General features: G+C 63.7%; 115 protein-coding genes, 1 tRNA gene and 1 pseudogene (2 of these 117 running past the window's edge). 53 read left to right on the forward strand and 64 right to left on the reverse strand.

The features are described from left to right. Positions 1 to 661 carry the 5' end (the start) of a leucyl aminopeptidase family protein gene (locus BLW56_RS18155; protein WP_093512366.1) on the reverse strand. Its footprint begins 743 nt before the window's first position, so the window shows 661 of its 1404 coding nt (coding positions 1-661); the start codon lies at positions 659 to 661; its stop codon lies off the left edge, out of view. Positions 662 to 715: 54 nt separating this feature from the next. Here BLW56_RS18155 and BLW56_RS18160 point away from each other — a divergent pair, with 54 nt between their 5' ends. Further along, the gene (locus BLW56_RS18160) at positions 716 to 1549 is read left to right on the forward strand and encodes a DUF4163 domain-containing protein (protein WP_093512368.1); all 834 of its coding nucleotides are present in this window, start codon (positions 716 to 718) and stop codon (positions 1547 to 1549) included. Between the two features lie 105 nt (positions 1550 to 1654). On the opposite strand, the gene BLW56_RS18165 is transcribed toward BLW56_RS18160, so the two are convergent. Continuing rightward, complete coding sequence (locus BLW56_RS18165; RefSeq protein ID WP_256203650.1) at positions 1655 to 3190, reverse strand: flavin-containing monooxygenase; 1536 nt, start codon at positions 3188 to 3190, stop codon at positions 1655 to 1657. 196 nt (positions 3191 to 3386) lie between these two features. Here BLW56_RS18165 and BLW56_RS18170 point away from each other — a divergent pair, with 196 nt between their 5' ends. Together BLW56_RS18170 and BLW56_RS18175 are read left to right on the forward strand one after the other, a co-directional pair. Next, positions 3387 to 4514 (forward strand): DUF47 family protein, encoded by a 1128-nt coding sequence (locus tag BLW56_RS18170; RefSeq protein WP_143043505.1) that lies wholly within the window; start codon positions 3387 to 3389, stop codon positions 4512 to 4514. A 15-nt stretch (positions 4515 to 4529) separates the two neighbouring features. Next, complete coding sequence (locus BLW56_RS18175; protein ID WP_093512369.1) at positions 4530 to 5543, forward strand: inorganic phosphate transporter; 1014 nt, start codon at positions 4530 to 4532, stop codon at positions 5541 to 5543. On the opposite strand, the gene BLW56_RS18180 is transcribed toward BLW56_RS18175, so the two are convergent. Beyond that, entirely contained in the window at positions 5527 to 5949 is a 423-nt protein-coding gene (locus tag BLW56_RS18180) for a SecDF P1 head subdomain-containing protein (protein ID WP_093512371.1), read from the reverse strand. The two genes, BLW56_RS18175 and BLW56_RS18180, sit on opposite strands and share 17 nt — an antisense overlap. A gap of 23 nt (positions 5950 to 5972) precedes the next feature. Then, a complete protein-coding gene (locus BLW56_RS18185; protein WP_093512372.1) occupies positions 5973 to 7448 on the reverse strand; it encodes a DUF4403 family protein in 1476 nt (491 codons plus the stop codon). Between the two features lie 211 nt (positions 7449 to 7659). Here BLW56_RS18185 and BLW56_RS18190 point away from each other — a divergent pair, with 211 nt between their 5' ends. After that, complete coding sequence (locus BLW56_RS18190; protein WP_143043506.1) at positions 7660 to 9204, forward strand: hypothetical protein; 1545 nt, start codon at positions 7660 to 7662, stop codon at positions 9202 to 9204. Here the strand turns inward: BLW56_RS18190 and rimO are convergent. After that, positions 9201 to 10571: a 30S ribosomal protein S12 methylthiotransferase RimO gene (gene rimO, locus BLW56_RS18195; RefSeq protein WP_093512376.1), complete on the reverse strand. Its 1371-nt coding sequence runs from the start codon at positions 10569 to 10571 to the stop codon at positions 9201 to 9203. The two genes, BLW56_RS18190 and rimO, sit on opposite strands and share 4 nt — an antisense overlap. Before the next feature lie 96 nt (positions 10572 to 10667). Between rimO and BLW56_RS18200 the strand changes: the two genes are divergently transcribed. Next, positions 10668 to 10994: a DUF423 domain-containing protein gene (locus BLW56_RS18200; RefSeq protein ID WP_093512378.1), complete on the forward strand. Its 327-nt coding sequence runs from the start codon at positions 10668 to 10670 to the stop codon at positions 10992 to 10994. On the opposite strand, the gene BLW56_RS18205 is transcribed toward BLW56_RS18200, so the two are convergent. From BLW56_RS18205 to BLW56_RS18235, 7 genes are all read right to left on the reverse strand, one after another. Next, the gene (locus BLW56_RS18205) at positions 10991 to 12058 is read right to left on the reverse strand and encodes a potassium channel family protein (protein WP_093512380.1); all 1068 of its coding nucleotides are present in this window, start codon (positions 12056 to 12058) and stop codon (positions 10991 to 10993) included. The two genes, BLW56_RS18200 and BLW56_RS18205, sit on opposite strands and share 4 nt — an antisense overlap. After that, entirely contained in the window at positions 12055 to 13113 is a 1059-nt protein-coding gene (locus tag BLW56_RS18210) for a M23 family metallopeptidase (protein WP_093512382.1), read from the reverse strand. The genes BLW56_RS18205 and BLW56_RS18210 overlap by 4 nt, the downstream gene beginning before the upstream one ends. 69 nt (positions 13114 to 13182) lie before the next feature. Continuing rightward, positions 13183 to 13947 (reverse strand): 5'/3'-nucleotidase SurE, encoded by a 765-nt coding sequence (gene surE / locus BLW56_RS18215; RefSeq protein WP_093512383.1) that lies wholly within the window; start codon positions 13945 to 13947, stop codon positions 13183 to 13185. A 97-nt stretch (positions 13948 to 14044) separates the two neighbouring features. Continuing rightward, a complete protein-coding gene (serS, locus tag BLW56_RS18220) occupies positions 14045 to 15325 on the reverse strand; it encodes a serine--tRNA ligase (protein WP_093512384.1) in 1281 nt (426 codons plus the stop codon). A 43-nt stretch (positions 15326 to 15368) separates the two neighbouring features. Continuing rightward, positions 15369 to 15833, reverse strand: a complete 465-nt coding sequence (locus BLW56_RS18225) for an SRPBCC domain-containing protein (protein WP_093512386.1) — start codon at positions 15831 to 15833, stop codon at positions 15369 to 15371. Beyond that, entirely contained in the window at positions 15830 to 16174 is a 345-nt protein-coding gene (locus BLW56_RS18230) for an ArsR/SmtB family transcription factor (protein WP_093512616.1), read from the reverse strand. The genes BLW56_RS18225 and BLW56_RS18230 overlap by 4 nt, the downstream gene beginning before the upstream one ends. Positions 16175 to 16304: 130 nt before the next feature. After that, positions 16305 to 17453 (reverse strand): PEP-CTERM sorting domain-containing protein, encoded by a 1149-nt coding sequence (locus tag BLW56_RS18235; protein ID WP_218140554.1) that lies wholly within the window; start codon positions 17451 to 17453, stop codon positions 16305 to 16307. A gap of 453 nt (positions 17454 to 17906) precedes the next feature. On the opposite strand from BLW56_RS18235, the gene dksA reads away from it, so the two are divergent. Further along, positions 17907 to 18368 carry an RNA polymerase-binding protein DksA gene (gene dksA, locus BLW56_RS18240; protein ID WP_039572520.1) on the forward strand — a complete coding sequence of 154 codons (462 nt, stop codon included), beginning with the start codon at positions 17907 to 17909 and terminating at the stop codon, positions 18366 to 18368. Between the two features lie 87 nt (positions 18369 to 18455). Further along, positions 18456 to 18845 carry a PilZ domain-containing protein gene (locus BLW56_RS18245; RefSeq protein WP_093512390.1) on the forward strand — a complete coding sequence of 130 codons (390 nt, stop codon included), beginning with the start codon at positions 18456 to 18458 and terminating at the stop codon, positions 18843 to 18845. A 46-nt stretch (positions 18846 to 18891) separates the two neighbouring features. On the opposite strand, the gene BLW56_RS18250 is transcribed toward BLW56_RS18245, so the two are convergent. Next, complete coding sequence (locus BLW56_RS18250) at positions 18892 to 19050, reverse strand: DUF465 domain-containing protein (protein WP_083435846.1); 159 nt, start codon at positions 19048 to 19050, stop codon at positions 18892 to 18894. Between the two features lie 123 nt (positions 19051 to 19173). On the opposite strand from BLW56_RS18250, the gene BLW56_RS18255 reads away from it, so the two are divergent. Together BLW56_RS18255 and BLW56_RS18260 are read left to right on the forward strand one after the other, a co-directional pair. Then, positions 19174 to 19371: a YdcH family protein gene (locus tag BLW56_RS18255; protein ID WP_093512392.1), complete on the forward strand. Its 198-nt coding sequence runs from the start codon at positions 19174 to 19176 to the stop codon at positions 19369 to 19371. Between the two features lie 109 nt (positions 19372 to 19480). Further along, positions 19481 to 19927: a DUF1465 family protein gene (locus tag BLW56_RS18260; RefSeq protein WP_256203653.1), complete on the forward strand. Its 447-nt coding sequence runs from the start codon at positions 19481 to 19483 to the stop codon at positions 19925 to 19927. Here BLW56_RS18260 and BLW56_RS18265 read toward each other — a convergent pair. Beyond that, positions 19924 to 21006, reverse strand: coding sequence for a DUF2332 domain-containing protein (locus tag BLW56_RS18265; protein WP_093512394.1), 1083 nt, complete (start codon positions 21004 to 21006; stop codon positions 19924 to 19926). The genes BLW56_RS18260 and BLW56_RS18265 overlap by 4 nt on opposite strands. 39 nt (positions 21007 to 21045) lie before the next feature. On the opposite strand from BLW56_RS18265, the gene hisG reads away from it, so the two are divergent. From hisG to BLW56_RS20680, 7 genes are all read left to right on the forward strand, one after another. Then, the gene (hisG, locus tag BLW56_RS18270) at positions 21046 to 21702 is read left to right on the forward strand and encodes an ATP phosphoribosyltransferase (protein WP_093512396.1); all 657 of its coding nucleotides are present in this window, start codon (positions 21046 to 21048) and stop codon (positions 21700 to 21702) included. Continuing rightward, positions 21689 to 22981 carry a histidinol dehydrogenase gene (gene hisD, locus BLW56_RS18275; protein WP_093512398.1) on the forward strand — a complete coding sequence of 431 codons (1293 nt, stop codon included), beginning with the start codon at positions 21689 to 21691 and terminating at the stop codon, positions 22979 to 22981. The genes hisG and hisD overlap by 14 nt, the downstream gene beginning before the upstream one ends. Before the next feature lie 2 nt (positions 22982 to 22983). Next, a complete protein-coding gene (nusB, locus tag BLW56_RS18280; RefSeq protein WP_093512400.1) occupies positions 22984 to 23430 on the forward strand; it encodes a transcription antitermination factor NusB in 447 nt (148 codons plus the stop codon). A 113-nt stretch (positions 23431 to 23543) separates the two neighbouring features. Beyond that, the gene (gene thiL / locus BLW56_RS18285; protein WP_093512401.1) at positions 23544 to 24476 is read left to right on the forward strand and encodes a thiamine-phosphate kinase; all 933 of its coding nucleotides are present in this window, start codon (positions 23544 to 23546) and stop codon (positions 24474 to 24476) included. Positions 24477 to 24774: 298 nt separating this feature from the next. Then, positions 24775 to 25629, forward strand: a complete 855-nt coding sequence (locus BLW56_RS18290) for a tetratricopeptide repeat protein (protein WP_177176021.1) — start codon at positions 24775 to 24777, stop codon at positions 25627 to 25629. A 202-nt stretch (positions 25630 to 25831) separates the two neighbouring features. Further along, a complete protein-coding gene (locus BLW56_RS18295; protein WP_093512620.1) occupies positions 25832 to 27949 on the forward strand; it encodes a sodium-translocating pyrophosphatase in 2118 nt (705 codons plus the stop codon). A 121-nt stretch (positions 27950 to 28070) separates the two neighbouring features. Then, positions 28071 to 28376, forward strand: a complete 306-nt coding sequence (locus BLW56_RS20680; RefSeq protein ID WP_093512405.1) for a hypothetical protein — start codon at positions 28071 to 28073, stop codon at positions 28374 to 28376. A gap of 33 nt (positions 28377 to 28409) precedes the next feature. Here the strand turns inward: BLW56_RS20680 and BLW56_RS18305 are convergent, their stop codons facing one another. Continuing rightward, a complete protein-coding gene (locus BLW56_RS18305) occupies positions 28410 to 29228 on the reverse strand; it encodes an SDR family NAD(P)-dependent oxidoreductase (protein ID WP_093512407.1) in 819 nt (272 codons plus the stop codon). Positions 29229 to 29541: 313 nt separating this feature from the next. Here BLW56_RS18305 and BLW56_RS18310 point away from each other — a divergent pair, with 313 nt between their 5' ends. Further along, on the forward strand, positions 29542 to 30069 hold the full coding sequence (locus BLW56_RS18310; protein WP_062182596.1) for a CarD family transcriptional regulator: 528 nt from the start codon (positions 29542 to 29544) through the stop codon (positions 30067 to 30069). Positions 30070 to 30124: 55 nt separating this feature from the next. Here the strand turns inward: BLW56_RS18310 and truA are convergent, their stop codons facing one another. Both truA and fmt read right to left on the reverse strand, forming a co-directional pair. Further along, the gene (truA, locus tag BLW56_RS18315; RefSeq protein ID WP_093512409.1) at positions 30125 to 30865 is read right to left on the reverse strand and encodes a tRNA pseudouridine(38-40) synthase TruA; all 741 of its coding nucleotides are present in this window, start codon (positions 30863 to 30865) and stop codon (positions 30125 to 30127) included. Then, entirely contained in the window at positions 30862 to 31782 is a 921-nt protein-coding gene (gene fmt, locus BLW56_RS18320; protein WP_093512411.1) for a methionyl-tRNA formyltransferase, read from the reverse strand. Before fmt ends, truA begins: the two co-directional genes overlap by 4 nt. 35 nt (positions 31783 to 31817) lie before the next feature. On the opposite strand from fmt, the gene recR reads away from it, so the two are divergent. Genes recR through def form a run of 3 tightly spaced genes read left to right on the forward strand, consistent with a single transcriptional unit; the run spans position 31818 to position 33331 of the window. Beyond that, entirely contained in the window at positions 31818 to 32414 is a 597-nt protein-coding gene (gene recR, locus BLW56_RS18325; RefSeq protein WP_093512412.1) for a recombination mediator RecR, read from the forward strand. 26 nt (positions 32415 to 32440) lie between these two features. Continuing rightward, entirely contained in the window at positions 32441 to 32749 is a 309-nt protein-coding gene (locus tag BLW56_RS18330; RefSeq protein WP_093512414.1) for a hypothetical protein, read from the forward strand. Between the two features lie 48 nt (positions 32750 to 32797). Next, positions 32798 to 33331 (forward strand): peptide deformylase, encoded by a 534-nt coding sequence (gene def, locus BLW56_RS18335; protein ID WP_093512416.1) that lies wholly within the window; start codon positions 32798 to 32800, stop codon positions 33329 to 33331. 162 nt (positions 33332 to 33493) lie between these two features. On the opposite strand, the gene grpE is transcribed toward def, so the two are convergent. Beyond that, complete coding sequence (gene grpE / locus BLW56_RS18340) at positions 33494 to 34048, reverse strand: nucleotide exchange factor GrpE (protein WP_093512418.1); 555 nt, start codon at positions 34046 to 34048, stop codon at positions 33494 to 33496. 4 nt (positions 34049 to 34052) lie between these two features. Continuing rightward, positions 34053 to 35096 (reverse strand): heat-inducible transcriptional repressor HrcA, encoded by a 1044-nt coding sequence (gene hrcA, locus BLW56_RS18345; RefSeq protein ID WP_093512420.1) that lies wholly within the window; start codon positions 35094 to 35096, stop codon positions 34053 to 34055. A 223-nt stretch (positions 35097 to 35319) separates the two neighbouring features. Here hrcA and BLW56_RS18350 point away from each other — a divergent pair, with 223 nt between their 5' ends. Beyond that, positions 35320 to 36120, forward strand: a complete 801-nt coding sequence (locus BLW56_RS18350; RefSeq protein ID WP_093512422.1) for a dienelactone hydrolase family protein — start codon at positions 35320 to 35322, stop codon at positions 36118 to 36120. Positions 36121 to 36123: 3 nt separating this feature from the next. On the opposite strand, the gene BLW56_RS18355 is transcribed toward BLW56_RS18350, so the two are convergent. After that, entirely contained in the window at positions 36124 to 36780 is a 657-nt protein-coding gene (locus BLW56_RS18355) for a hypothetical protein (protein WP_177176022.1), read from the reverse strand. A 126-nt stretch (positions 36781 to 36906) separates the two neighbouring features. Between BLW56_RS18355 and rph the strand changes: the two genes are divergently transcribed. The 4 genes from rph (at position 36907) to BLW56_RS18375 (ending at position 40414) form a co-directional block, all read left to right on the forward strand. Continuing rightward, entirely contained in the window at positions 36907 to 37623 is a 717-nt protein-coding gene (rph, locus tag BLW56_RS18360) for a ribonuclease PH (protein WP_093512426.1), read from the forward strand. A gap of 96 nt (positions 37624 to 37719) precedes the next feature. Beyond that, positions 37720 to 38346 (forward strand): RdgB/HAM1 family non-canonical purine NTP pyrophosphatase, encoded by a 627-nt coding sequence (gene rdgB, locus BLW56_RS18365; protein ID WP_093512428.1) that lies wholly within the window; start codon positions 37720 to 37722, stop codon positions 38344 to 38346. 9 nt (positions 38347 to 38355) lie between these two features. Continuing rightward, positions 38356 to 39501: a radical SAM family heme chaperone HemW gene (hemW, locus tag BLW56_RS18370; protein ID WP_093512430.1), complete on the forward strand. Its 1146-nt coding sequence runs from the start codon at positions 38356 to 38358 to the stop codon at positions 39499 to 39501. A gap of 22 nt (positions 39502 to 39523) precedes the next feature. After that, a complete protein-coding gene (locus BLW56_RS18375; RefSeq protein ID WP_256203658.1) occupies positions 39524 to 40414 on the forward strand; it encodes a tyrosine recombinase XerC in 891 nt (296 codons plus the stop codon). Here the strand turns inward: BLW56_RS18375 and BLW56_RS18380 are convergent. From BLW56_RS18380 to rsmI, 4 genes are read right to left on the reverse strand one after another with little or no spacing between them, the layout of a single operon-like run. Next, a complete protein-coding gene (locus BLW56_RS18380; protein ID WP_093512434.1) occupies positions 40411 to 41016 on the reverse strand; it encodes a DedA family protein in 606 nt (201 codons plus the stop codon). The two genes, BLW56_RS18375 and BLW56_RS18380, sit on opposite strands and share 4 nt — an antisense overlap. 22 nt (positions 41017 to 41038) lie before the next feature. Then, on the reverse strand, positions 41039 to 41989 hold the full coding sequence (gshB, locus tag BLW56_RS18385) for a glutathione synthase (RefSeq protein ID WP_093512435.1): 951 nt from the start codon (positions 41987 to 41989) through the stop codon (positions 41039 to 41041). Between the two features lie 10 nt (positions 41990 to 41999). Continuing rightward, a complete protein-coding gene (locus BLW56_RS18390) occupies positions 42000 to 42350 on the reverse strand; it encodes a YraN family protein (RefSeq protein WP_093512437.1) in 351 nt (116 codons plus the stop codon). Next, on the reverse strand, positions 42347 to 43219 hold the full coding sequence (rsmI, locus tag BLW56_RS18395) for a 16S rRNA (cytidine(1402)-2'-O)-methyltransferase (protein ID WP_093512439.1): 873 nt from the start codon (positions 43217 to 43219) through the stop codon (positions 42347 to 42349). The genes BLW56_RS18390 and rsmI overlap by 4 nt, the downstream gene beginning before the upstream one ends. 61 nt (positions 43220 to 43280) lie before the next feature. On the opposite strand from rsmI, the gene BLW56_RS18400 reads away from it, so the two are divergent. Then, entirely contained in the window at positions 43281 to 44417 is a 1137-nt protein-coding gene (locus BLW56_RS18400) for a penicillin-binding protein activator (protein WP_093512441.1), read from the forward strand. Between the two features lie 158 nt (positions 44418 to 44575). Beyond that, entirely contained in the window at positions 44576 to 45112 is a 537-nt protein-coding gene (gene infC / locus BLW56_RS18405; RefSeq protein WP_093512443.1) for a translation initiation factor IF-3, read from the forward strand. Positions 45113 to 45155: 43 nt separating this feature from the next. Here the strand turns inward: infC and BLW56_RS18410 are convergent, their stop codons facing one another. Together BLW56_RS18410 and BLW56_RS18415 are read right to left on the reverse strand one after the other, a co-directional pair. Next, positions 45156 to 46622 carry a PQQ-dependent sugar dehydrogenase gene (locus tag BLW56_RS18410; RefSeq protein WP_143043508.1) on the reverse strand — a complete coding sequence of 489 codons (1467 nt, stop codon included), beginning with the start codon at positions 46620 to 46622 and terminating at the stop codon, positions 45156 to 45158. A 25-nt stretch (positions 46623 to 46647) separates the two neighbouring features. Beyond that, entirely contained in the window at positions 46648 to 47358 is a 711-nt protein-coding gene (locus BLW56_RS18415) for an NRDE family protein (RefSeq protein WP_093512447.1), read from the reverse strand. A 210-nt stretch (positions 47359 to 47568) separates the two neighbouring features. On the opposite strand from BLW56_RS18415, the gene BLW56_RS18420 reads away from it, so the two are divergent. Next, positions 47569 to 48006 (forward strand): hypothetical protein, encoded by a 438-nt coding sequence (locus BLW56_RS18420; RefSeq protein WP_093512449.1) that lies wholly within the window; start codon positions 47569 to 47571, stop codon positions 48004 to 48006. 39 nt (positions 48007 to 48045) lie between these two features. Here the strand turns inward: BLW56_RS18420 and BLW56_RS18425 are convergent, their stop codons facing one another. Together BLW56_RS18425 and uvrB are read right to left on the reverse strand one after the other, a co-directional pair. Further along, positions 48046 to 49554, reverse strand: coding sequence for a S10 family peptidase (locus BLW56_RS18425; protein WP_093512451.1), 1509 nt, complete (start codon positions 49552 to 49554; stop codon positions 48046 to 48048). Between the two features lie 96 nt (positions 49555 to 49650). Then, entirely contained in the window at positions 49651 to 51837 is a 2187-nt protein-coding gene (uvrB, locus tag BLW56_RS18430) for an excinuclease ABC subunit UvrB (RefSeq protein WP_093512453.1), read from the reverse strand. Between the two features lie 88 nt (positions 51838 to 51925). Here uvrB and BLW56_RS18435 point away from each other — a divergent pair, with 88 nt between their 5' ends. From BLW56_RS18435 to BLW56_RS18475, 9 genes are all read left to right on the forward strand, one after another. Continuing rightward, positions 51926 to 52441: a DUF3617 domain-containing protein gene (locus tag BLW56_RS18435; protein WP_177176023.1), complete on the forward strand. Its 516-nt coding sequence runs from the start codon at positions 51926 to 51928 to the stop codon at positions 52439 to 52441. 165 nt (positions 52442 to 52606) lie between these two features. After that, positions 52607 to 53200, forward strand: coding sequence for a hypothetical protein (locus tag BLW56_RS18440; protein ID WP_093512456.1), 594 nt, complete (start codon positions 52607 to 52609; stop codon positions 53198 to 53200). 406 nt (positions 53201 to 53606) lie between these two features. Next, positions 53607 to 55370 carry a tetratricopeptide repeat protein gene (locus BLW56_RS18445; protein ID WP_093512458.1) on the forward strand — a complete coding sequence of 588 codons (1764 nt, stop codon included), beginning with the start codon at positions 53607 to 53609 and terminating at the stop codon, positions 55368 to 55370. A 274-nt stretch (positions 55371 to 55644) separates the two neighbouring features. Beyond that, positions 55645 to 55881, forward strand: coding sequence for an acyl carrier protein (locus BLW56_RS18450; protein ID WP_003039428.1), 237 nt, complete (start codon positions 55645 to 55647; stop codon positions 55879 to 55881). Positions 55882 to 56065: 184 nt separating this feature from the next. Beyond that, entirely contained in the window at positions 56066 to 57325 is a 1260-nt protein-coding gene (gene fabF, locus BLW56_RS18455; protein ID WP_093512621.1) for a beta-ketoacyl-ACP synthase II, read from the forward strand. A 242-nt stretch (positions 57326 to 57567) separates the two neighbouring features. Further along, a complete protein-coding gene (mltG, locus tag BLW56_RS18460; protein WP_093512460.1) occupies positions 57568 to 58509 on the forward strand; it encodes an endolytic transglycosylase MltG in 942 nt (313 codons plus the stop codon). 53 nt (positions 58510 to 58562) lie between these two features. After that, on the forward strand, positions 58563 to 59312 hold the full coding sequence (locus tag BLW56_RS18465; protein ID WP_093512462.1) for an alpha/beta fold hydrolase: 750 nt from the start codon (positions 58563 to 58565) through the stop codon (positions 59310 to 59312). 228 nt (positions 59313 to 59540) lie between these two features. After that, a complete protein-coding gene (locus tag BLW56_RS18470; protein WP_093512623.1) occupies positions 59541 to 60026 on the forward strand; it encodes a 2'-5' RNA ligase family protein in 486 nt (161 codons plus the stop codon). 62 nt (positions 60027 to 60088) lie between these two features. Beyond that, positions 60089 to 60165, forward strand: a tRNA-Met gene (locus tag BLW56_RS18475). A 350-nt stretch (positions 60166 to 60515) separates the two neighbouring features. Here BLW56_RS18475 and BLW56_RS18480 read toward each other — a convergent pair. The 4 genes from BLW56_RS18480 to BLW56_RS18495 form a co-directional block, all read right to left on the reverse strand. Beyond that, the gene (locus tag BLW56_RS18480; protein WP_093512464.1) at positions 60516 to 60905 is read right to left on the reverse strand and encodes a RidA family protein; all 390 of its coding nucleotides are present in this window, start codon (positions 60903 to 60905) and stop codon (positions 60516 to 60518) included. Between the two features lie 18 nt (positions 60906 to 60923). After that, positions 60924 to 62054 carry an alanine racemase gene (locus tag BLW56_RS18485; protein WP_093512466.1) on the reverse strand — a complete coding sequence of 377 codons (1131 nt, stop codon included), beginning with the start codon at positions 62052 to 62054 and terminating at the stop codon, positions 60924 to 60926. A gap of 14 nt (positions 62055 to 62068) precedes the next feature. Continuing rightward, positions 62069 to 62701 carry an HAD family hydrolase gene (locus tag BLW56_RS18490; protein WP_093512468.1) on the reverse strand — a complete coding sequence of 211 codons (633 nt, stop codon included), beginning with the start codon at positions 62699 to 62701 and terminating at the stop codon, positions 62069 to 62071. Between the two features lie 173 nt (positions 62702 to 62874). Further along, complete coding sequence (locus BLW56_RS18495; RefSeq protein WP_093512470.1) at positions 62875 to 63774, reverse strand: LysR family transcriptional regulator; 900 nt, start codon at positions 63772 to 63774, stop codon at positions 62875 to 62877. Between the two features lie 256 nt (positions 63775 to 64030). Between BLW56_RS18495 and BLW56_RS18500 the strand changes: the two genes are divergently transcribed. Continuing rightward, positions 64031 to 66082, forward strand: a complete 2052-nt coding sequence (locus BLW56_RS18500; RefSeq protein WP_177176024.1) for a S9 family peptidase — start codon at positions 64031 to 64033, stop codon at positions 66080 to 66082. Positions 66083 to 66097: 15 nt separating this feature from the next. Here the strand turns inward: BLW56_RS18500 and BLW56_RS18505 are convergent, their stop codons facing one another. The 5 genes from BLW56_RS18505 to BLW56_RS18525 form a co-directional block, all read right to left on the reverse strand. Next, complete coding sequence (locus BLW56_RS18505) at positions 66098 to 68539, reverse strand: penicillin acylase family protein (RefSeq protein WP_177176025.1); 2442 nt, start codon at positions 68537 to 68539, stop codon at positions 66098 to 66100. Between the two features lie 22 nt (positions 68540 to 68561). After that, complete coding sequence (locus BLW56_RS18510; RefSeq protein WP_093512475.1) at positions 68562 to 69758, reverse strand: M20 aminoacylase family protein; 1197 nt, start codon at positions 69756 to 69758, stop codon at positions 68562 to 68564. A gap of 114 nt (positions 69759 to 69872) precedes the next feature. Further along, positions 69873 to 71480, reverse strand: a complete 1608-nt coding sequence (locus tag BLW56_RS18515) for an AbgT family transporter (protein ID WP_093512625.1) — start codon at positions 71478 to 71480, stop codon at positions 69873 to 69875. A 100-nt stretch (positions 71481 to 71580) separates the two neighbouring features. Continuing rightward, positions 71581 to 74583 (reverse strand): TonB-dependent receptor plug domain-containing protein, encoded by a 3003-nt coding sequence (locus BLW56_RS18520; RefSeq protein ID WP_093512476.1) that lies wholly within the window; start codon positions 74581 to 74583, stop codon positions 71581 to 71583. Between the two features lie 182 nt (positions 74584 to 74765). Then, positions 74766 to 75683, reverse strand: a complete 918-nt coding sequence (locus tag BLW56_RS18525; RefSeq protein WP_093512478.1) for a LysR family transcriptional regulator — start codon at positions 75681 to 75683, stop codon at positions 74766 to 74768. Positions 75684 to 75786: 103 nt separating this feature from the next. Between BLW56_RS18525 and leuC the strand changes: the two genes are divergently transcribed. The 3 genes from leuC to BLW56_RS18540 are packed head-to-tail and all read left to right on the forward strand — an operon-like array spanning position 75787 to position 78739. Beyond that, positions 75787 to 77223 carry a 3-isopropylmalate dehydratase large subunit gene (leuC, locus tag BLW56_RS18530; protein WP_093512479.1) on the forward strand — a complete coding sequence of 479 codons (1437 nt, stop codon included), beginning with the start codon at positions 75787 to 75789 and terminating at the stop codon, positions 77221 to 77223. Next, positions 77223 to 77837: a 3-isopropylmalate dehydratase small subunit gene (leuD, locus tag BLW56_RS18535; RefSeq protein WP_093512481.1), complete on the forward strand. Its 615-nt coding sequence runs from the start codon at positions 77223 to 77225 to the stop codon at positions 77835 to 77837. Before leuC ends, leuD begins: the two co-directional genes overlap by 1 nt. Then, a complete protein-coding gene (locus BLW56_RS18540; protein WP_093512627.1) occupies positions 77837 to 78739 on the forward strand; it encodes an alpha/beta fold hydrolase in 903 nt (300 codons plus the stop codon). The genes leuD and BLW56_RS18540 overlap by 1 nt, the downstream gene beginning before the upstream one ends. An 8-nt stretch (positions 78740 to 78747) precedes the next feature. On the opposite strand, the gene fahA is transcribed toward BLW56_RS18540, so the two are convergent. Then, entirely contained in the window at positions 78748 to 80046 is a 1299-nt protein-coding gene (gene fahA / locus BLW56_RS18545) for a fumarylacetoacetase (RefSeq protein ID WP_093512483.1), read from the reverse strand. Then, the gene (locus tag BLW56_RS18550) at positions 80046 to 81275 is read right to left on the reverse strand and encodes an amino acid aminotransferase (RefSeq protein ID WP_093512485.1); all 1230 of its coding nucleotides are present in this window, start codon (positions 81273 to 81275) and stop codon (positions 80046 to 80048) included. The genes fahA and BLW56_RS18550 overlap by 1 nt, the downstream gene beginning before the upstream one ends. 102 nt (positions 81276 to 81377) lie before the next feature. On the opposite strand from BLW56_RS18550, the gene BLW56_RS18555 reads away from it, so the two are divergent. Further along, positions 81378 to 81848 carry an Lrp/AsnC family transcriptional regulator gene (locus tag BLW56_RS18555; protein ID WP_093512487.1) on the forward strand — a complete coding sequence of 157 codons (471 nt, stop codon included), beginning with the start codon at positions 81378 to 81380 and terminating at the stop codon, positions 81846 to 81848. 318 nt (positions 81849 to 82166) lie between these two features. On the opposite strand, the gene BLW56_RS18560 is transcribed toward BLW56_RS18555, so the two are convergent. The 3 genes from BLW56_RS18560 to BLW56_RS18570 all read right to left on the reverse strand — a co-directional run bounded on the left by BLW56_RS18560 (position 82167) and on the right by BLW56_RS18570 (position 84638). Continuing rightward, the gene (locus tag BLW56_RS18560; protein WP_143043509.1) at positions 82167 to 83654 is read right to left on the reverse strand and encodes a hypothetical protein; all 1488 of its coding nucleotides are present in this window, start codon (positions 83652 to 83654) and stop codon (positions 82167 to 82169) included. Between the two features lie 107 nt (positions 83655 to 83761). Continuing rightward, positions 83762 to 84196 (reverse strand): energy transducer TonB, encoded by a 435-nt coding sequence (locus BLW56_RS18565; RefSeq protein WP_177176026.1) that lies wholly within the window; start codon positions 84194 to 84196, stop codon positions 83762 to 83764. 1 nt (position 84197) lies between these two features. Beyond that, positions 84198 to 84638, reverse strand: a complete 441-nt coding sequence (locus BLW56_RS18570; RefSeq protein WP_093512492.1) for a hypothetical protein — start codon at positions 84636 to 84638, stop codon at positions 84198 to 84200. Positions 84639 to 84853: 215 nt separating this feature from the next. On the opposite strand from BLW56_RS18570, the gene BLW56_RS18575 reads away from it, so the two are divergent. Then, positions 84854 to 85405, forward strand: coding sequence for a hypothetical protein (locus BLW56_RS18575; protein ID WP_143043510.1), 552 nt, complete (start codon positions 84854 to 84856; stop codon positions 85403 to 85405). Between the two features lie 318 nt (positions 85406 to 85723). Beyond that, positions 85724 to 86566, forward strand: a complete 843-nt coding sequence (locus tag BLW56_RS18580) for an alpha/beta fold hydrolase (protein ID WP_093512496.1) — start codon at positions 85724 to 85726, stop codon at positions 86564 to 86566. Between the two features lie 394 nt (positions 86567 to 86960). Here BLW56_RS18580 and BLW56_RS18585 read toward each other — a convergent pair whose 3' ends face one another. The 7 genes from BLW56_RS18585 to BLW56_RS18610 form a co-directional block, all read right to left on the reverse strand. Further along, on the reverse strand, positions 86961 to 88742 hold the full coding sequence (locus BLW56_RS18585) for an AsmA family protein (protein WP_143043511.1): 1782 nt from the start codon (positions 88740 to 88742) through the stop codon (positions 86961 to 86963). A gap of 6 nt (positions 88743 to 88748) precedes the next feature. Next, complete coding sequence (locus tag BLW56_RS18590) at positions 88749 to 89699, reverse strand: cation transporter (protein WP_093512499.1); 951 nt, start codon at positions 89697 to 89699, stop codon at positions 88749 to 88751. Further along, positions 89696 to 90145 carry a hypothetical protein gene (locus BLW56_RS18595; protein WP_093512500.1) on the reverse strand — a complete coding sequence of 150 codons (450 nt, stop codon included), beginning with the start codon at positions 90143 to 90145 and terminating at the stop codon, positions 89696 to 89698. Before BLW56_RS18595 ends, BLW56_RS18590 begins: the two co-directional genes overlap by 4 nt. Positions 90146 to 90157: 12 nt before the next feature. Beyond that, a complete protein-coding gene (locus tag BLW56_RS20685; RefSeq protein WP_177176027.1) occupies positions 90158 to 90448 on the reverse strand; it encodes a hypothetical protein in 291 nt (96 codons plus the stop codon). A gap of 86 nt (positions 90449 to 90534) precedes the next feature. After that, a complete protein-coding gene (locus tag BLW56_RS20975) occupies positions 90535 to 90987 on the reverse strand; it encodes an NAD(P)/FAD-dependent oxidoreductase (protein WP_256203670.1) in 453 nt (150 codons plus the stop codon). Positions 90988 to 91098: 111 nt separating this feature from the next. Beyond that, positions 91099 to 91665 carry an NAD(P)-binding protein gene (locus tag BLW56_RS20980; protein WP_256203671.1) on the reverse strand — a complete coding sequence of 189 codons (567 nt, stop codon included), beginning with the start codon at positions 91663 to 91665 and terminating at the stop codon, positions 91099 to 91101. After that, complete coding sequence (locus BLW56_RS18610; RefSeq protein WP_093512502.1) at positions 91662 to 92348, reverse strand: MgtC/SapB family protein; 687 nt, start codon at positions 92346 to 92348, stop codon at positions 91662 to 91664. The genes BLW56_RS20980 and BLW56_RS18610 overlap by 4 nt, the downstream gene beginning before the upstream one ends. Positions 92349 to 92573: 225 nt before the next feature. On the opposite strand from BLW56_RS18610, the gene BLW56_RS18615 reads away from it, so the two are divergent. The 3 genes from BLW56_RS18615 to BLW56_RS18625 are packed head-to-tail and all read left to right on the forward strand — an operon-like array spanning position 92574 to position 95575. After that, the gene (locus BLW56_RS18615; RefSeq protein WP_093512504.1) at positions 92574 to 94076 is read left to right on the forward strand and encodes a sensor histidine kinase; all 1503 of its coding nucleotides are present in this window, start codon (positions 92574 to 92576) and stop codon (positions 94074 to 94076) included. Next, complete coding sequence (locus BLW56_RS18620; RefSeq protein WP_093512505.1) at positions 94069 to 94515, forward strand: response regulator; 447 nt, start codon at positions 94069 to 94071, stop codon at positions 94513 to 94515. Before BLW56_RS18615 ends, BLW56_RS18620 begins: the two co-directional genes overlap by 8 nt. Before the next feature lie 7 nt (positions 94516 to 94522). Beyond that, complete coding sequence (locus BLW56_RS18625; protein WP_218140555.1) at positions 94523 to 95575, forward strand: response regulator; 1053 nt, start codon at positions 94523 to 94525, stop codon at positions 95573 to 95575. Between the two features lie 25 nt (positions 95576 to 95600). On the opposite strand, the gene BLW56_RS18630 is transcribed toward BLW56_RS18625, so the two are convergent. Next, entirely contained in the window at positions 95601 to 96119 is a 519-nt protein-coding gene (locus BLW56_RS18630) for a hypothetical protein (RefSeq protein ID WP_093512509.1), read from the reverse strand. A gap of 202 nt (positions 96120 to 96321) precedes the next feature. On the opposite strand from BLW56_RS18630, the gene BLW56_RS18635 reads away from it, so the two are divergent. Beyond that, positions 96322 to 96495: a DUF1328 domain-containing protein gene (locus BLW56_RS18635; RefSeq protein WP_093512511.1), complete on the forward strand. Its 174-nt coding sequence runs from the start codon at positions 96322 to 96324 to the stop codon at positions 96493 to 96495. Between the two features lie 166 nt (positions 96496 to 96661). Here the strand turns inward: BLW56_RS18635 and BLW56_RS20690 are convergent, their stop codons facing one another. Continuing rightward, positions 96662 to 96838 (reverse strand): hypothetical protein, encoded by a 177-nt coding sequence (locus tag BLW56_RS20690; protein ID WP_177176028.1) that lies wholly within the window; start codon positions 96836 to 96838, stop codon positions 96662 to 96664. Positions 96839 to 97036: 198 nt separating this feature from the next. Here BLW56_RS20690 and BLW56_RS20695 point away from each other — a divergent pair, with 198 nt between their 5' ends. After that, on the forward strand, positions 97037 to 97198 hold the full coding sequence (locus BLW56_RS20695; RefSeq protein ID WP_177176029.1) for a hypothetical protein: 162 nt from the start codon (positions 97037 to 97039) through the stop codon (positions 97196 to 97198). 235 nt (positions 97199 to 97433) lie between these two features. On the opposite strand, the gene BLW56_RS18645 is transcribed toward BLW56_RS20695, so the two are convergent. From BLW56_RS18645 to BLW56_RS18660, 4 genes are read right to left on the reverse strand one after another with little or no spacing between them, the layout of a single operon-like run. Beyond that, positions 97434 to 98318, reverse strand: coding sequence for an NAD(P)H-hydrate dehydratase (locus tag BLW56_RS18645; protein WP_256203673.1), 885 nt, complete (start codon positions 98316 to 98318; stop codon positions 97434 to 97436). Beyond that, positions 98311 to 99072, reverse strand: coding sequence for a histidine phosphatase family protein (locus tag BLW56_RS18650; RefSeq protein WP_093512517.1), 762 nt, complete (start codon positions 99070 to 99072; stop codon positions 98311 to 98313). The genes BLW56_RS18645 and BLW56_RS18650 overlap by 8 nt, the downstream gene beginning before the upstream one ends. 2 nt (positions 99073 to 99074) lie before the next feature. Continuing rightward, positions 99075 to 99353 carry a DUF6894 family protein gene (locus BLW56_RS18655; RefSeq protein ID WP_093512519.1) on the reverse strand — a complete coding sequence of 93 codons (279 nt, stop codon included), beginning with the start codon at positions 99351 to 99353 and terminating at the stop codon, positions 99075 to 99077. Positions 99354 to 99380: 27 nt separating this feature from the next. Next, a complete protein-coding gene (locus BLW56_RS18660; protein WP_093512521.1) occupies positions 99381 to 100157 on the reverse strand; it encodes a Crp/Fnr family transcriptional regulator in 777 nt (258 codons plus the stop codon). 210 nt (positions 100158 to 100367) lie between these two features. On the opposite strand from BLW56_RS18660, the gene BLW56_RS18665 reads away from it, so the two are divergent. Next, positions 100368 to 100595: a hypothetical protein gene (locus BLW56_RS18665; protein WP_143043512.1), complete on the forward strand. Its 228-nt coding sequence runs from the start codon at positions 100368 to 100370 to the stop codon at positions 100593 to 100595. Between the two features lie 7 nt (positions 100596 to 100602). On the opposite strand, the gene BLW56_RS18670 is transcribed toward BLW56_RS18665, so the two are convergent. Then, the gene (locus BLW56_RS18670; RefSeq protein ID WP_093512629.1) at positions 100603 to 101430 is read right to left on the reverse strand and encodes an SDR family oxidoreductase; all 828 of its coding nucleotides are present in this window, start codon (positions 101428 to 101430) and stop codon (positions 100603 to 100605) included. Positions 101431 to 101750: 320 nt separating this feature from the next. Between BLW56_RS18670 and BLW56_RS18675 the strand changes: the two genes are divergently transcribed. After that, positions 101751 to 102611 (forward strand): non-homologous end joining protein Ku, encoded by an 861-nt coding sequence (locus BLW56_RS18675; RefSeq protein ID WP_093512524.1) that lies wholly within the window; start codon positions 101751 to 101753, stop codon positions 102609 to 102611. Between the two features lies 1 nt (position 102612). Continuing rightward, complete coding sequence (ligD, locus tag BLW56_RS18680) at positions 102613 to 105117, forward strand: DNA ligase D (RefSeq protein WP_093512526.1); 2505 nt, start codon at positions 102613 to 102615, stop codon at positions 105115 to 105117. Positions 105118 to 105133: 16 nt separating this feature from the next. Here ligD and BLW56_RS18685 read toward each other — a convergent pair. Both BLW56_RS18685 and BLW56_RS18690 read right to left on the reverse strand, forming a co-directional pair. Then, positions 105134 to 105893: pseudogene (locus tag BLW56_RS18685) on the reverse strand (IS5 family transposase). Positions 105894 to 106089: 196 nt separating this feature from the next. Continuing rightward, complete coding sequence (locus BLW56_RS18690) at positions 106090 to 107019, reverse strand: isopenicillin N synthase family dioxygenase (protein ID WP_093512528.1); 930 nt, start codon at positions 107017 to 107019, stop codon at positions 106090 to 106092. A 132-nt stretch (positions 107020 to 107151) separates the two neighbouring features. Between BLW56_RS18690 and BLW56_RS18695 the strand changes: the two genes are divergently transcribed. Further along, positions 107152 to 107577, forward strand: coding sequence for an EVE domain-containing protein (locus tag BLW56_RS18695; protein WP_093512530.1), 426 nt, complete (start codon positions 107152 to 107154; stop codon positions 107575 to 107577). A gap of 9 nt (positions 107578 to 107586) precedes the next feature. Here the strand turns inward: BLW56_RS18695 and BLW56_RS18700 are convergent, their stop codons facing one another. The 6 genes from BLW56_RS18700 to wrbA form a co-directional block, all read right to left on the reverse strand. After that, positions 107587 to 107916: a PilZ domain-containing protein gene (locus BLW56_RS18700; protein WP_177176031.1), complete on the reverse strand. Its 330-nt coding sequence runs from the start codon at positions 107914 to 107916 to the stop codon at positions 107587 to 107589. 87 nt (positions 107917 to 108003) lie between these two features. Then, positions 108004 to 108594 (reverse strand): SOS response-associated peptidase family protein, encoded by a 591-nt coding sequence (locus BLW56_RS18705; protein WP_093512534.1) that lies wholly within the window; start codon positions 108592 to 108594, stop codon positions 108004 to 108006. Between the two features lie 9 nt (positions 108595 to 108603). Next, positions 108604 to 109005: an alternative ribosome rescue aminoacyl-tRNA hydrolase ArfB gene (gene arfB / locus BLW56_RS18710; RefSeq protein WP_093512536.1), complete on the reverse strand. Its 402-nt coding sequence runs from the start codon at positions 109003 to 109005 to the stop codon at positions 108604 to 108606. Next, positions 108998 to 109681: an RluA family pseudouridine synthase gene (locus BLW56_RS18715; RefSeq protein WP_093512538.1), complete on the reverse strand. Its 684-nt coding sequence runs from the start codon at positions 109679 to 109681 to the stop codon at positions 108998 to 109000. The genes arfB and BLW56_RS18715 overlap by 8 nt, the downstream gene beginning before the upstream one ends. A 24-nt stretch (positions 109682 to 109705) precedes the next feature. Beyond that, on the reverse strand, positions 109706 to 110506 hold the full coding sequence (locus tag BLW56_RS18720; protein WP_093512540.1) for a DODA-type extradiol aromatic ring-opening family dioxygenase: 801 nt from the start codon (positions 110504 to 110506) through the stop codon (positions 109706 to 109708). Positions 110507 to 110510: 4 nt separating this feature from the next. Beyond that, positions 110511 to 110653, reverse strand: partial view of an NAD(P)H:quinone oxidoreductase gene (gene wrbA / locus BLW56_RS18725; RefSeq protein ID WP_093512631.1) — the final stretch only. Its footprint extends 460 nt past the window's final position; only the last 143 of its 603 coding nucleotides appear in the window; the start codon falls outside the window, past its right edge; it ends in the stop codon at positions 110511 to 110513.

Raw genomic sequence — 110653 nt, forward strand, 5'->3', positions numbered from 1 at the left:
CGTCCTTGCCCCATTCGATCTCGATCAGGCGCGGCGCATGATGCTTGGCCGCGGCGCGCCCGACCGCGTGGATCATCGGATAGCCCTGCTCGAGCGCCTCGCCCTTGGTGACGGTGAGCTTGCCGCCGTGCGCCTTGGCGATGCGTTCTGCGGCTTTCTCGATTGCCGCCGGCCCCATATCTGCGGCGGGAGTGTTTACCATGTCGCGGACAAGGGCGGTCGCGCGCACTTCGGCAACCATCGGCGCAATGGAACCGACGTCGGTGGTCAAGAGCACGCGCGGCCCTTTGGTCGGCGGGTTCGATTTATAGGTGTCGAAGCGATATTGTGCGCTCATCCAGCCGAACAGTGCCTTTCCGGGCTGCTGGCCTTCGACGCGATAGCGACCTTCGGGCAGGATTTGTCCCAGCTTGGCGAGGCACCAGGCCGACAGGCTCTCGACATTGGCGACGGTGGTCACGACAGCCCATTTTTCGGGATCGTCGCCCGGCAGGATTGCGTGGACAAAGGCATCGGGCTTGAAGCCGACCGCAGCAAGATGTGCGCGTTCGCGCGCGCTGCGGCCCTTAAGCCATTCGTCATAGCCCTTCTTGTCGACGAGGTGGATCGAGCGCGCGTCCTGCCCCTTGTCGGGCTGGATCAGGTCGGAATAGTCGGTCATGCACGGGTGCTAGGCCGCTCGGGATATTTTGTCGATTCCCGGCGTTATGTCGGCATGACGATCTACACACCCTGGCGAAAGGCCACTTCGTTTCTTGCCGGCGCGCTGTTGCTGGCGGGCTGTTCCGACGACAAGCCGACGAAGGCGGAAAAAGTGGCGGCCGCGTCGGTGCCGGGGGCACCTCCACAAGCGGCGGCTGACGAGGCTGCAAAAGGCGCGCCCGCGTCAAACGTCACCGAAAGCAACGAGTTGATCGAGTTCGTCTACGCCTATCCCAAGGAAGCCGCTCAGATCCCCGAACTCGCCAAGGCGCTCGACAGCGACCGGGCGGCGAAGCGCGCGGCGCTGGTGGCCGCAGCGGAGCGCGACAGGACGGCGGCCGAAAAGGAGGGATTTCCCTATCGTGCGCATAGTCATCGTCAGGCTTGGCAGCGCGTGACGGAAACGCCACGGTTCCTCAGCCTCTCGGCCGAGATCGAGACCTATGCCGGCGGCGCGCATGGGATGCAGACGTTCGATACGCTGATATGGGATCGCAATCGCCGCAAGCAGTTGAAGCCGCTCGACCTGTTTCAGAGCGGCGAAGCGTTCGACGCGGCGATCCGCGATCCGTTTTGCGCGGCAATCAAGCGCGCGAAAGCCGCGAAAGGCATGGCGGTAGACGAGGCGCCAGACAGCGTTTTCGCAAAATGCCCGCCGGCGTCCGCGCAAACCGTGTGGCTCGGCTCTTCGGACGGCCGCTACCTCGACCGCATGACCATCGGGATCGCGCCCTATGAGATCGGCGCTTATGCCGAGGGAAGCTACAAGATCAACGTGCCGGTGACCGGCGCGCTGGTCAAAGCCGTGAAAGACGAATTCGCGCGCGACTTCCTTCCCATCCGTTGAGGGAAGGCACGTCTAAGAGCCTGGTAGATCGCGTGGGCGTAAAACGCCTCGAGCATTTCTCCAGAAGATCGACCAAGGTCAAGCTGGAGCGGGCTGTCCGATCTCCTATTCCGCGGCTTCGAGCTCCGCGGGCGCAGCGGCAACCGCGCGGGCATTGCTGAAGCTCAACACGCCATCGGCGATCGCGCCGGTGCGCATGTCGATCCGATCCTGCACATAATTCTGGCTGAGCCGCCAGGGCAGCGCGACCGTGCTTTTCGGCATGATGTGCAGCGAGCGCTGGATGTAGCCCGACGAGAAGTCGAAGACATTTTCCTCTTCGAGGCTCGACGGATCGGCAAGGGCGGGGGTTGCAACCGTCGTGCCCGTATCGCGCATATGGTTGAGCACGCGGCAGACATATTCGGACACGATATCGGCGCGCAGCGTCCAGCTGGCATTGAGATAGCCGAAGACGGCCGAGAAGTTCGGCACGTTCGAGAACATGCATGCCTTGTAATAGAAATGGTCGTGCCAATCGACCGGCGCGCCGTCGACGCGCACCGGAATCTTACCAGCGACCGCGAGCTTGAGGCCCGTCGCGGTGACGATGATATCGGCGTCGAGATGCTGGCCCGATTTGAGCTGGATGCCGGTCGCGTCGAACTTCTCGATATGATCGGTCACGACCGACGCCCGGTCGGCCTTCATCGCTTCGAAGAAATCGGCATCGGGGACGAGGCAGAGGCGCTGGTCCCACGGGTTGTAAGGCGGTGTGAAGGCCTTTGCATCATAGCGGTCGCCGAGGCTCTCCTGAAGCTTCTTGGTCAGGAATTCCTTGACCTTTTCGGGCTTTTCGCGCGCGCGCCGGAAGGCGAGGTCTTGCAGGCGGACGTTCTTGAAGCGGGTGATCTTGTACGCCAGTCCTTCGGGCAAGAATTTGCGGAGGAAGTTGGCGAACGCGTCCTTGGCTGGACGGATGAAATACCAGGTCGGGGTGCGCTGCAGCATCGTGACGTGCGCAGCTTCCTTCATCGACGGGACGATCGTCACGGCCGTGGCGCCCGATCCGATCACCACGACTTTCTTGCCTTTGTAGTCGAGATCCTTCGGCCAGAATTGCGGGTGGATGATCTGACCCTGGAAATCCTCGCGTCCTGCGAACTGGGCGTCGAAGGGCTCGTCATAATCATAATAGCCCGAGCCGAGGTAAAGCCAGCGCGCGGTGGTCGTCGACCTTGCGCCCTTGCTGTCTTCCATCGTCACGGTCCAGCGCGCGGCGCTGCTGTCCCAGTCGGCGCCGACGACCTTGCTGTCGAAGCGGATGCGCTCGCGAATATGGCGTTCGTCGACGATGCGATTCAGATATTCGAGGATCGACGGGCCGTCGGCGATCGACTTTTCATGCTTCCACGGTTCGAAGACGAAACCGAGCGTGTGCATGTCGCTGTCCGAACGGATGCCGGGATAGCGAAAGAGATCCCAGGTGCCGCCCAATTGTTCGCGGCGCTCGACGAGGCCGAAGCTGCGGTCGGGAGAATTCATCTGTAAATGCACGGCCATGCCGATGCCCGAAATCCCCGCGCCGACGATCAGCACATCCTGATCGACCGGTGCAGCCTTCGCGTCTGCGGGGCGTTCCATCGTCGCCGTGCCTGCCATGCTCTCGTCTCCCATTTCTATTTGTGGGTCAGCTTACGCACCGCGTTGCATTTTGCAATCGAATTGACAGTGGTGAAAGTATGGGTGCGATCGGACGGCCTCCCTTGTGGCTGTCACATTATTGTCATAGGGGCGAAACCCAATTGTAATCGTCCGGCCATGATGCCGTATCAACTATAGGAAAGGATTGATCTTCATGCGCCAGATCGCGGTTCTTCCCTATCGATTCGGCGGCCCGGCGCAGGATGGCCCGACCGAAATCCTGCTGATCACGTCGCGCGAGACGAAACGCTGGGTGGTGCCAAAGGGCAATCCGCTGAACGGCATCACGCGCCATGCCGCGGCGGCGATCGAAGCCGAAGAAGAAGCGGGCGTGATCGGCGCGGTCTGTCCGACGCCGATCGGCAGCTATGAATATCGCAAGCGCCGCGCGAATGGCGCGTCGATCATGTATAATGTCGAGGTGTTCCCGCTCGCGGTGACGAACGAACTCGACGACTGGAAGGAAATGGACGAACGCGACCGCAAATGGTTCTCGTTCCGCGACGCCGCGTCGGCCGTGGAAGAGCCCGATTTGCAGGCGCTGATCCGCTCGTTCGGCGACGGCGGTTTCCGCGCCGTCGCGCAGCCGCGCAGCGTCGTCCATAACGTAGCAGACAAGACAGGGGTTAGCTGGATGTTCGCATGGTTTCAGCGTTTGCTGCCGCGACAGGGAAATTTCTTCGAGCTGTTCGAAAGCCATGCCGCGACGCTCGTCGCAGGGGCGAACGCGCTGTCGCGCATGCTGCAGGGCGGCGAGGGCATGGCCGACCATGTCCAGGAAATCATCGAGCGCGAGCATGACGCCGACGCGATCACCCGCGAAGTGCTCCAGACCGTCCGCCGCACCTTCCTGACCCCGTTCGACCGCAGCGCGATCACCGACCTGATCGCCTCGATGGACGATGCGATCGACGAGATGCAGAAGACCGCAGGTGCGGTCGACCTGTATGACGTGACCGAATTCGAGCCCGAGATGCGCGACATCGGCGGTATCATCGTCGATGCGGCGCGCCTGACCGCCGAGGCGCTGCCGCTGCTGCGCAATATTTCGGCGAATGCGGCGCGCCTGCATGAACTGACCGAACGGTTGGTACGGATGGAAGGCCATGCCGACGAAATCCATGCCGCGGGACTCAAGCGCCTGTTCAAGGAACATGGGCAGTCGAATAATAGCGCCCGCTTCCTGATCGGACGCGAACTCTACCGTCATCTCGAACGCGTCACCGACAGTTTCGAGGATGTCGCGAACGAAATCGACGGTCTGGTCATCGACCACGCTTAAGCGGGGGCGCCCACCATGCACGAACTCGCTTTCCCGCTCCTCGTCGGCCTCGTCATCCTCGCGCTTGCGTTCGACTTCCTAAATGGCCTGCACGATGCAGCGAACAGCATCGCGACGGTCGTTGCGACGCGCCTGCTGCGCCCGGTGCAGGCGGTGCTGTTTGCTGCCTTCTTCAACTTCGCCGCCTATTTCCTGTCGATCATCTTTCCCGAACTGCACAAGGTTGCGGAAACGATAGGCAAGGGGATCATCGACAAGGATCTGGTGACTCCCGCGGTCGTGTTCGGCGCGCTGGTCGGCGCAATGTTCTGGAACGTCGTCACCTGGCTCAAGGGTATCCCGTCGTCGTCCAGCCACGCGCTTGTGGGCGGCATCGTCGGCGCGGGTGTTGCCCATGCGGGGTTCGAGGGGATCGAGTGGACCGGGCTCAACAAGACCGTCATCGCGATCTTCCTGTCGCCGATGCTCGGCATGATGCTCGCGATGATCGTGATGCTGGTCAGCAGCTGGGCGTTACGCCGCGCGACCGCTAGTTTCGCGGAAAAGACCTTCCGCCATCTCCATCTCTTTTCGTCGGCTGCCTATTCGCTCAGCCATGGTTTGAACGATGCCCAAAAGACGATGGGGATCATCACCGTGCTCCTCTATTCGACCGGCTATCTCGGCGGCGAATTTCACGTGCCGCACTGGGTCGCGTTCAGCTGCTACATCGCGATCGCGCTCGGTACGCTGTCGGGCGGGTGGAAGATCATCGAGACGATGGGCGGCCGCATCACCAAGCTGTCGCATCATCAGGGCTTCGCCGCTTCGACCGGCGGCTCGATCATGGTGTTCACCGCCAGCCTGCTTGGCATTCCCGTGTCGACGACTCACACGATCACCGGCAGCATCATCGGCGCCGGCGTCGCCCGCCGCGCGAGCGCGGTGCGCTGGGGCGTGGCGGGCAATGTCGTCGCGGCGTGGTTCATCACCATCCCGGCGAGCGCGATCGTCGCAGCCGCCTTTTACGGGATCACGCGGCTGTTCTAGCCGTTTCGGCAGAGCAGCTTTGCAAGGCCGCGGCGATCCGGTCGGCTTCAGCCTGATCGACACCCGAAATCTGGAGCTGGCCGCCCAAGATCGGTTCGTTAACATGCGGTTCGCTGACGATCCGGCCATCGACGCGGATCGCTAGCGGTTTGCCGATGTTGGCGGCGGTCAGTTCGGTCAGTGCATCGCGCATCGCCGCGGGCAGCACGATGTTTACGATGGGAAGACCACTTAAGGTCTCGATACTCGCCGTCGCCTTGACCGGCCCCGCGCGGCAGAGGTCGAGGTTTCCGATCCAGATGCCCCTTTCCGTCGTGCCGGGTTGGGCTGGAGCCTCTGCCCGCAGGATTGCAGGGCAGAGCAGCAGGGTGAAGGCAAGAAGGCCGGGGACCAAATTCAACCGCATCTTTAAACCTTTCGTTGCCGGCGTCATCGCGGGCGATAATCGACGCTTGCCCCGCCGACCATTCGAACCGGCAGGTAGAGGCCGTTGCCATAGGCCTTGATTTCGCCAGTCTCGAAACTGTCGATGCGCGTGCGGATAACAAATGCGCCCTCGCGCCGCTGGTCGACCGCGCGTTTGATCTTGCCCTGTAGTTCGCCGAGATCACGGGTGAAATTCTGCGTCAGCGCTTCGGCGATCAAGGGCGCGAAACCGTCGCTGCGGCCGAGGAGGATGAGGAGGTCGCCGCCGACGCCGTCGGTGTCGCCATTGATGACAAGGTCGGTGAAATGGACCTCGGCCGATCCGGGCTTGTTCGCCGGGATCGCGGTCATCCAGATGCGCCCGCGCGTCGGCTCGCCCGAGCGGATTTCGAGCTTGGCATCGACATCGACGCCGACCGCGATCCGGCCGCCTTCCGCGCCATAGATGGTCGATTTGCCGAACTTCACCATCATCGGTCCGACCTTGGGCAGCTCGAAGGGTCGCAGCGACCGCTTGGCAAGCGCCCGGTCGACGACGGGCTGGAGCTGCGCATAATCGGCAATCACGGGAACGCGGACGTCGAGATGCGGTTTCGGCGCTTGGCGGACGAGGCGCGGAAGCGGTGTGGGTGCAGGATCGGCGGGCCGGCCGGAGACGAAGGTTTCGGTCACGGCCTCCAGACCGAGATTGAGATTGATGCGCTGCCCGTCGACCCGGTAGCCGCCATAGAGGATACGCTGTGGTGTGACGCGCATCCACACCGGCGGATTCTCGTGATTGAGCTCGAGCGCGGTGAAGCTCTGCCGCCAGATGTCGGCCGCCTGCCTGCGAATGTCGAGCTTGGCGATTTCGCGGTTCACTTCGCGTTCGACCCCCGCCACGACGGGTTTCAGCTTCGCGTCTGCTTCGTCCGTGAAGGTGATCCGCTTGCCGAGAAAATCGATCCCCGGCGCCTTGGTCCAGCCATAGGTGATGCGCGCCTTGCCCTGCGTCCGCCAGTCGGAGGTCAGGTCGATGCGAACGCGGGCATGCGCCATCGCGGCGCCGGTCGCGGTTTCACCTTTCAATACACCGCCCACGTCGCGCGCGCTGATCGTTGCATGGATGGGAACATCGACGACGATCTCGCTGCCTTCGCCGCGCAGCCGCAGCGGCCCGCGCGTCACTTGCCCGACGATCGTACAGGCGATCGGCGGCGTCACCTTGACCTTCTTGCCGAAGACCTTGACCCGTTGCGGCTGTACGCAGGCGCGCTCGTGCCGGTTGATCGTCCAGAGCGTGCGCGGCACGGCACGTTCAAGCGCCTGTTTGAGCGAGGTGGTGCTGGCGTTGATCGGCACCGCGATAAGCGACGTCTGGGTCGGTGAGGGGGCGCTGTCGGTGGCGCGGGGCGGCGCCTCGACCTCGGTCTTGCGGTCGCAGGCGGTTATGGCGAGCGCCAGCGGCAAGGTTGTGAAGACAAGTCCGAGAGAACGCATATGGTGCCCCTGATGCGATATTCATATCCATAACATCGCAGATGTTAAGCCGTTCCTTGCTCGCCGTGAGAAGGCCGGGTTTGCATGAATGGTTTCTACGTTTTACAATCCCATTTGCGCCCTTGCATGCGCGCGCCGCTTTGCTAGCCCTCCATTCAGGGGGCGGAGCAGGGGAGGAAAAGAAATGCGGCGTGCGGGGTTGGCGTTCGGCATGTTGGCTTTTGTCGCGAGTGCCTCGGCGCAGGAAGGCGCGCCTGCAAAGCCGCGTTTCGATTTTACCGGCGCTAGCGATACGGAGTTATGGGCCGCTTATGGTGCGGCGATCGAGCGGCAGGATGACGACTATTGCGGCTTCTTCGTCCCGCTGTTGTCGCAGATCGAAACACGCGGCGGTGCCGACAAGCAGGTGTCCATCGCGCGTTCCGGCGCAGAACTTGAATGTGCGATCCAGCAGCGACACTGGGACGTCGCGTATCGGCAGGTAAAATATCTCGAACGCGCGCGCGAGAAGCTGCCACCGCTCTATACGGCCTCGATCGCACGATTGGCGGGAGCACTGCCCGACGCCTCGACCCGATTGCTCGAACATATCGATGCGATCGAGCCGGGCACGGCATCCAAGCTGGAATCCAGGGAGCTGTGGGAGCTCGGCCGTGCTTTCGCGGTTGCGGGGCGGCCCGCCGAGCGATTGAAGCTGCTGCGCGACCTGACCGAAGAACCGAGGCTCGGGAAGTTGACCGATGACGACCGGGAAGGGCTATTGTCGGCTCTGTTCGCAGCCGAGGTCGAGGGAGGGAGCGTTGATAAAGCTGCGGTATTGGTCGGGAATGTCCGCAATCCCTACACGATGCTCTCGGCGTTGGGCGACCGGCGTTACGCTCCCCTCTGGCCGCGACTTGAGGCACAGGCCGGCGACAATCTGCACCTCCTTTTGAATGCGGCGGTGGCAGAGGCGGCCGCGAAGTATGAATCCGCGCCCGGCGATAGCGAACTGCTCCAGAAATTGGCGCATGCCTATCTTCGGGCGGGACAGTTCAGCGAAGTCGTCGACCTTGTCGAGGCCAAGCGGCCGCCGCCGGGCAAGATGGCAGAGATCGACGAGGATATGGCGTGGGCGCTCAATGTCGAGGCTTATGCCCTCGATGCCTTGGGACGACCGGACGATGCCGAGGCGCTGTTCGACCAGCTCGCGGCAATCCCCTTCGACGCGAAGGACAAGGGCTGGCTGGTCAGCTTCGTCATCAATCGTGGCTCGCGACTGGTCGACCTTGGCCGGTTCGAGAAAGGGCTGGCGGCCGCCGAGCTGGCTGCAGGGATCGCCGAAAAAAGCGGCAGCGGCTATGCGAGGATGCTCGTGCGGCGCGACCGGATATGTGCCCTCGCCGCACTCGGGCGGGCCGCCGAGTTCGTCCCGATCCTTCAGGAGGTCGATGCCAATATCGACGAAGCACCCCGCGTAGCGGCCGAGGCACTGCTATGCGCGAAGGAGGAAGACAAGGTCGCGGCGCTGGTGATCGCGGAACTGAAGGATCCGGCGAAAGCCGGAGAAATGGTCGAAGCCTTGCAGGGGCCCGAGTTCGACCTGTTCTACACCGCGTCGGTGTTACCTAGCCTTTCGGAGCGGATGCGTTCGCGCAAGGATGTCGACGCCGCCTTCCGGAAGGTCGCGCGCGCCATTCCCGCGCGCTTCGCGCCCCTGTTCGGAAAGCGGCGGGCCGAATTGGCTGCCAGCGGCGCGGGGGCCGCAGGCGATTAGGCGCTGACCACCCCGAACAGGTCATGCTCGTCGGCGTCCTCGATTTCGACGTCGACGACATCGCCGGGTTTGAGGGTCGCCGCGACGTCGCGCAGATAAACATGGCCGTCGATTTCGGGCGCGTCGGCCTGGCTGCGGCCGGTGGCGCCGATGCTGCCCTCTTCGTCTGCTTCGCCGACTTCGTCGATGATCACAGGAAGCGTGCGGCCGATCTTGGCTTCGAGCTTCGCAGCGCTGATCGCGGCGGTCTTCGCCATGATGCGCTGATAGCGCTCTTCCTTGACCTCTTCGGGCACCGGATTGTCGAGCGCATTCGCCTGCGCGCCCGCGACGGGTTCGAAGCGGAAGGCGCCGACGCGGTCGAGCTGAGCTTCGTCGAGCCAGTCGAGAAGATACTGGAAATCTTCCTCCGTCTCGCCGGGGAAGCCGACGACGAAGCTCGATCGGATCGAGATGTCGGGGGCGATCGAACGCCAGTTCTTGAGGCGTTCGAGAACCTTCGCCTCGTTCGCGGGGCGCTTCATGCGCTTGAGGACGCTCGGCGCCGCATGCTGGAAGGGGATGTCGAGATAGGGCGTCAGCAGTCCCTCGGCCATCAGCGGGATGACCGCGTCGACGTGCGGATAGGGATAGACATAGTGGAGGCGCACCCACGGGGCACGGCCTTCGTTGGTCTTCAATTGGCCGAGTTCGCGCGCGAGGTCGGTCATGTGCGCGCGCACCTCGCGGCCGTGCCATTGGCGCGGGTCGTGACGGATATCGACGCCATAGGCCGAGGTGTCTTGGCTGATGACCAGCAATTCCTTGGTCCCGGCGGCGACGAGCTTTTCGGCCTCGCGCAGCACCGCGTCGATGCGGCGGCTGACGAGTTTACCGCGCAGATCCGGGATGATGCAGAAGGAGCAGCTGTGGTTGCAGCCTTCCGAGATCTTGAGGTAGCTGTAATGGCGCGGCGTGAGCTTCAGTCCGCCCTCGGGGACGAGGTCGATGAACGGGCCCTGCGTCGGCGGCGCGGCATCGTGGACGGCATCGACGACCTGCTCATATTGATGCGCGCCGGTGACCGCGAGCACGTTCGGGAAGCGGGCGCGGATGACCTCGGCCTCATTGCCCATGCAGCCGGTGACGATGACGCGGCCATTCTCGGCCATCGCTTCGCCGATCGCCTCGAGGCTTTCTTCCTTGGCCGAGTCGAGGAAGCCGCAGGTGTTGACGAGCACCACGTCGGCGCCCGCATAATCGGGCGACAGGCCATAGCCGTCGGCGCGGAGCTTGGTCAGAATCCGTTCGCTGTCGACCAAGGCCTTGGGGCAGCCGAGCGAAACCATGCCGACCTTCGGCTGGGTGGGGAGCGTTTTGACTGTCATGATTGGCGGCGCCCATAGGGCATTTTGCCTAGCTTGTCACGCGTCGCGCGCTGGCGCATGGAGCGCAGCAACCCGGGGCAGGAAGGAAGACGATAGATGATCGGCGCATTGGCAGCGATTTCGGCGGCGGTTGCAGTGGCGGCGGGCGCGTTCGGCGCGCATGGTGCGTCGGGGCCGCAGGAGGCCGAATGGCTGCGGACGGGCGGGCTGTACCAGCTGATCCATGCCGTCGCGGCAATCGCGATCATGGGGGTCGCGCGCGGACCCGCGATCATGCTGCTCGTCGGCGCCGCGCTGTTTGCCGTCACCCTCTATGCGATGGCGCTTGGCGGGCCGCGGTGGCTGGGCGCGGTGACGCCGATCGGGGGCACGCTGCTGATCATCGGCTGGCTCTGGGCTGGCTGGCTATACTGGCGGGGTTAACGCCCCGGCACGCTGGCTTCGCATTCCTCGCAGTTGATCACCTCGACGATCTGGTCGCCGTGCTGGAGTTGCTGCGCTTCGGGTTCCCAGAAGCCGTAGGGTTTGCCCGCGCGATAGATGCGCAGGCCGCGTCCGCCGCTTGCCAGCTGGTCGAGACTGCGCCCGACCTCTTCGGCCGCCACCGCGCGTTCGCGTAGCTGGACCCGTCCGCCGATGCCTGCGAGGTCGGCCATATAATCGGCGATGTGCGCGCCCTGTGCCGACCCGGCGAGCAGCAGCCCGGTAAAGCTGACGGGGTTTATGACGTTGTTCGCGCCCGCCTGCCGCGCGAGCAGTTCATTGTCTTGCGCGCGGATGACGACGCTGATCGGAACCTTCGGGGCAAGGTGGCGGACGGTCAGGACCATCAGGATCGAGGTGTCGTCGCGTCCCGCCGAGACGAGGACCGATTGCGCCCTCGCGATCTGGACGTCGATCAACGTGTCGTCGTTCGACGCATCGCCCTGCAGAACGTTGCAGCCGGCCGCTTCGGCCTCGGCAATTCGCGGTCCCGACTGGTCGATCACGACGATGCACGCGGGGTCGGTGCCGCGCGCGATCAGTTCCCTGACCGCTTCGCTGCCGCTGATGCCATAGCCGAGCACGACGATATGGTTGGTGAGCTTTGCCTGGATGCGGGCCATGCGCCATTTTTCCCATGTGCGTTTGAGGACGAAATTATAGGCGGTGCCGACGAAGATGAAGAGCACCATGATGCGGATCGGGGTGACGATCACCGCCTCGATCAGCCGCGAGCGGTCCGACACCGGCGCGATGTCGCCAAAGCCCGTTGTGGTGACCGAGATCATCGTGAAATAGACGACGTCGAGGAAGCTGATCTGGCCGTCGTGACTGTCCTTCAGCCCCGCGCGGTCGATCCAGTGGACGAGCACGACGATCGCGATCAGGAAAAAAGCGACGCCGAGCCGCGTGATGACATCGGCCCAGATCGGCCAATTGCTCGCGCGTTTCAGGGGGCGGAAGATATGTTGCATCTTCAGCCTGTCTGACGGGCGTTTGCTCATCGGGGCGGCAATTGCTTCATCGGGTCGACTGGTATGCGATTTTTACGCAGCTGGAAATGGAGTTGCGACGTCTGGACCTGACCCGTCGCGCCGGCGCGGCCGATGACGTCGCCGATGCGGACGCTCTGCCCGCGCTTCACGTCGATCCGGCCGGCGTGCCCATAGGCGCTGACCCAACCGCCACCATGGTTGATCAGGATCAGCCCGCCATAAGTCCCGACCTGATCGCCGGCATAGGTGACCACGCCCCCCGCGGCCGCGCGGATCGGGGTGCCCGCGGCGGCGGCGATGTTGATCCCGTCGCTGACCCTGCCCGATGCGAGGGGGCCGAAGCGCGCTAATATCGGCCCGTTGAGCGGCCATTCGAAACGGCCGGCGAATGCGGCGGGTTCGGCGATTGCGGTCGTCACCGGCTGGCGCGGTGCCGCTGTGCCCGCGGCCGGCCGCGCGGCCTCGGCGAGTGCGGGCTGGCTGCCGGTCAATATATCGTCGATGTCGAGGCGGAAGGCGCCGGCGCGCGCGCCGACATCGACCGGCCCCGGCGGCAGCGCGCGCGCGTCGTTGGGCAGACGAAGCCGCTGGCCGACGCGCAATATATAGGGTTCGGACAGCGCATTGACCGTGATGATCTCGCCCCAATCGACGCCATAGGCGGCGGCGATCGCGATACCAGTCTCGCCCGCGCCGACGCGGTGATAGAGGCCCGCCGGGATGCGGAGTTCCTGCCCGAAGCGCAGCGTATAGGGCGGCACGAGGTCATTCTCGATCGCGAGCGCTTCGGAGCCTGCGCCGGTCTTCTCGCCGACCGCGCGCAGCGTGTCGCCGGGGCGGACCGAATAGATGCCCGCATTCACGCGGACGGCATTGGCCGTGACCGTTTTGAGCGCCCAGGTCGGGCGTTCATAGACGCCCGCCGCTTCGCCGGGCGCGCCGCGTTCAGGGGTGGGCGGTTCCGTCGGAGCGGGCCGCGAAGGCGGTGCGGATGTCGCCGGAATGCAGCCGGCGAGCGATGCGGCGCAGAGTAAAGCCGCAAGATGATGCCTGAAATCCCCCATTGGCCTCCTTTGCCAAAGCAAAAGGACGGTGGCTAGGCTTCTGTCTCGTTACGATACGGAATTAGGCGTTCAGCCGCCGTAGGCGCCGCGCAGCGCGGCGAGCGAGGCATCATGCGTCAGGTCGAGCTGGAGCGGGGTCACCGAGATGAAATTGTCGTCGATCGCCTCGAGGTCGCTGTCGTGGCCAAGGCTGTGTTCGATGCCGTGGAGGCCGAACCAGTAATAGCGATAGCCGCGCGGGTCGGTGCCCTCGACGATCGAACCGCGGCCATAGTCGTGGAAGCCCTGACGCGTGACGCGGATGCCCTGTACGTCGGACGCCGGGATCGCGGGGAAGTTGATGTTGATCAGCGTGCGCGGCGCCATCTCCATGTCGAGCAGCGGGCGCAGCACTTTGGCGCCCCACGTCTCGGCGGCTTCGAACGGCACGCTGTCGCCCATGCCTTCCTTGGCATAAACCTGACTGAGCGCGATCGAGCGGATACCCGCAAGGGCGCCCTCGATCGCCGCCGACACGGTGCCCGAATAGGTGACATCGTCGCCGAGGTTGGCGCCGCGGTTGACCCCCGAGAGGATCAGATCGGGCTTTTCGGGCATCAGCTTGCCGATCGCCATCATCACCGAATCGGTCGGCGTGCCGCTGCACGACCAGCGGCGCTCGCCATGCTGGCGGATGCGGACGGGGCGCGAGAGAGTGAGCGAGTGGCCGGCGCCCGATTGTTCTTCGGCCGGCGCGCAGACCCATATATCGTCCGAAAGCTGCCGCGCGATCGCTTCGAGCACCGCCATGCCGGGCGCGTGATAGCCGTCGTCGTTGGTGAGGAGGATACGCACGATCTTGTCTCTCCTTCTTCGTCATGCCGGACTTGATCCGGCATCCATTCAGCGGTGGCATCGTGGACCCCGGATCAAGTCCGGGGTGACGATGCTGCTAAGCGGTGGGCTTGAGCTTCGTAATGCCGCCCATATATGGCAGCAGCACCGCCGGAACGGTGACGCTCCCGTCCGCCTGCTGATAATTTTCGAGGATGGCGACGAGCGTCCGGCCTACGGCAAGCCCCGATCCGTTCAGCGTATGGACGAACTCGTTGCTCTTGCTGCCTTCGCGGCGGAAGCGCGCGTTCATGCGCCGCGCCTGAAAATCGCCGCAGGTCGAACAGCTCGAAATCTCGCGATAGGCGTTCTGGCCGGGCAGCCAGACTTCGAGGTCATAGGTCTTGCGCGCCGAAAAGCCCATGTCGCCGCTGCACAGCAGCATCTTGCGATAGGGCAGTTCGAGCGCCTCGAGGATCGCCTCGGCGGCGCGTGTCTTGCGTTCCAGTTCGGCGCTCGAGTCCTCGGGCCGGACGATCGAGACGAGTTCGACCTTCCAGAACTGGTGCTGGCGGATGTAGCCGCGCGTGTCGCGCCCCGCCGAACCGGCTTCGGAGCGGAAGCAGGGGGTGAGGGCGGTCATGCGGATCGGCAGGTCGGACTCGGGCAGGATTTCCTCGCGCACCGCGTTGGTCAGGCTCATTTCAGACGTCGAGATCAGCCAGCGGCCGTCTGTGGTCTGGAACAGGTCTTCGCGAAACTTGGGAAGCTGCGTCGTGCCATAGGCGGCCTCGTCGCGGACCATCAGCGGCGTTGCGCATTCGGTATAGCCCGCGTCGATCGTCTGGCGGTCGATCATGAACTGGCCGATCGCGCGTTCGAGCCGCGCCATCTGGCCTTTCAGGAACGCGAAGCGCGCGCCCGACATCTTTGCCGCCGTCTCGAAATCGAGGCCAAGCGCGGGGGCGAAATCGGCGTGTTCCTGCGGCGCGAAGTCGAAGCTGCGCGGCGTGCCCCAGCGCGAAATCTCGACATTGCCTTCCTCGTCTTCGCCCTCGGGGACGTCATCGAGCGGGATGTTCGGGATCGCCGCAAGAATGTCCTGCAACGCGGCGAGTCGTTCGCGCTCGGCGTTTTCCTTGGCGGGAAGCGCGGTCTTGAGGTCGGCGACCTCGGCTTTCAGCGCCTCGGCCTTGTCCTTGTCGCCCTGCGCCATTGCCTGACCGATCAGCTTCGATGCCTCGTTCCGGCGCGCCAGCGAGCCCTGGATCTCGGTCTGCAGCGCGCGCAGCGAGGCATCGGCCGCCACGATCTGGGCGGACAGGGGTTCGAGGCCGCGGCGCGCGAGGCCGGCATCGAATGCTTCGGGATTTTCCCGGATCAGGCGGATATCGTGCATGCGCCGCGCTATGGCGTTGCCGCCCGCGCGGCGCAAGCCCGTCTTACCGCTCCAGCAAGCCCGCGAGCTGGCCGATCGCGGTGCCCCAACCCTCCTGAAAGCCCATCTCGTCGTGCTTGGCGCTGTCCTCGGGCGTCTTGTGCAGGACGCGCGCCGAATAAAGGGTGCCGCCCTCCTGCGCCTCGAAGGTCAGGATCGCGGTGATCGCAAGCCAGGGCTCGACGGGTTGCCAGCCTTCGGTAAGGACGGTCGTGAAGACGAGGCGCTCGTTCGGGATCGCTTCGAGGAAACAGCCATCGACATGCGGCTGGAAATCGGCGGCGCCGGCTTCGCGCATCCGCGTGACGAACCCGCCGCCGGGGCGCAGGTCGAGCTTGTCGACCAGGCATTCGATCGGCGCCGGGATCCACCATTTCGCGAGATTCTCCGGCACGCTCCACGCGTTCCACACCGCCGACGGCGGCGCGGCGATCAGGCGGGAGATGGTGAGGGTCGTGTCTTCTGTCATGGTTTTTGCTCCGAAGGGATTTGCGATTCGACGAAGTCGGCGAGGCGGTCGGTGCGGCCCTGCCAGATGGCGCGCTGCTGCGAGAGCCAGTTTTCGGCCGTCGCGAGCCGTTCTGCGTCGATGCGGCAGGTGCGGACGCGCCCTTGTTTTTCGGTGTGGATCAGCCCCGATGCTTCCAGCACCGACAGATGCTTCATAAAGGCGGGCAGGCCCATTTCGAACGGTTCGGACAAATGCTTTACCGGCGCCGCCCCTTTGAGCAGGCGGCTGACCACCGCGCGGCGCGTGGGGTCGGCGAGCGCGTGGAAAAGCGAATCAAGCGGGGCTAATTGGTTCACCATATAGGAAACCATATTGATAGTTTGCCAATCGGTAAACTGATTCTTGCCGCGCAGAAAAAAGGGCCACTCCCGACGGGAGCGGCCCTTAGTTCGGTGGTCGGGTTAGCCCCCCAGACCGCCAGTGGATTTCTTAAGCCGCGTTGGCGTCGTCGCTGTTGCGGTTCGCCGCGCGGCGCCGCGCGACAAGCGCAGCGGCTGCAGCGCCGAACAATAGCATCATCGGCGGTGCCGGAACAGGGGTCGGATCGCCCGACGACCCGCCACGGCTGCTGCTGCCGCCCGAGCTCGACGACGAGGAACTGCTGCTCGACGAAGAGGAGGATGACGACGAGCTGCTGCTGCTGGTCGAGCCGAAGCTGCTGCTGCCACCGGTCGCGCCCGACGAGGTCGCGCCGCTCGACGTGCTGCTGCTCGACGAAGAGGATGACGAAGAACTGGAAGACGAGCTGCCGCCCTTGGACGAACTGCCCCAACCCGAGCTGCCCTTCGAGGAGCTGCCCCAGCCCGAGCTGCCATGACCGTGCGAGCTGCCGCCCTTCGACGAACCGCCCGACGAGGACGAGCTCGACGAGGAGGAGGAAGAGGACGACGAGGAACTCGACGACGAGCTGCTGCTCGACGACGACGTGCTGACGTTACCCGACGATGTCGAAACATTGCCCGACGAGGTGCTGACGTTGCCCGAAGATGTCGAGACGCTGCCGGTCGAGGTGCTGACGCTTCCGGTCGAGGTCGAGACGGCGCCGGTCGAGGTCGACACACCGCCGGTCGACGTCGAGACGCTGCCGGTCGAGGTCGAAACGCCCGACGAGGTGCTGGACGAGGTCGACACGCCGCCGGTCGTCGTCGAGGTGACGACGATGCTGCCGCTGCTTCCGCCGCCGCTGCTGCCACCGAAGAAGCCGCCAAAGAAGCCGCCACCGAAACCGCCGCCAAAGCCGCCGCCGATGACCGTCACGCCGCTGCCGCTGCTGCCGCCGCCTTCGAAGCCGCCGCGCGGGAAGGGGGCATAGGGGATCGGGGGCAGCGGGATCGTCTGCGTCACAACCTGCGTCTGCGGGGTCGCGGTACGGATGATGCGCTTCGTCGTGACGACGCGGCGTACCCGCTTGACCGGCTTGCGCGCGGCATGGCGCTTGCGGACGACCTTCTTGCCGGCGCAAGGCGAGCAGGACTGGACCGTCTGGGCGCGTGCCTTCGGAACGTCGGCGATCTGCATCGCGCCGCTACCGATGATTGCCCCGCCGCAGGTGCAGGCGCAAAGCTTGGCAAGGGCCATTCGGACAGACATAAGCTTCTCTTTCTTTCCCGTTGCAGGTGCAAAGCGCCGTCGCCCGGCACCCCCCCGTACACTTCCGCTATACCCCAAAAGGACAAAGCTTTGTGAACGCGGCAATTGTGTTAACCGCGTTTGCCTGTCCGAGAGCGGGAATTGCAGCGCGGAATCAATCAAAATCCCGCTATCTGTCCCAAAACAGTACGTAATATGCAATAAATCTATGCGATTGGTTAACCTTCGGACCTAAATCGCCGCCGATCGCGCCCGTTGCGTTGGCGTCGATCGCGGCCGGAGAATCGGCGGCGCCACCTCGCCGGTTCATCGCCGCGTCATCGCTCGTCGCTATCCGCAGCTTAGGCGCTTGTATCGTTGCCAGCGGCTGGTTATAGGCGCGCCACTCCCTGCACCGCTCGGCGGCCCGCGGGGTGACAGGAAAGGACGCGAGAGCCCCTCATGCCGACCAAGATTGCCGACGTTGGCGCTGACGCGCTTCGCGAAGCCAAATCCAATCTCGATTCGGACTATGTCCCCAGCGACGACGAAGAGTTTATGAACGAGCGGCAGCAGGATTATTTCCGCGGCCTGCTTCTCGCCTGGAAGAAGTCGATCCTGTCCGAATCCGAATCGACGCTTGCGCATCTGCAGGATGGCCCGCTGCGCGAACCCGACCTGGCCGACCGCGCTTCGAGCGAGACCGACTGGGCGATCGAGCTTCGCACCCGCGACCGCCAGCGCAAGCTGATCGCGAAGATCGATTCGGCGATCCGCCGTATCGACGAAGGTGAATATGGCTATTGCGCGGTCACCGGCGAGCCGATCTCGCTTGCCCGTTTGCAGGCGCGCCCGATCGCGACGATGACGCTGGAGGCGCAGGAGCGTCACGAGCGCAACGAACGGATTTCACGCGAAGATTAGTCGTAGAGGGCACCGGCCCCATTTACGATTCCGCAATGGCTAAGGTCTAGATTCCGCGTCTCGACATTCGAGATATGGGGCGCAAAAATGGATTCACAACGACCGTCATCGGTGGACGAGGAGGTCGCCGCGCTGTCGCGCAGCGCCGATCGCGACAGCCTGTTCATGCAAGCCGCCCTGATTCTCCCCGGCAGTGCCGACCCCGTGACCGTGCGCGTGCGCAACCTGTCACCGGGCGGGATGCTGGCGGAGGCCAAGGTCAAGGTCGCACAGGGCGCGGCGATCGAGGTCGACCTGCGCAATGTCGGACCGGTCGCGGGCCGGGTGATCTGGGTGGGCGAGGGCAAGTTCGGCATCGCGTTCGACCGTCCGGTCGACCCGCAGGCGGTGCGTCGTCAGGTGGTTTCTCAGTCCGATCTGCCGCCGCATCTTCGGCGCACGGGGCTCGAACCGGGGCCCTTCTATCGCCGACGCTGATGCGTCCTTGAACAGGGTGGCATCAGCGGGGCGATAGGGCTGGCGATCAGGCGATCGCGAGCATCTCTTCCTTGAGTTTCAGTTTTTGCTTCTTGAGCTGCGCAAGCACACCGGTATCGGGGGCGGGGCGGCGCTCTTCATTCGCAATTTTCACATCGAGGTCCGCGTGGCGGGACTTCAGGGTGGAAAGGTGCGACGTGCTCATTGGCATTCTCCTTTTCGACTCGATGGGCAGGACGGAGTAAAACATGAAACCGCCGCGATGTCGTGACGATTCGGCCAGCCGGTCCCCGTTGCGGACCAGTGGTGAACGTGGCAGGGAGTCCCCGTGAACCCCGAAGAAATTACCCAGCGACTGGAACTGCTACGCATCGAGCATCGTGACCTCGATGCGGCGATCATTGCGCTTGGCGAAGGCGCGACGCCCGACCAGTTGCAGATCGCGCGGCTGAAAAAGCGCAAGCTCAAGCTGCGCGACGAAATCGCCTGGTGCGAGGATCAACTGCTCCCCGACATCATCGCCTAACGGCTTGAATCAAAACGGGACGATCCGCCCGAATATTCATGGTTACCGTCATTGCCGAAGGGGCGGGGGACGTGGCATCTCCGTTTCGATGGGCGGTGGGCGAACGAACATGATGGCAATCGATGTGCCGGTGCAGCGCGCACAGGTCGAAAATCTCTATGTCGAGGCAATGCTGCTCGCCGACGAGGCGCATACCGCCTTTGCCGCGCAGCGCGACCTCGGTGCGGCGCGGGGCAATGCGGCGGTACAGATCGGCCTCGCGTGCGAATCGCTGAAGACGACGACGCGGCTGATGCACATCATCGCCTGGCTGCTCCATCGCCGCGCAATGTTCGCGGGCGACCCGGGGGCGGGACCGCACGACAGCGCCGCGCGGATCGGCGATCCGGTTGCCGCCGACTGGAGCATCTGCGCGGGCTTCGAAGCATCGACCGGCCGGATCATCGCAGCGAGCGAACGGTTGTTCGAGCGCGTCGCGATGCTGGAGGCCGGGTGGGATGCGCCCGCCGTGACGCCGGTGCAGCAACTTCTCGCACGGCTTGAAGCGCGGCTTTAGCGCCCCAGCCACTCGACCCAGGCGCCATGGGCATGGGCATGCGCCAGCTTTTGCGGTTCGCCGCCGCCGGGCCAGTGGCGCACGACCAGCTCATGATGATGCACCGTGCGATTGGCCTCGAGCGCGATCCACGCGAGCGGGCGTTCGCCCGTCGCGCGGGCGCCGGCCGCCTCCATCGCCGCAGTGATCCGCGCCTGCTGGTCGGCGGGTACATATTGCCAGACGATCGAATGCATCAGCACGCGCGTCGTGCCCGCGGCCTGCGGGCGTGCGAGTTCGGCTTCCACGAAATCGGCGGCATTGGCGTGAACAAGCTGCGGCGGTTCTTCGGTCGCCGCGGCAATCGCGGCCTCGATGCGTGCGAAGCGGACATGGTGCTCGGGCCAGATATAGGCCTTGAGCCGCAGCGCCTGCGCGGGGTCGGTCAGGTCGACCGGTGCGACGTCGCAGCCTTTGAGTCCGGCGAATTCGATCGCATGCTGCGGCGGATGGTTGCCGCGCCAGTCGGGCGTGAAGGCGAGCGCCCCGGGCGTCGGTCCGAAATGCACCCCGCCGAGATCGTAATGATAGCGGTCGATCATCAGGTTGATCCCCGCGCTCGATCCGATTTCAAGACAGTCGAAGCGCGGAGGTAGCCCCCGATCGGCGAGCCACAACATCGCCGCGATGAAGTTCGACGAGCGTCCGGCTTCGTTGGTCTGGGGCGGGCCGTCGAGCCAGGGAAGCAGCGCCGCCTCATGCCGCGCGACGACGCCGGCGATGATCGCATTGTCGTTGATGTCCTCGCTATCGGCATAGATGGGCGCAAGCTCATGTGCCGATTCGGACAGATGCAGCGCATGAATGCCGCCGGCAGCGCGCAGCGGCAGCGCGTCGGCGAGCGGCGCACCTTGCCAACCCGCGATGCGACGGGCGAATTCGGTTGCAGGCTTGTCGAGCAGGGCGTCGAGCGCCGCGACGACCCGCGCCGTGACGCGGGCATCGTTCGCGCGGCAATAGGCGACCTGATTCGCAAAGGCGGTGCGGACGGCGCCGGCCCCGGTTTCCGCCATGTCGATCGGCTTGTAGCGCTCGCTCATTGCCCTTTTTCCCTTGTATGCTTATGGGCGCGCAAGCTTATGCCCGAACCGATCATCTTTGCCATCCCGAAAGGGCGCATCCTCGACGAAGCGCTGCCGCTGCTTGCGCGCGTCGGTATCGAGCCCGCGGCGGATTTCTTCGACAAGAAGAGCCGCGCGCTGGTGTTCGGGACGAACCAGCCGCATATCTCGCTGATCCGCGTCCGCGCGTTCGATGTCGCGACCTTCGTCGCACATGGCGCGGCGCAGCTCGGCATCGTCGGATCGGACGTCGTCGACGAGTTCGACTATTCGGAGCTTTATGCCCCGGTCGACCTCCGCATAGGCCATTGCCGCCTGTCGCTCGCAGGGCCCGAGGGCAGTGCGCCGCCGGGGCTTGGCGAAAGCCACATCCGGGTTGCGACCAAATATCCCGGCACGACGCGCCGCTGGTTCGAGGCGCAGGGCATCCAGGCCGAATGCATCAAGCTCAATGGCGCGATGGAAATCGCACCCAAGCTGGGGCTCGCCTCGCACATCGTCGACCTGGTTTCGACCGGTCGCACGCTTGTCGAGAATGCGCTCGCCGAGCAGACGATCATCAGCGAAGTTTCGGCGCGGCTGATCGTCAACCGCGCGGCGTTCAAGCTGCGTTCGGCCGAAGTGCCGGCGCTTGTCGAACGTTTCCGTCAAGCGGTGGGCGATGCGACGGTTTGACGCTTCCGCACCCGGCTTTGCCGCGGAGTTCGACGCGTTGGTCAATGATCGGCGCGAAAGCGCGTCCGATGTATCGGCCGACGTCGCGGCGATCATCGCGCGGGTAAAGGCCGAGGGCGATGCCGCGCTCGCCGACTATACGGCAAAATTCGACCGCTTCGATCTTGACGCGAGTGGGTGGCGCATTTCGAAGGACGAATGCGCCGCTGCCTATGAGGCGCTGGCGCCGGAGCTACGCGATGCGCTGAACCTCGCCGCCGACCGGATCCGCGCCTATCATGCCGCGCAGCTTCCCGAAGACCGCGATTACCGTGACGATACCGGCGCGCGCCTTGGTGCACGCTGGCGCGGCGTCGATGCCGCGGGCGTTTACGTCCCCGGCGGGCGCGCTGCCTATCCCTCGTCGGTGCTGATGAACATCATCCCCGCCAAGGTCGCGGGGGTCGAACGTATCGTGATGATGACCCCGACGCCGGGCGGTGAGACCAATCCGGTCGTGATGGCCGCCGCGCATATCGGCGGGGTCGACGAAATCTGGCGCGTCGGCGGGGCGCAGGCGATCGCGGCGCTCGCTTATGGCACAGCAAGGATAGCGCCGGTCGACGTCGTTACCGGTCCCGGCAATGCGTGGGTCGCCGAAGCGAAGCGGCAGCTTTATGGTGTCGTCGGTATCGATATGGTCGCGGGGCCGAGCGAGATCGTCGTCGTCGCCGATGCGAAGAACGAACCGCATATCATCGCCGCCGACCTCCTGAGCCAGGCCGAGCATGATCCGACGAGCCAGTCGATATTGTTCACCGACGATGGTGATTTCGCGGATGCTGTCGCGGCTGCGGTCGCGCACGTCATTCCGACTCTGAGCACCGCGCCGACGATGCAGGCAAGCTGGGCGGACAATGGTGCGGTGATCATTGTACCGAACCTTTCCGATGCGATCCCGCTATGCGATCGCTTGGCGCCGGAGCATCTCGAACTCGCGGTCGATGCGGCCGATGCCGATGCCCTGTTCGCCAAGGTGCGGCACGCCGGGTCGGTTTTCCTAGGGCGTCAGACCCCCGAGGCGATCGGCGATTATGTCGCCGGGCCCAACCATGTTTTGCCGACCGGCCGCCGCGCTCGGTTTTCGAGCGGGCTGTCGGTCACCGATTTCATGAAGCGCACCAGCTTCCTTGCGCTCGACGATGCAAGCCTTGCCGCGATCGGTCCGGCTGCGGTCGCGCTTGCGGGCGCCGAAGGACTTCCCGCGCACGCACTCAGCGTCGCCAACAGATTGAAATAGATATGAACAAACGCTCCCAATCCCGCTCCGCCGCGCGTCTCGCCGCCGTTCAGGCGCTCTATCAGCACGAGATGGAGGGCACGCCGGTTGCCAAGCTGATCCACGAATTCCATCAGCACCGCATCGGCGCGACGATCGAGGATGACGAATATGCCGATGCCGACACCGCCTTTTTCGACGATATCGTAAAAGGCACGCTCGCACGCGCGGAAGAGATCGACGCTGCGATCGTCGCGCGGCTTGCGAGCGGCTGGTCGATGGACCGGCTCGACCGCACGATGAAGGCGATCCTGCGCGCGGGCTCTTACGAGCTGATGGCGCGCGGCGACGTGCCCGTCGGCGCGGTGGTCAGCGAATATGTCGATGTCGCAAAGGCGTTTTTCGATACGCGCGAGGCGGGGTTCGCCAACGGGTTGCTCGATGCGATCGGCAAGGATGTGCGGAAATAGCAACCAATCGGGTCGAAACCCGTTTGCCCTGAGCTTGTGAAGGGCCGTCCTTCTGTGTGCCGGGGTCAAGAGAGCGGTCTTTCCGTGGGCCCGGGACGAGCGGAGGTTGAGTTTTGAGCGAAGCCGATTTCATCGCCCGCCTACGCGCCATTGCGACCGATCCCGCCGCGCGTGGACTTTCCGACGATGCGGCGGTGCTGGGCGACCTTGTCCTCACCCACGACATGATCGTCGAGGGCATTCATTTCCTTCCCGACGAGCGGCCGCAGGATGTCGCGTGGAAGCTCGTCGCGGTGAACCTTTCCGATCTCGCCGCGAAAGGCGCTGCGCCGCTCGGTGTGCTTGTCGGCTACAGCCTGACCGGTGACGAAATCTGGGATGCGGCCTTCGTTCGGGGGCTTGGCGAGGTGCTACGCCGTTACGACGTGCCGTTGCTGGGCGGCGATACCGTCGGCATTCCCGAAGGGGCGCCGAGGACGTTCGGATTGACCGCGGTCGGCAAGGCGCCCGCGACCGGCGCGCCGGCACGCAGCGGAGCAAGGCCCGGCGACCAGATCTGGGTCACCGGGACGATCGGCAATGCCGGGGTCGGACTTGCGATGCGGCTGGGACAGATCGAACCGAACGAAACCTGCCTTGCCGCTTATAGCCGTCCGCATCCACAGCTCGCCTTTGGGCAGGCGGTGGCGCCGCATGTCCACGCGATGATGGATGTGTCCGACGGGCTGCTTATCGATGCGCAGCGAATGGCCGAGGCGAGTGGGTGCCAGCTTGGCATCATGCTGGAATCGGTGCCGCTCTCCGCCGCATTGCTCGCGGTGCGGCCCGATGTGCTCGACACACGGCTCGCCGCGGCGAGCGCGGGGGACGATTATCAACTGCTGTTCGCCGCCGATCCCGGCGCGGCGGAGACCATTCGCAAGATTGCGGCGGAGCTCGACGTCGCCGTCGCGCCGCTTGGTCATGCGGGCGTAGGGGGCGGGATCGTCCTGACGCACCGGGCGCAGCGCATCGCACTGCCCGATCGCCTTGGCTTCATGCACTAGGAGTGCCGACACCTTCCGATTGCCGTGAGTTATTTTGATTTGAAATCAGTTTGATGGCACGGCATTCTTGCTCTGAAAGAACGTATCCGCCGGCGGGTGCGGCGAGTCAGAGGGGTTCATATTGCTCGACCGGAATTTTGGACGTCGGAGCTGGGCCCGCGCGATAACGGCGATCGGTTTCGCTTGCTTCTGCTATTCGGCATCGGCCGCTGCCGCTCCGGATTCCGTCGATGTCATACTGGTCCAGACAGTCGCGCCAGATCCGTCGGCTACAGACGCCGAGGAATCGCCCGATCCCGTGGTGGCACTCGAGAAGCAATGCGAAGCGGGCAATGCCGATGAATGCACGCGGCTCGCCTATCGTCATCACGAAGGCGACGGGGTTCCCGAGGACGATGCACGCGCGACCCCGCTTTTCGCTCGTGCCTGCCATCTCGGTGATATGACCGGCTGCACGATGGCGGGCTATGCCTATAGCGAGGGCAGGGGCGTCGAACGCTCGCACGAACGGGCTGCGGCCTATTATGCGTTCGCCTGTCACGGCGAAGAGGCGACAGCATGTTCGAACCTCGGCCTTTCCTATATCGGCGGGGACGGCGTCGCCAAAGATCCCCGGCGCGCTGCAAAGCTGTTTCGGCAGGCTTGCGATCTGGGCAGCATATCCGGCTGCGCGAACCTTGGGGCTTCCTATTCGCTGGGCAAGGGCGTCGCGCCCAACCAGCGGCGGGCGGCGCGACTTTTCGAGCGCGCGTGCAAGGCCGACGACCAGCACGCTTGCTATAACCTTGGCGTGCTCCATCGCGACGGACTGGGCATGCCACGCAACTACAAGCGCGCGCTTGCCCTGTTCGAGCAAAGCTGCGGTGTCGACGACGCTTCGGCTTGCGGCAATCTGGCGATGCTGGTGAACGACGGACGCGGTATTCGGCGCGACCGCCAGCGCGCGCTGCAACTGTTCGACAAGGCGTGCGGGCTGGGCGAGGCCGAAAGCTGCTTCACGCTGGGGCGGGCCTATCAGACCGGCAAGGGGATCGAACGCGACAATGCACGCGCGATCGAACTGCTCGAGCGGGCGCTGGCGCTCGACCCCGAAACCGAATCCGCCGCCGATGCGCGCAAGGCGCTGGCTTTGGCGCGCGGCGAAGCTGCGTAGCGCCGGACGCCGGGCACGGTGCGGAAGCCTCGGTAAACTGCCGAATAAGCGGGGTTGCGCCCCGCTTTCTTTCTTCCCATAACTCAACGTCCAAATTTGGGGCGGTCGCATCAGGGGAGAGAGCGAACCGGCATCAATAAGTCGGACGTGCTCGACTGCTATCTTCTGCGTCGCCCTTCTCATGGGGAAGGAACAGTCACGCATGAATCCGGTTTTGATCGCGATAGCGTGCGGCCTTTTGGCCGTGCTCTATGGATTCATTACCTCGCGGCAGGTGCTCAGCGCATCGGCGGGTAATGAGAAGATGCAGGAAATCGCCGGCGCCATCCAGGAAGGCGCCAAGGCCTATCTGGGCCGCCAATATCGTACCATTGCCATCGTCGGCGTCGTCGTCGCAGTGCTTGTCTGGGCGTTCCTCGGCGAGGTTTCCGCCGTGGGCTTTCTGATTGGTGCCGTCCTGTCGGGTGTTGCCGGCTTCGTCGGCATGAACATCTCGGTAAAAGCCAATGTCCGCACCGCGGCAGCGGCACAGATCGGGCTGCAGGCGGGTCTCACTATGGCGTTTCGCGCCGGCGCGATCACCGGCATGCTCGTGGCGGGCCTCGCGCTCCTCGCGATCTCGGTTTTCTTCTGGTATCTGGTCGGTCCCGGCGGCTTCACCGTTGGCGGTGAAGATCGCACCGTCGTCGACGCGCTCGTCGCGCTCGCCTTCGGCGCCTCGCTGATCTCGATCTTCGCGCGCCTCGGCGGCGGTATCTTCACCAAGGCGGCCGACGTCGGCGCCGACCTCGTCGGCAAGGTTGAGGCCGGAATTCCCGAGGATGATCCGCGCAACCCGGCGGTGATCGCCGACAACGTCGGCGACAATGTCGGCGACTGCGCGGGCATGGCGGCCGACCTTTTCGAAACCTATGTCGTCACCGTCGGCGCCACGATGGTGCTGATCGCGCTGCTGCTGAAAAGCGCGGGCGACATGCTGCTTCCGCTGATGACGCTGCCGCTGCTGATGGGCGGTGTGTGTATCGTGACCTCGATCATCGGCACCTATTTCGTTCGTCTCGGTTCGTCGACCAACGTCATGGGCGCAATGTACAAGGGTTTCCTTGTCACCGCGGTCCTGTCGATCCCGGCGATCTGGTTCTCGACCAGCTATGCTCTGGGCGGCGACATGAACACCAACATCACGGGCACCGACTTCAACGGCAGCGACCTTTTCTATTGCTCGCTGCTCGGTCTCGTCATCACCGGGCTGATCATCTGGATCACCGAATATTACACCGGCACCAACTATCGCCCGGTGCGCAGCATCGCCAAGGCGTCGGAAACGGGCCACGGCACCAACGTGATCCAGGGCCTCGCTATCAGCCTTGAATCGACCGCGCTGCCGACGCTCGTCATCTGCGTCGGTATCATCGTCGCCTATCAGACCGCCGGCATCATCGGTATCGCCTTCGGCGCCACCGCGATGCTCGCGCTTGCGGGCATGGTCGTCGCGCTCGACGCCTATGGCCCCGTGACCGACAATGCCGGCGGCATTGCCGAAATGGCGGGCCTCGACGATTCGGTTCGTGAAAAGACCGACTTGCTCGACGCCGTGGGCAACACGACCAAGGCGGTGACGAAGGGCTATGCCATCGGTTCGGCCGGTCTCGCCGCACTGGTGCTGTTCGGTACCTACACCGCCGACATCGCCGAATATTCGGCAAAGCTCGGCATCGACGCGCCGCTGACCTTCTCGCTGTCGTCGCCCTATGTCATCGTCGGGCTGCTGCTCGGCGCGCTCCTGCCGTACCTGTTCGGCGCGATGGGCATGACCGCGGTCGGCCGCGCGGCGGGCGACGTGGTGAAGGACGTTCGCGACCAGTTCGCGAACAACAAGGGCATCATGGACGGCACCAGCCGCCCCGACTATGCCCGCACCGTCGACCTCGTCACCAAGGCGGCGATCAAGGAAATGATCATCCCGTCGCTGCTGCCGGTGCTGGCACCGATCGTCGTGTTCTTCGTGATCCGTGCAGTGGCCGGTCCGGCCGCGGCGTTGGAAGCGCTCGGCGCCCTCCTGCTCGGGGTGATCGTTGGCGGGCTGTTCGTCGCCATCTCGATGACCTCGGGCGGCGGCGCGTGGGATAATGCCAAAAAGTACATCGAGGACGGCAATCATGGCGGCAAGGGCAGCGAAGCCCATAAGGCCGCGGTGACCGGCGACACCGTTGGCGATCCGTACAAGGATACCGCAGGGCCGGCGGTCAACCCGATGATCAAGATCACCAACATCGTGGCGATACTGCTCCTCGCGGCGCTGGCGCACGGCGCGGCGTAAGCTGCGCCGCCTGCGGGCAAGGAAAAGCCCCGCCGGAGCGATCCGGCGGGGCTTTTTCGTGACGGCTCTGGAGGTGGGGAGCGGACTTCCAGTTGCCATCGCAAGATGATATTATCGTCTGATGTTTGCGATGTTTCTCATTGCCGCAATTGTTGCCCCTCAGCCGAGCGACATCCATGCAATCGAAGTTACCCGCGCATCCGCCCCCTATGTAAGTCACACCCGCGACGGTCGAGCTTTTGTCGAGTTCGGACCGACGGTCGAGACACGCAATGTTAGTTGCAGCCTTCAGGGCAGGGACGTTTTTGATTGCACCTATGAAGCGCGGATAAAGGATTTTTTCGCGTCGGATTATGCCGCTTGGCTGCCTAAACGTGAGCACATAGCCTTTCGCGATAACTGCTGGCAGATAGTGTCGCCCAAGTAAGGCGGACGTCTGCAATCGGTCGAAATAGGACCGTCAACTCGCGTTCGTCGCCTTCATCTGCGCCGCATAGCCCGCCTGTACCATCGCGCTCATCCGGTCGAACAGGGCATCGGGATCGCTGCGGCGTAGCGCTGCGATTGCCGCTTCGGCGCCCTCGGCAACGATCAGCTCGCGCGTCCCCGCATCGACCGCCGCCAGCATCTGCGCCGCGGCGTCATCGGGCGAAAGTCCGTTTTCGATCGCGGCGTCGCTTTCGCCGCGAGTGCTGCCGTCGGCGTTCAACGCGTTCCGGCTGACGTTGGTGCGGACCGATCCGGGCGCGACGACGAGCACTTTCAATCCCAGATGCTCATTCTCGGCGCGCACGCTGTCGTGATAGCCGATGATGCCATGCTTGGCGGCGCAATAGGCGCTGCGTAGCGGCACGCCCGCGATGCCCGCGACGCTGGAGATGGCGATAATCTGCCCGCCGCCCGCACCGACCATGCGCGGCAGCAGCTGCTGGGTAAGCGCAATCGGCGCGAGCAGGTCGACGCCGATGATCTGCTGATAGACCGCGAAATCGGTCTCGACCGCCAGGCTGCGCTGCGAGATGCCGGCATTGTTGACGAGGCCGTCGATGCGGCCCTGCCACCCCCATGCCCGATCGGCGATGGCGGGGAGGGCGGCATAATCGGTTGCTTCGAACGGAAGAATCAGCGTCTCGGTCGCGCAATCGGCGGCGACGGCATCGAGCGCATCGACGTTGCGCCCCGAGAGGATCAGCTTTGCTCCGCGAGCGCCGAGTGCGCGCGCCAAAGCGGCGCCGATGCCCGACGATGCGCCCGTGATCCACCAAACTTGACCCTGCATACCGGCTCCCTATCTATGATTTCGTTTCAACCTGAAACGGGTGTGAGGAGCCGTCAAGGTGCCGACCGACGCATTTCTGCGCAGGGCTGGCAATTTTGTTGCGAATCTGTTATAATTAATATCAACACGCCGACATTGTGCCTCTTCCCGCCGCCGGGCTGGGGCATCCTTGGCGTTTCCGATGGAGCCACATCCCTTGTCACTCTGACTGGCTAGCGCCGCCCTACCAGCTCAATCCCCCTCCAGCAGAGGGCCGGATATACCGCTGTTCACGCGCTTCCTGTCCCCGACAAGGCCAATGAAAGGAACTTGAATGTCCGCAAGCACCCCCGTTTTCGAAGTCGGTGACTATGTTGTATATCCCAAACATGGCGTGGGGCGCGTCATCGAGCTGCAAAAGTCCGAAATTGCCGGCATGCAGCTGGAACTCTATGTTCTCCGCTTCGAAAAGGAAAAGATGACCCTTCGCGTTCCGACGAACAAGGCCGAAGGCGTCGGCATGCGCAAGCTGTCGTCGGACAAGACGCTGAAGGAAGCGCTGCAGGTTCTGACCACCAAGCCGAAGGTCAAGCGCACCATGTGGTCGCGCCGCGCGCAGGAATATGAAGCGAAGATCAATTCGGGCGACCTTGTGTCGATTGCCGAAGTGACGCGCGACCTGTTCCGCGCCGACGACCAGCCCGAACAGAGCTATTCGGAGCGCCAGATCTTCGAAGCGGCGTCGAGCCGCCTCGCGCGCGAACTCGGCGCGATGGAAGAAAGCGACGAAAAGACCGCGCAGGCGAAGATCCTTCAGATCCTCAATGAGCATGCGCCGCTCTACTACGCCGAAAAAGTGTAATCGCGTCCACAGCGATGAAGGAAAGGGCGGTCTGGTAGGGCCGCCCTTTTTCGTTTCAGGGATAGGTTGCGCTGACGAAATACAGCCCGTCGGGTGGCGCATTGAGGCCGAGCGCATTGCGGTCGGCGGCATCGAGCGCCGCCTTCAGGTCGCGCGCCGACCATTTGCCATAACCGACCAGCGATAGGCAGCCGACCATCGAGCGCACCTGATGGTGCAGGAAACTGCGCGCCGCCGCCTCGACGATGATTTCGTCGCCATGGCGGCTGACCGATAGCTTATCCAGCGTCTTCACCGGGCTTTGCGACTGGCAATGCGCCGAGCGAAACGTCGTGAAGTCGTGGAGCCCGATCAGTTGCTGCGCCGCGGCGTGCATCGCCCCGGCGTCGAGCGGCTTGACGACTTGCCAGGACAGGCCCTTGTCCCACGTCAGCGGGGCGCGGCGATTGACGATGCGATATTCATAAGCCCGGCCGATGCAGGCGAAACGTGCGTGCCAGTCGTCGGGGACGATCTCGCATGCCACCACCGCGACCGGCGCGGGGCGGAGCTGCGCGTTGAGCGCCTCGGTCAGCTTGAACGGGGTCAGCGGCTTTTCGATGTCGACATGCGCGCGCATCGCGATGGCGTGGACCCCGGCGTCGGTGCGCCCGGCGCTGAACACCTGAACGGTCTCGGCAGTGAAACGGTGGATCGCTTCCTCGATCACCTGCTGGACGCTGGGGCCGTGCGCCTGCCGCTGCCAGCCCATATAGGGGCGGCCGTCGAATTCGATCGTGAGGGCAAAGCGCGTCATGCGAGGCGCGTTCCCGCCGGGATCGCGCGGCCGCGCAGCAGCTCGCCCACGTCCATGGCCGGCTTTCCGGCGCGCTGGATGCGTGTCGCGCGGATCGCGCCGGGATTGCAGGCAATGGTCATGCCGTCGTCCAGTGTCACGCCCGGCGCGACGCCGGCGACGGTGTCGGCGGGAGGGACAAGCTCTGCCGCCAAAATCTTGTAGCGCTCACCATCGAGTTCGAAAAAGGCGCCGGGTATCGGATTGAACGCGCGGATCTGCCGCTCGACCTGCGCGGCGCTTGTCAGGAAATCGAGACGGGCTTCGCTCTTGTCGATCTTGGAAGCATAGGTGACCCCGTCCTCGGGCTGCGCTTCCGGCTGAAAGGCGTGGAGGTCGCTCAGCACCTTCACCATCATCAGCGCGCCCATTTCGGCCAGTTCGTCGGTGACCCGGCCAGCCGTCTTGCCGGCGATCGGTGTTGTCTCGATCAGCCGCATCGCCCCAGTGTCGAGCCCGATGTCCATCTGCATGATCGTCACGCCCGTCTCGGTATCGCCCGCGAGGATCGCGCGCTGGACGGGCGCCGCACCGCGCCAGCGCGGCAGGATCGATCCATGGACGTTGAGGCAACCCTCGCGCGGCGCATCGAGGATCGTCTGCGGCAGGATCAGGCCATAGGCCGCGACCACGGCGACATCGAGGTCAAGCGCGGTGAATTCGGCCTGCGCTTCCTCATTCTTCAGGCTCTTGGGCGTGCGGACGGGCAGGCCATGCTCTTCGGCCCAGACCTGCACCGGACTCTTTTGTAGTTTCTTGCCACGCTGCGCCGGACGCGGCGGCTGCGTATAGACGGCCACGATCTCGTGCCCCGCCGCGTGGAGCGCGGCGAGCGTCGGTACCGCAAAGGGCGGCGTTCCCATAAAGGCGATGCGCATTGTCATTTCCAGCGCGCCGCTTAAGACGATCCGTCATGGCATCGCAAGAGATTGAAGCGCTCGTCCAGCAACTCGCCCGCCTGCCGGGCCTCGGCCCGCGCTCGGCGCGGCGCGCGGTGCTGCACCTGATGAAGAAGCGCGAGAGCAGTTTTGCACCCTTGCTCGCGGCGCTCCAGACGGTGGCCGAACGGTTGGTGACGTGCGGAATTTGCGGCAATATCGATACGCAAGACCCCTGCGCGATCTGTGCCGACCCGCGCCGCGACGATCGCAGCTTGTGCGTCGTCGAAGAAGTCTCCGACCTCTGGGCGCTCGACAAGTCGCGGCTCTTTCCCGGCAAATATCATGTTCTGGGCGGCCGGCTGTCGGCGCTGGAGGGCGTGCGCCCGCAGGATCTCAGCATCGATGCGCTCGTCGCGCGCGTCGCCGCGGGCGGTATCGACGAGGTCGTGCTCGCAATGAACGCGACGCTGGAGGGGCAGACGACTGCGCATTATCTGGCCGAACGGCTGGAGGGCTATCCGGTGCGGCTTACGCAGCTTGCGCATGGCCTGCCGGTTGGTGGCGAGCTGGATTATCTCGACGAGGGCACGCTGGCGCAGGCGCTCAGAGCAAGGCGGCCAGTGGGTTGACGCGTATCGGGAGTCGATTGTGGTTTATGGCCCGTGGCTGGACCGACCGAATCATACGCGATTCCGCTTCGCGCGTCGAATTGACGTTGCTCCCCGGGATGCTGCCGCTTCTTCCTCTGGCTTTCATCGGTCAGCGATTTCCTTTGGCTTGGGTTATCGCTGCGGTCTGGTTTGTGATGTGGGCACTCTTCGTCTCTTGGCGTTACCTACGCTATCTCAAAGAGATATCGATCAAGAGCGACCGTCATTTCGATCGCGTGGGAAAGTATGATCTTCCGCCCGAGTACGCCGACACCGAAAGCGCAACGAAGGCGCGGCAACGACGCAAGAGCTAGGCAAAGCGACCCCTTGACCCCACGCCCCCGCGATCATACCTGCCATCCATGGCCATCCTACCCATCATAGAGACCCCGGATCCCCGGCTGCGTGTCATTTCCAAGCCCGTCGAAACCTTCGACGCCGAGCTCAAGACGCTGGTCGCCGACATGTTCGAGACGATGTACGACGCGCCCGGCATCGGGCTCGCCGCGATTCAGGTGGGCGTGGCAAAGCGCATTCTCGTCATCGACCTGCAGGAACCCGACCCCGAGGATGAGGAGGGCAAGAAGGTCATCCGCGAACCGCGCGTCTTCATCAATCCCGTCTTCTCCGACGAGAGCGAAGAGCATAGCGTTTATCAGGAAGGCTGCCTGTCTGTCCCCGAGCAATATGCCGAAGTGACGCGCCCTGCAGAGGTCACCGTCGACTGGCAGGACGAGGACGGCAAGCCGCATCGGGAACGCATGACCGGGCTGATGGCGACCTGCATCCAGCATGAGCATGACCATCTTGAAGGCATCCTCTTCATCGATCATCTGTCGCGACTGAAGCGCGAGATGGTGCTGAAGAAGCTGATGAAGCTGCGCAAGGCGGCTTAATTCCCTCTCCCCTTGTGGGAGAGGGTAGCGAGACTTGCGAATTTATTCGCTAGTCGCAGCGGGTGAGGGCGTTCGCGACGTTTCGCCCCTCACCCAACTTCAGCTAGGCGGCAAGCCGCCAAGCTTTCGTATCCCTCTCCCACAAGGGGAGAGGGTTTTCGGTCAGCCCGCTTTGGCGACCCCCACCATCGCGGGGCGCAGCAGCCGGTCCTTCAGCATATAGCCCGCCTGCATTTCCTGCACGATCGTGCCCGGCGTCTTGTCGCTCGGGATTTCGAGCATCGCTTGATGCTGGTTCGGGTCGAGCGGCAGGCCGATCGCCGCGATGCGTGTGATGCCGTTGCGTTCGAAGACGCTGAGCAATTCGCGCTCGGTGGCTTCGAGGCCGGTGATCAGCGGCTTGATCGCCTCGTCGGCGCGTTGCTCTTCGCTCAATGCGGCGAGCGCGCGGCCAAGATTGTCGGCGACCGACAGGATATCGCGCGCGAACTTCGTCGCGGCATAGGCATGCGCGTCGGCAATTTCCTTGTCCTTGCGGCGCGTGACATTCTGCGTCTCGGCGCGCGCATAGAGCAGGTCCTGCTGAAGCGCGGCGACCTGTTCGGCGAGCTGCGCCAGCTCGTCATTCTCACCCTGTGCGGGGTTCGCCGCTTCGGCGGCGTCGGCTTCGGTGTTCGCGCCGTCGTCGACCGGCGTGTCGTTTTCAATATTTGTCATAAACCTATCGTATCAGTCTGGAGAGCGATTGTGCGGTGAAATCCACCATGGGAACGATCCGGGCATAGTTCAAGCGCGTCGGGCCGATGACCCCGACTACGCCGACCACGCGCCCGTCCGCGCCGCGATAGGGCGCCGCTATCACGGACGAGCCCGAAAGCGAGAATAATTTATTTTCCGACCCGATGAAAATGCGGGTGGCGCTGCCTTCGCGCGCGCTGTCGAGCAACTGCGCGATATCCTGCTTGGTTTCGAGTTCGTCGAGCAACTGGCGCACGCGGTCGAGGTCGCCGACCGCGCTCTCGTCGAGCAGGTTCGCCTGACCGCGCACGATCAGCACGGGCCGGTCGGCGCCGTCCGACGACCAGATCGCGAGGCCGCGGCTGACGAGGTCTTGCGCCGCGCGGTCGATCGCGATGCGCTCGGCCTCTATCTCGCGCCGCACGCGCGCCATCGCTTCGGTCAGCGTCAGCCCGGACAGCGTCGCCGAAATATAATTGCCCGCCTCGACGAGCGCCGACTGGTTCAGCCCCGGCGGAATGTCGATGACGCGATTTTCGACCGTCCCGTCGCCCGCGACGAGCACGACGAGCGACTGGTTCGCCGACAGCGGCACAAAGGCGAGCTGTTTCAGGATGCGCTCATGCTTGGGCACGAGGACCAGCCCGGCGCAGGCCGATAGCCCCGACAGCGCCGACGTCGCCTGCGCAAGCGCGCTTTCGATGGGGCCGGCATCGGACAGGCTCGCCTCGATCTGTGCGCGGTCTTCGGCGCTCGGCTCGGCAACCTGCATCATGCCGTCGACGAACAGGCGCAGCCCCTGTTCGGTCGGCAGGCGCCCCGCGCTCGTATGCGGGCTCGCGAGCAGGCCGAATTCTTCCAGATCCTGCATCACATTGCGGATCGACGCGGGCGAGAGGTTGAGCGCCGCGAGTTTCGATAAAGTGCGCGATCCGACCGGCTGGCCCGTTTCGAGATAGGCGTCGACGACCAGCCGGAACACGTCGCGCGCGCGCGTGGTGAGTTCGGTGATCGGCGGTGTCGTCATAAGGGGGATTTAGGGACGGGGAGAGGGCGGGGCAAGCTTGTGATCCTCCCTGCCGCAAAGCGGTGGGGAGGGGGACCGCTCGCGAAGCGAGTGGTGGAGGGGCCGCGACGTCGCGCCAATGGCCCCTCCGTCAGCGCTTTGCGCTGCCACCTCCCCATGCTTCGCACAGGGAGGATTGCGTTGTGCGGTATCATCGTTAGCCTCCGCGCGGGGAGAGAAAATCATGACGACACCGCCACTCGACCGCGACGACCCCCTGAGCGATTTCGAGCATCGCGAGATTGCGCTGCTCGGCCGCAAGCACCGCGTCTACACGATGGGCAGCGGTCCCGCCGTCATCGTGATGACCGAGATGCCCGGCATCAGCCCGCATGTGGCGCGTTTCGCGCGCTGGGTCCGCGATGCGGGTTTTACCGTCTATATGCCGCATATCTTCGGCAAGGATGGCGCGGTGCCGCGTATGCCCGGCGCGGTCTTCACGATGATCGGCGGGTGTATCAGCCGCCAGTTCAGAGCGTTCCAGGCCAATGAAAGTTCGCCCGCCGTCCAGTGGCTGCGCGCACTCGCAGCGCTCGCGCATCGGGAATGCGGCGGCAAGGGTGTCGGCGCGATCGGCATGTGCTTCACCGGCAATTTTGCCCTCTCGATGATGCTCGAGCCCGCGGTGCTCGCGCCGGTGCTCTCGCAGCCCTCGCTGCCGCTCAATGATCCGGCGGGAATGCACATCGCACCCGACGAACTCGCGGCGGTGAAAGCGCGGATGGAAAAGGAGGATCTGACCGTGCTCGCCTATCGCTTCGAGGGCGACAAATTCTGCAAGGCGGCGCGCTTCGAGGCGTATGAAAACGCCCTCGGCGACCGCTTCATCGGCCGCGTCCTCGCCGACGAGCATGCAAACCCCGACAGCCCGATGAAGAACCCGCACAGCGTCGTCACCATCCACCTGATCGACGAGGAGGGCCAGCCGACGCGGCAGGCACGCGACGAAATCCTCGATTTCTTCAAGATGCGATTAAGAAGTTAGACCTTACCGTTCGCGATTCAGCCGCTCAGCGATCGCGGGACGTATATGGTATTGCGCTGGCAAAAGCGGCGCAAACGGAGCTACCGCCGTATCCAGCACTTTGGCGTTGGCGATTTCATTTGTCGCACACGAGGCTTCGGCGGGCTGGCGCGCCATTTTGTCGAATATGGAAAGGACCGAAATTTTTGGCCCTGGTGCCGCGATAGCAAGACTTCGTCCGGGAAGGGCATCGGTCGTGCGCTTGCAGTCTGTCGAGTAAGATTCATCCATATTCTTCGGGCCAGACCAATCGGCTTGCCAGCGCAGGGATTCCAGTCTTTTCAGCAATTCTTGCAGGCTGGATTGGTTAAGCATAACCACTTTGCGTGCGATTACCGGCGCCTCCATCACGGCGTCGATGCTGTCACTCGGGCCAAGATCGAATGCGCGGACACATCCGTGAATGTCCGCGCGCTGAACGTACCAGCTTATCTGGAGCCGACCCGTCCGTTGGACCACGACCTCGCGGCCCAGAGGACAATCCCCAAATGTCCAAGGTCGGTTATGTTCGACGTTGCGAACATAATAGATTTCGTCGAAATCGTCGGGGACGTGCGTTCCATCGCTGGTTACACTGCTCACCAAGGCCACACCGATCGCCACGAAGATCGCGGTAGTCAAAGCGATGAGGGAGCCAATTCGCATCGGTTTACTCTAGGTGGGAGCTATGGCCGTAGCATAGCTTTTTCTAGCCAATCACGACCGGCCTCGCTAAGCGCCCCCACACATTCAAAGGAGAACTTCGATATGCGCCCCTCCGGCCGCGCGCCCGATCAGATGCGTCCCATCGCGATCGAAACCGAATATACCATCCATGCCGAGGGCAGCGTACTCGTCAGCTTCGGCAACACCAAGGTGCTGGTGACCGCCAGCGTCGACGAGAAGGTGCCCGCGTGGATGCGCGGTAAGGGCGCGGGCTGGGTCACCGCCGAATATGGCATGCTGCCCCGCGCGACCCACACGCGCGGCAGCCGCGAAGCGGCGAAGGGCAAGCAGTCGGGTCGGACGCAGGAAATCCAGCGGCTTATCGGACGCAGCTTGCGCGCCGTCGTCGATATGAAGAAGCTTGGCGAGCGCCAGATCATCATCGATTGCGATGTGATCCAGGCCGATGGCGGCACGCGCACCGCGTCGATTTCGGGCGCGTGGGTCGCGCTGCGCCTCGCGGTCGACAAGCTGCTTGCGGCGAAAACGATCGCCGAAGATCCGATCGAGGACAAGGTCGGCGCGATCTCGTGCGGGATCTACAAGGGCACGCCGGTGCTCGACCTCGACTATGACGAGGATTCGGTTGCCGAAGCCGACGGCAATTTCGTGCTGACCGGCAAGGGCCAGATCGTCGAGGTTCAGGCAAGCGCCGAGGGCGCCACCTATGACGAGGAAGGCCTGCTCCGCCTGCTCCGCCTCGCGCGCATCGGCTGCGGCGAGATTTTCGCGGCGCAGGACAAGGCCACGGGACGGTAATTTTCATCGTCACCCCGGACTTGATCCGGGGTCCATGACGACAAGGCGCTATGGATGCCGGATCACGTCCGGCATGACGAATGAGAAGGTCGTTTGATGTCACACCGCAAACTGCACCCCGGCAAGCTGGTGATCGCCAGCCATAATGCGGGCAAGGTGCGCGAAATCCGCGCGCTGCTCGAACCCTATGGGATCGAGCCCGTGTCGGCGGGCGACCTCGGGCTTCCCGAGCCCGAGGAGACGGGGACGACCTTTCGCGAGAATGCGCTGCTGAAGGCGCATGCGAGTGCGTCGGCATCGGGCCTCCCCGCGCTTGCCGACGACAGCGGCCTCGAAGTTGCCGCGCTCGGCGGGCGCCCCGGTGTCTACACCGCCGACTGGGCCGAACGTCAGTCGTTCGAAGGCGAGCCCGGCCGCGACTGGTATATGGCGATGGGCAAGGTCGAGGGCCTGCTCGCTGAACAGGGGCCGGACGTCGATCGCAGCGCCTGCTTCGTCTGCACCCTCGCGCTCGCCTGGCCTGACGGCCATGCCGAGCTGTTCGAAGGCCGCGCGCAGGGCAGCCTGACCTGGCCGCCGCGGGGGCTGCTCGGTTTCGGTTATGATCCGGTGTTTGTTCCGGCCGGTAAATCGCTGACTTATGCGGAAATCGATCCGGCGGAAAAGCATACGATCAGCCACCGGGCGGACGCTTTTGCCAAGCTGGTAGCAGGGGCTTTCTAGGCGGCGCTCATGGCCGAACCGCTCGCCCTTTATGTTCACTGGCCGTTTTGCGTCAGCAAATGCCCCTATTGCGACTTCAACAGCCATGTCCGCGAGAGCGTCGATCAGGCGGTTTGGCGCGAAGCGTTGCTTGCCGATCTGCGACATGAGTCGGCACTGCTGCCGGGGCGCACAGTGGCGTCGATCTTTTTTGGCGGTGGCACACCCAGCCTGATGCCGCCGGCAACCGTCGCGGCGGTGATCGCGGCGGCGGAGGGGGCATGGGGGCTCGCGGACGATGTCGAGATCACGCTGGAAGCCAACCCCAATTCGGTCGAGGTCGCCAATTTCGCCGATCTCGCGGCTGCCGGGGTTAATCGCGTGTCGATCGGCGTTCAGAGCTTCGATTCCGAAGTGCTTGAATTCCTTGGCCGCGCGCACAGCGAGGATGAGGCGCGCCGCGCCATTGCAACGGCGCAGGAGCATTTCGCGCGTGTCAGTTTCGATCTGATCTATGCGCGGCCCGGTCAGTCGATGGCCGCGTGGGAAGCGGAACTCGCGGGCGCACTCGCCTTCGGCACCGACCATCTCTCGCTCTATCAACTCACGATCGAACCCGGCACGCGCTTTTGGGCGCTCGCGGCGAAGGGCGATCTGACGATTCCCGACGGCGACACCGCCGCCGACCTGTTCGACGCGACGCAGGTGATGACGCGCGCCGCAGGGCTGCCGCGTTACGAGGTATCGAACCATGCGCGGATCGGGCAGGAGAGCCGTCACAATCTCGCTTACTGGCGCTACGCCGATTACGCCGGAGTGGGCCCCGGCGCGCACGGGCGGCGGCTGGCGCAGGCGACCGAACGGCACAAGAAGCCCGAGAATTTCATTTCGGCCGTCGAACGCAACGGTCACGGGCTTAAGGTCGAAAGCGACTTGCCGGCGCATGAGCGCGCGACCGAGGCGATGCTGATGGGGCTGCGGCTGACCGAAGGGGTCGACCTCGCGCGCATCGAAGCGCGGAGCGGACTGACGCGCGCGGCCTTCGTCGATGCCGATGCAGTGGCGCGGCTGACCGCGCAGGGGCTGATGCGACAGGATGGCGACCGGCTCGCCGTCACCGATGACGGCATATTGCTGCTCGACTCGATCCTTTCCGAGGTCGTGCGAACCGGCTAAACCCGGACGAAGCGAGGCCGATTTGACCGATGCACTGATCCGCGATTGGGATGCCCATCTGGCGCACGAGAAGCGCCGGTCGGAGCATACGCGCCGTGCCTATATCGCGACCGCCGAACGCTTCTGCGGCTTCCTCTCGCGCCACCGCGGCGGTGCGGTCGACGCGCGCATGCTGAAGGCGCTGACCTCGAACGATCTCCGCGCCTATCTCGCCGACCGACGCGCCGAGGGGCTGGGCAATGCGTCGGCCGCGCGCGAGCTTTCGGCGCTGCGCGGTTTCCTGCGCTTCATCGGCGGAACAAATGCCAGCGTGCCGCAGATGCGCGGGCCGCGCGTCAAAAAGGGGCTGCCGCGCCCGGTCTCGCCCGCCGAGGCGTTGCAACTCGCGCATGATGTCGAGGACAATGCTCGCGAAGGCTGGGTCGGTGCGCGCGACTTTGCGCTGCTGCTGCTGCTCTATGGCGCTGGCTTGCGTATCGGCGAGGCTTTGTCGCTAACCGGCGCGGTGATGCCGCTGGGCGATACGTTGCGCGTGATCGGCAAGCGGAACAAGGCGCGGGTTGTGCCGATCCTGCCTGCGGTCGCGGCGGCGGTTTCGGGCTATGTTGTGGCCTGTCCGTGGCCGATAGCGAAGGACGCTCCGTTGTTTCTCGGCGCGCGGGGCGGGCCGTTGCAGCCCGGGGTGGTGCGTGCAAGCGTGAGATCGGCGCGGCGTGCGCTGGGTTTACCCGAGCGCACTACGCCGCATGCGCTGCGCCACAGCTTTGCGACGCATCTGCTCGCGGGCGGAGTGGATTTGCGGAGCCTTCAGGAACTGCTTGGCCATGCAAGTCTCGCCTCGACGCAGGTCTATACCGCGGTTGATGCCGCGCATCTGCTCGACATTTACCGGAGCGCGCACCCGCGAGCCTAGTCGAGCTGTTTCGGTTTCCAGGTGATAACGCGGTAAACATAAATCAGGACGAGCGAGCCGATCGCGATCAGCGCCACCGGGCCGACGAAAGCGTCCAGATTGGCGAACTTTCCTCCGAACCAGTTGCCTGCGCCCGCCAGCGCGGAGATCCAGATCGTGGATCCGGCGGCAGTCCAGATAAGGAACTTCGCCTGATTCATCTTCACCATGCCTGCGGGCAGCGATACCATCGTTCGTGCGACGGGCATGAAACGCGCCATGAACACGATCGCGGGCCCGTATTTCAGGAAGAAAGCGTGCAGCCGCTCGACCTCGGCCCAGTCGAGCGTCAGCCAGCGGCCGTGGCGGTCGACAAAGGGCTTGAGCCGTTCATAGCCGATCCAGCGGCCGATCGCGTACCACACCCAGTTGCCAGCCGTCGTCCCCGCAACCGCCACCGCGACGAGCGTCCAGAAATCGAAGCGGCCCTGCGCGACGGCGATGCCGCCGAGCCCCATGATGACCTCTGACGGGATCGGCGGGAACACATTTTCCAGGAACATGAGGATGAAAATCCCCACATAACCCCAGCTCTGGATCAGGTTCAGGATGAAATCGGTCATGGGGAAGGAACGCGCGGGCGCGTCAGCCGATCCGCCGGACGATCGCGTCCCAGATCATCCCCGCCGTATCGCTGTTGTTGAAACGGTCGATCGCGACGATGCCGGTGGGCGAGGTGACGTTGATTTCGGTCAGCCATTCGCCGCCGATCACATCGATGCCGACGAATACCAGCCCGCGTTCGCGCAGCTGCGGCCCCAGGACGTCGCAAATCTCCTGCTCGCGCGGTGTCAGTTCGGCCGCCTCGGCATAGCCGCCGACCGCGAGGTTCGATCGAAACTCGCCTTCGCCGGGCTTGCGGTTGATCGCGCCCGCGACCTCGCCGTCGACGAGCACGATGCGCTTGTCGCCCTTCGACACGCTCGGCAGGAACTGCTGGACCATGAAGGGTTCGGGCCACACTTGGCCGAACAGCTCGACCAGCGCGCCGAGATTGCCGCCATCGGCATCGATCTTGAACACCGCCTTGCCGCCATTGCCGTGCAGCGGCTTGATGACGACGGCGCCGTGGCGCGCCTGGAAATCCTTCACCGCGTCGAGGTCGCGCGTCACCATCGTCGGCGGCATGAACTCGGGAAAGTCGAGCACGAACACTTTTTCGGGCGCGTTGCGGACCGAGACGGGGTCGTTGACGACGAGCGTTTCGCCCGCGATGCGCTCGAGCAGCCAGGTGCCGGTGAGATAACCGAGGTCGAAGGGCGGATCCTGCCGCATCAGCACGACATCGATATCGCGGCCAAGGTCGAGCAGCACTTCGTCGCCGAACTTGTAATGCGCGCCGGCTTCGCGCTGCGCTTCTACGATGCGGTGCGCCTTCGTCGTCAGCCGTCCGGCCTCCCACGTCAGCCCGCGCACATCGTAATGATGGAGCTCATAGCCGCGTTCGAGCGCCTTCAGGATCAGGTGGAAACTGCTGTCGCCCCCGATGTTGATACCGTCCATCGGGTCCATCTGTACTGCGGCGCGCAGGGTCATTCGATCTTCCTCAAGGTTGCCAGACGTGGACCAGATGGCGCGGCAGGCGTCTTGGCGCAAGGAGCATCACGTCGATCCTTATGTCATCGCGCGGCCCGGCGAAGCGCGGGCTCAGCATTTCGGCGGCTGCGGCGACGCGGCGCAGGCGATATTGGTCGACGGCAAGGTCGAGGTCGGCGGCGCGGTCGCGCCATTTGACCTCGATGAAAGCGACGGTGCGCCCTCGGCGGGCGACGAGGTCGACTTCGCCGACGGGAACGCGCAGCCGTTCGCCGATTATGCGCCAGCCGTGGAAGCGCAGCCACCAAGCTGCAATACGCTCGGCCCGTCGGCCGCGTGCTTCGGCTGCGGCCCGGTTCAAGCCTGCTCTTTCCCAAAGTCCTTGAGCGCCAGCGCGCGCTCATAGACGTCATGGCGGTCGAGCCCGAAACGTTTCGCGACCGCTTTCGCCGCCTGCGCGACAGGCTTGTCGGCCATCGCTTCGCGCAGCGCCGCGTCGAGCATATCGTCATCGGCCTCTTCGGCTACCGCTTCGCCCGGCGGGCCGACGACGACGACGATCTCGCCCTTTGGCGGTGCGTCGGCATAGCGTGCGGCAAGCTCGGTCAGCGTGCCGGTGACGCATTCCTCGAACATCTTGCTGATCTCGCGCGCGACCGCTGCCTCGCGGTTGCCGAGCCCCTCGGCCATCGCCGCGAGCGATGCCGACAGCCGCGGCCCGCTTTCGTAAAAGACCAATGTTGCGCGTAGTCCTGCAAATTCCGCGAGCGTATCGGCTCGCGCCTTCGCCTTGTTCGGGAGGAAGCCCGCGAACAGGAAGCGGTCGCTTGGCAAGCCCGACAGCGTGATCGCCGCGATGGCGGCGCAGGGGCCGGGCAGGGTGGTGACGTGGCGTCCTGCCGTGCGTGCATCGCGGACCAGCTTATATCCGGGGTCCGAAATCAGCGGGGTGCCGGCATCCGACACCAAAACGACAATTTCGCTCTCCATACGCGCAACCAGCGCGGCGCGGGTGCGTTCGTCGCTATGATCATGATAGGGGGTCATCGGCACACGCAAACCCAGATGCGACAGCAGCTTCGCGGTCACGCGCGTATCCTCTGCGGCGATTACGCCCGCGGAGGCGAGCGTTTTGGCAGCACGCGGAGTGATGTCGCCAAGGTTGCCGATGGGCGTCGCGACGATATAGAGACCGGGCAAGGGAGAATCTGAGATGTTCGAATCTGGCATGACGCCGAAAATGGCAGAAACTACTGCCCAGCGCCAAAATAATGCATCGCCGCGCCGTCAAATGTTGCGCGGGTTCGGTGTCGTGGCGATGGCAGGGTTCCTCGCGGCGTGTCAGGTCGTCCCGAAAAGCAATGGCCCCGCGACCCCGCCGCCGCCGACGAACCCCGACGATAACGTCGGCCCCGGCCTGCCCACCGATACCGATCGTCACCGCGTTGCGCTGCTCGTGCCGCAGACGGGCCCGAACGCCGATGTCGGCACCGCGATCGCCAATGCGACGACGCTCGCGCTGCTCGATTCGCGTACCGAGCGCGTGCGCATCACCACCTATGACACCGCGCTCGGCGCCGCCGCGGCGGCGCGGCAGGCGGTTGCCGACGGTAACAAGCTGATCCTCGGGCCTTTGCTCAGCGAAGACGTCACCGCGGTGGCCCCGGTCGCGCGCGAGGCGAAGGTGCCGGTGCTGAGCTTCTCGAACGACAGCGGCGTCGCGGGCAACGGCGTCTTCATCATGGGCTTCGTCCCCGGCCAGTCGGTCGAGCGCGTCGTCGCTTTTTCGCGGTCGAAGGGCCATCAGCGCTTCGGCGCGCTCGTCCCCAAGAATGTCTATGGGGACCGCTCGGCGGCGGCCTTCCGTGCGGCGGTCGCCGAAGCCGGCGGCACGCTCGTCGCGGTCGAAAGCTATGACCGCAGCGCGACGGCGCTCACCGGCGCGGCGCGGCGCCTCGCCAACGCGGGTGCGATGGATGCGGTGCTGATCGCGGACAGCGGCGGCAACGCCATTCGCGCCGTCCCGGTGATCAAGACGACGGGGAACAAGCAGATCCTCGGCACCGAACTTTGGAACACCGACGCCGCGCTCGGCAGCAGCGCGGTGATGCGCGGCGCGTGGTTCGCCAGCGTCTCGGACGGCCTCTACGGACAGCTTGCGACCAAATATCGCACGCGTTTCGGCAAGGCGCCGTACCGGCTTGCGAGCCTGGGGTATGACTCGGTGCTGCTCACTGTGCGCATTGCGCGCGACTGGAAACCCGGGACGAATTTCCCCGCGAACCGGCTGCTTGCCGCGGACGGTTTCGGCGGCATCGACGGCATCTTCCGCTTCAGCAATCGCGGGATCGCCGAGCGCGCGCTCGAGGTCAGTGAGATCGGCGCGGGCGGTTTCCGCGTCGTCGATCCCGCGCCGACCAAATGGTAGTGGCAGCGCGGCCACAGTTGGCTCGAAAAGCGTTATAGAGTGAGCGCGGCGCCCTTTACGGCGGCGCTTTGATCACTATATGACCACCACGCGTGTTTTTGCGTCGATGCTGCACGCCCATTTTAAACGACCCAGGAGATACAGCTATACCACCGCCAATGACCCGTCGCCCAATGGCACCGATGCCGCCGAAAAACGGCCCGCGTTACAATGAATTCATCGCCTCCCCGAAAGTCCGTGTGATCGACGAGGAAGGTGAAAATCTGGGCGTAATGCTGACGGCCGAAGCGATCGAGCAGGCGGCCGAGGTGGGTCTCGACCTGGTGGAGGTCTCTCCGAACGCCGATCCGCCGGTGTGCAAGTTCCTCGACGTCGGCAAGTTCAAGTACGAGGCGCAGAAAAAGGCGAACCTCGCACGCAAGAGCCAGAAGACGCAGGAAATCAAAGAGATCAAGATGCGTCCGAACATCGACGATCATGATTTCGACGTGAAGATGAAGAAGGTCTTCGACTTCCTCGAGGAAGGCGACAAGGTCAAGATGACCATGCGCTTCCGCGGCCGCGAAATGAGCCACACCCAGCTCGGCCTCAACGTGCTCCAGCGCGTCGCCGAACTGACCGCCGAAGTCGCGAAGGTCGAGGCGCATCCCCGCACCGAAGGCCGTCAGATGCTGATGGTGATCGCACCGAAATAAGGCTCGCTTGCTGTCCCGGCCCTGCTTTGTAGCGGGCCGGGGTTCATGTTGCGGCGACCACTTCGAATATTTCGCCGTCCCCGTCGAGGATGAACAGCTGCCCGCCCGCTGTCGCGGTGAAGGCGCGTATCCCATTTATCGTTCCGGCATCGGGAGCGAAATCCGCGCTGCGCAGGGCGTAAGCTGAATAAGGCAACACGCTTGTTGCGCTCAGCAACTGGCCGACGTCGATCGTCCAGATTTTGCCCGCGGGGTCGCCGCTGCCAAAAATCAACTGTCCCGCAAGCGAGGCGATCGGTCCATTATAGACCGGCCCGAGGATCAGAGAGTGGCCCGTTTTCGGTTCAGGGGCACCGCCGGATTCGGGAGCGGGGGCGATGGGAATCTCGAGGATTGGCGTCACCAGGCCCGGCGGAGGGTCGTAATTAAGCTGGGTGTGACCTGCAAAATAGGGCCAGCCGAAACTGACGAGCGGTCCGTTGATGTCGAGGCGGTTTATTTCCCCCGGGGCGTCGCCAACTCCGTCTTGGTCGCCGATGAGCAACATGTTGCCGCTGAAAGTTGCGGTGCTCGCACTGAACAGACCTTTTGCGGCCAATTCATAGGAGAATTGAGGGGTCGCGCCGGGCGTCGGATTGCGACGGATGCGAATGAGCTTGCCAGTGAAATTCCCGTCTTCGTGCGCAACGAGATTCAATCTTTCATAACTGCCGCCGGTGGCGAGATAGAGATGGCCGTCGGGGCCAAAGCCCATCCATCCGGCATCCTTGGGCGGATTAAAGGATGAGCCTGCCCGAAAATTGCTGACCTCGATCACATTGCCCGGATTCCCTGCCTCTACATTGGCGCGGACCAGAGCGCGGACGTGGACGCGGTCCACACCTGTGGAGACATAAAGCAGCCCGTCGCTCGCATAACCGGGCGATGCGGTGATGAAGTTCAATCCCAGAAAACCGTCGGGTGGTGTCGGGATGCGGGCATAAAATGTCCGCGTCCCGGTCGCGGGATCGAAATAATAAATATCGCTATCGCGCTCGGCGACGAACAGGCGCGTATCACCCGGAATCTCGCTCATCGAAACCGGCTGGCTGAAACCGCTGAACACCCGGCGAACGGCGATTCCTTCGCGGCTGTTGGTGACGGTCATGGTCAGCGGCAAAGATGTCGTGGTGCGCCCGTCGCTGACCGACAAGGTCGCCTGATAGACATTGTTGCCGTCAGCGTCGGCGGGATTGTCGAAATCGGGAGCCACGAGGAAATTCAGCAGCCCGGCCCCGGTGATCGAAAAGCGTGCCGCGTCGGGACCGCCCGCGATTGAATAGGTCAGCGGGTCGCCGTCAGCGTCGCTCGCGGCGGCCTGATAGGAAAGCGCAGCATTTTCGACGAGCGAGACTGACGAACTCGACGTGAATTGGGGCGCGCGATTCTCGGGAATGGTGACCGGCGGTTCGCTGCCGCCACCGCAACTCGCGAGCAAAAGCAAGGTCGCAGCGGCCATTTTCCTATTCATGTCAGTTTCCCCGTCGGGGATTAGGCTATCGGACTGATTTATCTCGGTCAATTTCGATATTTGTTTCCCCGTTAGCTACGCCGCCGGCATGGAAACGCCGCTCCGTAATCCGGTACCGCCCTTGGCGATCACGAAGCACCAGTGTGCTGCAACGCGTGCCATATTGGTCGCCGCGCAGGAACAGCGCGGGATCATCCTCGGCCGTCAGCGTGTCGAGCAGGCTTTCGGGATTGCGGCCGGACGTGACGACGGCCTCCACTGCGCGGCGCAGCCGTTCGGCGCGTGGGCAGGGGGCATCGACGGGCTCGTTCGCGAGCGCATGGACGCCGGGCTCCAGCGGCATGATCAGCGGTACCGGGCGATTGGTCAGCAACCGCGCCGTATTTCCATCGACAGCGAACAGGTTGAACGCGTTGAAACGCGGCAGATCTTCTGCCGACGGATCGGAAAAACGCCCGGAGCCGCGCAGCAGGTCGGATACCAGCGCGCCGCGCGATTCCTTGTCGGGGTCGGGCATTGCGCCGCGGACGTTGGTCACGACAACGACGCGGCCTCCGGGATGGTGAACGCCGAGCCATGTTCCGCCCGCCTGAAGGTCGCGGCCCGCGACGATCCCGCTGCCGTCTTCCCATTTGTGAAGCGGCGCGGCCGGACGGGCGTGAAACTCGTCGCGGTTGCCGATGAGGATGAGGGGCCAGTCGGGATGAACCCGGTGAGCGAGAGCGACGACGCACATGCCTTCGCATATCGTGGCTGACCGCCCGCTTGCCAAGCCCGTCGGCAAAATCACCGGTCGAATGCCCCATCGATTCAACGCGAAGAGGGATTCGGCCAAAGGGCAACGGCGCTTCCCGTAACATAACTGTATTATGTCACTAAATCACATCGTTGATGGCGACTGCAAAGGATGATAGCTTCGCCTGACTTTCTGGAGGGGAAGACGATTATGACGGATGCTGTAAAAACGCCGTGGCACCTGTGGGTGGTCGGGGGGCTATCGCTTGTCTGGAATGCTTTTCCCGCGGTCGATTTCACGCTGACCAACATGCAGAACGCGGCGTGGCTGTCGCAATATACCGAGGAACAGAAGGCTTTCGTCCTCGCGGCGCCCGCCTGGTCGAACATCTGCTGGGCGCTCGGCGGGTTCGGTTCGCTGCTCGGGTCGATCCTGCTGCTCGCGCGCTCGCGCCATGCCGTGTCGGCCTTCCTCGTGTCGGCGGTCGGCCTGCTCGGCGTTTCCTATTATCAGCTCGTGCAGAATGGCGACACGCTGAAGAAGCTGCTCGGTGACGTGCCGCTTTACGTCAACATCACCATCTGGGTCATCCTGCTCGCGCTGATCTTCTATGCGCGCGCAATGAAGGCGAAGGGCGTGCTTCGGTAACGGCAAAGGGGGGGGGCGCCCGCGGGCGCCCCTCCACGATCACCGCGCGCGGATGAAGGCGCGAATGTCGGCCGACAATTTATGCCGGTCCTCGTCGCGGATATACATCATGTGGCCCGCGCCATAATAAGTGTACTGGATGCGGTCCTGCGGGATGCCGGTACGCGACAGCGCATATTCGGCGGCGAAAAAGGGCGTCGCGAAATCATAATAGCCCTGCGCGACGAGTATTTTTAGTCCCGAATTTTCGCGCAACGCCTGCCCGAGATAGGGGGCGACGTTGAGATAGCTATTGCTGTCGCGGTCGCCGATCCGCCAGTCCCACTGGCCGCCGATCCGGCCGATCGACTGATATTCGCGGTCGGTCTTGAACCCCAGGCCATCGCGGCTCCAGCTGTTGATCGCGGCGGTATAGCTCGCGTCGATGCCATAGAAGCTCGGATCATTATCGGGCGTTTCGCCCGCGCTATCATAATCCTTGCCCGTATAGCGGCTGTCGAGGCGGCCGACGGTCAGCCCGCGATCGCGCAGCAGCTCCTTGTAGAAACGGCCGGGCGTCACGCGCAGGTCGGCGTTTTCGAGGAAGGTTTCGGACAGGCCGGTGAAGCGCGACAGTTCGCGGCGGATCGCGGCGCGTTCCTCGCCCTGCAATTTCTGGCCCTTGAGCAATGCGGTGGCATAGGGACCGATCGCCCATTGCCGCGCTTCCTCGGCAAAGGCTTCGGGCGACGACCCGGTCGCCTTGCCGTGATAGAGCGCGGTGACGGCCATTGAGGGCAGGTTGGTGATCGGCGACAGCTCGTTGCCCGGCGTGTCGGCGCCTGCCGCGAAATCGAGCACGGTCGAAATCAGGATGATGCCGTTCAGCGCGACGTCGTTGTACGTCACATTCATCAACTGGTTCGCGACCGCGGCCGACCGCGTCGTGCCATAGCTTTCACCGCCGAGATATTTGGGGCTGTTCCAGCGGCCGTTGTCATTGAGCCAGCGGCGGATCACCTCCGCGACCAGCTTCGCATCCTGCGTCACCCCGTAATAATCTTCGGGCTTCGCCTTGCCGATCAGGTGCGAGAAGCCGGTGCCCGGCGGGTCGATGAACACCACATCGGTCACGTCCATCAGCGCGTCGGGATTGTCGACGATCGGATAGGGCGGGGCGCCGTCATCGACGCCGGTCCCGGGGATCGCGACGCGCTTCGGCCCGAATGCCCCCATCATCAGCCAGACGGTGCCCGATCCCGGGCCGCCGTTGAACAGGAACGTCACCGGCCGGTTCGGGTCGCGCGGTTCCTTGACATAGGAAGTGGTGACGACCGCGACTTCGGGCACGCCGTCCTTGTTCTTGATGATCGTCTCGCCGATCGTCGCGGCATAGTTGATCCGCTGGCCGCCGAAGGTGCCAGACAATTTCGTCATACGGACTTGCGGCTCGATATCAGCGGGTTTTTCGGCCTTCGCCTTCTCGTCGGCAGGCTTGTCCTGCGCATAGACGACGGCGGGCGCGGCGGCGGCAAGCGCCAGAGCGATGAGCGACAGACCTGTTTTCATTGATGCTTCTCCCCGTTGCGGGGCGGACCCTAGGCACCGTCCGGGGAGTGAGCAAGAGCGCTCGTCGGAAAACGTATACGTTTTATCGAAGCGGGTCTAACGCCCCCATTTCGTTTTGCTCTGTTTTCCGAACCGCCCCTTGCGCGTCCCCGGCTTGCCCTCGTTGCTGCGGCCGACGCGCGGCGCGACCTGTTCGCCCGGCGGCAGGCCGAGTTCGTCGGCCTCCAGCTTGCGGATCTCGTCGCGCAGGCGGCCGGCTTCCTCGAACTCGAGGTCCGCCGCTGCGTCGCGCATCTTCTTTTCGAGCTCCTGGATATAGGCGCGCAGATTGTGCCCGACCATATGCGCGGGCTTGTCGTCGCCGATGTCGATCGTCACCTGATCCTTCGACGCGACATGCGCGATGATATCGCCGATGTTGCGCTTGATCGTCTGCGGCGTGATGCCATGTTCGGCGTTATAGGCTTCCTGCTTTTCGCGGCGGCGGTCGGTTTCGCGCATCGCGCGTTCCATGCTGCCGGTGATGCGGTCGGCGTAGAGGATGACGCGGCCGTCGACGTTGCGCGCGGCGCGGCCGATCGTCTGGACGAGGCTGGTTTCGCTGCGCAGGAACCCTTCCTTGTCCGCGTCGAGGATCGCGACGAGCCCGCATTCGGGGATGTCGAGCCCTTCGCGGAGCAGGTTGATGCCGATCAAGACATCGAACACCCCGAGCCGGAGGTCGCGGATGATCTCGATGCGTTCAAGCGTCTCGACGTCCGAGTGCATGTAGCGGACCTTGAGCCCCGCTTCGTGCAGGAACTCGGTAAGGTCTTCGGCCATGCGTTTGGTCAGCGTCGTGACGAGCGTGCGATAGCCAGCCGCGGCAGTCTTCTTGGCCTCGACGATCAGGTCGTCGACCTGCTCCTCGACGGGCTTGATCTCGACCGGCGGGTCGATCAGTCCCGTCGGGCGGATCACCTGTTCGGCGAACACGCCCTGCGTACGGTCCATCTCCCACGTGCCCGGCGTTGCCGACACGCTGACCGTCTGCGGGCGCATCATGTCCCATTCGGCGAAGCGCAGCGGCCGGTTGTCGATGCACGACGGCAGGCGGAAGCCATATTCGGCGAGCGTGATCTTGCGGCGGTGGTCGCCCTTCGACATCGCGCCGATCTGCGGGATCGTCTGGTGGCTTTCGTCGACGAAGAGCAGCGCGTTATCGGGTAGATATTCGAACAAGGTCGGCGGCGGCTCACCCGGCAGGCGGCCTGTCAGGAAGCGGCTGTAATTCTCGATCCCGGCGCAGCTTCCGGTGGCGGCGATCATCTCGAGATCGAAATTGGTGCGCTGTTCCAGCCGCTGCGCTTCGAGCAAGCGGCCCTCGGCTTCGAGTTCCTTCAGCCGCTCGGCGAGTTCGTGCCGGATCGCCTCGCTCGCCTGCTTCAGCGTCGGACCGGGGGTCACATAGTGACTGTTCGCATAGATGCGGACATGGTTGAGGTTCGCGATCTTCTTTCCCGTCAGCGGGTCGAACTCGGTGATCTCCTCGATCTCGTCGCCGAAGAAGCTCACCCGCCAGGCCATATCCTCATAGTGCGAGGGGAAGATTTCGAGGCTGTCGCCGCGCACGCGGAAATTGCCGCGCGCGAACGCTTGATCGTTGCGCTTATACTGGAGCGCGACGAGCTTGCGGATGATCTCGCGATTGTCGGCGACCTGACCCTTCTTCAAGTCGAAGATCATCGCGGAATAGGTCTCGACCGATCCGATGCCATAGAGGCACGACACCGACGCGACGATGATGACGTCGTCGCGTTCGAGCAGCGCGCGCGTCGCCGAGTGACGCATGCGGTCGATTGCCTCGTTTACCGAGCTTTCCTTCTCGATATAGGTGTCCGACCGCGGCACATAGGCCTCCGGCTGATAATAATCGTAATAGCTGACGAAATATTCGACCGCATTGTTCGGGAAGAAGCTCTTGAACTCGCCATAAAGCTGCGCCGCGAGGATCTTGTTTGGCGCGAGGATCAGCGCGGGGCGCTGCAACTCGTCGATGACTTTCGCCATGGTGAAGGTCTTGCCCGAACCCGTGACGCCGAGCAGCACCTGGTCGCGCTCGCCATCGAGCGCGGTGGAGACGAGTTCCTTGATCGCGGTCGGTTGGTCGCCCGCGGGATCATAATCGCTAACTAACTCGAATCGCTTGCCGCCTTCGACCTTGTCGGGGCGCGCCGGGCGATGCGGGACATAACCCTCCGCCGTGTCGATTTCATCGAGCGATGTACGAATCTGAATTGCCATCGCTGCCAATATGGTATCGATGGGGCGGGTCCACAATCGCAATGAATCAAAACAACACCCCCAAATGAACAGTCACAGGAGACAGGGCATGAAGAAATTTCTCACGGTAGCCGCCATCGGCGCGCTGATCGCGGTATCGGGTTGCGGCAAGAGCGAGAATGCTGCCAGCGGCCCCGTGAAGCGCGAAGCCGGCAACTGGAAGACCGACGTCAAGCTGGTGAAATTCGAAGTCCCCGGCATGCCGGCCGAAATGAAGGACGGCATGGCGAAGATGATGGAAGGCGCCAGCGGCATGGAGCAATGCTTCACGCAGGAACAGGTCGACAAGGAAGACATCGCCGCCGAACTCGCCAAGGGCCCGGGCAACGGCGGTGAGTGCAAATGGTCGAAGAAGGATGTCGCGGGCGGCAAGATCGACGTAGCGGGCACCTGCACCGCCAACGGCCAGACGGTCGAGATGGCGATGACCGGCACGATGGAAGCGAAGAAGAACGACGTGACGATCACGACCAAGGGCAAGGTACCGACGGGCGGCGACATGGAAATGGTCATGCAGATGACCAGCACCCACACCGGTCCGTGCAAGGCGCCGGCTGCGACCTAAGTCGGCATAGCCTCAGCTAAAAAATTCGGGGCGCCGGTGGAAACCGGCGCCCCTTTCATATAGGTTGCATGCAAGGGGGGTCGCAACCATGCCTTGCTATGTGACTACGGGTAGCCGTCTCGACGGCAATCAGCGCCACGCGTTGCGTATCGGCACTGCCCGAACTTGACCGGCTTGCTCGATCGCCGTGCCACCCCGTTGCTGGTCGGTCTGGTCGCCGGGCTGCTTGCGGTCGGCGCGGGGCTGCTGGCCGGAGCGGACGCTGCGGAGCGCGCGGGGCTCGCCGCGCGATGGACCGCACGTGCGGGCTTGCCGCTCTTCCTCATCGCTTTTCTCGCCTCGACTTTCGTGCGCCGCTGGCCTTCGCCGACGACGCGCGCGCTGCTTCGCCGGCGCAGGCAGTGGGGCCTCGGCTTCGCGCTCGCCCACACGATCCATCTCGTCGCGCTTGGCATCAACATCATCGTCTATGCGCCGGGGCGGACGTGGCAGTCGCTCGTCGGCGGCGGGCTGGCCTATGTCATCATCTATCTGATGGCGCTGACGTCGACCGACGCCTGGCAAAAGCGGCTCGGCAAAGGGTGGCGCTACCTGCACCGCTTCGGCATCTATTATATCTGGTTCATCTTCACCGCGAGCTATGCCGGACGCGCCTTTGGTGCCGATCCCGACAAGCGGCTGGTCGGCATTGTCTTTGGCTGCGTCATGGTCGCGGCGCTGGCGCTGCGGTTGTGGCCCCGGCGGCGGGGCATGCGATGAGCGAGGGAAGCATGTCGACTTGCCGGGCGACGGAACAGGTGGGGCTGTCGGCCGCCCGGCGAAGTCTAGAAATGAGACCTGAGGGGGATCGAAGGGTGCCAGGGACCAGCTCGCACCTTTCGCCTTTTGGCCTCACATCGCGTCATCGTAGGAATGTCGCGATGACCGAAAGAATGCCACAGTTTCGGACCCGTGGCAGTTACAAGGGGTCACATTCGGTGATGTCGCCATTTGATAACCAATTCTTAACCGGCTTTCCCGCTTTTCCTCGCGGATTGGCGTGGCGCATTTCTTCTGATATGGCGTGCGGCCGCCTTGTTACCGTTACGTAGAAGTAACAATGGGTGGCCGCGCCGGTTGATTGGCGTATCTACCGCACCGCCCGCAAGGGGTATTTGAGGGTAGCATGGACCAGGCGAAAACGAACGAGATACAAGACCCCGCCGAGGTCGACCGGATCATCGCGGAGGAAACCGAGAAGCTTCTCGATTCCCCGATGTTCACGCGTTCACCCGTTCTATCCCGCCTGCTGCAATTCCTTGTCGAGCACCGCCTTCGTGGCGGACGCAGTTCGCCCAAGGCTTATGCGATCGCGACCGAGGCGCTGGGGCGCAGCGAAGATTTCGATCCGGCCGTCGACAGCTATCCGCGGGTCATGGTGGGTCGGCTGCGCAGCCTTCTTGACCGCTATTATGCGGATACGCCGTGGATCCACCGCCTGCGCGTCCCGCAGGGCAGCTATGAAGTCGTCGTGCAATACCGATCGGCGCCGCCGGCGCGATCGGCGGAGGAGCCCGCGGGCGACGATGACGTCAAGGCCGCAGCAGCCGTCGCGGAAGGGGCAGGTCGCACGAGCCCCCCCGGTGATGCACGGCGCGCCCCCGATCGCGGTGCCCGCTTCGGCCGCTGGATTGTCGTCCTTGTCCTTCTCGCATTGGCGTTCTTCACCTTGTGGACGCTCCGCGGCGGGCCGGATCGGCTGTTCGTCAGCGATCCGGTGCCGGTCCCGCTGATCGAAGTTAGCGCACCGGCCGCAGGAAATTTGCCTGAATCGCGCGCGCTTGCGCGGGCGCTTGACGGGAAATTGCGGGACGGGCTGCGCCGCTTCGACCTCGTCGACCTGATGAGTTCGAAAGCACCGGGTGCCGCGGTCGCCGGCAAAAGCGATTACCGCCTCGATACGTCGATCGTTCGCACGGTCGAGGGCAACACCGACGTCACGCTCGTTCTCAACCGGGTCGTGGACCAGCGCGCGATCTGGTCGCAACAATTGCGGCTGACGCCCGATGAAACGCCCGAATTTTTCGCTATCGAACCGCTCATCGCACAGCTTGCCGGGGATTATGGCGTGATCGTTCGCGATCAGGTTCAACGTCAGCCCGACAATTTTTCGCCGGGTTTTCCTTGCCTCGCGCAATTCAACCGCATGCGCCAGATGCGCAACGTGGCGAATGTGAAACCGGTCGACGCGTGCCTCCGCGCGACGATCAAGGCCAATCCGCGCGATCCCGTCGCGCTTACCGCGCTGTCGCTCGTGCGGTATGGCGACTGGCAGCCGCAGCGCATGACGGCGGCGGGTCGTGAGGCTTTTGCGGAGGCACGGGCGCTGGCGCAGCGTTCCTATGAAAGCAGCCCCAATTCGTCGGCGGGCTTGTTTGCGATGGCGCGCGCCAATTTCTATTCGGGCAATTGTGCCGGTGGCAATGCGATGGGCGACGCGGCGATTGCACTCAATCCCTATGATGCCGACATGGCGGGCTTTTTGGGCCTGTTCAAGATGACGTGCGGAATGGGGGATGAGGGTGAGGTGCTGCTCCGGCGGTCGCTGCTGCTCGACTCCTCCTATCCGGGCGTTCCCGCGGTCACGCTCGCCTTTACGCTTTCGCAGCGCGGAGAACAGGATGAGGCGCGCAGAATACTCGATCACATGCCGGCACCGAGCAATATGGAGCCGCAGTATATGATGGCGCGGGCGATCGTGCAGGCGCGGCAGGGGCAGGTGGCCGAGGCGCGGGCGCAATGGCAGCGCCTGCTCGTCTATACGCGCCAGCCCGCGGACGCGACGCCCGAGCAGGTGCTCGGACGGTTCATCATCACGCCGGTGGTGATCCAGCGCGCATCGGCGGCGCTGCGCGATTCGGGCGTGGTTCCGGCAAAGGTAGCGCCCTGAGATAGCCGGGCCGCCGCCATGCTTTCGCTTTTAGCCCTGCCGCTCGCGCCGTCCTGTCGTTCGACCTTGAAGGCAGCGAGCGCATTGCCTATTTCTATGGTCCGGTGCCGGAGGGGCGGAAAGGGACACGGTCGGCTTAATAGCGCTGCAGAGGAGGTCTTGGTCGATGCGGCGCTTCGCCGCACAGCCGATGCCAGCCCTCTTGCCAGCCCCGCCCACGGGCACTAGGGCAATTTTCAACATTCACGACATAGTCAGAAAAAAGGAACTGTGCATGAGCGATTCGGCCGAAAAGGTTAAGAAGATCGTCGTCGAACATCTGGGTGTCGAAGCCGACAAGGTCACCGAAGAAGCGAGCTTCATCGACGATCTGGGCGCCGACAGCCTCGACATCGTCGAACTGGTGATGGCGTTCGAAGAAGAATTCGGCGTCGAAATCCCCGACGATGCGGCGGAAAAGATCGCCACCGTCAAGGACGCGATCGACTATATCGAAGCGAACAAGGGCTAACGCCCTGCGGTCCGGCCTGGCCGGATGCGGCGGCGACGCCGTCCACGCATTTCCGGCTCCCCGGTCTCGAGCGCTTGCGCGCAGTGGCCGGGGAGCTTTTTTATGCGCGCGGCTCCGCTAGAAGCGTAGCCCAAGATATTGATGCGGGTTCCTGCAGGCGCAGGGACCGATGAAAGGAATGACTATGCGCCGGGTTGTGGTGACGGGTTTGGGTTTGGTGACGCCGCTGGGCGCCGATGTGGAAACCACATGGGCGAATTTGCTTGCGAGCAAATCGGGCGCGGGCACGATCACCCATTTCGACGCGTCGGATCAGAAATGCACGATCGCCTGCGAGGTGAAGGGCCCCGACCATGAATATGGCTTCGACCCCGCCAAGCGCGTCGATCACAAGGTGCAACGCCAGGTCGATCCCTTCATCATCTATGGCATCGATGCTGCGGGGCAGGCGATCGAAGACGCCGGCCTCGAGGATATGTCCGACGAGATGAAGCTGCGCGCCGGTTGCTCGATCGGTTCGGGCATCGGCGGCTTGCCAGGCATCGAAAGCGAAAGCCTGCTGCTCGCCGAAAAGGGCCCCGGCCGCGTTTCGCCGCACTTCGTCCACGGCCGCCTGATCAACCTGATCTCGGGCCAGGTCAGCATCAAATATGGTCTGCAGGGCCCCAATCATGCCGTCGTCACCGCCTGCTCGACCGGTGCGCATTCGATCGGCGATGCCGCGCGGATGATCCGCGACGACGACGCTGACATCATGCTCGCGGGCGGCGCCGAGGCGACGATCTGCCCGATCGGCATCGCGGGCTTCGCTCAGGCGCGCGCGCTCAACATGAGCTATAACGACCGCCCCGAAGCGGCGAGCCGCCCCTATGACAAGGATCGCGACGGTTTCGTGATGGGCGAAGGCGCCGGCGTCGTCGTGCTTGAGGAATATGAGCATGCCAAGGCACGCGGCGCAAAGATCTATGCCGAAGTCGTCGGTTACGGCCTGTCGGGTGATGCCTATCATGTGACGGCGCCGCACCCCGAGGGTTCGGGCGCGTTCCGCTCGATGGAAATGGCGCTGAAAAAGGCGGGCATGACCCCGGCGGACATCGACTATATCAACGCCCACGGCACTTCGACGATGGCCGACACGATCGAACTCGGTGCGGTCAAGCGCCTGTTCGGCAACGAAATCGCCAATGTGTCGATGAGCTCGACCAAGTCGGCGATCGGCCATCTGCTCGGCGGTGCCGGCGCGGTCGAAACGATCTTCTGCATCCTCGCGATCCGCGACCAGATCGTCCCCCCGACGCTCAATCTCGACAATCCCGACGAAGGAACCGAGGGCGTCGACCTGGTGCCGCACAAGGCGCGAAAGCGCGAAGTGAAGGCCGCGCTCAACAACAGCTTCGGCTTCGGCGGCACCAACGCCAGCGTCATCGTCAAGGCGATCGATTAAACCATCACTCCATATTTTCGTCATTCCCGCGAAAGCGGGAACCCAGCGAGCAACCGTTGCAACTGGGTTCCCGCTTTCGCGGGAATGACGATGTTGGTGACACGCCAAAACCTCTTTCCTACATTCCCCGGCCATGCTCTATCACCTTGTCGTCGGCCTCGGCTTAAAGCGACAAAGGAGACAGTTTCGGTCCGCACGTCCGTATCTTTTGTCTCTTTAAGGCGCCGAACAGGGAGAATATCGTGCATCCGTTCCGCTGGCTCACGATCGCGATTTTCGCCCTCCTGCTCGCCGCCTGCTCGGGCGGCGCACCAAAGGATGCCGAGGTCGTGATCCCGCAGGGATCGAGCATCGCCAAAGCGGGACAGATTCTCGAGGACGCTGGCCTCGTCTCGGCCTCCAGCTTTCGTAACGAGGCGCGTTTCTTCGGATCGGACGATCCGATCAAGCCCGGCGAATATAAGGTCGAAAAGGGGATGGACGCGGGCGACATCCTCGAACTGTTCCAGTCGGGCAAGACGATCCAGCGCATGGTCATGATTCCTGAGGGCATGCCCTCGATCATGGTGTGGGAACGGCTGATGGCCGAAAAGCGGCTGAAGGGCGAAATCCCCGTACCGGCTGAAGGCAGCATCCTGCCCGACAGCTATGCCTTCACCACCGGCGAAAGCCGCGCCGCGGTCGTCAAGCGAATGCAGGCCGCGATGGACAAGGCGTTCAACGAGCTTTGGGTGAAGCGCACGTCGCGCACCGCGGTGAAAGATCGCAACCAGGCGATGACGCTCGCCTCGATCGTCGAGAAGGAAACCGGCGTGGCTGCCGAACGCCGCACTGTGGCGGGCGTCTATACCAACCGCCTAGCGGTGGGCATGCGACTGCAGGCCGATCCGACAATCATCTACCCGATCACCAAGGGCAAGCCGCTCGGGCGCCGCATCCTGCGTTCCGAAATCCAGGCAGTGAACGGCTATAACACCTATAGCATGATCGGCTTGCCGCAGGGGCCGATCGCCAATCCGGGCAAGGCATCGATCGCCGCGGTGCTCGACCCCGAGGCGAACGACTATCTCTTCTTCGTCGCCAAGGGCGACGGCGGCCACATCTTCGCGCGCACGCTCGCCGACCATAATGCCAATGTGCAAAAATGGTATGCGCTTCGCCGCGAGCGGGGCGAGATGGAATAGGCGGATTGCACATCCGCCGGGATGACGATGTCGAAAGAGAGAGAGAAGGGCATATGACCGCGAAACTCTTCATCCACGGCGTGCCCGACAGTCCCGCGATCTGGCGGCCGTTGCTCGCCGCCCTCGACCTCGGCGAAACGCCCGTCGCCGTTCCCGCGCTCCCCGGTTTCACGGCGCCGCTGCCGGACGGGTTTGCGGCCACCAAAGAGGCTTATGCCGACTGGGCAGTAGGGCAGGCGGAAAGCCTGTTTGCCGCGTATGGTCCGATCGATATCGTCGGTCACGACTGGGGCGCCCTGATCGCGCAGCGTGTCGCGATGCTCCGCCCGGACCTGATCCGCAGCTGGGCGATTTCCAACGCCGTGATCGAACCGGAATATCGCGGCCATCGGATCGCGCGCATCTGGAACACGCCTATCCTCGGCGAGATATTCATGGCACTGAGCAAGGCCGACAAGCTTGCGGATGGCCTCGCGGCACAGGGTATGCCCGCCGACATCGCGCAGGAGGAAGCGGTGCAGTGGGAAAACAAGGACAAGCGCCGTGCCATCCTCAAACTCTATCGCTCGGCAAAGGGGCTGAGCTTCGAGCATGACTGGGCACGCGACATTCCTAAATTGCCCGCGAACGGCGCGCTGATCTGGGGTGAGGGCGACCCCTATGTCGAGTTGACGGTCGCGCAACGCTACGCAGCGACTAACGGTACGCCGCTAACCGTCATCGAAGGGGCGGGGCATTGGGCGATCGCCGAGCGGCCGGTCGAGGTTACCGCGGCGCTCAAGGCTTTCTGGAGCGCGCTCTGACATTCGATCGGAAGAGTGATCGCTTTGGCCGATCATTCTAAGCCGATCAATCGATTGGATCGTGCGGCGGATTTACGGCATTGCGGTGCCAACGAGAAAGGGCGTCCCATGGACGACGGCAAATCTCCCCCGAAACTGCCTCGACCATCACTTCTCGTATTAGCCGGCCCGGGCTTCCCCCCTCCCAACCGGACCGCTGGCGCCGTGCCCATCATCGTGACTGCGACGATGGGTGCGGCGGACCAGCGCTATTTCGACGTCCTGCGAAGCGCCCATTTCCCGCCCGAACGCAATCATCTCGCGGCTCATATCACCCTGTTCCATCAGTTGCCGCCATCATGCATCGACGAACTCGATCGCCTGGTGCGCGCAATCGCGGCCGACACGCCGCCGCCCGCCGCGAACCTGCGCGAGGTCTATTCGCTGGGGCAGGGGGTGGCCTTCCGGATCGACAGTCCTGACTTGCTCGCTATCCGCGACCGCATCGCCGATCATTTTGCTGGGATGCTGACCGCGCAGGACCGGGGAACGCCGCGCCTGCACATCACGGTCCAGAATAAAGTGAGCGCGGGAGAGGCGAGGGAACTGCTGACAAGGCTGTCCGCCGGTTTTCGTCCGCGCCCGCTGAAGATCGCCGGACTGGCGGCGTATCATTATCTCGGCGGGCCTTGGCAGCCGGCCTTCGCACGCAATTTTCACCGTGCGCGTACATGATATTGACCCGGGGCCACACCCTGCCTATAGGCGCGGCTCGCCCGACGCGGGCGGCCTTTCGGGGCGGAGTAGCTCAGCAGGTTAGAGCAGCGGAATCATAATCCGCGTGTCGGGGGTTCGAGTCCCTCCTCCGCTACCAACCTATATAAATAATTGAAATAACTGGATAATTTCCGGATCGGGTGGCTACCACATTGATCGACATGGGCGAGCTAACCCATTGAAATATTAACGTTGGCTTTCGCCGCGAACTCGTGAATCGCTGCTCAACTCTTCCTCTTTGGGGGTATTTTTGGCTGTATCCCAAGTTGCCGCTTCGCGCCCGATCCCAGTCGTAACCGGTCGCGGGACGTCTGCCTCAAAGTTGCCGTTCGATTCCGAAGGAACGAACATCTGCGTCGCGCTGGCGGTGGCAACCCAATTTGGGTCGCGCTCCCGTCGATCACATCGAAAAGCGGGTTCTGATCAGTGGCGTCGCGGTTAGCGGGATCAGCCCACCGCGACCACGGCCTCGATCTCTACCAGTGCGCCGTAGTGGAGCGGGCCGCTGGGAACGATTGAACGGGCTGGGCGGTGGGCGCCAAAGAAGCTGGCGTAGGCGGCGTTGACCTCGCCCCAATGCGCGACATCGGTCACGTAGAGCGTGCAGCGAATGACATCCTCCTTCGCTGCGCCGACGACGCGGGCGATCGCTTCGATATTGCCGAGCGCAAAGAACACCTGATCGGCGACCGGCACGCTATCCGCCTCGGGGGTGTCCTTGGTCACGCCGAGTTGGCCGGACACATAGAGCGTATCCCGATGAAGGACTGCCTGGGCATAATGGCCGCCCGGCGGCGGGGCGTCGGCGCAGCGGATTTCGGTCAGCTTCTGGCTCATTTCATTCTCCGAATATAGTTACCACCCGCCAGTGCGCGGCCATTTCGCGATGATCTCCCCCGCCTGGAGTACATCGTAGGATGTATAGGCGGCGCAGGTCAGACAGGCATGGTTCGGCAGGATGCGGACAAGGCTGCCGATTGGCAGGCGGGCGAACCAGCTGTCGTCGGGAACCGGCACATTGCCATGCTCCTGATGAACCACCGTGACCGCGAGCGACCCGAGCGGTTCGAGCGTCACGGCGTCGCAGACGAGGCCATAGCCCGCCTCGGGCAGGAAGCGATTTGCGCCGACGTCCTTTGACAGGGCGAGTGCGCCGGCATCGAGGATCAGGCTGGGACCGTTGCGTTGATGCCCGATCACCGTCGCGAGCACGGAGACGGCTATATCCTCCTGCGTGCAGACGCCGCGCGAGAGCTGGGCCAGATCGTGGAACAGATAGATGCCGGCGCGCACCTCGGTCACGCCCTCCAGATGTCCGGCGAAGAGGACAGTGGGTGTCGATCCGATGCTGACAATGGGGCATGGGTAGCCGCGCTCGCGGAGATAATCGGCCGAAGACACTGCGGCGAAGCGCTCGATCTCTGCCAGCGCCCGGACGGGCTCGGACTCGGCAAAGGCATAAGAATGCCCCGCGTGCGACATGATGCCCATGAGTTCGAGGTAGGGCGCAGCGGACGCGATGGCGTCGGCGACCTTGAGCAGCGCGGGCGACGCGGGTTCGACGCCGCTGCGATGTTCACCACAATCGACCTCGATCAGGACGCCGAAACGCGCGTCGAGGGCTGCTGCCGTCTGCCCGATTAATGCGGCGGCGTCGTGGTCGTCGACGACGAACAGCAGTCGAGCGCCGGTTTCGTGCTGGATGCGGTGGGCGCGGGCGAGCTTTCCCGGCGCTATTGCGGTCGAATAGAGGATGTCGCGCCAGCCAGCGGCGGCGAAATATTCGGCCTCGGCGAGCGTCGAGACGGTGATCGGTCCCCGTTCACCACCGGCGGCGATGCGCGCGACATTGGCCGATTTGGCGGTCTTGAGATGCGGGCGAAGGATGACGCCGAGGTCGGCGCAGCGCGCGCGCATCCGATCCGCGTTGCGCGTCAGTCGCGCGGAATCGAGGATCAGACGCGGCGTATCCAGCCTCTCGAACATATTCGCTTGTCCCTTCACAAAACCAGCTCTTCCAGCGGATCGAGCGTGTCCGCAATAAGCAAGGGCCGCGCCGTATCAGCGACGAACGGCAGCCCCGCCCGGTTGTGCCAGAAAACGGGCATACCGACCCCGGCTGCACCCGGAATGTCGGCGGGCGACCCTGCGACGAACAACGTCCGCGCGGGGTCGCTGCCAAGCCGGTCGAGCGCGGCGCGATATGGCTGCGGATGCGGCTTGTAATATCCCGCTTCTTCGGAGGTCACCACGGCCGAGAAGGGCACGCCGACGCGATCCGCGGCTTGCCGCCCGAGCGTGGTCGAGCAATTGGTGACGACGCCGAGCCGGATACCGCGTGCGCTGAGCGCGCCGAGCACGCGCGAGACTTCGGGCCAAGGCTGGAGCGTGCTCCAGCGCGCCGTCAGTGCGTCGGCAGCGGCGAGGGCAAGGCCTGCCTCGCTCGCCGCCTCTCGAACCAGATCCTCATAGGGGCGATAGGCGCCGCAGCCATAGGTCAGCGTCAAATAGGCCCGGCGCCAGCGCAGCCCGTCCGCGGCCGACCCAGCCGCGCCGTTCCACAGCGACCAGGAATCGAGCAGAGCCGTCAGAAGGTCGAAGACGACCGCTTCGACCGGAACAATCTGTTTCATAGGCGGAGCTCCAAATCCCTTTTCGCCGGCCGGAAACCGGGCAACCCCGATCCGGGCGGCGCCCTTGTCTCGAACCGCGACTAACAGGGATGGGACGGCAACGGCCAATGCCTGTTGCGGATGGAATTATGCCTCTGCGTAAGCATGTTGGCGTGCCGGCCATCGTGGCGCATCTATACCGCCGCGAGCCGCCAGAAGGTCTCGGCCGATGGTGATTGCCGGCCGCGAGGCCGATAGAGGCGGACATCGACGGGAATGTCCCAGACCTCGTCGCTCGCGCGGACCAGCGCACCCTTCGCCAGATCTTCGGCGACGATACTTAGCGGAAGCCATGCGAGACCTTTGCCGTCCTTCGCCATGCGTGCGAGCACCAGCGTGTGCGAGGTGAAGACGGGCGTGAAGCTGGTCGGCATCGAACTGGTGCTGAGCATCGACGACACGATGCGGTCCATGCCTGATTCCGCGCCATAAGCGAGCAGATTGACGGGGTCGCGGCCTTCACTGACGAGTGGGTGAAGCGGTGCGCCGCCGTCGTCGCGTGGCGCGCTGACCGGAACCAGCGCATCGGCGCCGAGGGAAATCGACTGAAAACCGGCTCCATCGAGAACCGATGGGGCGCCGCCATGAAAATAGCAGAGACAGAAATGCGCTTTCCCGTTGAGCATGATCTGTTCCGACGCGCCCATATTGTCGGCATTGAGCTGGATCGGAATCGCGGTGTCCATCATCGCCTGAAGCTGGGCGAGCCATTGCGGAAAGAAGTTCAGCGCGAGCGCGTGGGTGACGAGAATTTTGACCGTCGAGGCCGATGTGCCCGCTATCTCCTGCACCTCGCGGCGGCCGTGTTCGATGTCGCGCAATACGGTTTCGGCTATCGCGGCGAAACGCTTGCCCGCGGGGGTCAGGACAATCTGGTGTGTGCTGCGATCGACAAGCTCGACTCCCAGCCAGTCTTCGAGCGAACGAATGCGGCGGCTGAACGCTGGCTGCGTCACGCATCGCGCTGCCGCGGCACGCGAGAAATTTCCCGCGCGGATCAGGGCGCCAAAATCTTCCAGCCAGGCCATTTCCATCGTGCAATTCCCTCCGGCTCGTGGCGCCCTTGTAACCGATCGCGGGCGATCGCCCAGCCTTCCCGTCATGCATGGTTTGATCCATATTCTGCATTGGCCCTTGCGTGCGTCGATTGGCAGTCTGTGCTGGTCGAGGGAAATGCCCCCTCGTCCGAAGCCATAAATGGGCCGACGGGCGAGGGCGGTTTTCAGGGAGTGAGGGAAGATGGGTTCGAACATATTGCGCCGGTCATCGCCGCGCCGCAACGCGCGTGTCATGGCTTGGACTGCCGTCGCCATCTGCGCGGTCATGCTGCCCGGCGGATCACCGACTGCTTCGGCCAAGCCCGCTTCGCAGGTGGAAACTTCGGCGCTGGTGCCGCGCGACCTGCTCTTCCGCGCGCCGACCTATTCGGAACTGCAGATCAGCCCCGACGGAAAGCAACTCGCCTTTCTCCACCCGTTGAACGGCGTCCTCAATATATGGGTCGCGCCGATCGACGATCCGGCTTCGGCAAAATCCGTCACCCGTTTTGACAACCGTCCGCCCGACGCGTTCCAGTGGAGTGCCGACGGGCGTTTCATCCTGATCCAGAAGGACGTCGGGGGCGAGGAGCATAACCAACTCTGGATCGCCGATCCCGCGAAGCAGACGGTCATCAACGCGACGAACGATCCCGCGGTGCTGACGAAGATCGTAAAGGTGTCGAAAAAGCGTCCGGGCGAGATCCTCGTCGGCATGAACATCCGCGACCGGCGCTACCGCGATATCTATCGCATCGACCTAGCCACCGGGCAGCGGACCGAAGTGTTCCGCAACGCGCCGAATTATATCGACGTCGTCGCCGATCCCGATTTCAACATTCGCATGGGCGTTCGCGGCAATGCCGACGGATCGTCGACCTATTTCCGGCTCGACCCGACCGGCCCGAGCGAGTTCATGACGATCCCGCTGGCCTCGCTTCGCAATTCGAAGATCTTCGGGCTCGACGCGAAGGGGCAACTCGCGATGCTCGACAGCCGCGACGGGGACAAGGCGAACCTCGTCTCGGTCGATCTGGCGACGGGCAAAAAGACGCTGCTCGCGGCCGCCATGCGCGCCGATATCGTCGAGCCTCTGCTCGATGAGGAAAGTGGTGCGCTGCTCGCGACGCGCGAAGACCCGCTGGTGAGCGAGTGGACGGTGCGTTCGGACACGGCACGCGCCGAGTTCGCGGCGCTCGAGGCAGCGGTCGCCGGCCCGTTCAGGATCGCCGGGCAAACCCCCGACAATGCGCGCTGGCTGCTGCTTGAAACGGTGCCGAACCGGCCCGACCGCTATAGCTGGTGGAACCGCAAGGACCGGACGCTGACGCCCTTGCTGTCGACGCGGCCCGATCTGGAGACGCGCGCGTTGGGGCGGCGCCTGCCGGTCACGATCGCCGCGCGCGACGGTCTCAGCCTGCCGAGCTATCTGACGCTGCCGCCCGGCGCGAAGCTCGGTGCGAACGGAATGCCGGTGAAGCCGGTGCCGCTGGTGCTGCTCGTCCATGGCGGGCCGTGGCTGCGCGACGATCTGGCCTTCGATCCGCAGCACGCCTGGCTCGCCGACCGCGGCTATGCCGTGCTGTCGGTGAACTTTCGTGCATCGGGCGGGTTCGGTAGCGATTTCATGTCGAAGGGCGACCGGAAATGGTCCGAAACGATGCACGACGATCTGCTCGACGGAGTGCAGTGGGCGATCGACAAGGGCGTGACGACAAAGGATCGCGTCGCAGTAATGGGGCTCTCTTACGGGGGCTATTCGACGCTCGTGTCGCTGAGCTTTACCCCCGACACCTTCCAGTGCGGCGTCGATCTGGCGGGGCCGAGCAATCTGGTAAAGCAGGTCGCTTTGATGCCCGACTGGTGGACCTGGCAGCGCCCGCAGTTCGTCAACCGCGTCGGCGACCCCTCAACGAAGGAGGGCGCCGCCGACCTGATGCGGCGTTCGCCGATCGCGCGCGTCGATGCGATCACAAAGCCGCTGCTCGTCACCAATGGGGCGAACGATCCGCGCATCTTTCCCGACCAGTCGCAGGAAATTGTCGATGCGATGAAGGCGCGCGGCAAGCCGGTGACCTATGCCTTCTATCCCGACGAGGGGCATGTTTATGCGAAGGACGCGACGAACATTTCCTTCGCCGCGATTGCCGAGCATTTCCTGTCTAAATGCCTCGATGGGCCAGCCGAGCCCTATGGCGACGACCTTGCCGGATCACGGGTCGAGCTGAAGGCTGGCGCGGCGTTCGTCCCGGGGCTGGAGCAGGCGTTCAAGGCGACCGGTGGCGGAGCGGTGGCGGGCAAATAGCCCCGCCGCATCGCGCTAGCGCGCCGGGGGACTGTATTCGAGGGTCACGCTGGACTTCGCGGTCCTGCGGATCTCATCCGGGACGAGCGTGATCTTCTTGAGTTCGTTCGTCTCGTGCATCAGCGTCTGGTCGGCCAGGTTCGGATTTCCTTGGCCCTTCGGATCGATGAACAGATTCTGCCCGCCCGCGTCGATCACCGAATAGAGCGCCCGCCGGTCGCGGGCGATTTCCATCAGCCCGACCCAGCTTTCGCCGCCATTGTGCGGCGCCATCTTCGGGCCGAGGCGAAGCACCGCCGACAGCCGGCGCTCGGGGGCATCCTCGGCCATCTGCGGGCGGTCCGGCGTTTCGAGCGAGGCGTCGAAATATTTCCAGAAGATCGGCTGCTTCCACTCGGCCATATCCTTGCCGGGAAAGCGCGTCTTGACCTCAGCCAGCGTCGCCTTGATCGTGTCGATCATCACCGCGGTGCGGTCGCGGCCACCGAAATAATCGACCGCCAGCGGCGCGCCCGCGGCATCGCCCTGAAAGGCGCGGAGCAGCAAGCTCGACTGATAGGTCAGATATCGGTCGGCATCGATCTTCTTCCACCAGTCACCCATATCGTCGCCAAAGACGATCTGCGGCGCGACCTGCAACCAGGTGCGATAGAGGGTGAGGCCGGGATTGTCGTAGCGCTGGTCGCCATCGCGGTCCTGATACAGGCCGTTGAAGCCCAGCATATATTCGCCGGCGCGCTTGACCTCGCCATCGTCGCTCGCCTCGATCGCCTTGCGAATATAGGGCGCGAAAAAGTCGGGCGCGGCCTGATTGCGGTCGACTGCGCCCAGCGCGTTGAAGATCTTGCCGTTGAACTCGCGCATGTCGAGAAGGGTCAGCGATTGGCCGTCTTTCGCGAGCCGGTCGCCGAGCCAGGTGCGGAAGGTCGCGCCGATGCGGGCGTTGTCGCCTTCCTGCGACCAGCCCGTCGCCTTGCTGTTCCACGACATGAAATATTGCTGCCGCGGATTGATCATCTGCGGCTTTTCGGCGGGGGTCAGAAAGCCGGTCCACTCATATTCGCCGGTCCCCGGCGTCGGCAGGCGCGGGTCGACCCCGGCGGCCTTTTTCGGCAACGCCCCTGCTTCGAAATAGGCGATCGTGCCGTCCTCGCCGCCATAGCAGGCGCCGAGATTCCAGCCGAGCCGGTCGACGCCCTTTTCCTTGAACTCGGTCAGGCTCTTCGCGCGGCCCATCTCGGCGAAGGCGATCCATGTGTCGAGTTCGCGCCCGTGGACGCCCATCTGCTGCGAGTAAGCGGTGCCGTTTTCGACGTCCCAGGCAATCACTGGGCCGTGGATCGTCCACGCGACATCGTGAGTGACGGGCGCGGCATCCTTGACCCGGAAGGTCTCGGTGCGATGCTCCATCTTCTTCCACGCGCCCTTGTACCAATATTCGTAGCGGTTTTTCGGATTGAGCTTTTCGGCGAAGGTCGTGCCGGCTTCGCTGCTGCCCGACACGAGCAGCCAGCCGTGCTGCGCGCCGCGCCCCATCGTCGGGACGCCCCAGCCGGTCGACCCGAAGCCCGCATTGTCGAAGCCGCCGCCCTGCAGGTGGATTTCGGGGCCGTCGGCTGTTGCTTCCAGCATCAGGACATTGCCGCTGGCCGACTTCTGCGGCCCGATCACCAGACAGCGGCTCGCGCCCTTGGCCGGAAGCGGCGGCGCGGTCTGTTCGGCGGCGGAGGCGACATCGCGGCTTTTGGGAAGCTGGGTGGCGGACTGGACGGGCACGGGAACCGGGCGCGCGGGTGCGCGGTCGTCGCCCGCCGGGATCGTCGTCGGGGAATCGGGGTCGGAAATCGGCACGACGTCGTTGAAGATCTGCCACGCTTTCGCCGCGCCATAACGGTCGGTCATGGCCTTCAGAAATTCGAGATTGCGGATTTCATAGGTGTCGCGGCCCAGCGGCGCAGCGGTGATAAGCGCCAGATATTCGGTAAGCGTCCAGCGGGTCGGCTTGATCCCCCAGCGGATGAATTCTAGCGGGGTCAGATTTTCGGGATCGGCGTTGACCTCGTCGATGCGCTTGTTGATGCCGTCGACCATGCCGCGGATCATCTTCCGATGCTCGGGCGCAAGCGCACGATAGCGCGTCATCAATTCGGTATCGGACAACTTGCGGCCACGCATCATCTTGTCGGTGTCGAGCGCCGAGGCGCCCACCAGCTCGGCGCGGCGGCCTTGCGTGTTGTGGCGGGCGAGTTCCATCGCGGCGAGGCGGTCGTGCGCGATCGCATAGCCCGCGCCGAACATCACCGCGTCCGACGTTTCGCCTTCGACATGCGGGACGCCGAAGCTGTCGCGATAGATGGTGACCTTTTCGGCCGCACTCCCCTGCGCGAGCGCGGCGGGCGCGGCCGAGGCCAGAAATGCGGCGGAACTCCAGAACAGGGCGGCAGTCGAACGGCGCATGAAAAACGTCTCCCCGGTGGGTCTATTTCGGTAGGAATGCCTCGGCCAATGCGACCCACAGCGCCGCTCCCGTCGGCGAAATGCTGTCGTCATAGGCATAGCGCGAATTGTGGAGCATCACCGCCCCTGGGCCCTCGTCGCCATTGCCGAGCAGCAGGAAGCAGCCGGGAACGACGTCGAGATAGCGGGCGAAATCCTCGCCCCCCATGCCGGGCACGTCCAGGTCGACGAAGCGGTCGGCGCCGACGACGCCGATCGCGATGTCGCGAACGCGGGCGTAGAGATCGGCGGGATTATGCAGGGCAGGGTAGCCGCGCTCGTAATGGAGTTCGGCGGTCGCACCGAAGGATGCGGCGACACCCGTCACGATCTCGCGCAGCCGTCGTTCGGTCGCATCCTGGCTCGCCTTCGAGAGCGTGCGGACAGTGCCGCCCATGCGCGCCTCATCGGCGATGATGTTGAACGCGGTGCCGGCCTCGACCTTGCAGATCGACACGACGACGGCGTCCATCGGGTCGGCATTGCGCGCGACGATGCTCTGCACCGCGACGGTGATATGCGCCGCGACCAGCACGGGATCGATGGTGAGGTGCGGTCGCGCGGCGTGGCCGCCTTTGCCCGTGACGACGATCTCGAACTTGTCGGCGGCGGCATAGAGCGCCCCGGCGCGCCCGGCGAGCTTGCCCGCGGCGATGCCGGGGCGGTTGTGGATGCCGAAGATCGCCTCCATCGGGAAACGCTCAAACAATCCGTCGCGGATCATCGCGCTGGCGCCGCCATCGGGGTCGCCGCCGGGGCCCTGATAGCCGAGCGATTCCTCGGCGGGCTGGAAGATCAGATGCACCGCGCCGTCGAAATTGCGCGTCGCGGCGAGTTGTTTCGCGGCGCCGAGGAGCATCGTCGTATGACCGTCATGGCCGCAAGCGTGCATCACACCGGGCGTGCAGGATTTATGATCGGACTCGGTCAATTCGGTCATCGGCAGCGCGTCGATGTCGGCGCGGATGCCGATTGCGCGATCCGACTGGCCGGCACGGATCGTTGCGACGATGCCGGTGCCGCCGATCCCGGTCTGAACCGCGTCGACACCGAATTCGGCGAGCAGGTCGAGAATGAAGCGGCTGGTGCCCTGTTCGTGAAAGCCGAGCTCGGGATGGCGGTGGATATGCCGGCGCCAGGCGGTCATGTCGGCTTCGAGTGATGTCAGGTCAACGGACATGGGGACGCACCTCCTGGCGCAACGGCGAGGTCAGGCTAGGGGTGCCGCGCCGCTTACCCCAATGCTTATTGGACATGCTTATATGTTCCGCTTCGATCGTCATGGCTGACTCTCTCAGGGTACGGCGTGTGCCGCCACCTGATAGAAGACCTGGGCGTGCGGGCCGAGAGGAAGGTCGAAGACGACCCACGCAACGACCATCATGATCCCCGTCGCCATGAAGCAGAGCGCGTAGGGCAGCATCAGCGCGAGCAGCGACCCGACGCCCATCGATTTGTCCCACCGCTGGCAAAAGACTAGGACAAGCGGGAAATAGCTCATCAGCGGGGTCATGATATTGGTATAGCTGTCGCCCATGCGATAGGCGGCGGTCGTCATTTCGGGGCTGATACCGAGCAGCATGAACATCGGTACGACGACCGACGACAGGACGCTCCATTTTGCGGTCGACGATCCTATGAAAAGGTCCATCAACGACGATAGCAACAGCACGCAGACGAGCAGCAGTGCTGGGGGCAGGTTCATGCCCTGCAATTTCTCGGCCCCGCCGATCGCGAGGATCGGTCCGATCCCCGACCAGTTGAACATCGCGACGAAATGCGCGGCAAAGAAAACGAAGACGAGGTAGGGAGCAATCGTCTTCACGCCCTCGCGCATCATCGCGATCACGTCGTTCGAATTTTTGACCGTGCCAACGGCGCGCCCGAAGACGACGCCGGTCAGCAGGAATAGCAGGAATAGCGCGGCGATCATCGAGGCGTAGAGCGGTTGCAGGCGGATCGGGCCCTCGGCGTCTTGATCGATAAACGGCGTATAACCGGGCCACAGGCATAGCGCGGCGAACAGTGCGGTGACCAGCAGTGCGGCAATGCCGGCGTGGCGAAGCCCCCGACGCTCATCGCCGCTGAGCTCGCCTTTTTCCAGATCGGCGCGAAGCTCTTCGTCCACCTCTTCGTTCCAGGTTCCGAGGCGAGGTTCGACCACCTTGTCGGTGACGAACCAGATGATCGGTGTGAAAAAGACGACGATGCCGAGGATGAAATACCAGTTGCCGAGCGGGTTCATCGTCCAGCCCGGCTCGACGATGCGCGCGGCTTCCTGCGTGAAGCCGAACAGTAGGACATCGAGCTGGCCGGGCATGATGTTGCCGGCATAGCCGCCCGACACGGCGGCGAGTGCCGCGGCAATCCCCGCGAGCGGATGACGTCCGACTGATGCAAAGAGCACGGCCGCCATCGGGATCAGTACGACATAGGCGGCGTCGGCGGCGTGGTGCGACACCATGCCGACCACCGCGATGATTGGGGTCATATAGCGGCGCGGCGTATTGCGCAGCGAACCGCGGATCAGCGCAAAGAACAGTCCGGACCGCTCGGCGACCGCGGCACCCATCATGATCGTCAGGATGATGCCGAGCGGGGTGAAGCTGGCATAGGTGCGCGGCATTTCGGTAAACAGCCGGGCGATATTATCGGCGGAGAACAGGCTCGACGCGCGATAGGTGAGGGTCCCGTTTATCAGTTCGGCGCCCGCAGGCGCCTCCTTGCCCGAATAGGGCAGCGACGCGCTCCACCCGAGTGCGGCGCCGATCGCCGACACGATCATCAATATGCCGATCAGGTAGAGGAAGATGATCGTAGGGTCGGGCAGCATATTGCCGACGCGCTCGACGACGCCAAGGAAACCTCTCTGACGCGCGGGACGCACGATGTCGGTACTCATGATCGCGCCTTCCTGACCGGCCAAGGGGGATTCTCCTTCGAAAAAGACATGAGGCCCGCGCGCGCGAATGTCACGCGGGCCTCATTTGCCTGGATCAGGGTCAGAAGTTCACTTCGAGCCCGAACCGGATGACGGGGCCGAATTGATCGAAACCGCCCCCCGACGGATCGATCACCTGAACCGACTCCATCACCGGCAGCTTTTCGTTGAAGAGATTGGTGACGCCGAACGAGAGTTTCGCTTCCTGTTTCCCGTTCATCGACAGCGTATAGGACGCCGAAATGTCGTTATAGAAACGCGACCCCGTGCGGTCGGGCGACAGCAGCTCGCGGCTGATCCCCGGCGAAATGTCGGTCAGCGCCTGGCTCGACTGATAGCGTCCCTGCCAGCCGAGCGTCAGCGGACCGTTGCTGTAGGTCAGCCCGACGACGCCCTTGTATTTGGGATAGCCGTAGAAGCCCTCGAGCACCGTGTAGAGGTCGGGCCGCGCCTGGAAGGTGAAGGTGCGGAGACGGTGCAGATAGGTGAAGGCGAGGTTGGCCGAGAGGCGGCCGGCGCCGAGCGGGCGGGCATAAAATAGCTGCGTATCAAGTCCCGAGGTCTGCAGCTTCGACGTGTTCACATAGGTGCTTCGACCGCCGATGATGCTGAAGAAGTTCGCTCCCGGTGTCGTGTCGCGGGTGATCAGCGCGCACAGGTCCGGATCGGGGCCACCCGCGCGGTCGACGCAATTTTCAGCGATCGCTTGCGGGCTGAGGAAGCTGATCGCATCCTCGATCTTGATGTCGAACCAGTCAGCCGAAATCTGGAGGCCCGGCAAGAAATTCGGCGTCAGGACGAAGCCCGCAGTCCAGCTGTCCGAAACCTCGGGACGAAGATCCTGGTTGCCCGACACGATGAACGGTACCCCGATCCCGCCGCTGACCGGGATGAAACCCGTCGGCCGGCCCAATGCGGCGCAGTTGTCGGCACGATTGGGATTCTGGCCGAGATTATTTTGCGAACAGGGGTCGTTGACGTTGGTCGTCTGACCCTCGCTCGGACGGAAGGCTTCAAAGATATTGGGGGCGCGAATGGCGCGGCTGAGCGTTGCGCGGAGGCGGAACCCGTCGACCGGTTCCCAGATCGCGCCGGCTTTCCACGACGTCGCTTTGCCAGCGTGACTATAGTCTGCGTGGCGTACTGCGCCCTCGACCGACAGCAACTCGGCAAAGGGCATGCCGGTCAAAATGGGCACGCTCAATTCGCCGAAGAATTCGGTGACATGATAGCCGCCCGAATAATCTTGCGACGACGCCTGATTGGTTACGCCCGCCTTGATCAGTGGATCGGTGGTGCGGCCGTTGCGTTCCTTGCGATATTCGGCGCCGAGCGCGATGCCGATGGACCCGCCGCCCGGCATGGTCAGGAACTTGCTCGAATCGCCGGAGAGTGAAAAGCCGGCCGTGGTTTGCCGCACGAAGGCGCGGGATACCGTTGTTGTACTCACGAAGTCGCGCGCGTCCTGCGAGCTGGCGGTCGAGCCGAAGGGATTGAACGGCACGCAGGGACCGCTGCCGACGATAGCGGGCCGGACATAACCGACCGGCTGCAGCGCGGGCACATCCATGCGGCAGCGTATCTGCCCCGAACCGGGATCGACCACGGCGTCGAGCGCGGCGCGAAGGTTCGGCAGCAGCATGCGATTGTAACCGGTGAACTTCGCCTTGGTACGGCCATAGGTGCCATAGATATCGTAGCGGAGATCGGAGAAGCCGGTTTCGAACTCGCCTTTCAGGCCGCCGACGAAGGACAGGCTGTTGCGATCGACCTGGCTATAGCGCAATCCGACGTCGGTATAGAGGCGATCGAGTGACAGCGTCGTTGCACCGGCCGCGAGCAACTGCTGGCGGAAGGTTTCGTTGAGGAAGGCGTTCTGTGCGATGTTGATCGGCTGTGCGGCGCGGAGCACGGGCTGCCCCCGTCCATAGCTCGACGTATTGTTATAGTCGGCGCCGAAATAGGCCCGCACATTGTCGCTGAAGTCGAAATGGGTGCTGAGGTTGAGGTTGTAGCGCTCGATATCCGGAACGATCGAAATCGAATCGTCGAAACGGAAGCAGGCCGGGCCGCAATTGTCGAACTTCCCGAACAGGCTGCCATCGGTGAAAAGTGGTGTCGGTGCGGGACGCGGCGTGCCGTCGTCGTTGAAGACGAACGCACCGAGGCCGCCGGTGTCGCCGCGGAGCCCCACGGCCCCGTATCCCGAATATTGGAAGGCTTCGCCGCCGGGCACGATGATATAGTCCGGAATTCCGTCGTTCGGACCGGTGTCGGCCGGGTTGATCATCGCGACATTGTTTCGCATGTCGGCCTGCCGCGGGGTGATCTCCTTCACCTTCGTGTAATCGGCTGCCAGGGTGATGTTGCCGCGGCCCCCGGCGAAATTCTTGCCCGCCACAATGCTGCCGCCATAAGTGAAACCTTCCGGCCCGCGGGCCGGCTGCGACCCGTTGAAGGACAGGCGAACACCGTCGAAATCGTCTTTGGTGATGATGTTCACCACGCCCGAGACAGCGTCAGAGCCATAGATGGCCGAGGCGCCGCCCGTAATGATCTCGATCCGCTCGATCAAATTGGGATTGATCGAATTGAGGTCGAGCGCCGCGCTGTCGGTGGCACCCGCGACACGGCGTTTGCCGTTTACGAGGGCCAGCGTTCGGTTCGACCCGAGGTTGCGAAGATCGACGACCGCGAGGCCGCCGCTATTCTCGCCGCGCGAGCCCGAGGCGCCGCTTTGCTGGCTCTGCTGCATGCTGCCCGAAAAGCCGATGGCGGGCTGCTGGGCGAGCGCGCGGCCAATGTCGAACTGCGCATTGTTGTTGTCGAGCGTTTCGGAACTGACGACGCCGACCGGGGTCGGAAGATCGAGGACGGGGCGACCGATGCGTGACCCCGTGACGACGATGTCGCTAGCCCCGTCTAGCGCTTGCTCCTCGGTCGGTGAGGCGGTGTCCTGCGCGTTCGCGGTGCCCGCAAGGCCCGCGCAAAGTGCGATCGCGATAAGCGATGTGGAAATTTTGAATGTGCCGCGTGCGGCTGCAGTTGCCGGTCCCTGGATCATATTTTTTCTCCGCCCTGAACCCTGCCAAAGCCGTCCGTTCGTCGGTTAGTGCAAGGGCCCATCCTGTCTATGGACATGCGGACATCGTTCCCAATGCCGGTTCGACATAGAATCATTCGTGCCGTGTGGGCGGAGTATGCGCATCATTATTGCGCGACATTCGCGGGCTTCCGACCGATAGCTCAGGCGGTTTCGGCCTTCAGCCGGTTCTTCAGCATCATCCAGAATGCTTCGACGCTGGGGCTCCGCCGCGCGATCGGCTTATAGATGCGGATCTCGATCGGGACATGCCAGCGCGCGTCGCCCGCGGATACAAGGCGACCGCTCTCGAGGTCGTCAGCCGCGACGCTGAGCGGTGCCCAGCACAACCCGCGCCCGTCGCGCGCCATAGACAGCAAGGCGGACGCCATGTGCGAACGGAACACGGTACGCAGCGATGCCGAACCGGCGGAGATCACCTGCGCCGCTTGCAGGATCCTGCCCATGCCCGACTTTTCCTCAAACTCCAGATAGGGGAGGGGCTGGCCGCCGCCGCCCGGGAGGGGGTGCATGGGCGTCCCGTCGCCGAGCGGCGCGGTCACCGGCATCAGCACATCCTCGCCCAGCGCCAGCGAGGCAAAGCCCGCCGGGTCGAGGCGGTGTTGCGCCGCCGTATGGTGGTGGCACAGCAGAAAATCGGCCTTGCCCTCGAGCATGAAGCGCTCGCATGCGGCCATATTGTCGGCGATCAGCGTGATCGTCCCCGCCTCCTGACCATCGTGCAGGCTGCGGAGCCAAGCCGGGAAAAAGCTTGTCGACAAGGCGTGTGTCGACGCAAAACGGATTTCATTGCTCAGCGTACCGCCGATTTCGCGGACGTGATCGCGACCCAATGTCAGCCGGCGCATGATCTCTTCGGCGAGGACTCGAAAGGCTTGCCCCGCCTCGGTCAGCGCGATGCGGTGCGTGTCGCGATCGACAAGCGTCGCCCCGACCCAGTCCTCGAGCGCGCGAATGCGTCGGCTGAATGCCGGTTGGGTCAGATTGCGGGCTTCGGCTGCGCGGGAGAAATTCCCCTCATCCGCGAGTTTGATGAAGTCCTCGAGCCACATGATATCCATTTGCAGTCCACTCGTCGCATCAATTGATACTGTCCCGGCATTGGCTTGATCCAACCGGTGCAAGGTAAGCCCCGCCTGCGATTTCGCAGTGAAGGGTAGAAGAATGTCGGCGCCAAAAACGCTCTACGACAAGATCGTAGACGAACATCGTATATTATCTTTCGACGAATCGGGCGATGCTGGCGAACGATTGTTGCTCTATATTGATAGAACGGTGCTGAACGAATACACAAGCCCCCAAGCGTTCAGCGGCCTTCGTGCCGCGGGGAGAAAGCCTTGGCGACCCGCCGCGTCGCTTGGGGTGGTCGATCATGTCAATTCGACCAACCCCGATGCGGGTGCTGGCACGCTTGACGACGGCGCGCGACGGCAGATCGAATATCTCGGCGAAAATGGCCACGATTTCGGAATCGAAATTTTTGATCTTTTCGATCCGCGCCAAGGGATTGAGCATGTCGTGATGCCCGAACTTGGCATGGTGCTTCCCGGCATGGTGATCGCTGCCGGAGACAGTCATTCGACGACCTATGGCGCATTTGGCGTCGTGGGCTTTGGCATCGGCACGTCGGACATCGAGCATCTGCTCGCGACGCAAACGCTCGTCTATCGCCGACTGAAGGCGATGCGGGTGAATGTCGATGGCCGATTGGCGCCAGGGGTGACGGCGAAGGATCTGATCATGGAAGTGATCCGCCGGATCGGCGCCGATGGTGCATCAGGCCATGCGGTCGAATTTGCGGGTACGGCGATCGAGGCGCTGGGCGTCGAGGCGCGGATGACGATCTGTAACATGGCGGTCGAATGTGGTGCCCGTGTGGCATTGATGGCGCCCGATGAGAAGGTCATCGACTATATCGCGGGTTGCCCCCGCGCGCCCTCGGCGGAATTGCTCGAGCAGGCGCGCGCCGAATGGTCCTTGCTGCATAGCGATCCCGGAGCCCTATTTCACAAGGAGATCGAGCTGGATGCGGGTGAGGTGCCGCCCATGGTGAGTTGGGGCACCAGTCCCGACCAGTCGTTGGCGATCACTGACTGCGTCCCCGACCCCGATGACATTCCGGTCGCACGCCGCGCCGACGCAGTTCGCGCGATGGCATATATGGGGCTGTCGCCGAACACACCGCTGCAGGACATTGCGATCGACCGTGCCTTCATCGGGTCGTGCACGAATGCGCGTCTGTCGGACCTGCGCGATGCAGCGAAAATCCTGAAAGGTCGCAAGGTCGCCCCAGGAGTCCGTGCGATGATCTCGCCCGGGAGCAGCAATGTGCGACGCGCGGCGGAGGACGAGGGGATCGACCGCATTTTCATCGACGCCGGGTTTGAATGGCGGCGCTCGGGTTGCTCGCTCTGTCTCGCGATGAACGACGATAGCCTTGCGCCGGGCGAACGCTGCGCGTCGAGCACCAATCGCAATTTCGAAGGACGGCAGGGGATTGGCGGACGCACACACCTTATGAGCCCGGCCATGGTGGCTGCGGCCGCGGTGACCGGCAAGCTCGCCGACGTGCGCTCGCTCGCCGCGGTGGGAGCGTCGTGATGGAGCGGTTTCTGCGCGTCTCTGGCCCGGTTGCGGCGATGCCGGGAGCGAATATCGATACCGACGTGATCATGCCCAAGGCGTATCTCAAGGGCATCGACCGGTCTGGGCTGTCGATCGGCCTGTTTCACGATCTGCGCTTTGACGAAAGCGGTACGGTGCGGGAAGATTTCATCCTCAATCGCCCCGATATGGCGGGCACGCGCTTCCTGCTTGTCGGCCCCAATTTCGGCTGTGGTTCGTCGCGTGAACATGCCGTGTGGGGCATGCTGCAATATGGCATCCGCGGCATCATCGGGTCGTCCTATGGCGCGATCTTTGCGGACAATGCGGCGAACAATGGCTTGCTGCTGTTGTCCCTGCCGGTCGAGGATGTTGGGGCGCTTGCCGCGACGCTCGAAGACGGGGCGGGAGAGATGACCGTCGACCTTGAGGAACAGCGGATCGAGATCGACGGTCATGGGACTGGATTCGATATCGACCCCGCGGTGCGGCGCGCGCTGATGCTGGGGCTCGACCGGATCGGCGAAACGCTGACCCATGCCGAGGATATCCGCGCGTTCGAGAAAGCCTATCTCGCGCGCAAGCCGTGGCTTATAGCCGGGCAGGAGTGATGAGCGCACACCCGGACTATTCCGATCTGATGCCCGGGTTTTGCTGGGCAGACATCGACGCAGACGGCGTGCGGATCCGCGCCGCGATCGGCGGCTCGGGGCCGCCGCTGCTGTTGCTTCACGGCCACCCACAAACACATCTGACATGGTTCAAGGTCGCTCCCGAACTGGCGAAGCGCTTCACCGTCGTCGCGACCGACCTGCGCGGGTATGGCGACAGCGAGAAATTGCCGGGCGATGCGCTCCATCTCAACTATTCAAAACGCGCGATGGCTGCCGATCAGGTCGCGGTGATGACGGCGCTCGGGTTCGGGCGGTTCGACGTCGTCGCGCACGATCGCGGCGCGCGCGTCGCGCACCGCATGGCGCTCGATCATCCTGATCGCGTCGCGCGGCTGGTGCTGCTCGATATTGCGCCGACCGCGACGATGTACGACCAGACAGACCGGGCGTTCGCGACGCGCTATTTCTGGTGGTTCTTCCTGATCCAGCCGTTCGACCTGCCCGAACGGATGATTGCGGCCGATCCCGATCATTTTCTCGACCGCCATCTTGCCGGACAGATCAAGGTCGAGGGCTCGCTCGATCCGCGTATCGTGGCTGAATATCGACGCTGTTACCGCGATCCCGCGACGCGCCACGCGATCTGCGAGGATTATCGCGCGGCGGCGAGCATCGACCTCGACCATGATGCCGCCGACAGCGACCGCCGGATCGAGGCGCCGCTGTTGCTGCTGTGGGGCGCACAGGGCACGGTCGGCGAGCTTTTCGATGTCATGGAAAGCTGGCGGCCGAAGGCGGTCGACCTGCGCGGACGCGCGCTGCCGTGCGGGCACAGCCCGCAGGAAGAAGTGCCGGATTTGTTGCTGGCCGAACTCGACCGCTTTTTCACCGCGACCTGACGACCCGATCAGCGCGCGGGCAGAATGATGGCGCGGCATTCGCCAAAGCCGATCGACACAAAGCCGTCGGCATCGGCTGACGCGCGCAGGATGACTTCGTCACCATCTTCCAGAAAAGCTCGCTGTTCGCCGTTGGGAAGCAGGAGTGGATCGCTGCCGCCCGTCGTCAGCTCAAGCAGACTCCCGAAGCCGTCCCGTGTCGGCGCGGAGATCGTGCCGGTGCCGAGCAGGTCGCCGGGGGTCAGGTCGCAGCCGTTCGAAGCGTGATGCGTGACGATCTGCGCAAGCGTCCAATACATGCTCGTCGCCGGGCCACTGCTCAGTCGGACGGGAGCGGCACCTGCGGCGCGCATGGCGGCTGTGAGCAGAAAGACCTCAAGCGTCAGCCCGAACGCGCCCTGCGCCTGATCGGCCGTGTCCCACAGATAGGGAAGGGGGGCAGGATCACCCTCCGGCCGCGGAGGCTGGGCGATGCGAAACGGCGCGAGGGCTTCGGTCGTCACCACCCAGGGCGACACGGTCGAGTGAAAATTCTTGGCCAGGAAGGGGCCGAGCGGCTGATACTCCCATGCCTGAAAATCGCGCGCGGACCAGTCATTGAACAGCGAAAGACCTGCGATATGGCGCCCGGCGTCGCCGATTGCGATCGGGTCGCCCAGCCTGTTGCCTTCGCCGACCCAAACGCCGAGTTCGAGTTCATAGTCGAGCCGATGCGTGGGTCCGAAGATCGGCGCACTGGCTTCGGCGGGCTTCTGCTGACCGCTCGGCCTGACGACTGGCTCGCCCGACACGCGCACCGATGAGGCACGGCCATGATAACCGATCGGCACATATTTATAATTGGGGAGCAACGGATTGTCGGGGCGGAACTGGCGACCGACATTGTTCGCATGATGGATGCCGACATAGAAATCGGTGTAGTCGCCGATCCGCGCCGGAAGGTGCATAGTGCAGGCCGCGGCGTCATGCAGCAGCGGCGCGACGATGCTCTCCATCGCGGGGTCGGACAATATTGCGCTCAGTCGCCGTCGTAACGCCGCGCGGTCGGCGGTGCCGAGCGCCATCAGTGCATTGAGCGTGTCGTCCTGGCATGTTTCGCTGACCGGTGCGGGGAGCAGGTTGGCGACCGCACAGTCGCGAAGGTCCAATATGGAATCGCCGATTGCGACGCCGGCGCGTGGGGCCGCGCCGGGGAATGAATAAATCCCGTAAGGCAGGTTCTGGACCGGGAAACAGGGATGTCCGTTCGCTGACGCGACCCAACTGGTGCGTGCCGCATCGTGGGTCTCGTCGATCAGCCAGCGCATTATCGTGCCTCCTCGGCCGCATCGAGGTGAGGCAGAAGCGCCTGCACGAAGGTGGGTACGGTTTCGGTATGCAGACCGGCGATGTTTATACGCCCGTTTGGCGCCATATAGATGCCGTGATCCTCGCGCAGCGTGGCGATTGCGTTAGTGGACAGAGGCAGCATTGCGAACATGCCCCTCTGCGCGGCGATTGTCGACAGGCGCGAATCTGCGGCGGCGAGCGCTTGGCGAAGGCCATTGATCCGTGCACGCATAACGTTGAGTTCGGCCTCCCATTGGGCCCGCAACGTCTCGTCTTCGAGGATGATGCGCACCAGCGCGGCACCATGATCGGGCGGCATTGACCAGAGGCTGCGCGCGAGGGTCAGCACATTTGAGCGGACGGAGCCAGCTGTGGCTGCGCTGGACGATTGCACCCAAAGCGCCCCGACGCGGTCGCGATAAAGGCCGAAATTCTTGTCGCAGCTGTAAGCGAGCAACGCAGTGGGCAGGGCATCAAAGATCATACGCGTCGCGGCGGCGTCGTCCGTAAGCCCGTCACCCAATCCTTGATAGGCGAGGTCGACGAAGGGAATCAGGCCGCGGGCCGCGCATAAGTCGGCAAGGGCGCGCCACTGATCGCGCGAGAAGGATACGCCCGTCGGATTGTGGCAGCAGCCGTGGAGCAGCAGCACATCGCCCGCGCGGGCCTCGGCGAGATCCTCGATCATCGCGGCAAAATCGATCGAGGCGGTGATCGGGTCGAAAAAGCGGTGGCTGCGCGTCTCCAGCCCTGCTTCGGCGAAGATGGGGCCGTGGTTCGGCCAGGTCGGCGTGCCGATCCAGACCCGCGCGGCACGGTTGGCCCGTGCAAGCAGTTCGGCGCCAAGGCGTAGCGCGCCGGTTCCGCCAGGCGTTTGCACGCCGGTCAATCGATCGTGCGAGGCGTGGCCTCCAAATACGACGGCGGCGAGCGCCTCCGTATAGGCGACGTCCCCCTCGGCTCCCAGATAGGATTTGCTGTCTTGTGTATCGATCAGCCGCGCCTCGGCCGCCTTGACAGAATGCATCACCGGGGTGCGTCCGCTATCGTCGCGAAAGACGCCGACGCCGAGGTCGATCTTGCCGGGACGCGGATCGGCGCGATGAAGCGCGATCAGGCCGAGCAGCGCATCGGCGGGTTGGGCGGTGAGTGACGCCAAGGGATCAGGCAGGATCGCGGCGAGCGGCGAAGAAAGATCGATTGTCATATGCAAGATATCGCAGCAAGATCGCGATAAATCTTTTCATAATTAGAGTTTTTTGCCAATATTTCGAGAAATTATGTCATATTATTCCATTTCGGAGAGAAAATGATCAATCTGGATGCCCTCGATCGCAAGATCATCGACGCGCTGCAGCGTGACGGCAACCTAAGCAATGCGGAACTTGCGGATCGGGTAGGCAGCACGGGGCCATCCTGCTGGCGGCGAATCCGGCTGCTTCAGGATGCAGGCGTGCTCGCGAAAAATGTCTGGCTCGTCGATGCCCCGCGGATCGGGCAGGGGGTCAACGTGCTGTGCAACATCCGGCTCAAGAGCCATTCGGCCGAACACACAGCTTCATTCGAGAATTTTGTCTGCGATCAGGACCGGGTCATGGAGTGCCTGTCGATGTCAGGCGAATGGGATTATCAGATCCGCGTCGTGGCGACGGACGTCGCCGACTACGAGATCTTCCTGATGCAGACGCTGCTCCGCAATGAGGCGGTGGCCAGTGCCGCGTCGCACTTCGCCCTGCGCGTCGTCAAATATCAGACCGTGATCCCGCTGCCGATGAATTAGGTGTCGATCATGCAATTGTGATCGCGCCGGGCCTCGCCGTAGGCGAAACAGACTTTGCAGAACGTTCCACGACTGTCTGGAGCAGCTTTCAGGCGGACGCCGGCTTGCCGTCAAAAATGGTCGCATTTGCCGCACCACGCTCTGTTTCACGTCTGGCTTGGTGACAAACGAAGGCGCCAAGTGACATGATGCCAAGCTATGGCGCGACGAAGAATGGCAATTCCTCATGGATTTTGCTTGAAAGTCGACAGTCCGCATGCGGCCATCTGGAGCCACCATCCATGATCGCTGGCATTCGGGAAGGCACCGCGAACGTCGCTACCAACCGATCGGGGTACCCGCTTGCACACGCTTTGCCCGAGCCGGGGCCAGCATGGCGAAGCGGTCGACAGCGCCGCCGCCGCAATTGCCGTTCTCGCCAAGGATCGGAGCGGAATATCGCGTGTTGTAGATGTCGAGGACAACGGCGCCGCGCTGCATCGTGAACCATCGCCCGGTCCCTTTGCTTCGAGGTCCAACCAGCGCGCTCGTTATGGCATCGTTCCTGATCGCATAGGTCCAAGGACGGGCGTCGAGCTGCTTCCAGCCGCCACTGCGCTGCATGGCCGCTACCGCATCGGCTTGGCTCAGCGATGCATCGCAATAGTGCGTCGTGTCATTGGTCCAGCGGTCGGTTCGCGATGTGCCTGAAAGCACAAAGTGCGTCCGTACCGCGCTCAGCATGCCGCCCACCAGCTCATATTCGACGAAGGAGGAGGCGTCTGCGTCGAAGCTGCCCGCGAGCGCCTGCTGCGCTTGGTGCAGGTCGATGCCAAACACGGTCATCGTCAGATCGCAGCGGATCTGGACGATCCGGCCGCGGCTGCCAGCGCGCTCGCTCCAGACAGGCTGGGCGCGGATTCCGGTCTTGCCGAGAGTCGATGTGAAAAGCTGGTCGGTCAGCCGGCCCATATTGTCCAGCATCTGCTTGTCGTCGCCCGTCGACAGGCAGACCAGGGCGCGGCCGGCGGCGTGGGCGAGTTGCTCGTCGGTAACTGCTGTGCCGAGTGCGAGCCCCATGAAATAGGGACCATCGGTGCGATCCGAGATGCGCGCGCATCGTCCGATCTCGGCCTCCATCAGCATCACCCAGTCGGCATCCTTGCGGCGTCCGCTATAGCCATGGACGCGATCATCCGTACAAAGCCGCGCGTTTGCCGCCGGCGCGCTTGCTCCGGCGCGCCAGATCGCTTCAGCCGCCCGGATCGGCGCCTCGACAAGGCGGCGGTTCTCGGCATTCTCGGCGGCGATCCGTAGCTCCTTCTCTCGCCATTCCGCCTCAATGCGCGCGCGGCTTTCCTCGGCTCGCCGGATCTCCGCAAGCAGCGCTTGCCGACGCGCCTCGTTATTTGCGGCGCTCGTCGCCTTGGCATCGGCCATGACGCTCGCGCCGCCCGACGAGCTTAGCAGGACTGCTTTGGCGCGCGGCGACCGCAACAGGCGCTCGGCAAAGTCGCTCCGCTGCATCGTCGAAATATTGCGGCGGTATGCCTCCTCTAACGCTGCAGCCGCGCGCGTGACCTTTTCACGCGCCGTGCTGCTGGCGTCGGCACATTTCTCGATCATCTCGACGATCCGTTCCGCATCGGTGAGCGCGAAGACCGCGGATTCCTCGTCGGGAACGCTGTCGAGGGCGGCGGCCAGTGCACGGTCGAACGGGCCAAGGGCGCCACGCGCGTCGCCGCTCGCCGCGGCGGCCAGCAGCTTGTTTCCTGCCGGGACGGCCGACTGGAACGGGCCATAATTTTCGAGGACGGAAACGCGCACACGGCATGCGGCGGCCAGCGGGCTCGGAGCTACGGTCTGGGCATGTCCGGGACTGAACAGGAGCGCGCCAAGTCCGAGCAAGAGACCTCGGCATGCCGCAGCGCGCATCACTCCGGAGCGCTCCAGGTGAGCGACCCCTCAAATTCTCCCGGGACGGGCTGGCAATCGCGGATCGTGGGAGTAAACCGCGCCCGGCGCGTGAGGACCCGCATCGTGGCGGCCGCAAGATCACTGTCGGGGCTTTCCAATATCTCGACATTCTCGGCTCGGCCGGCGACGGTCACATTGACCCGGTAGACGACCCGGCCGCCGCGCCCTTCACGAAGCGCGCGCTGCGGATAGTCCTCCATTGTAATCCAGGTCGACTGGTTGCGTGGTTCGGCTTCGGCAAAACGCTTCGGGCAGGCAGTCGGAGCCGGCAACGTGCCTTGTGCCACGGCCGTCGCCGCGACGCTTGAAACCAAAGCGCCGGCAACGGCGCAGACCATGCGAATGTTCATCTTTCCTCCGGAGAATTTGGTGCCAGGCAATGCGCGGGTCAAATCACGCGTTTCGGCAGACGCCCGCCTCGTTCACGACCGCATAGGAGCCAACATAGGTTGTCATCGTCAGGACATATCGCTTCACGCCGGCGTCATCGACGTTGACGTGCAGGAGATAGCTCAGGTTCGCGCCGCCTCCGGTCAGGCCGAAGTCTCCCATGATGTCGCTCTTCTGCAGGAAGTTGATGTCGATCGAGCCGGCGCGGGCGGATTTGAAGCCCCACTGTTCCTTGTTCCAGATGATGTCGGGCCGGCCGCCGCCGTCGATCACCACCTCGAAACTGTCTTCCGCCGTAACCTCTGATGGCGCGGTCTGCGCTTTGCCGCCGATGAAATAGGTCTGTTGTCCGACGTCGGGCGAGCATTTCAGAACGGTCGCGTCGGCCGTCGCTGGAGCAAGGCATGCGCCCAAGCCCAGCATAAGGATCAGTACATAGTTCATTGATTCCCCCCAATGAGTACAAGGGCACGACTAGCGGGATTTCTGCGCTCGTCATCTCAAAAATCGAACCAGTCGAGGAATTGAATGGAAATTCGGGAGGGGAGACAGGTCCGTGCCATGCCCTTAGATATTGCGGTCAGGGAGCGAGGCGCGGTTGATACGCCGCATGCGATCTGCTGTTAAGGGCCCGGGGGCGCTCAGGGGGGAACGCCGGCATGATGTCGAAGGGGGAATATATGAGGGTTCGGGGGCTGAAGCTGTTTGGCGCATTGCTCTTTATCGCAAGCCTGGGAGCATGCGACTGGAAATCGGACACGCCCCTTCTTTCCGAAGCGGATTATGTGACTCCCGCGATTGCGGGGACATATACGATGACAATTCAGGGGGCTCCCGACCCGCAGCGGATTGTAGAGAGACCGGGGCGGCAATTCGCACTGGTGGACTCCGGCAACCGGGAACTTGTCTTTTACTTGGCGGCGCTTCCGGAACTCGAACCCGGGATCGAGCTGTTTCTCGCGGAGGCCTCCGAAAAGCCACATAAGTATGAGTATTTTATCGTCGGGCTCGAGCGCGGGAGGCTCGACGTGTATTTCCCGGTTTGCAAGAATACCGCCCTGCGGCCCGGTATCGAGGAGACGGATTCCGGGGCATGTAAGTTCAACTCACGGGCGGTGCTCATGCAAGTCACTCAGGAGGCCATTGCTGACATGCGGTCGGCGAAGGTACGCCAAAGCGGCTTTGTTGTCCTACGACGCGACAAGGATTAGCGAAAGGCAGGTCTACGACTGCCCGAACGAGCTTGGTCAAATTCCGTCGCCGCGTACCGCTTTTCCGATCGGCGTGGGCAGGGCGGGCCCGGACCACTGTCCCAAATCAGGCATGAGATAGCCTATCTCGCGGCGCAGGTCGCAAATTCATTTTGTTCCGCAAGAACGTCTGCTTTCCGGGAATTCCCTCCCTAAACCTGACTGTCTCTAATCGGCCACTTGCATACGTTCCACTTTTCAGATGGCAGCCCACGGCTTGACGGGGGCGGGCAGTAATTCCAATCGACTAAGGTGGCTGGCACGGGCAGAGACGCCGCTATGAGCAACCATGACAAGTCGCGGGCATGGCGAAGCGGCATTTGCCGCGCAAACGGCATAGACATCCACTATCTCAGAACCGGCGGTAACAAGCCTCCGCTGGTTGTCCTGCACGGGTTGATTGGAAGTGGTGCATGCCTCTCGCCGCTGGCACAGGTGCTTGAAGATCATTTTGATGTCATTCTGCCCGATGCGCGCGGCCATGGAGAGTCCAGCGCTCCCGAGCAGGGGTATCTCTATCCCAATCTGGCCGACGACATTATCGGTCTGGTTGCGGAGCTTGGCCTCGAGGCGCCAATACTGGCAGGACATTCCATGGGCGGGATGACCGCGGCGCTGGCTGCCAGCAAGCTGCGTTTGGCAATCGAGGCCCTCGTTCTGATCGATCCGACCTTCATCAGCCCGGAATGGCAAAGGGAGGTTTATGAAAGCGATATTGCGGCAGATCATCGGCAATTGCTTCAGACATCAAGGGATGAACTGATTGCTCAGGCGCGACTTCGCAACCCTAGCCGCTCGATCGAACTGACCGAGTTTCTGGCCGATGCGCGGTTTCGCACCTGTATGAGCGCATTCGAAGTCCTTACACCGCCCAATCCGGACTGGCGGGCGCTCATCCGGAACATAGACGTGCCGGTGCTGCTGCTCACTGGTGATCGAGGTGTCGTCTCGCCCGAGACTGCTCAAGAGCTGGCTAACCTCAATCCTTCGCTACGTCACGAGCTCATTGCCGATGCCGGCCACGGCCTTCCGTACGACATGCCCGCCCAGTCGGGAGCTGCAATGCTGGATTTCCTGCTGAAACTTGCCATCATTCGAGACGATCGGAACGCGGTAGACTGATTCCTATTTCCGAGGCTCGTCCAGGATATCTGCTACGGACCATGTTCGCTGGTTTTGACGCGCCATCCAAAGCGGACTGACCGCAACCGGTCGCGGCCGGACTACATCAACTGTCGACATCAATGCTGCAGCGTATGAATTTTCTGCAGCGCTGGGAACGGCTTGGGCACCTCCGGAGTAATCTGGCCGAGCTTCAAAACAATAAGGATTGAACGCTTTCCACCGGGCCGCGCTCGCGCGCGGTCCGGACTAAAGCAGGGCTGCCTGCGCCAATTGCTTGCAGTTCACTGACGATGGGGGCGGAGCGCCTTCCTTCTTGCCTCTATTCCTTCGCAGTCCCAGCGCGCTGCCGATCGAGCGGCCGATCGAACCGATGATCCCTTCGCCCGAGCCTTTACCCGGCGCCGGCTGGCTGTCGACGCTGATCGAGGGATTTGAGAAGGTGCCGCCGATACGCAGCGGGTCGACCAGCTTCAGGACGGGTTTGTCTTTCGACGCACCGGCCACTGTCAGCGCGACCGTCTCCTCGTCCAGGTTGATCTGCCCGCGTCCGCTGCCGCGCGACACGGCAGTCGCGATCAGAAAAGGCGAGGGGCGAAGGATCCCGTTTTTTTGCATCGAAGGCGAGGATCGCGCAGGTGAGCGGCGTCATCGCGTCATCATCGCCGAGCTTCTGGCCGATCGCACCGCCGAGGTCTTGGCCAAGCACGAAGGCCGCGGCGCGGTTCATAGAGCCGCGGCTCGCGGTGAAGGCGATCTTGCCCGACCCGTTGCCGAAAGCCTGACGGATCGTGGTGCCACGTCCCGTGATCCGGACAAGGCCCTGTACGGGGCCGCGGATCATCTCCGGTTGGCCGACCAGGGTTTCGAGCAATGCCCCCTCGACCCTGAGTTCGGTCGAGAGAATCGGCGTGGTTTTCGTGGAGTCGACCTTGACCCAGCCGGTCATTCGTCCTGCGTCGAGCTTGGCCACGGCATTATCGAGCTTGAGGATGCGGTGATCGAGGGTGAGATCGCCCTTGAGGCTCCGGAACGCCGAGCCGCCCTCGACGAGAAGCTGAACGATAGAAAAGCGGATGATCCCGTCGGTCGGCCCCATCCGGCTGAGATCGATCCGTGTGTCGGGAATGACGCGCTTCCCGATTCTTGCTTCCTTCGCACGCGCCGCGGCCAGTCCCGCATCGTCGGCGAGATCGTCAAAGTCGAATTGCGGCGCCTCGATCGTCGCGTCGATCTTGGTCCGGCCATCGCGCTTGAGCACAGTCGCTTTGGCGCTGATCCGCGAACGGCCGATCGTGCCGCCGAGCCTGTCGATGAACCAGTCCTCGCCGATGTGACGGACCGAGCCCGAAAGGTCGATATCCTGCGTGCCGAAGAGGCCCGCTTCGATCACATAATCGAGCTTCTTGAGGCTTGTGCCCCTCGCCGTCATTTTTACCGTCATATCGCGAAAGTTGAGCGGGCCGGCGGTCGTACCGGTCGCGGACACGTCGAGGGCGTCCGAAGTGAGGCTCGCCGAAAAGGGCCAAGGGCCATTGCCCGATGGCGCTGCGAGGGCTTTGCCACGCGCCTTGAGGCGGGCTGGCGTTCCGTCGAAACTGCCAACGGCGTCGATGGCAAGGCCCTGGATGTCGTCGGCCGTGACCGTACCGGTGATATCGAGACGCCGTGTCGCATCGCGAAGCGTGAAGCGGCCCTCGTCGATCAGTAGATGACTCAGCGAAGGCGCGCCGCTATCTGCTCGCGGCGGCTTGCCGGAACGCCCCGCCCAATTGCTGTTGCCCTTGGCGTCACGGACAAGAGCGATATCGAGGCCAGTGACGCTGATCCACTGCGGATCGGGGTCCCCGGCGAGGAGGTCGAAGATTGAAAGCCGTGCGCTGGCGCGCGTCACTTTCAGAAAATCTCCTTTGCCCGCCCATGCAGGCTGTACGATCCGCAGGTCTTGGACGACGATCTCGGGCGTGAAGGAAAAGGCGCTTGTTCGCGACAGGGCACCTATTGTGACCGGTGCCTCGAATTCGGCCGAGAGGTGCCGTTCGGCCATGCCTTTGAACATGCCAATCGGAAAGGCTGCCGCACCGACAAAGAGGGTGAGGAGCAGGATTGCGGCGGCTGCGAGCGCGATCCTTGTCTTTCTTGAAAGGGAAATGCGGGGACTTTTTGCTATCGCCATTCGCGGTCACTTATCCGTCACGTCGGGCACGAAGCTGACCTGCGCAAGGCGCCAGTTTCGCTCGGGCTCTCCGGGCCAATGGCCCTCCGGTCCGTCATAGTCGTGGGGTGGATGCGCTCCGTGGACTTCGGCACGAATGAGGCGGCCGGTCTCGCGAAGCCGGATCGTCGCGCCGGGGTAGCGTTGTTCGAGCAGTTTGCGTACTTCTTCGGCATCGTCGGACAGCTTTGCGCTCGCGAGCGCCCGCGGTGCGCCATCGACGAGTTCGGCGGTGGAAGAACGGATCGCCGTCAGGCCGTCGTGCAATATGTCGAACGAAATGAAAGCCGCAGCGACCGAATCCGCCCACCACCAGCCGAGCCCGAGCCCCACGATGCCTGCGATCCCTGCCGCACCGGTCATCCAGTTGGCCTTGTTCATCAGCGCGTCGGTGTGGAGAAGCTTGTCGGACAGTTTTTCGGCAAGTGGCAGTTCCTTTCGGCCGATGATCATCGGAGGAATCATCGCGTAGGCCTGCGCCCCGATCATGAGCCAGCCGAGCCAGATGTCGCGGCCCAGAATGCGCACGGATCCAACCGTCGCATGCTCCGCTTCGATGAGCGTCATCGCCGAGTCCCAGAGCAGGAGCGCGCCGGTTCCGGCGAGCGCAACGGAAGCCAGAAAGAAGCCGAGGCCGTTCACCCGCTCGAAGCCGAAGGGGAATTTCCTCGAGTGCTTTCCCGTCCGTTCCATTCGTGCTGCGACGAGAAAGGCGATTGGTGGGACAAGGCCGAGCGTGTCCTCGATCCACGCGGTCTTCATCGTCTGACTCTGGCCGAGCACGAGGCCCATCACGGCGATGATCGATATCGTCCATGCAATGTTCCACCACTCTAGCCGTTCTGCGCGCTTCAATGTATCGCGCAGCGCGGACGGCAGCTCGTCCGCGTGCGTTCGCGCGGCCGCGGCGCCGTTCATTGCGGATCACCTCCGTCGCGTGTGCTCGCCTCGACGACGCTGATCCAGCGGTTCTCGCCATTCTTCATCGCGGCGCGCCATTCGATCGCCTTTTCGCCCTGACCGGAGGTCGCGAGAGGAGGGGAGAGGGCCGCAGCCGTCTCGAGCAGAGTCCCTTTGCGAAACGGTGCGACCACAAGATCGACACCGCCTTCGTCGAGGCGGGCAAGCAAAGGTTCAAGCTCGCCGGTCTCGACGCGCGATATGGCGTGGGTCCGCTTTTGAAGCCGGTCGAGGAGACGAAGCGCCTCTGGCGGCAGCGGGGCCGTTGCCGCGACCCTGATTTCGCCGCGCGCCTCGATCGCGGTCAGCGTTCCGTCGGGATCCTTGGGAAGTGCATCGCAGCCAGCCAAGGGCAGGGCGATCAGAGCGGCGGTGATCCAGCGCCGGAAGCATGGGCGGTACACGCGGGCGAAAGCTCAGTAGGAGGGCGGATCGCTGGCGGGAAAGGATTCATCGCCCGCCTGGTCGACCGGGGTCCACTCCCTGCGCGGTGTATCGCGCATCGCGTCGGGCCCCGCCGATCGCGTCTGATCGAAATTTTCCTTATGGGTTTCTCCATCGCGGAATGCCGCGGAATGGCTCTCGTCTTTCTTTGTCGCGGGCTTCGACTTCCGCGTAAACCAGAGCAGGGCGCCAATGGTCAGGGCGCCCAGCAATTTTCCGAAGTGCGAGCTGCCCGGCGGCTGGCGTGTAGCATCATAGGCCATGTCATATCTCCCGAATTGGCTTTCCCTTCAAACGTGCGACGCCGTCCGGAGTTGCCAAGGGGAAGCCGCAACGGCGGAGCCGGGTGTCAGAAACGGCGATGAAAGCTGAAGAGGCCCGCATCGGGATCGCCGCTGCCGAGGATGAGACCGCGTAATATCTGGGCCGCCATCATCGAGAACGTGATCCCGTTGCCGCCATAGCCCATCGCCGCGTAACAATTCTTCATTCCCGGAACGCGGCCGATCGTCGGGGTTCCCAGCGGGCTATTGCCGAAGCTTCCGGCCCAGGCATAAGCCGGCGTCGGGTCGATATTGGGAAGCAGTGCCCCCAGCTCTCGCGAAAGCGTTGCGCATTTCGAGCCTATTTGCGCATCGCGCGTCGCGGCGTCGGCATAATCCTCGTCCTCCCCGCCGCAGATGACGACGCCGTCCGGCGTCGTGCGGATATAGAGATAGGGATCGGATGCTTCCCAGATCAGTGCGGCGCCGGGCCAAATGTTAGGGGGCTGCGGCCGTGTCGCGATCGACCAGGTTGACATGATGCTGTTGCCCTTTTGGCGGGGACGCCCTTCGGCATCTCATAGCCGGTCGCACAGAGGGCATGGGCAGCCTGAATCTCGCAGCCTGTCGTTGTCCCGATCGTAAAGCCGCTATCCGACGGATCGATCTCGCTTGCATCTTTGGGCGCATAGATCTTCGCCCCTCGCCGCGCAGCGATCCCCATATAGGCTGCTGCCATGCGGCGCGGATCGGCGGTGTAGTTGCCGAAACCGAGCAGCGCAGGCGCCGGGCGATTCCGGTTCTGCGGCGGAGTTCGGCCGGTGCGAGCAACTCGACCTCGAAACCTGTACGTCGGCGTGCCTCGGCTTCCCGTTCGAGGCCCGCCCGGTCGAGGACATTCCCGTCGAGATAGATCGATCCGCGCGTCGCGGCGTCGACATCGAGGCCGAGCCGCTGGGTACGCGCCCGCAACGCCTCGACCCCAGACAGGGTCGGCGCCAGATGCGCTCGGCACGGTCGAGTACCACGATATCGAGGCCTGTTTCGCTCAGCGTCTCGGCAATCAGTGCGCCCGAAATGCCCGCGCCGATAATCGCCACGTCGCATTCGACCTTGGGCGGGAGGCGCCGTATGGCGAGGGGAGGGCGGCGCCGATCCAGCCAGAGCGGGCGTCCGGTTCTGAGATCGCGGTGGACGGTCGATGATGCCGTGGTCATGCCTGCTGGGGCCGGATTTCGAAGCTGGCCACCGACGCGTCGGCGATCCACGCCGCGCCGATTGCTTCGGCTTTCGTCTCGTCATAGCCATCGACGATCGCCCCGAACCCCTGGACGTCGCTTTCCGCCCATTGATCTACTGTGATGACGGACAAGCCATGGCTCTCGATGATCCGGATAAAGGCGGAAAGGGCGACGGGCGCGTCGCGCCGGAAGCCGATCTTGATGTGCGCGATACGCCGCTGCGGTGCATGACGCTCGGTAATGGCAACGGCTGCCAGAACGAGAAGCGCGGCAAGGCCGCCGAAGATCGCGAGCTCATAAAAGCCGATGCCGAAGAGCATGCCGAGTGTCGCCGTGGTCCAGAGCGACGCGGCGGTCGTGAGGCCGCGTACATTGAACCCCTCACGGAATATGACACCGCCGCATAAAAAGCCGATCCCTGTCAATATGCCGTGCGCCATGCGAACCGGGTCTATGCGGATCACCTCGATCGGTGCATCGTTGAGCCATGCCATCTGATGCACCGCCGAAAGCATCAACAGGCAGCAGGAAAGCGCGACGAGAATATGCGTGCGAAGGCCAGCGGGGCTCGCGCGATATTCCCGCTCTGCGCCGATGATCGCCCCGGCAATGATCGCGCCGAGGATAGGCCAGAGCAGATCGGGCGCCATCACACTCATGCGAGGATCAGGGCTGAAGCCTGGCGGGCGTGCCGGGGGTCGCCGTCAAACAGGGAAGGATTCAAACCATGATCCTCTTAACTTAGGTTCTTGCTCAAACGAGCGGCTGCCGCAAAAGGATGCGCGCCGATCGCGTGGGTCTTGTCTGCCAAGGGCTTGCGGCGATAGGGTACGGCCGCCATCAACGGCGTCGAACCGCTGGTGGAATGACCGGAAAGAGGGGGTATGGAATCGACGCGAATAGGGGCGCTTGGGCGCGATGCGCGCGCGAGCAGGCTGATCATCGGCCTGCTGACGCTTGGCTTTGCGGCGCTTCTGGCGGCGGCCGTCGCCACCTTCTGGATCCAGCGTCAGAATGAGGAGAGTTCGGCGCTAGTTGCGCACACGCTTTCAGTCGAGACGAGTCTTGGTGGATTTGCCAGTGCAGCAGAGCGTCTCGAAACCGCCCGGCGCGGATTGTTGCTGACGGCGAACCCGGATTTTTTGCCTGTCATCGACGATACCGAAACGGCAGCGCGGATGCGCCTTGAAGAGCTTTCGCAGCGCATCGCCGACAATCCCGCACAACGCGCACGTGTAGAGCGCCTTCGCACGCTTCTCGATGAATATGCGGCCTATCGCCAGAAGGCCCAGCAACTCTCCGGCGCGGCGCGTGGAGACATGGTCGCCGGCTTCATGACCGATCCTGCAGTCCTGCGCATTCGGGAGATGCGCAGCGTCGTCGAAGCGATGATCGCGGAAGAGGTGGGATTGCTTCGCGCCCGCGAGGCGCAGCAGCGGACGATGCAGCGCCTCTTCGGCGCCATGCTCGTTGCGACCGGCTTCCTCATTCTCGTCGTTGCAGGTGTCACGCTCTGGCTTGTACGGCGGAACCTCGCCGAGCTTCGCGCGTCGCGTGCAGAGCTTCGTTACCTCAACGAAGGGCTCGAGCAACTCGTTGATGCCCGCACTGGCGAACTCAAGCGCGCGAATGCCGAAATCCAGCGCTTTGCCTATATCGTCAGCCACGACCTTCGCTCGCCGCTCGTCAATGTCATGGGTTTCACCGCCGAACTCGAAACAGCCCGTCAGTCGATCGCGGGCTATGTAAGCAAGAGCGACGCCGAGGGGTGGTCGGCGCCTGACGCGACGACACGGCTCGCGATCGAGGAGGATCTTCCCGAAGCGATCGGCTTCATCCGCTCATCGACGCAGAAAATGGATCGGCTCATCAATGCGATCCTGAACCTGTCGCGTCAGGGACGCCGGACGCTCGCGCCGGAGACGCTCGATCTCGGCGAGGTGGTGCAGGGTATCGTTGGAAGCCTCCGCCACCGCATTGACGAGACGGGCACAAGTCTCCACGTCGATACTTTGCCGAAGGTGGTCAACGACCGCGTCGCCGTCGAGCAGATCCTGTCCAATCTTGTTGAGAATGCGCTCAAATATCTGGAGCCGGGACGGCCGGGCGTGATCGAGGTAACCGGCGGCAGCGACCTCGGACGCGCCTGGGTATCGGTTGCCGACAATGGTCGCGGCATAGAGCCGCGCGATCATGAACGGATTTTCGATCTGTTCCGCCGCTCGGGCGCGCAAGATCAGCCGGGCGAGGGGATCGGGCTTGCTCACGCCCGGGCGCTGGCATATCGCCTCGGCGGCTTTATCGAAGTCCAGTCCGAATTGGGTGCGGGGTCCACCTTCCGGCTGATCCTGCCCATCGAATGGCAAAGCGGAGAAGAGGATGCCTGACCAACTACCCGTCAATATCGTGATGATCGAGGACGATGAGGGGCATGCGCGCCTCATCGAGAAAAATATCCGGCGCGCCGGTATCTCGAACACGATCCATCATTTCCTCGACGGCACTTCCGCGCTGTCGTTCCTGTACGACAGCGATCATGGTCCGGTCCGCAACGGCCCGGCACTGATCCTGCTCGATCTCAACCTGCCCGACATGAGCGGCACCGACATATTGGCTAAGATCAAGGGCGATGGCAGCCCGCTCCGCCGGACTCCCGTCGTGGTCCTGACCACGACCGATGACAAGATCGAGATCCAGCGCTGCTACGATCTCGGCTGCAACGTCTACATCACCAAGCCGGTGAACTATGAGAATTTCGCCGACGCCATCCGGCAGCTCGGTCTCTTCCTGTCGGTGATCCAGGTCCCCGATCCCGATCCTGCCTGAGGCCTGCTTGCCCCATATTCTCTATATCGATGACGATGACGGCATCCGCCGCCTTGTGTCGCGTGCGCTCGCCCGAAAAGGCTTCGAGGTAAGCCTCGCCGCCAGCGGTGCGGAAGGCATCGCTATGACGAAGGAGGGCGGGCATGACCTGATTGCAGTCGACCATTATATGCCCGGGCAGGACGGCCTCTCGACGCTGGAGGCGCTGCGTGCGCTTCCCGATTGTCCGCCGGTTGTCTATGTCACCGGTTCCGAGGAAAGCCGCATCGCGGTCGCCGCGCTGAAGTCCGGGGCCGACGACTATGTCGTAAAATCGGTAGGCGAGGATTTCTTCGACCTTCTCGCGAACAGTTTTGAACAGGTTCTGGACCGGGCCGAGCTTCGCCGTGAGCGGCGACGGGCCGAGGAGGAATTGCGCGCGAGCAATTTGCGGCTCGAGGCGCTGCTGAAGGAGGTCAATCACCGCGTCGCGAACAATCTTCAGATGGTCATGTCCTTCATCGCGCTGCAGGCGAAAACCCTCGGCGACAGCGCCGCGCGCGAAACGCTCGAAAAGACGCAGGCGCGGATCGCGACGATCGCTCAGGTCAACCGACGGCTCTACACGACGGATGATGTCGAATATGTCGCGATGGACGACTATCTCGCGGGGCTTGCCGCTGACCTTGCGGCGAGCTGGTCGAACGGGGACGCGCATCGCATGATCGAAGTCTCGGCTGACCCGGTGCGTCTCTGTACCGACAAGGCTGTCGCGCTCGGGATGATCACAAATGAGTGGGTGAGCAACGCGTGCAAATACGCCTATGGCGAAGAACATGGTGGGGTCATTCGTATCGTCCTCCGCGCCGGTGGGGAGGACCTTCTTGAACTGGCGGTGGAGGACGATGGAGTTGGCCTTCCGGCAGATGGTGCCGTCAGGGGGACGGGTCTCGGAACCCGGCTGATCGACGCGCTCGGCCGTACGCATCGTGGGAAAGTGTATTATGGTCCGGTTCCTGCCACGGGGGCCGGCACCCGCGCCATGATCAGCTTGCCGCTACGTGCGGGCGATCTTGCCTGACGCGCCGACGATATAGGGGCCGTCTTTAGCCCGTTGCGATTTCGGCCAGCACCGAACGCCGGATATCGAACTCAAAGCCATTCGTAGCGGCGGCTTGCTCGGTCGTGGACATGATCCTGACGCGACCCTTCGTAATTCCGCGCTGCTCGAGGAAGCGGGCGAGGGCATCGGCGCGCCGCTCGCTAACGCCATCGCTGTCGGTTCTGAAAATGAGGCGCGTGTCGGGCGCAGCTTTGAGGATATCGGCAATCCTCGCCATTTGGCCGAGGGCGTGCGGCGAAAGCGTGGTACCGTCCTTCTCGAAAGCTTCGGCGGGGATGTGGAAGCGGGCTTCGACCCCGCGGCCTTGGGCGACCCATTCGGCGATTTCCCGCTCGAGACTGCCCGGCTTCGCGATCATCGTCGCACCGTCAGGGAGCACAACCAGATCGGTCGCCGGCGCACGCTGCACCGGTTCGGTTGTCGGGCTCTTGCATGACTGAAGCGACAGTGCTGCGGCCGCGACAACAAGAAACAAGGTCATCGACAGAAGAAGGCGGGCCATAAATCGTCCTGGCTTTTTGGTGGCCCCTCGCATGGGTTCAACGCCGCAAGGCGGGTCGCGTTGCCTTGCCGGCTGCCGGAACTTTGCCGTCCGTACAGCGTTAACGGCTCATCGATGCAAAATGACATTGCGGCCGCGGTCGCGGGCTTTGGACCATGTTCAAGGCATCGGAATTTTGCGCACCAAAAAAAGGGAGAATGCCATGTTTCGTTACGCCATTATCTTCGCGGTGATTGCCCTCATCGCCGCGCTTCTCGGCTTCGGCGGCATCGCGGGTCTGTCCGCCGATTTCGCCAAGATCCTGCTGGTTATCGCGGCGGTGCTCTTTGTCGTCGGCATCCTGTTCGGGCGCGGCGGTCGCCGTACATTGCCCTGAGCATTTCAGATATCGGGAGCGCCGGGTGATACTTGGCGCTCCCTCTTCGACAAGGCGGCCTTCCGGGCCGCCTTTTTTAGTGCGCCGAATGCAACCGCCGCATAACAAAAAGGCCCGTCGAAGCGGGCCAAGTCCGAAGCGTCGGGCGCGCTTCGCGGGGAAGGGATTAGTTGCCGGTGCCCGGCTTGCCGGTCTTGGGTGCCTTGCCATCTTCGAGACGACCTTCGTTCCGAAGACCGCGGCCTTCCTGGGCCTTGCGCTGGCTTTCCGGGGAGGCGCCATTCTCATAGGCTTCTTCCTTCGCATAGCCGGCGGCTTCCTTGATCTTGCCTTTGACGCTCATGATGTTTCTCCATCTGGTTGCACAGGATCAACCGGGTGAACCCGCCGAAGTTGCCGTCGCGGCGCGCGTAATGCTGATTTTCCGAAATCGTCATAACATGGATCAAGACGGTGGTTTTCGGGGGAACAATCGCGTTTGGCGGCGCGTCTCGCGGAGGTCTGCTCCCCCGCAGGCGCAATCGAAGAAGAGGATGTCCCGATGTCGCAGAACCCCAACCAGCAGGGCAATCAGCCGAACAAGAACCCCGGTCAGGATCGTCAGCAGGAACAGCAGGACGACGTGAACCGTCGCCAGCCGGGTCAGGATGGTGACGATCGGCAGCAGGATGGCAATGACGATCAGAATCGTCAGAACCGCTAAACAAAAGACGCGCATTGCTGCGCGCTTTTGGCCGGGTCGCGATCCGTCGCGGCCCGGCTTTTTATGCCTCCACAACTTAACCCAGGTTGTTTCGGAACATCGGCCACATGTCTAGCCACGGGACGGGCAATCGTTCGTTAGCGACCCACGAGCGAGTGTCAGGGGGACTCTCGCTCGCGGCTCCCGCAGCAGAGGCCTGAAAGGCTCCGCCCCACCAGGCGGAGCCTTTCGTTTCTCAGGCGACCCCGCGCATCAGCCCCGGCACCAGCGGGGCAAGCTCCCGCGCAAGATAACCGAGCGGCCCCATTGTTTCCGACAGGCGGCGGCCTGCTTCCCCGTGGAGCCATATACCCCATGCAGCGGCGTCGAGCGGCGCCAGACCTCGCGCACCCAGTCCGGCGATCAGCCCGGCGAGAACATCTCCCGATCCGCTAACCGCAAGGCCGAAGCCGCCGCCTGCATATGCAAGGCAGGTGTCGCCGACCATCAGATGGCTGGTCGAACCCTTGACCATCACGGCGCAGCCAAAGGTGGAGGCGGCTTTCGTCAACGCTGCCAGAGGATCGGCCGTCACGGTTTCGCGGGTAAGATCGAGCATGGCGGCAAGCTCACCCTCGTGCGGAGTCAGCACGATATGTGCTCCGCGTTCCCGGATTGCATCAACATGGTCGGCCGCAGCGCGGAGCGCGAAAGCGTCGAGCAGCAGGAACATGTCGTCTGGCAGCTTCGGAAGAAGATCGGCGAGAAGGGTGCGCACGCCCGCTTCGTCGATCATCGCGGGCCCGAGGACGATGGCGTCGTGATTGGGAATTTCCTCGAGGACCAGATCGGCGCTATCGGGCGCAATCTCGCCTGCTTCGGTTTCGGGGAGAGCCAGTACGGCGCAGGCTGGAAAGGCTATGCCGATCGGTATGGCTGCCGAGGCGATTGTCGCAATCGTGACTTTGCCGGCGCCGGCCCGGAACGCTGCCTCCGCGGTGAGCAGCATGCCGCCGGGTACGCGGCGCGATCCGCCGATGACGAGAACGCGGCCGCGCCCGTTCTTGTCGACATTGTCGTGATGATCGGGGAGCGGATTCGCCTTCAGCCAGGCGGTGTTGAGCGGTGTGGATTCAGCCACGGGCGGCGACCATCGCATCAGGTTCGCGCGTCACCGGGACCTCGCCGGTCATGGGCGCGGTAACATTGTAGCGCGAGAGGACGAGATTGCCGTCGCGCCCCTTTGCCGGGTCGAACCGATATTCGGTGATTGCGCAATTCGCCACGTCGCCCTCGCGGTCGATGGCCAGTATTTCCTTCTCGCCCAGATTTTCGATGATCGTGCGCAGGCACAGCACCACGACCTGGTGCGCGACGATCATGACGCGGCGACCGCCATAATGAAGCGAAACGGTGTCGAGGAGCGACCTCAGGCGCAGGATGACATCGCACCAGCTTTCGCCCCCGGGCGGGCGATGGTAGAATTTTCCGAGCAAGGTCCGGAACTCGGCTTGTTCGGGATGGGTCGCCTCGATCCCGCGATGCGTGAGCCCGTCCAATATCCCGAATTCCTTTTCGCGAAGCCGCTCGTCAACGCAGATTTTTTCCTGTTCGTCGCACCCGCCGGCTCCGCGGAATATCTCCGCCGTCTGGATGGCGCGAAGATAAGGTGAAGCGAGCATGATCTCGGGGCGGCCATTTTCCTCGCCCTCGGCGAACCACTCCCCCAGCGCCCGCGATTGCTCTTCGCCCAGCCTGGACAAGGGAACGTCAACGTCACGGTGGTCGAGCGCAATGCGGAAGTCGCCCGCCGCGTCGGCGGCATCGCGCGCCACATTGCCCGCGCTCTGGCCGTGACGCACGACCCACAATGTGGAAGGCCAGCGAGGCGTCATATCTACGTGTCGCTCGCTGGCTTTTGATGTTTGGCGGTATTGGCTGGGCGCCAATCGGCATCGACGGCGATCATCACGACCGCGAAACGAAGCTGCCCGTCGTCGTTGGTGACATTGATCCGAAGCTCCTGATCCTTCAGCAGCAGCAAGGGATCGTCGTGGATAAGCCCGCCGCCGTAACGGACCGCTTCGTGCCGTGCCGCATTGTCGTCGGGCAGTTCATGGCCCTGATCGTCGATGTCTTGCGTGCCATCGCAGACATGAAAATAATAGCGTGGCATGTCGGGTCGTCTCCTGTCTCCACAGGACTAAACCGGCGAGACGGTGTTTCGATGCAGGTAAAGGTCCGAAAAATCCGCCATTTGCCGCAGAATTCCAAGATCGCCGATGGTAAGCCGCCGCGAAATGCGTCGCACCGCACCGGCATCTTCCAGCAGTTTGATCGTCCGGTTGATGTGGACGGGCGTGAGCCCCAGCAAGTCTGCCAGCTGCTCCTGCGTCAACGGCAATTCGAACCCGCTGACGTCCTCCCGCGCGATCTGCTGTACGCGGTAGAAGATCTCGCAAAGAAGGTGGGCAAGCCGCGCCAGGGCGTTGCGGCGGCCGATGTTGAGGAGCCACTCACGGCCGATCGAGGCTTCGATCAGAATATCGACGAGAACGGCCCGCGCGAGGTTGGGCCGCGGGGCGACCAGTTTCTCGAAGTCCTTGATCGAGAACACCGCCAGTTCCACCGGCGTCAGCGCTTGCAGGCTATGGTCCGCCGTTTCGACATAAAGCGACTGGAAATCGAGTGCATCGCCCGGAATTTTAAGGGCAACGATCTGGCGCCCCCCGTCGGCGGACGTCTTCTGGCGATAGGCATAGCCTTGCAACAGGACGGGGCATACCGTCGCCTTCTCGCCTTCGCGCAAAATATGCTCGTTCGCTTCGAGGCGGCGGATGTTGAAGGGAAGGTCGCGGATCGCCTGCTGGTCGTCAGCGGATAACGGGCTATGGCTCAAGAGCTTGCGAATGAAGATCCCGAGGCGATCCTCTTTTGTCATGGCAGGATCGTCACCCATCCAGCGCACCAACATGGGCATGACTTCTGCGGTATCCGATCAAGGCGTTGTGATGGCGCATACAGAGAGAACATCGGGGGTATCCGATGGGTTCCGTATACGGACAACGAATGTGTCACAGTCCTTATGGCCGCGAATTCACAGTGACGATCCAACATGGATCAAGTCGACGGGCCCTGCTTTCAGCTAGGGATGCTCGGGGTTTTACCGAGGATGGAGATGCCCGCCTTGTTGACCGACGATACCTGGGCCGCGCTCGTTGAAGCAGAAGATAGCTACGGCGAAGGCGCCGAGACCCATGCTCTTGCAAGGGCCGCTGCTGCACGTCAGCAGGGTGACGAGAAGCAGGCACATATTTGGGCCGCGGCCGCCAACGAGCTTCACATTCTGCACAACATAAACAAGCAATGGGCCAAGCCGCGCGCCCGGCCCTTCGGCGCACATCGACCCTCCGCTTGAAACAGGACTAGCCGTTAACGATGGTGCCGCCGTTCGGGTGCAGGACCTGTCCCGACATGTAACTGCTGTCGTCGCAGGCGAGAAACAGGAAAGAGGACGCGACTTCGTTGGGTTCGCCCGGGCGTTTCATCGGGGTGCTTTCACCGAAGGTCCTCACCTTGTCGACCGGCGCGCCGCCGCGGGGATTGAGCGGCGTCCATATAGGCCCCGGGGCGACGGCGTTCACCCGGATTCCCTTTTCCACCAGATTCTCGCTCAGCGAGCGGGTGAACGCCGTAATGGCGCCTTTGGTGGCACTATAGTCGAGCAACCCCGCGCTTCCCTGATACATGGTTACGCTGGTGCAGTTGATGATCGCGGCGCCCTTCTTGAGGTAGGGAAGAGCAGCCTGTACGAGGTAGAACATTCCAAAGATATTTGTCTGAAACGTCCGTTCGAGCTGGCGGGGCGCGATATCGCGAATATCGTCGGCAGGGTGCTGCTCGCCTGCGTTGTTGACGAGAATGTCGAGCCGGCCGAAGGCCTTCATTGCGGCGTTGACGATCTTCTCGGCCGCCTTGGGATTGCCGATGTCGGCCTTGACGACGATCGCGCGACGGCCTTCGGCCTCGACGATTTTCACCGTCTCCGCCGCGTCGTCCTTGTTGCTGTGATAGGCGATCGCGATATCGGCGCCTTCGCGTGCGAACAGTGCCGACACGGCGCGGCCGATGCCGCTATCGCCTCCTGTTACGATCGCGGCCTTGCCCTGCAATCGCCCCGATCCTGGGAAGCGAGGCTGCCATTTCGGCGCCCGGTCCAGATCGCTTTCCCGGTCGGACGGCGGGTCCGCGATCGTCTTGCTTGCGCCGACCTGCTTCTTGAGCTTGGCGGCCGCCTTGCGCTTGCCGGCCTTTTCGGTTGCGCTTTCTCCCGTCTTTCCGGCTTTGGGTCCTTTTGCCAAAACCAATTTCCTTTCCGGCTGCAGGGATGAGGTGGCGGGCAGGCTGTCGGCGGTTCGACAATCCCCGTCCCGATAAAGTGACGCACGGCGTCACGGCAGGTTCCAGCAGGCCGCCGCCGAAGTCGTGGCGCGCGCCCGGAGCGTCGAGGTCTTCGCCTGTGACGGAACGCCAGACCTGCTTGAGCATTTTCTAGATGGAAAGGGAGATTTCGATGGCTGTACGCGCCTATTGGAAAGGACAGATCCGCCTTGCCCTGGTGTCGATCCCGGTCGAGATTTACGCCGCCACCAAATCGGGCGCGGCGATCAGTTTCCGCCAGATCCACGAACCGAGCGGCAAGCCGGTCAAATATGAGAAGGTGGTGCCCGGCATCGGGCCGATCGACACCGACGATATCGTCAAAGGCTATGAAACGTCGAAAGGCAATTATGTCCTGCTCGACGAGGAAGAGATCGAGGCGGTCAAGCTCGACAGCAAGCGCACGCTCGAACTGCTCCAGTTCGTTGATGCCGGCGACATCGACATCCTCTATTATGCCAAGCCTTACTATGTCGTCCCCGCCGACGAACTCGCCGAGGAAGCCTATATCGTCCTCCGCGAGGCGCTTAAGCGCACGAAGAAGGTCGGGCTCGGCCAATTGTCGGTGCGCGGGCAGGAACAGCTTGTGGGCCTGCGCCCCTGCGGCAAGGGGCTCGTCCTCGAAGTGCTGCGTTACTCCGACGAAGTGAACAAGGCGGCGAATTACTTCCGCGATGTCGGCAATGCCAAGCCCGACGCCGATTTGCTCGATCTTGCCGAAACCTTGATCGGCAAGAAGAGCGGCAAATTCGACGCGTCGGATTACCACAATCATTATGTCGACGCGCTGAAACGCGTGATCGCGAAGAAGGCGAAGGCGAAGGGTAAGCGCGTGCTCGAGGATGTCGAAGAGCCGGGCCCGGTCAAGGGCGGCTCGAATGTCATCGACCTGATGGCGGCGCTCAAGGCGTCGGTCGATGGCAAGAAGAAAGCGCCTGCGACCGAAGCGAAGAAAGCGCCCGCGAAGAAGCCTGCGGCGCGAAAGCGCGCCTGACATGGCGCGTGCGGATCCCCTCGCTCAGTATAACGCGAAGCGCGACTTCAAGCTGACTCCCGAACCCGCGGGCAAGGTCGAAAAGGGAGCAGGCAACCGTTTCATCGTCCAGAAGCACGACGCAACGCGCCTCCACTATGACTTCCGTCTTGAAGTCGACGGCGTGCTCAAGAGCTGGGCGGTGACCAAGGGCCCCAGCGCCGACCCCGCCGACAAACGCCTCGCGGTGCGTACCGAAGACCATCCGATGTCATACGCCGACTTTGAAGGTGTGATCCCCAAGGGCGAATATGGCGGCGGCAGCGTGATGCTGTGGGACCGCGGCACCTGGGCCCCGGTCGCAGGCAAGAGCGCGAAGGATTTAAGCAAGGGCCATCTCCATTTCACGTTGGAAGGCGAGCGGATGAAGGGCGAATGGCTGCTCGTCCGCATGAAACCGCGCCCGGGCGAAAAGCGCGAGAACTGGCTCCTCCGCAAGGTCGACGACGCCTGGGCCGGCGGCACCGACGATCTCGTCGGTCGGCAACTCACCAGCGTCCTCACCGGCCGCACGATGGCCGAGATCGCGGGCGACGAAGGCGGCGAGCAGTCGCTAAAGGGTGCCAAGGGCGAAGCGTTCGCGAAGAAGATGGCCGCTGCCGCCACGCACAACCGCAAGGTCGCCAAAGCCAAACCCAAAGGCAAACCGCCCAAGTTCCGCCCGCTCCAGCTCGCGACGCTCGTCGATGCCGTGCCCTCTGGCAACGGCTGGTTCCATGAGATCAAATATGATGGCTACCGCGCCGAAATCGCCGCAGCGGGATCGGACGTTCGGGTCTTCACCCGGAATGGCCTCGACTGGACCGACAAATTCGCCCCGCTCGTCCGCCACATCGCCGCGCTCGATCTCCCGCCCTGCCTGATCGACGGCGAGATCGTCGCCTATGGCAGCGACGGCAACCCCGACTTCTCGTCGCTGCAGGCGGTCCTCAAGCGCGGCCATGGCGCGCAGGACGACGCGACCGAGCTTCACCTGTTCGCCTTCGACCTGCTCGAGCAGGACGGCAAATCGCTCGCCAGGCTCGGCAATCTCGAGCGCAAGGAGCGGCTCGAAGCGCTGCTCCGCGAAGCGCAGCCGCCGATCGCGGTCGCCGACCATGTCATCGGCGCAGGCGAAAAGCTCTACGCCGCGATGTGCGGCGCGGGGCAGGAAGGCATCATCTCGAAACGCGCCGACGCGGCGTATGTCGGCCGCCGCACCAAAAGCTGGGTGAAGGTCAAATGCACCCGCCGGCAGGAATTCGTGGTCGTCGGCTGGAACCCGTCATCGGCGAAGGGCCGCGCCTTCGCCTCGCTCCTGCTCGCGCAACGCGAAGGCGACACTCTCGTCTACAAGGGCAATGTCGGCACCGGCTTCGACACCGAAACGATGGCCCACCTCGCCGGCAAATTCGCGAGCCGCGAACGCAGAACCGCGCCGCTCGAGGTCGACGCAGCATCGGCGCGCAAGGTGCATTGGCTGAAACCCGACCTCATCGCCGAAATCGCTTTCGCCGAATTCACCGCGAGCGGATCGGTGCGCCACGCAAGTTTCCTCGGTTTGCGCGGTGACAAGGAGGCAAAGGACGTGACCCCGGAAGTGGAACAGCCCGCCCCCGCGCCCGAATCCGACGTGACGATCAGCAGCCGCGACCGCGTGATCTTTCCCGAGGCGAAGGCGACCAAGGGCGACCTCGCCGACTATTACGCCGCGATCGCCCCCGTGATGCTCCCGCACACCGCGCGCCGCCCGATCAGCCTCGTCCGCTGCCCGCAGGGGCGCGGCAAGAAATGCTTCTTCCAGAAACATGACACGGGCTCGTTCGGCGACCATGTCCTCCACGTGCCGATCAGGGAAAAGGACGGCGGGCACGAGGATTATATCTATGTCGAGGACGCCGACGGGCTGCTCGCCTGCGTCCAGATGGGGACGATCGAGTTCCACGGCTGGGACAGCCATGTCGACGACGTCGAGGCGCCCGATCGCATGGTCTTCGACCTCGACCCCGACGAAGGGCTGGGTTTCGCCGACGTGAAGAATGCGGCACTCGATATTCGCCGCCAGCTCGCCGACATCGGCCTCGTCAGCTTCGCGATGCTCTCGGGCGGCAAGGGCGTCCACATCGTCGTGCCGGTGGCTCCGGGGCACAGCTGGGACGCGCACAAGGATTTCTCTAAGCGCTTCGCCGAGGCGCTGAGCCTCGCTGAGCCCGAGCGCTATGTCGCGACGATGAGCAAGGCGAAGCGCAAAGGGAAGATCTTCATCGACTACCTCCGCAACCAGCGCGGAAGCACCGCGATCATGCCCTATTCCGCTCGCGCTCGTGAAAACGCTCCCATTGCGGCGCCGATCGGTTGGGAAGAGCTCGCCGACATAAAGGGCGCTGGCGCCTGGACGATAAAGGATGCTGCCGATCTGTTGAAACGTGCCACTAGTTCCGACCTCAAGGGCTGGGGTTTCGCAGCGCAATCCATGCCGTCAATTTAGGGTCAGGACTCATTGATCAGAGCCAGAAGATGACGGTCGCGGCGAGAGCGACGGCGGAGAAGAAGGCCTTCCGGCACCGATCATAGCGGGTTGCGACCCGTCTCCAGTCCTTGAGGCGACCGAACATGACTCGATGCGGTTGCGGCGTTTGTAGCGACGCTTGTCATATTTGACGGTCTTGTTCCGTATTTTCCGGCCCGGGATGCAGGGAGTGATACCCTTTTCCTGCAAGGCGTCGCGGAACCAGTCGGCATCATAGCCCCGGTCGGCGAGCATCCATTGCGCTTTGGGCAAACTGTCGAGCAAAGCGGCCGCGCCCGTGTAATCGCTGACCTGCCCGGCGGTCATGAAGAAGCTGATCGGGCGGCCATTTGCATCGGTTACGGCATGAAGCTTGGTGTTCATACCGCCCTTCGTGCGGCCGATCAGGCGTCCCGGACCCCCTTTTTTACCCCAAGGCTCGACGCCGTGCGGTGGGCCTTCAAATAGGTCGCGTCGATCATGATCGTCTTGCGCTCTGGCGCCTGCGGTGTCGCCAAGCCCTCCATCATGCGGATGAAGATGCCCCTGTCGCTCCACCGCTTCCAGCGATTATAGAGCGTCTTCGCCGGGCCATACTCCCTCGGCGCATCGCGCCACCTCAGCCCATTGCGGTTGACGAAGATAATGCCGCTCAAAACCCGCCGGTCATCGACACGCTTGCGGCCATGGCTCTTCGGAAAATAGGGCTGAAGACGCGCCATCTGCTCGTCCGTCAGCCAGAATAAATCGCTCAAATTCAGGCTCCTTCGTGGTCGCCTGAATCACAGCCATCTCCGCAAATCAATGGGTCCTGACCCTAATTCTTCCGTTCGGGGATGGCGCAGGCACTCTCGTTGCCGTGCCTGTGCAGCGCGAGCGCCCGATTTCGAGCGTTCCGGATCAGGACCGGAATGACGAATGGCAGAACGTCACCCCAGCGCGGCCATCGACTTACTTTTTCAACCCGATCTCACGCAGCCGTTCTTGCAAATATTCGTCCGCGGTGATCGGCGTCGGGTAAAGATTGGGATGCGACGCATCGACACAGCTTTCGAGCGTCTCGATCGGATAGTCCGAACGGAAATGAAGGAAGAAGGGCATCGAGTAACGCGCGACGCTTGCCCGGCCGGCGTCGGGGTTGCGGACGCGGTGGGTGGTCGAGGGCAGCTTGTTGTTGGTCAGTCGCTGCAGCATGTCGCCGACATTGACCGCCATCGCACCCGGCGGGGGCGAGACGGGAAGCCAGCTGCCGTCCTTGTCGAGGATTTCGAGACCCGCTTCCTCGGCACCGAGCAGCAGGGTGATCGTGTTGATATCCTCATGCGCTTCGGCGCGGATGCCTTTCGCGGGGGCTTCGACGGGCGGATAATGGAGCAGGCGCATCACGCTGTTGCCGTCGGCGACGGTGTCGTCGAAGAAGTCGGGCGCAAGGCCGAGATAGCGCGCGATGCCGGACAGCAGGCGCGCGCCGACGCGGTCGAATTCGGCGAACAATTTGTCATAGGCCGTGCGAAAGCCCTCGACTTCCTTCGGCCAGACATTGTTCGGCTGTTGCGCCGCAAGGCGGTGGCCCGCGGGCAGGTCGCGGCCGACGTGCCAGAATTCCTTGAGGTCGACTTCCTTTGCGCCCTTGGCGATTTCGGTGCCGAACGGGGTATAGCCACGCGCGCCGCCGCCGCCCGCGATATGATAGGCGCGCTTGGTGCCTTCGGGCAGCGCGAAGAAGGCCTTCGCCTTGTCCCAGGCTTCGTCGATCAGCGCGGGGTCGATGCCATGATCGGTGATCATCGCGAAACCGAAGCGTTCGAACGACGCCCCGAAATCCTTCGCGAACTGGTCGGCGGGAAGCGACATGGAAATGACGGGTACGGCAGCGGTCATGAAAGATAAGTCCATCTGAAAGGGGCGGCGCCTGCGGGGCGCGTCATGAGTCGCGATTTAGGCGCTGCCCGTCCGCGATTAAAGGGAAAAAGGCGGTTTCGTCGCGCGCGTGGCTCGGCTAAGCCCGCCGCCATGGCAAAGCAATATTGGCTGATGAAATCCGAACCCGACGCCTATGCGTGGGAACAGCTCGTCAAGGACGGGACGGGGATGTGGGACGGGGTGCGCAATCACACCGCGAAGCTGAACCTGATGGCGATGAAGGTCGGCGACGAGGCGCTCTTCTATCACAGCAATATCGGGAAGGAATGCGTCGGGATCATGGAGATCACCGAGGAATCCTCGCCCGACCCGACCGCCGAAAAGGGTTCGCCCTGGGTCATCGTTCGCGTCGCGCCGGTGCGTGCGCTGAAGCATCCCGTGACGCTCGCCGCGATCAAGGCCGATCCGGCGCTTGCCGACATGGACCTCATTCGCCAGTCGCGCCTGTCGGTCGGACGCGTCACGCCCACCGAGTGGAAACATATCCTGAAAAAGTCGGAAAAGCCCGAGGGCTGACCGCGGGAATTATTGGCCGCGAAGTCGTGCCTGCAGATGTTCCGCGACCGACACGTGAAGCGGGTTTACGAATTCGCAGCCATAATTGTTGCCGTCGGCGCGGCGGACCACTGCTTCCAACGGCTGGAGCCCCGGCAGGTTTACCCAGATATGTTTGCCAATCTGCGGCCGGAACGATGTGACCATGCGAAAGCCGGTCGACGACAGATCGAACAATTCGACATCGAAGGGGTTGAGCCCCGGTTCACGAAAACGCGCGCGCGCGGTGACGGGCGCTCGTTCGGCGCCGCGCCCGACCTTGGGCGCCTTTCTGGTTTCGACGGTACGATTCCCCAACACGGCTTGGTCCCTGCGTTGATCTTTTGATTCGCCCGCTTTTACGGCGTCGTTGGTTATCGCAAGGTGAAGCGATATGGTGAAATTCGCCTATACCGGAGGCGCTTCGCCAATCGCCATCAACTGGCTGGGAAAGGGCATGGCCAGCGCAACCGCGGCACGCCATTCGCCGCCGAGCCATGTGGCATAATCCTCCGGATGCACGATCACCGGCATGCCCTTCGGCTGATGATGTGCCACGAGCCGGTTCGCATCGGTCATGAGCATTGCAAAGCACGGCCAGTCCTCGCCCTGGCGCAGGATTCCCGCGAAAGCGAACACCGGCCGCGACGGCACCGAAAACCAATGCTGCCGTCGCGCTCGCTCGCTGCCCGACCAGTAGGCGAAGGCGGTGGCGGGGATCAGGCAGCGCAGTTCGGCATGACGCAATGTGCCGATCCAGAAGGGGCTCTGCAGGTTGCGGACATGCGTGACCGGCTGGGTGCCCTGAGGCGGGGGCGGAACGCCCCATAATTTCGGGCGCAGATAACGGCGCGCCCCGCCGCGGCCGTCGCTGACGATCACCGGCGCGGGTCGTGCGGGCGCGACATAATCGCCGGTCCAGGGGTCATCCCCCGCCTCGGCGCCGAACGCCGCCGCGATCGCGCTCGCGGGGGCATCGAGGCGATAGAGACTCGTCATTATACCGTCTCAGTCTGTTCCGCGCACCCGTCCGCGCCCGGCCTTCACTGTACTGCGCGCCTTCTTGCTGTCGACGCGCTTTGCCTTGGCCGCCTTGCTCGGTTTGGTCTTGATGCGCCTTTCGGGGCGGACGAGCGCCGCATCGACAAGCTCGTTCAATCGTGCGCGGGCGTCGGCACGGTTCGCCTCCTGCGTTCGAAAGCTGCGCGCCAGAATGACGAGTTCGCCCGCTGAGGTCATTTTGCTTCCGACGAGCGTCTTGAGCCGGCGATAGGCGTCGGGCGCAAGGCCAAGCGCGAATACATCGACACGCAGCTGGCAGGCCGTTGCGACCTTGTTGACATTCTGTCCCCCGGGGCCCGACCCCGCGAGAAATTTCTCGCTGATCGCGCTTTCGGGAATGTCAGCCACGGGTCGGCGCCGCGCCCTCGGGTTCCGAAAAGCCCAGGGCGATGAAGCTGTCGGGAAACGGAGCCTCCGCAATTACTGGCGGCTTGACGTCACGTTTTACGACCAGCCGCTCGGCATGGAGGAGGGTACGGGTCTTTGTACCGCCGCGGCCGTAAACGGGATCGCCCACGAGGGGGAAGCCGAGGCCCTCGAGCGCATGGACGCGCAGCTGGTGGGTGCGTCCGGTTTCGGGCCGGAAGCGCAGAAGCGCACGGTCGCCAACGACGGCGAGCTTTTCCCAATGCGATACCGAAGGCTTGCCCTTGGGATCGCCGACCATGCGCCAGCCCTCTTCGGCGGTCGACACTTTGGCGAGCGCAATGTCGATCGTACCGCCGTCCCCGTCAGGAACGCCGTCCACGATTGCGAGATATTGTTTTTCGACCTCGCGCCCTTCGAACGCGCGCGTAAAGCGGCCGTGCGCTTTGGGATTGCGTGCAAGGAGCAGGCAGCCCGAGGTGTCGCGGTCGAGCCGGTGGACTGCCAGCGGCCAGCGTTTGAAGCCGAACTTGAGCAGGTCGAGATGGTTCTCGAGACTGAGGCTGCCGTCACGCGGCGCATCGACAGGAAGGCCTGCGGGCTTGTCGATGACGAGGGCCTCGCCATCGAGGAAGAGAACACGATCTGAAAGAAGCATGGCGCGCTATAGAGGGCCCACGGGTCAGTCGAAAGCGTAAACATCCATCGCGAGCAGGCCATAGGTGACGCTATGGTGCAGCCGCTCGGATTTGAACGAGACCCCGCCCGTACCCATCGCGACGAACAAGGGCAATATATGGTCCGGTGTCGGGTGATTGTCGGCGCCGTGCGGTGCCCGTTCGACGCTATTGAGCACGTCGTCGACAGCGCCTGCAGACATTCGTTCCGCGATCCAGTCGGTAAAATCGGTGACCCACGCCGGCGCCGGGGCATCGATCGGCAGGCGGGCTGAGAAAAGCGCGCGCAGATTGTGCGTGATGCTGCCCGACCCGATGATGAGCACATCGTCGTCGCGAAGCGGCGCGAGCGCCTGCCCAAGCGCATAATGCCATTCGGGCGAAGCATTGGAGTGGATCGAGAGCTGGACGACCGGGATATCGGCGTCGGGATAGATGAGCGATAGCGGCACCCATGCGCCATGGTCGAGCCCGCGTTCGGGATCGGCAGTAACGGCAAGGCCATGGTCGGCGAGCAACTCGACGACGCGCGCCGCCAGCGCCGGATCGCCCGGCGCGGGATAGCGCATGGCGAAAAGTTCGTCGGGAAACCCGCCGAAATCGTGGATCGTCGGCGGCGCAGGCGATGCGGTCACCGTTGCCCGTCCGCCCTGATATGCCGCGTCGTGATGCGCCGAGACAAGAAGGATCGCGCGGGGGCGCGGTAACTGGTTGCCCAGCCCGGCGAGGAAGTCTCGCGCCGGGCTGGGCTCGAGCGCCATCATCGGCGAGCCGTGCGAAAGGAAGAGGCTCGGGAGACGGCGCATCGGTTCAGGCGATTAGCTTGGCGGCGGTGCGCGCGACGCGCTCGCCCAGATAGCGGGCACCGGCAAGGTCGGCTTCGCCCGGCTGGCGCGAACCGTCGCCGCCGGCGATCGTCGTCGCGCCATAGGGCGCGCCACCCTTCACTTCGT

Source organism: Sphingopyxis sp. YR583, assembly GCF_900108295.1.
Lineage (GTDB): Bacteria > Pseudomonadota > Alphaproteobacteria > Sphingomonadales > Sphingomonadaceae > Sphingopyxis.

Coding starts and splice junctions, on each gene's coding strand:
- BLW56_RS18160 (WP_093512368.1), top strand. CDS start 716: ATGACGATCTACACACCCTGGCGAAAGGCCACTTCGTTTCTTGCCGGC.
- BLW56_RS18165 (WP_256203650.1), bottom strand. CDS start 3,190: ATGGCAGGCACGGCGACGATGGAACGCCCCGCAGACGCGAAGGCTGCA.
- BLW56_RS18170 (WP_143043505.1), top strand. CDS start 3,387: ATGCGCCAGATCGCGGTTCTTCCCTATCGATTCGGCGGCCCGGCGCAG.
- BLW56_RS18175 (WP_093512369.1), top strand. CDS start 4,530: ATGCACGAACTCGCTTTCCCGCTCCTCGTCGGCCTCGTCATCCTCGCG.
- BLW56_RS18180 (WP_093512371.1), bottom strand. CDS start 5,949: ATGCGGTTGAATTTGGTCCCCGGCCTTCTTGCCTTCACCCTGCTGCTC.
- BLW56_RS18185 (WP_093512372.1), bottom strand. CDS start 7,448: ATGCGTTCTCTCGGACTTGTCTTCACAACCTTGCCGCTGGCGCTCGCC.
- BLW56_RS18190 (WP_143043506.1), top strand. CDS start 7,660: ATGTTGGCTTTTGTCGCGAGTGCCTCGGCGCAGGAAGGCGCGCCTGCA.
- rimO (WP_093512376.1), bottom strand. CDS start 10,571: ATGACAGTCAAAACGCTCCCCACCCAGCCGAAGGTCGGCATGGTTTCG.
- BLW56_RS18200 (WP_093512378.1), top strand. CDS start 10,668: ATGATCGGCGCATTGGCAGCGATTTCGGCGGCGGTTGCAGTGGCGGCG.
- BLW56_RS18205 (WP_093512380.1), bottom strand. CDS start 12,058: ATGAGCAAACGCCCGTCAGACAGGCTGAAGATGCAACATATCTTCCGC.
- BLW56_RS18210 (WP_093512382.1), bottom strand. CDS start 13,113: ATGGGGGATTTCAGGCATCATCTTGCGGCTTTACTCTGCGCCGCATCG.
- serS (WP_093512384.1), bottom strand. CDS start 15,325: ATGCACGATATCCGCCTGATCCGGGAAAATCCCGAAGCATTCGATGCC.
- BLW56_RS18225 (WP_093512386.1), bottom strand. CDS start 15,833: ATGACAGAAGACACGACCCTCACCATCTCCCGCCTGATCGCCGCGCCG.
- BLW56_RS18230 (WP_093512616.1), bottom strand. CDS start 16,174: ATGGTGAACCAATTAGCCCCGCTTGATTCGCTTTTCCACGCGCTCGCC.
- BLW56_RS18235 (WP_218140554.1), bottom strand. CDS start 17,453: ATGGCCCTTGCCAAGCTTTGCGCCTGCACCTGCGGCGGGGCAATCATC.
- dksA (WP_039572520.1), top strand. CDS start 17,907: ATGCCGACCAAGATTGCCGACGTTGGCGCTGACGCGCTTCGCGAAGCC.
- BLW56_RS18245 (WP_093512390.1), top strand. CDS start 18,456: ATGGATTCACAACGACCGTCATCGGTGGACGAGGAGGTCGCCGCGCTG.
- BLW56_RS18250 (WP_083435846.1), bottom strand. CDS start 19,050: ATGAGCACGTCGCACCTTTCCACCCTGAAGTCCCGCCACGCGGACCTC.
- BLW56_RS18260 (WP_256203653.1), top strand. CDS start 19,481: ATGATGGCAATCGATGTGCCGGTGCAGCGCGCACAGGTCGAAAATCTC.
- BLW56_RS18265 (WP_093512394.1), bottom strand. CDS start 21,006: ATGAGCGAGCGCTACAAGCCGATCGACATGGCGGAAACCGGGGCCGGC.
- hisG (WP_093512396.1), top strand. CDS start 21,046: ATGCCCGAACCGATCATCTTTGCCATCCCGAAAGGGCGCATCCTCGAC.
- hisD (WP_093512398.1), top strand. CDS start 21,689: ATGCGACGGTTTGACGCTTCCGCACCCGGCTTTGCCGCGGAGTTCGAC.
- nusB (WP_093512400.1), top strand. CDS start 22,984: ATGAACAAACGCTCCCAATCCCGCTCCGCCGCGCGTCTCGCCGCCGTT.
- BLW56_RS18295 (WP_093512620.1), top strand. CDS start 25,832: ATGAATCCGGTTTTGATCGCGATAGCGTGCGGCCTTTTGGCCGTGCTC.
- BLW56_RS20680 (WP_093512405.1), top strand. CDS start 28,071: ATGTTTGCGATGTTTCTCATTGCCGCAATTGTTGCCCCTCAGCCGAGC.
- BLW56_RS18305 (WP_093512407.1), bottom strand. CDS start 29,228: ATGCAGGGTCAAGTTTGGTGGATCACGGGCGCATCGTCGGGCATCGGC.
- BLW56_RS18310 (WP_062182596.1), top strand. CDS start 29,542: ATGTCCGCAAGCACCCCCGTTTTCGAAGTCGGTGACTATGTTGTATAT.
- truA (WP_093512409.1), bottom strand. CDS start 30,865: ATGACGCGCTTTGCCCTCACGATCGAATTCGACGGCCGCCCCTATATG.
- fmt (WP_093512411.1), bottom strand. CDS start 31,782: ATGCGCATCGCCTTTATGGGAACGCCGCCCTTTGCGGTACCGACGCTC.
- recR (WP_093512412.1), top strand. CDS start 31,818: ATGGCATCGCAAGAGATTGAAGCGCTCGTCCAGCAACTCGCCCGCCTG.
- BLW56_RS18330 (WP_093512414.1), top strand. CDS start 32,441: ATGGCCCGTGGCTGGACCGACCGAATCATACGCGATTCCGCTTCGCGC.
- def (WP_093512416.1), top strand. CDS start 32,798: ATGGCCATCCTACCCATCATAGAGACCCCGGATCCCCGGCTGCGTGTC.
- grpE (WP_093512418.1), bottom strand. CDS start 34,048: ATGACAAATATTGAAAACGACACGCCGGTCGACGACGGCGCGAACACC.
- hrcA (WP_093512420.1), bottom strand. CDS start 35,096: ATGACGACACCGCCGATCACCGAACTCACCACGCGCGCGCGCGACGTG.
- BLW56_RS18350 (WP_093512422.1), top strand. CDS start 35,320: ATGACGACACCGCCACTCGACCGCGACGACCCCCTGAGCGATTTCGAG.
- rph (WP_093512426.1), top strand. CDS start 36,907: ATGCGCCCCTCCGGCCGCGCGCCCGATCAGATGCGTCCCATCGCGATC.
- rdgB (WP_093512428.1), top strand. CDS start 37,720: ATGTCACACCGCAAACTGCACCCCGGCAAGCTGGTGATCGCCAGCCAT.
- hemW (WP_093512430.1), top strand. CDS start 38,356: ATGGCCGAACCGCTCGCCCTTTATGTTCACTGGCCGTTTTGCGTCAGC.
- BLW56_RS18380 (WP_093512434.1), bottom strand. CDS start 41,016: ATGACCGATTTCATCCTGAACCTGATCCAGAGCTGGGGTTATGTGGGG.
- gshB (WP_093512435.1), bottom strand. CDS start 41,989: ATGACCCTGCGCGCCGCAGTACAGATGGACCCGATGGACGGTATCAAC.
- rsmI (WP_093512439.1), bottom strand. CDS start 43,219: ATGCCAGATTCGAACATCTCAGATTCTCCCTTGCCCGGTCTCTATATC.
- BLW56_RS18400 (WP_093512441.1), top strand. CDS start 43,281: ATGTTGCGCGGGTTCGGTGTCGTGGCGATGGCAGGGTTCCTCGCGGCG.
- infC (WP_093512443.1), top strand. CDS start 44,576: ATGACCCGTCGCCCAATGGCACCGATGCCGCCGAAAAACGGCCCGCGT.
- BLW56_RS18410 (WP_143043508.1), bottom strand. CDS start 46,622: ATGAATAGGAAAATGGCCGCTGCGACCTTGCTTTTGCTCGCGAGTTGC.
- BLW56_RS18415 (WP_093512447.1), bottom strand. CDS start 47,358: ATGTGCGTCGTCGCTCTCGCTCACCGGGTTCATCCCGACTGGCCCCTC.
- BLW56_RS18420 (WP_093512449.1), top strand. CDS start 47,569: ATGACGGATGCTGTAAAAACGCCGTGGCACCTGTGGGTGGTCGGGGGG.
- BLW56_RS18425 (WP_093512451.1), bottom strand. CDS start 49,554: ATGAAAACAGGTCTGTCGCTCATCGCTCTGGCGCTTGCCGCCGCCGCG.
- uvrB (WP_093512453.1), bottom strand. CDS start 51,837: ATGGCAATTCAGATTCGTACATCGCTCGATGAAATCGACACGGCGGAG.
- BLW56_RS18435 (WP_177176023.1), top strand. CDS start 51,926: ATGAAGAAATTTCTCACGGTAGCCGCCATCGGCGCGCTGATCGCGGTA.
- BLW56_RS18445 (WP_093512458.1), top strand. CDS start 53,607: ATGGACCAGGCGAAAACGAACGAGATACAAGACCCCGCCGAGGTCGAC.
- BLW56_RS18450 (WP_003039428.1), top strand. CDS start 55,645: ATGAGCGATTCGGCCGAAAAGGTTAAGAAGATCGTCGTCGAACATCTG.
- fabF (WP_093512621.1), top strand. CDS start 56,066: ATGCGCCGGGTTGTGGTGACGGGTTTGGGTTTGGTGACGCCGCTGGGC.
- BLW56_RS18465 (WP_093512462.1), top strand. CDS start 58,563: ATGACCGCGAAACTCTTCATCCACGGCGTGCCCGACAGTCCCGCGATC.
- BLW56_RS18470 (WP_093512623.1), top strand. CDS start 59,541: ATGGGTGCGGCGGACCAGCGCTATTTCGACGTCCTGCGAAGCGCCCAT.
- BLW56_RS18480 (WP_093512464.1), bottom strand. CDS start 60,905: ATGAGCCAGAAGCTGACCGAAATCCGCTGCGCCGACGCCCCGCCGCCG.
- BLW56_RS18485 (WP_093512466.1), bottom strand. CDS start 62,054: ATGTTCGAGAGGCTGGATACGCCGCGTCTGATCCTCGATTCCGCGCGA.
- BLW56_RS18490 (WP_093512468.1), bottom strand. CDS start 62,701: ATGAAACAGATTGTTCCGGTCGAAGCGGTCGTCTTCGACCTTCTGACG.
- BLW56_RS18495 (WP_093512470.1), bottom strand. CDS start 63,774: ATGGAAATGGCCTGGCTGGAAGATTTTGGCGCCCTGATCCGCGCGGGA.
- BLW56_RS18500 (WP_177176024.1), top strand. CDS start 64,031: ATGGCTTGGACTGCCGTCGCCATCTGCGCGGTCATGCTGCCCGGCGGA.
- BLW56_RS18505 (WP_177176025.1), bottom strand. CDS start 68,539: ATGCGCCGTTCGACTGCCGCCCTGTTCTGGAGTTCCGCCGCATTTCTG.
- BLW56_RS18510 (WP_093512475.1), bottom strand. CDS start 69,758: ATGTCCGTTGACCTGACATCACTCGAAGCCGACATGACCGCCTGGCGC.
- BLW56_RS18515 (WP_093512625.1), bottom strand. CDS start 71,480: ATGAGTACCGACATCGTGCGTCCCGCGCGTCAGAGAGGTTTCCTTGGC.
- BLW56_RS18520 (WP_093512476.1), bottom strand. CDS start 74,583: ATGATCCAGGGACCGGCAACTGCAGCCGCACGCGGCACATTCAAAATT.
- BLW56_RS18525 (WP_093512478.1), bottom strand. CDS start 75,683: ATGGATATCATGTGGCTCGAGGACTTCATCAAACTCGCGGATGAGGGG.
- leuC (WP_093512479.1), top strand. CDS start 75,787: ATGTCGGCGCCAAAAACGCTCTACGACAAGATCGTAGACGAACATCGT.
- leuD (WP_093512481.1), top strand. CDS start 77,223: ATGGAGCGGTTTCTGCGCGTCTCTGGCCCGGTTGCGGCGATGCCGGGA.
- BLW56_RS18540 (WP_093512627.1), top strand. CDS start 77,837: ATGAGCGCACACCCGGACTATTCCGATCTGATGCCCGGGTTTTGCTGG.
- fahA (WP_093512483.1), bottom strand. CDS start 80,046: ATGCGCTGGCTGATCGACGAGACCCACGATGCGGCACGCACCAGTTGG.
- BLW56_RS18550 (WP_093512485.1), bottom strand. CDS start 81,275: ATGACAATCGATCTTTCTTCGCCGCTCGCCGCGATCCTGCCTGATCCC.
- BLW56_RS18555 (WP_093512487.1), top strand. CDS start 81,378: ATGATCAATCTGGATGCCCTCGATCGCAAGATCATCGACGCGCTGCAG.
- BLW56_RS18570 (WP_093512492.1), bottom strand. CDS start 84,638: ATGAACTATGTACTGATCCTTATGCTGGGCTTGGGCGCATGCCTTGCT.
- BLW56_RS18575 (WP_143043510.1), top strand. CDS start 84,854: ATGATGTCGAAGGGGGAATATATGAGGGTTCGGGGGCTGAAGCTGTTT.
- BLW56_RS18580 (WP_093512496.1), top strand. CDS start 85,724: ATGAGCAACCATGACAAGTCGCGGGCATGGCGAAGCGGCATTTGCCGC.
- BLW56_RS18585 (WP_143043511.1), bottom strand. CDS start 88,742: ATGGCGATAGCAAAAAGTCCCCGCATTTCCCTTTCAAGAAAGACAAGG.
- BLW56_RS18590 (WP_093512499.1), bottom strand. CDS start 89,699: ATGAACGGCGCCGCGGCCGCGCGAACGCACGCGGACGAGCTGCCGTCC.
- BLW56_RS20685 (WP_177176027.1), bottom strand. CDS start 90,448: ATGGCCTATGATGCTACACGCCAGCCGCCGGGCAGCTCGCACTTCGGA.
- BLW56_RS20975 (WP_256203670.1), bottom strand. CDS start 90,987: ATGTCAACCTGGTCGATCGCGACACGGCCGCAGCCCCCTAACATTTGG.
- BLW56_RS20980 (WP_256203671.1), bottom strand. CDS start 91,665: ATGACCACGGCATCATCGACCGTCCACCGCGATCTCAGAACCGGACGC.
- BLW56_RS18610 (WP_093512502.1), bottom strand. CDS start 92,348: ATGAGTGTGATGGCGCCCGATCTGCTCTGGCCTATCCTCGGCGCGATC.
- BLW56_RS18615 (WP_093512504.1), top strand. CDS start 92,574: ATGGAATCGACGCGAATAGGGGCGCTTGGGCGCGATGCGCGCGCGAGC.
- BLW56_RS18620 (WP_093512505.1), top strand. CDS start 94,069: ATGCCTGACCAACTACCCGTCAATATCGTGATGATCGAGGACGATGAG.
- BLW56_RS18630 (WP_093512509.1), bottom strand. CDS start 96,119: ATGGCCCGCCTTCTTCTGTCGATGACCTTGTTTCTTGTTGTCGCGGCC.
- BLW56_RS18635 (WP_093512511.1), top strand. CDS start 96,322: ATGTTTCGTTACGCCATTATCTTCGCGGTGATTGCCCTCATCGCCGCG.
- BLW56_RS20690 (WP_177176028.1), bottom strand. CDS start 96,838: ATGAGCGTCAAAGGCAAGATCAAGGAAGCCGCCGGCTATGCGAAGGAA.
- BLW56_RS20695 (WP_177176029.1), top strand. CDS start 97,037: ATGTCGCAGAACCCCAACCAGCAGGGCAATCAGCCGAACAAGAACCCC.
- BLW56_RS18650 (WP_093512517.1), bottom strand. CDS start 99,072: ATGACGCCTCGCTGGCCTTCCACATTGTGGGTCGTGCGTCACGGCCAG.
- BLW56_RS18655 (WP_093512519.1), bottom strand. CDS start 99,353: ATGCCACGCTATTATTTTCATGTCTGCGATGGCACGCAAGACATCGAC.
- BLW56_RS18660 (WP_093512521.1), bottom strand. CDS start 100,157: ATGCCCATGTTGGTGCGCTGGATGGGTGACGATCCTGCCATGACAAAA.
- BLW56_RS18675 (WP_093512524.1), top strand. CDS start 101,751: ATGGCTGTACGCGCCTATTGGAAAGGACAGATCCGCCTTGCCCTGGTG.
- ligD (WP_093512526.1), top strand. CDS start 102,613: ATGGCGCGTGCGGATCCCCTCGCTCAGTATAACGCGAAGCGCGACTTC.
- BLW56_RS18690 (WP_093512528.1), bottom strand. CDS start 107,019: ATGACCGCTGCCGTACCCGTCATTTCCATGTCGCTTCCCGCCGACCAG.
- BLW56_RS18695 (WP_093512530.1), top strand. CDS start 107,152: ATGGCAAAGCAATATTGGCTGATGAAATCCGAACCCGACGCCTATGCG.
- BLW56_RS18705 (WP_093512534.1), bottom strand. CDS start 108,594: ATGACGAGTCTCTATCGCCTCGATGCCCCCGCGAGCGCGATCGCGGCG.
- BLW56_RS18715 (WP_093512538.1), bottom strand. CDS start 109,681: ATGCTTCTTTCAGATCGTGTTCTCTTCCTCGATGGCGAGGCCCTCGTC.
- BLW56_RS18720 (WP_093512540.1), bottom strand. CDS start 110,506: ATGCGCCGTCTCCCGAGCCTCTTCCTTTCGCACGGCTCGCCGATGATG.